The organism is Streptomyces sp. NPDC043952 (assembly GCF_056435325.1).
Window position 1 is genome coordinate 219,550 of sequence record NZ_JBWKES010000005.1, and the last position, 115,343, is coordinate 334,892.

A 115,343-nucleotide genomic window follows, 5' to 3' on the forward strand; every position below is an offset into this window, starting at 1 on the left:
GGCGTCGGCGGCATCGTCCGCGACATCATCGCGATGGGCGCCCGCCCGGTCGCGGGGGGGGGGGGGGGGGGGGGGGGGGGGGGCGGCCCCCCCCCCCCCCCCCCCCCCCCCCCGACCCATGAAGACCGGTCATCCCTAGCCGAACTGCTGCTCCAGGTCCTTGAGTTTGCGCTCCAGGGAGTCCAGGCGGGGCAGGGCCATGGTGTCGTCCTCCGCGGTGAGGTCGACGGTCACCGGCTCGGACCCTTTGGCCACCGGCTCAGACCCTTTGCGGACCGGCTGGAGGGAGGGACGGGAGGGTACCGGCAGCTGTTCCGCGGTCGCTATGGCAGGCTCCGCTGTGGTGGCGCCCGAGGAGCCGCGCTCCATCGCCTGCACCTCGACCTGCCGGCCGCCGCCGACCCGGTTCACGAACCGGCCGTGGCCCCGGCTGATGGCCTTGAGCTGGGCGCGCTCCATCCGCTGCTGCTCGCGCCTGCGCTGGCGCGACTGCTCCTTCTGCCGGTTGTCCTCGCGGACCTCCTCGACGGCCTCGTCCAGGCTGCGCACGCCCTCCAGGAGCATGAGCGACCACGCCTTGTAGGTCTCGCGGGGGGCGCGCAGCCAGCGCACGATGCGGATCTGCGGCAGCGGGCGCGGCACCAGACCCTGCTCGCGCAGCGCGGCGCGGCGGGTCTGCTTCAGCGCGCGGTCGAACAGCACGGCCGCCGACAGGGACATGCCGGAGAAGAACTGCGGGGCGCCCGCGTGACCGGCGCCGCGCGGCGCGTGCACCCAGTTGAACCAGGCCGCGGCCGCGGCGAACAGCCACACCAGGATGCGCGAGCCGAGGGCCGCGTCACCGTGGCTGGCCTCGCGCACCGCGAGGACGGAGCAGAACATGGCCGCGCCGTCGAGGCCGAACGGCACCAGGTACTGCCAGCCGTCGGTCAGGCCGAGATTCTGCTCGCCGAAGCCCACGAGGCCGTGGAAGGACAGGGCGGCCGCCACCGCCGCACAGCAGAACAGCAGCACGTAGGAGGCGGTGCCGTAGATGGCCTCCTTGCGCCTGCGGCGCTCCTCGCTGCGCTCCCAGGAGTCGTCCGCACTCGCGTTCTCCCCGGCAGAGCGCTTTCCGCGCGCGAGTACCGCCACCGCCGCGACCATGCCCAGGAGCAGTACGACGCCCGGAAGCAGCCAGTTCAGCGATATGTCGGTCAGTCTCATCAGGGGTCCCTTGCATTGGGATAGGGCGTAACGCCCGCCATATTGACCCACTCCGGGCGGCCCTCAGGGGGTTTCGCGGCAAGAGGCCGCCAAGAGGGTGCGAGGGGGTGCCCGGGGACGGCGATCTGCTCGAACTGCCGCTTGAGGGGCGGGAGTTGAGTTCGAATAAGACTACCCGTACGGATGGTTCCTCGGAAAGTTCCCGTGAAAGGTGAGGAAGTTGTGCATCACCTGTCCGTGCGAGGCGGTCCGGATCGAGTCGATCTTAGTGGACCGCGGGGGTCCGCTCGGCCCCGCTCGCCCGTCCTGGACCTTGCTCCCGGACCTCGATCGAGTTTGACGTACCGCTCGGTACGTCTAGGGTGCTTGACGAACAACCGACAACCCGTCGTCAATGACCCCAAGTACCGACAAGCCGCCAGGAGGACCCGTGAGGCAGGGCGCGCAGGGCTCCGCGGCGGCGTACACGCACGGTGAGGGGCTGGTTCCGGGCCCGCGCAGGCCCGCGGGTGAGCGGCCCGTGATACAGCGGTCCTCGGTACGCGGGCAGATCCTGGAGGCGCTGCGCACGGCGCTGGTGACGGGCGAGCTGAAGCCGGGGGAGGTGTACTCGGCGCCGGTGCTCGGGGACCGCTTCGGGGTCTCGGCGACGCCGGTGCGCGAGGCGATGCAGCAGCTCGCCCTGGAGGGCGCCGTCGAGGTGGTGCCCAACCGCGGCTTCCGGGTGGTCGAGCGGGGGGCGCGGGAGCTGGCCGAGCTGGCGGAGGTGCGGGAGCTGATCGAGGTCCCGGTGATGCTCCGGCTGGCCCGTACGGTCCCGGCCGCGCGCTGGGCCGAGCTGCGGCCGCTCGCGCAGGACACGGTCCGGGCGGCGGCGTCCGGCTGCCCCGCGACGTACGCCGAGTCCGACCGCGCCTTCCACCGCGCGATGCTGGCCCTGTCCGGCAACGAGGAGCTGGTCCGCATCGCCTGCGACCTGCACCGCCGCGCCCAGTGGCCGCTGGTCGGCGCCCCGGTCCGGCACGCCCGCGCGGACCTGCTCGCGGACGCGGCCGAACACGTCTCCCTGCTGGAGGCGCTGGTGGCGCGGGACCTGGAGGTGGTGCGTGACCTGGTCGCGGAGCACTTCGCGGGCGCGGCCTGAGCGGAGGCGACGCGGTCCGCCCTCCGCCGTGAGCTGCCGCGCGGCTCCCCGCACCCCACCCCTTCAGGGCGTCTCAGGAACCGTCGCCGCCCTGGTCACCGTGCGCCGACTTCGAGAATCCGTCGTGCCACGCCGCCCGCGCCCCCGAGTCGCCGATCCGGTACACGTCCACGACCGCGCCCACCGCGATGACCGCGGACAGCAGCCCGAGAGCGATCCGCACCGGCAGCGCGGACCAGCGCGAGCCGCCGCCCCCGGCGCGCAGCACCGCGCGGGTCGCCCACCACACGACCACGGCCAGCACGAACAGCCCCAGCGCCCAGGGCAGCAGCCCGTCGCCCAGCTCGGCGTGCCGGCGGACGAGCGGGTCGTCGTCGACGTGCCGCTCCAGCCACTCACCGGCGTTCGTCGTGAGCGGCACGCTGACCAGGGACACGAGGCCCAGCGCGGGCAGCAGCACGCCGAGCCGGCGCGCGGTCCGCGGCCACACCGCCGCGGCGACCAGCGCGAGGGCGGTCAGCGGGACCAGCACCACGACGACATGGACGAGCAGGACATGGGCCGGCAGCCCGTTGACGAGGGTCATGCGACGCTCTCCTGGAGTGGGGGGTCTCGGGGCGCGTCACACTGGCACAGCCGTCTCTCAGTTCCCTCTGAGCACGCCTCCGCGCTTCACACGCCCCCCCTCGCGCCCCCGCCCCCGCTCACGCCGTGGCCGGCCCCGCCGCCGGTGGGACGAGCTGCGCCGCCAGCCACGTCGGTACGCCCCCCAGGAGGCGGAACAGCCGCCGTGCCTCGTCCCGCAGCCGGGACGCCGCCGGTTCGTCCTCCGTGTCCGCCAGCGACACCAGCGCGGGCGCCGTCCCCACGAGGTACCCCAGCTCCTCCCGGATCCGCAGCGACTCGGCGAACCCGTGCCGCGCCTCCGCCAACTCCCCGTCCCGCAGGGCGAGTCCGGCCAGATGGCGCCAGGTGAACGACAGCAGCAGCGGATCGGCGCCCGCGGTCGCGCCCGCGTGCGCCCGGCGGTACGCGGCGCGCGCCGCCTGCGGGGACCGGGACAGGTTCTCCGCCAGCAGCCCCCGCCGGAAGTCCAGCAGCGCCCGCCCCGCCGCCCCCGGCGGGATCAGCGCCGCCGCCCGCCCCAGCGCGGCCCGCGCCTCGTCCACCCGGTCCCGGACGCCGTGCAGCGTCGCGGCGTACGCGAGCTGCCCGCGCTCGCACGCGGCCGCGCCCCGCTCCTCGTCGGTGTGCGCGAGCGCCTCCGCCGTACGCAGCGCGTCCTCCGCGTCCGCCCAGCCGCCCTCCGTGTACAGGCAGCGCTCCACCAGCAGCATCGCCCGTTGCAGCGCCGCGTCCGGCGTGTCCGCCGGCAGCAGGGCCGCGGCGTCGGCCCAGCAGGCCCGCGAGCGCAGCCGCCATACCGCGGTCTGGAGAGGATCGTCACCGGCGGTCGTTCCGTTCCCAGACATGGCGGTATACGCCACGTTGACCTCCCCAGGCACGCCATCGGGCTGTTGAGTGGTGGCGGCATTCCAGCACCGATCGCCACGCCTGGCCAAGGGGGTGGGTGAAAGATTTCACAAAGTCGTGGGGGCGCGGCGGGGCCCGCTTCGTCCGCTTCGCCCCGCCCGGCTCAGCTCATCCGCAGCGCCAGGAAGAAATCGAGCTTGTCCTCCAGGCGCGACAGGTCCCGTCCCGTCAACTGCTCGATCCGTCCGACGCGGTAGCGCAGCGTGTTGACGTGCAGGTGCAGCCGGGTGGCGCAGCGGGTCCAGGAGCCGTCGCAGTCGAGGAACGCCTCCAGGGTCGGGATCAGCTCCGCGCGGTGCCGGCGGTCGTAGTCCGTCAGCGGGTCCAGCAGCCGGGCCGTGAACGCGCGGCGCACGTCGTCCGGGACGAACGGGAGCAGCAGCACATGGCTGGCCAGCTCCTGGTGCCCGGCCGCGCAGACCCGGCCGGGCCGGGCCGCCGCCACCCGGCGGGCGTGCCGGGCCTCCTCCAGGGCGCCGCGCAGCCCCTCCGCGGAGTGCACGGCCGCGCTGACGCCGAGCGTGAGCCGCCCGTCGCCGTCCAGCCCCGCCGACAGCGGCTCGCGCACCACCCGGAGCAGCGCGTCGGCGAGCAGCCCGGTCTCCGCGCCCTCGCGGTCCGCGGCGACGGCCGGTACGGCGGGCAGCGGCACCAGCGCCACCGCCTCGTCCCCGGTGTGCGCCACGGCGATGCGGTCGGCGGCCTCGGGGCCGGTCGCCAGCGGGTCCACCAGGACCTCCTCCAGCAGCGCCTGCGCCACCGAACCGCCCTCGACGTCCCCGCCGTCCCACTCCACCCGCGCCACCACGACCTGCCAGTGCGGGGCCGCGCCGAGACCGGGCAGCAGCACGGGCGCGGCCACCCGCAGCCGGGCCGCGATCTCCGCGGGCGCGGCGCCGGTCTGCACCAGCTCCAGGATCTCCTGGGCGAGCCGGCGCCGTACCGTACGGGCCGCCTCCCGGCGGTCGCGCTCCACGGCGATCAGCTGGGTGACGCCCTGGAGCAGGTCCATGCGCTGCCCGTCCCAGTCGCCCGCGTCCGCCTCCACGGCCAGCAGCCAGTCCGACAGCACCGTCTCGCGCACATCGCGGACATCCCGCGCGGCGCCCGGCCCGCGCCCCGAGGAACGGATCGGAAAGAGCGAGTACGTCGTGCCGTCCAGCGGGACCCGGTGCGGGGCGCGCCGGCCGGAGCGGGTCGCGGCCAGGTGTTCGGCGGCCAGCCGGGCGCAGGTCCCGGCGGGCAGCTCGGGGCCCGCCACCTTGGACCCTGCGATCAGCCGGCCGGTGGGGGAGAGCACCCAGGCGCGCAGGTCCAGGTCGGTGCCGAGCAGGTCGAGCACCACGTCGGGGCCGCCGCCCGCCGGGCCCGAGGTCATCATCCGGCGGTGCCGGTCCACCACGGCGGCCAGGTCCCCGGCGCGCTCGCCGGACACCTGTCGTACGACATGCTCGGTGACCGTCGCGAAGGCCACCGACTCGTCCACCGCGAGCAGCGGCAGCCGGTGCTTGGCGCAGGCCGCCACCAGATCCTCCGGCACCCCGCCCAGCTCGGCGGTGCCCGCGGCGAGGGCCGCCACCCCGGCCTGCACCAGCAGCCGTACGAACGGCTCGGAGTCGGCCGCGTCCCGCCGCCAGGCGAGGCCCGTCAGCACCAGCTCGCCGCCGGACAGGTAGCGGCTCGGGTCGCGCAGGTCGGTCGTCATCACACCGCGCACCGAGCGGTCCAGCTCGTCCTCGCCGCCGAGCAGCAGCAGGCCCAGCGCGTCGGTGTCCAGCAGTGCGCGCAGCCGCATCTCAGTTGCCGCCGTTTCTTGTCTCGAAACCTACGATGGATCTTCGGAGGGGGACGGGGGAATGGCCGCTTCCCCAGGGAAAACGGAGAGGTTGCCGACGTCCTCCGTTCATACGAATCTACAAGATGCTTCACCTGGCCAGCGAACTCCTTCATGGTTTCGGTGACTGACCCCGTCGGAGTACACGGCGGTGTACTGACTTCACTCCACGTCAACACGACAGGAACGAGCCGGGCCCGCCGCACACGGATTGGCTCAAATCCGCAGAACCCAAGACGAAGAAGAGAGCCGGTCATGGACTTCCTTCGCCCCGCCAGCTGGGAGGAGGCGCTCGCCGCGAAGGCCGAGCATCCCACCGCTGTGCCGATCGCGGGTGGCACCGATGTGATGGTCGAGATCAACTTCGATCACCGCAGGCCCGAGTACCTGCTCGACCTCAACCGCGTCGGCGATCTCTACGAATGGGAGACCGGCGAGGACGCCGTACGGCTGGGCGCCTCCGTGCCCTACAGCACGATCATGGAACAGCTCCGTGCCGAGCTGCCGGGCCTCGCGCTCGCCTCGCACACGGTCGCCTCCCCGCAGATCCGCAACCGCGGCGGCGTCGGCGGCAACCTCGGCACGGCCTCGCCCGCCGGCGACGCCCACCCCGCCCTCCTCGCCGCCGGCGCCGAGGTCGAGGTGGCGTCGTCGGCGCGCGGGACCCGGATGATCCCGATCGACGAGTTCTACACGGGCGTCAAGCGCAACGCGCTCAAGCCCGACGAGCTGATCCGCGCCGTACACGTCAAGAAGGCGGACGGCCCGCAGCAGTACTCCAAAGTCGGCACCCGCAACGCCATGGTCATCGCCGTGTGCGCCTTCGGCCTCGCCCTGCACCCGGAAACCCGCACCGTGCGCACCGGCATCGGCTCGGCCGCGCCCACCCCGGTGCGCGCCAAGGCCGCCGAGGAGTTCCTGAACGCCGCGCTGGCGGAGGGCGGCTTCTGGGACAACGGGAAGATCATCACCCCCTCCGTCGCCAAGCAGTTCGCGGACCTGTGCGCCGCCGCCTGCAACCCGATCGACGACGTCCGGGGCACCGCGAGCTACCGCAGGCACGCGGTCGGCGTGATGGCCCGCCGGACGCTGACCTGGACCTGGGAGTCGTACCGCGGCGCCCGCCACACCGAGGGAGCTGCGTGATGCGCGTCAACTTCACCGTCAACGGACGCCCGCAGGAGGCCGACGACGTCTGGGAGGGCGAGTCCCTGCTCTACGTGCTGCGCGAGCGGCTCGGCCTGCCCGGCTCCAAGAACGCCTGCGAACAGGGCGAGTGCGGCTCCTGCACCGTACGACTCGACGGCGTGCCGGTCTGTTCCTGTCTGGTCGCCGCCGGACAGGTTGAGGGCCGGGACGTGGTGACCGTCGAGGGCCTCGCCGACCACGCGCGGCAGCGCTCCGAGGGCGGCTCGGACGGCGTCTCCCTGGACGCGGCCAAGGGCTGGGCGGCCAAGGGCGGCACCGACTCGCAGGCCGGCGAGGGCACCGAACTCGCCCCGATCCAGCAGGCGTTCATCGACGCCGGCGCCGTCCAGTGCGGCTTCTGCACGCCGGGCCTGCTCGTCGCCTCCGACGAACTCCTGGAGCGCAACCCGAACCCGTCCGACGCCGACATCCGCGAGGCGCTGTCGGGCAACCTGTGCCGCTGCACGGGCTACGAGAAGATCATGGACGCGGTCCGCCTCGCGGCCGCCCGCCAGTCCGAGGGGGTCTGACATGCCGGCCAACGGCGTTCCTACCAAGATCACACAGGGCTCGGGCACCAAGGGTGGCATCGGCGAGTCCACCCTGCGCCCCGACGGCACCCTCAAGGTCACCGGCGAATTCGCCTACTCCTCGGACATGTGGCACGAGGACATGCTGTGGGGCCAGATCCTGCGCTCCACCGTCGCACACGCCGAGATCGTCTCCATCGACACGTCCGAGGCCCTCGCCCTGCCCGGCGTCTACGCCGTCATGACGTACGACGACCTGCCCACCGAGGTCAGGCACTACGGCCTGGAGATCCAGGACACCCCGGTCCTCGCGCACGGCAAGGTGCGCCACCACGGCGAGCCGGTCGCGATCGTCGCCGCCGACCACCCGGAGACCGCCCGCCGCGCCGCCGCCAAGATCAAGGTGGAGTACCGCGAACTCCCGGTGGTCACCGACGAGAAGTCGGCCCTCGGCCCGGACGCCATCCTCATCCACGAGCACCGCGACGACCACCACATCGGGCACGTCCCGCACCCGAACATCGTGCACCGCCAGCCGATCGTGCGCGGCGACGCCGCCGCGGCCGCCGCCCGCGCCGATGTGATCGTCCGGGGCGAGTACACCTTCGGCATGCAGGACCAGGCGTTCCTCGGCCCGGAGTCCGGGCTCGCGGTGCCCGAGGAGGACGGCGGCGTCCACCTCTACATCGCCACCCAGTGGCTCCACTCCGACCTGCGCCAGATCGCGCCCGTGCTCGGCCTGCCCGAGCGCAAGGTGCGGATGACGCTGTCCGGCGTCGGCGGCGCGTTCGGCGGCCGCGAGGACCTGTCCATGCAGATCCACGCCTGTCTGCTGGCGCTGCGCACCGGCAAGCCCGTCAAGATCGTCTACAACCGGTTCGAGTCCTTCTTCGGGCACGTCCACCGCCACCCGGCCAAGCTGTACTACGAGCACGGGGCCACCCGCGACGGCAAGCTGACCCACGTCAAGTGCCGCATCGTGCTGGACGGCGGCGCCTACGCCTCCGCCTCCCCGGCCGTCGTCGGCAACGCCTCCTCGCTCAGCATCGGGCCGTACGTCGTGGACGACGTCGACATCGAGGCCATCGCCCTGTACACCAACAACCCGCCCTGCGGCGCGATGCGCGGCTTCGGCGCGGTCCAGGCGTGCTTCGCGTACGAGGCCCAGATGGACAAGCTGGCGAAGCGACTCGGCATGGACCCGGTGGAGTTCCGGCAGCTGAACGCCATGGAGCAGGGCACCATCATGCCCACCGGGCAGCCGGTCGACTCCCCGGCGCCGGTCGCCGAACTCCTGCGCCGCGTCACGTCGATGCCGCTGCCGCCCGAGCGCCAGTGGGAGTCCAGCGAGGGCGCCGACGTACGGCAGCTGCCCGGCGGCCTGTCCAACACCACGCACGGCGAGGGCGTCGTACGGGGCGTCGGCTACGCCGTCGGCATCAAGAACGTCGGCTTCTCCGAGGGGTTCGACGACTACTCCACCGCCAAGGTGCGCATGGAGGTGATCGCGGGCGAGCCCGTCGCCACCGTGCACACCGCGATGGCGGAGGTCGGGCAGGGCGGCGTCACCGTGCACGCCCAGATCGCCCGCACCGAACTCGGCGTCGCCCAGGTGACCATCCACCCGGCCGACACCCAGGTGGGCTCGGCCGGCTCCACCTCCGCCTCCCGGCAGACGTACGTCACCGGCGGTGCCGTCAAGAACGCCTGCGAGCTGGTGCGCGAGAAGGTCCTGGAGATCGGCCGGCGCAAGTTCGGCTCCTACCATCCCGCCTGGGCCACCGCCGAGTTGCTGCTGGAGGGCGGCAAGGTCGTCACCGACGGCGGCGAGGTGCTCGCCGACCTGGTGGACGTCCTGGAGGACGAGGCCGTGGAGCTGGAGGAGGAGTGGCGGCACCGGCCGACCGAGGCCTTCGACCTGCGCACCGGCCAGGGCAACGGCCATGTCCAGTACTCCTTCGCCGCGCACCGCGCCGTGGTCGAGGTCGACACCGAACTCGGCCTCGTCAAGGTCATCGAGCTGGCCTGCGCCCAGGACGTCGGCAAGGCGCTCAACCCGCTCTCCGTGGTCGGCCAGATCCAGGGCGGCACCACGCAGGGCCTGGGCGTCGCGGTGATGGAGGAGATCATCGTGGACCCGAAGACCGCGAAGGTCAGGAACCCCTCCTTCACGGACTACCTGATCCCGACCATCCTCGACACGCCGACCATCCCGGTCGACGTCCTCGAACTCGCCGACGAGCACGCCCCCTACGGGCTGCGCGGCATCGGCGAGGCACCGACCCTGTCCTCGACCCCGGCCGTCCTCGCGGCGATCCGCAACGCCACGGGCCTGGAGCTGAACAGGACGCCGGTACGCCCGGAGCACCTCACGGGCACGGCGTAACGCCCCCCGCCGGGCAATCGCTCACCCCCGGCCCACACCCCCCCAACACGTGCCACACCGGGCCGTCCCCCGGGTTACGTGCACATCCCAAATCCCGCTCAGCTCACCGGAGTTGACCGGGTGCCCCTGTGAACCTTGGGAGACGGCACCATGACCCAACCATCAGTGGAGCCCAGGACCACGGCCGAGGACGCCGGCGACGGCAGCCGCGTCCCGGCCGGCCGGTCCTGGCTCGACCGGTACTTCCACATATCCCGGAGAGGATCCACGGTCGCGCGCGAGGTGCGCGGCGGCGTCACCACCTTCATGGCGATGGCGTACATCCTCCTGCTCAACCCCCTGATCCTGTCCGGCCAGGACGTCCAGGGCCACACCCTCGGCCAGAAGGCCCTGATCACCGCGACCGCGTTCGCCGCGGCCCTCACCACGCTGCTGATGGGCTTCGTCGGCAAGGTGCCCCTCGCGCTCGCCGCCGGCCTGTCCGTCTCCGGCGTGCTGTCCGCGCAGGTCGTGCCCAACATGACCTGGCCGCAGGCGATGGGCATGTGCGTGCTGTACGGCGCGGTCATCATGCTGCTGGTCGTCACCGGCCTGCGCGAGATGATCATGAACGCGATCCCGCTCGCGCTCAAGCACGGCATCACCATGGGCATTGGCCTGTTCATCGCCCTCATCGGCTTCTACAAGTCCGGCTTCGTGCACCAGGGCAAGGGCACCCCGCTCAGCCTCGGCCCCGCGGGCCAGCTCACCGGCTGGCCGGTGCTCCTCTTCGCCGGCACCCTGCTGCTGATCTTCATGCTCCAGGCCCGCAACGTGCCCGGCGCCATCCTGATCGGCATCGTCTCCGGCACCGTCGTCGCCGCCGTCCTCAATGGGCTCGGCGTCATCGACCCCCGCCAGTGGGCCTCCGGCGCGCCCGAACTGCACGGCGGCGCGGTCTCCATGCCGGACTTCTCACTGTTCGGGAACGTCGGTTTCGGCGGCTGGGACAAGGTCGGCGGGATGACCATCGCGGTGATCGTCTTCACCCTGGTGCTCGCCGGGTTCTTCGACGCGATGGCCACCATCATCGGCGTCGGCACGGAAGCCGGGCTCGCCGACGACAAGGGGCGGATGCCGGGGCTGTCCAAGGCGCTGTTCATCGACGGCGCGGGCGGGGCGATCGGCGGTGTGACCGGCGGCTCGGGACAGACCGTGTTCATCGAGTCGGCGACCGGCGTCGGCGAGGGCGCCCGCACGGGGCTCGCCTCCGCGGTGACCGGACTGCTGTTCGCGGCCTGTCTGTTCTTCACCCCGGTGACCGCGATCGTCCCGCAGGAAGTGGCCTCCGCGGCGCTGGTGGTCATCGGTGCGATGATGCTGATGAACGCGCGGCACGTGGACTGGGGCGACCGGGCCACGGCGATTCCGGTCTTCCTGACCGTCGTCCTGATGCCGTTCACATACACGATCACCACGGGGGTCGCGGCGGGAGTCGTCTCGTACACGGCGATCAAGGTGGCCCAGGGCAGGGCGCGCGAGATCGGCGCGTTCATGTGGGGGCTGACGGCGGTCTTCCTCGTGTACTTCGCGCTGCACCCCGTCGAGGGCTGGCTCGGCGTCCACTAGGGACGCGGCGGCGCCCCCCTTTCGAGCAACCATCCTGAGGAGACCGACAGATGCTGGACATCGCCGAGGAGTTGAACCGTTGGATCGGCCAGGGGCGTGACTTCGCGGTCGCCACCGTGGTCGCCGTCGGCGGCAGCGCGCCCCGGCAGCCCGGCGCCGCGCTCGCGGTGGACGCCGACGGCACCGCCATCGGATCGGTCTCCGGCGGCTGCGTGGAGGGCGCGGTGTACGAGCTGTGCCAACAGGCGCTGAAGGACGGGCAGAGCGTCCTCGAACGGTTCGGATACAGCGACGAGGACGCCTTCGCGGTCGGCCTGACCTGCGGCGGCGTCATCGACATCCTGGTCACCCCGGTCCGGGCGGACGATCCCGCCCGGCCGGTGATCGCAGCCGCGCTGGCGACCGCCGCCCGCGGGCAGGCGGCGGCGCTCGCCCGGATCGTGGCCGGCCCGGCCGGGCTTGCGGGCCGCGCCCTGCTGGTGCGGCCCGACGGATCGTACGACGGCGGTTTCGGCGCCCACCCCGAGCTGGACCGCACCGTCGCCGCCGAGGCCCGCGCCCTGCTGGACGCGGGCCGCACGGCCACCCTGGAGATCGGCGCCCAGGGGTCGCGCTGCGGCGCCCCGCTCACCGTCCTGGTGGAGTCCTCCGTGCCCCCGCCCCGGATGATCGTCTTCGGCGCGATCGACTTCGCCTCCGCCCTGGTCCGCGTCGGCAAGTTCCTCGGCTACCACGTCACCGTGTGCGACGCCCGCCCGGTCTTCGCCACCCGCACCCGTTTCCCCGAGGCCGACGAGATCGTGGTCGAGTGGCCCCACACCTACCTGGAACGCACCGGGACCGACGGCCGTACCGTCCTGTGCGTCCTCACTCACGACGCCAAGTTCGACGTGCCGCTGCTGAAGGTGGCGCTGCGCCTGCCGGTCGCCTACGTCGGCGCGATGGGCTCCCGCCGCACCCACCTCGACCGGGCCCGCCGCCTGCGCGAAGTCGGCGTGAGCGAACGCGAGTTGTCCCGCCTGCGGTCCCCGATCGGCCTGGACCTCGGCGCCCGCACACCCGAGGAGACGGCCCTGTCCATCGCCGCGGAGATCGTCGCCGCCCGGCGCGGCGGCAGCGGCGCCGCCCTGACCGGCGGGCACACGCCGATCCACCACGAGACGACGGTCACGGCGACGACGGCGCGGATCGGCTCGGTGGCCTGAGCCTCGCCCCCCGCGCTCCGGCCCCTGTGCCCCATGAGGACATGGTCTCCCCGAACCGGCTGCTCGCCTTCGCGGCGCTGTCCCTGCCGCTGATCGTGATACCCGGCCCGACGGGCTGGGCGTGACGGTGGCGGTGACGGGACGCAAGGACTGAACTCCGGCCGGTGGTACGGCTGTTCGCTCGCCCGGAGTCGTTCCTGGTACGGCTGTTCGCCCACTCGGAGTCGGTCCGTCCGGGGCCGCCGAGCCCCCCGGCTCAGGCCCGCGTAGCCGTCCCGTTCAGGCCCGTCTGAGCAGCCGGTTCAGCCTTGCCTGAGCAGCCGGTTCAGGCCGCGCCCGAACACCGCCCGGCCCGTGCGCTCGACCACGCCGTCCAGGGCGCGGGGCAGGAAGCGCAACCGCAGCTCCTCCTGCCACACCACCCGGCTGCGGCCGCCGGGCCCCGGCCGGACCTCGATCCGCGCCCAGCCGAGCACCACCCGGCCCCGCTTCTCCAGCCGGCACAGCCCGCCCTCCCCGTCCGCGGGCGGGCGCCAGACGGTCACCTCCATGGTGTCGTCCACGGCGAACGGACCGACGCCCGTGCGCGCCGTGAAACGGGTGCCCACGCCGGTCGGGCCCCCGGTGAGCACCCTGATCCGGGTCAGCGGCACGGTACGGGAGTGGCGGGGCCACTCGGTGACCCGGCGCCATGCCTCGTCCAGGGGGAGCGGCACGGTGCGGGTGAGGAAGAAGGTCGGCACGTGCCGATCGTAGGCAATCTGCCCGGCCCGACCGGGAGTTCGCCGCCGCCTCACCCGGTCGGCCCAGCCCCGCGGTCGCTCGGGGCCGGTAGACCTTGCCGGTGTCCCCGCGCTGCTTGAGGGCGCCGATGACGCCGGGCACGGCGGGCACGGTGCCGGAGCAGATGTCGTTGGCGTCCGTGCGGCCCTGCGGCGCGCGCGTCGGCGTGGGCTTGCGGCAGTCGGCGCCGCCGAGGCCCGCCTGCGCCCCCTGCTCGCGCGCGGTGCTCGGTGAGGTGGTGCCGACCGGGGCGGGCATTTTCGCATCCGGCCGCCTCGTGCACACCAGTGGTTCCGGGCCGGTACGGGGAGTAACCTCGGCGGCATGACGCGCACGGGGGAGCGGGCCGTCAAGTCCCGGTTACGCACGCCGACATGGATCGCCCGCATCGAGGCACCGGACGGCGGGGTGCTCGGTGCCGGGGTGCTGCTCGCCCCCGACCGGGTGCTCACCGCCGGGCATGTCGTCACTCCGGGCACGCGGTACGCCGTACGAGTCGTCGGCGTGCCCGGACAGGACGCGGTCGCCGCCACCGTCCACCCGGACGAACACGTACCGGAGCAGGAGGACGCGTTCGGCGACCGCAGCGGCGACCTCGCCCTGCTGCGCCTCGCCGAACCACTGCCCGCCGCACACGCCACCCGCCTCTACCGGCTGGCCTCGCCGCACGGACCGGTGAGCATGTACGGCTTCCCGGCCGGCGACGACGGCGGTCGCTGGCACGGCGCCACCCTGGTTGCCGCGCGCGGCCGGGACAGCCGGGTGCAGCTGCGCCCGCTCACCCCCGGCGAACTGGCCGCCCCCGGCTTCAGCGGCGGCCCGGTGGTCGACCATGCCACCGACCAGGTGATCGGCATCGTGCTCAGCGTGGACGAGGGGCAGGTGTCCGCCTTCAGCCAGATGAGCCCCACCGAGACCATCCTCAGCCATCTGCCGCAGGTCGCCGCCTGGACCGACGGCGCCTCGGCGGTCGACCCCCGGCTGCGCGGCCGGGCGGCGGGCGGCGCGGGGCGGCTCGACGTGCCCTTCGCCACCGAACTCGCCGGGTGGTTCCGGGGCGAGGGCTGGCCGGTGCTCGTCACGGTCGTACCGGCCCGCGGCGACCGCGCCTTCACCCTGGAGCGGGCCGTCACCCTCGCGGACCGCGAGCTGCGCACGCACCGCAACACCAGCGCCTTCAGCCACGACCCGCCGGAGACCGTGCCACCGGCCGGAGCGCACGATCTCGCCCTGGACGTACGTCAGTTGACGGCGGACCAGGTAATGGACCGGATCGCCGAACGCCTCGGTGTCCGCGACGACCCCCGGCCCGAACGGCTCGCCACCCTGCGCGTGCCGCTCGCCGCGGTGCTGGTCGGCGTCGACCAGAGCGCCGACCCCGAGGCGCTGCTCGCCCTGTTGGAGCGGCTCGCCCGGCACGGCGCCCGGCTGCTGCTGGTCCACCGCCGCGAGGCCGGTGCCGAGCGGGCCGCCGAGTTTCTGGTGCACCGGCCGCTGCGCGAGCGGTGGGACCGGCTCGGCGCCGAACTCGACCGGATCGTCGATGTGCTGGGGCCCGCGCTGGACGCCCGCCGGGACCGGGTGACGGCGGGGCCCGGCACCGAGCCGCTGATGGGCCGGGCCGAGGCCGCCGTCGGCCGCAGCCTGATGCTGCGGGCCTGGGTCGCGCACAGCTCCGAACAGGACCGCGGACCCCGGCGCGCCGACCTGCTGTTCACCTTCGAGGACGCCGCCGAACGCCGCGGCCGACGCCTGGAACAGGCCCTCGACCTGCTCGACGCCCGGCTGCGCCGCTGGGAGGAACTGCGCGGCCGGGTCACCGCCCAGTGGCCGCTGTGCCGCCGCCGCGCCGAGGAACAGGGCGACCGGGTCCTGGCCGCCTACCGCCTCTACGAGGCCGCCCTCACCCAACTGCGCCGGACACCGTGCGACATCGAACACGCGGAGGCCGCGGCGGACCGGTTCACCGGGTTCTGCTCGGGCGTGACCGGGGCGGGCGGGCCGCGGATCGACGCCAACCCCGAGCACCCCACCCCACCGCCCGAACCCCCCACCCCGCCCCGCGAACACGCCCGCACCCCCGACCAGCACCTCCCCTCTCCCCCTCGCGGCGCCCCCGGCCCCCGGAAGGAGTGCGGCTCATGACCAGTTCCTGTGTCCGGCCCGGATGCGCGGGACGCATCATGGGGACCGGCTACTGCGACACCTGCGGGCACCGGCACGCCGAGCCGCGCGGCGAACCGGCCGCGATGTCCGCCCTGGTCGAGGAGAGTCCGGGGCCGCCGGCCGTGCACGCCGTGGCCGGGGTCGGGGAACTCGACCAGCACGGACTGCTCGTACTCCCCGAGGTGCCCGAACCCGAGGACGTCCTGCTGGTCGACGACCCGCGCCCGCCCACCGAGGGCCGCCGGTGCGGCACGGACGGCTGCGGCATGATCATCGGGCTCGGGTACGGCGGCCAGCCCGCCCGCGCCACCGGCCGCTGCCCCCGCTGCGGCACGCCGTACTCCTTCCTGCCCCAACTGGCCCGCGGCGACCTGGTCGCCGGGCACTACCGCGTCCTCGGCTGCCTCGCCCGCGGCGGCCTCGGCTGGATCCACCTCGCCGAGGACACCCACGCCGAGGGCCACCGCGTCGTCCTCAAGAGCCAGATCGACGCGGGCGGCGCGCTCGCCCGCCGCGCCGCCGTCGAGGAGCGCCGCTCGCTCACCGACCTGCACCACCCGGACATCGTGCGGATCATCACGTACGCCGAACACCGGCCGCCGGGCGGGACGTCCACCGGCTACCTGGTCATGGACTACATCGGCGGCCGTTCCCTGCAACAGCTGTTCGACGCCGACGACGTCGAACGCGTCTTCCACGGCCGCCCCCGCCTCGACCACGTCCTCACCTACGGCTGCAAGATCCTCGGCGCGCTGGAGTACATGCACGAACGGGGCCTGCTCTACTGCGACATGAAGCCCGCCAACGTCATCCACTTCGGGCGGGCCGTGAAGGTCATCGACCTCGGCGCGGTCCGCGCGATCGGCGACCGCGCGTCCGCCTATGTGTACACCGCGACGTTCGCGCCGCCGAAGGCGGAGATCGACCGGCGCGGCTGGCACGTCGACAGCGACCTCTACACCGTCGGCATGACCCTCCAGGCGCTGGCCCGCGACACCGAACCGGCCCGCGGGCTCGCCCACGACTCCTTCCGCCGGCTCGTCGAGCGCGCCACCCATCCCGAACCCCGCGCCCGGTTCCGGTCGGCCGCCGAGATGTCCCGCCAACTCTGGGAAGTGCTGAGGGAGTTCCGCTCGCTCCGGTTCGGCGAGCAACTGCCCGAGAGCTCCACCCGGTTCCGTGCCACCGCCGCCAGCCTGGACGCCGGGCTCGGCGCGATCCCCGCCCTCGACCACTGGACCGCCCGCCCCGGCGAGCGCCCGGCCGAGCTGGACGTGAGCCCGCCCTCGCCCGCCGAGGTCGCCGGCGCCCTGCCCGAACCGGTCCCCGATCCCGCCGACGGCGCCGCCCTGGTCCTGGACACCTTCTCGCCCGACGCCCCCGACCAGGTGGCCCGGCAGTGGCCCCGCGACTCCCGCCTCGGCACCCCCGAGACCGCGCTGTGGCTGTGCCGCGCCTACCTCCGGCGCGGCGAGCGGGACGCCGCGGCCGGCTGGCTCACCGAGGCCGAGACCCAGCTCGGCGAGCGCGCCGCCGCCCACGACTGGCGGATCGCCTGGCACCGGGGCGTCCTGCACCTCGCCACCGGCGAAGTGGAGCCCGCCGGCGCCCGGTTCGAGGCGGTGTACCGGGCGCTGCCCGGCGAGTACGTGCCCAAGCTCGCCCTCGGCCACTGCGCCGAGCACGGCGCCCGCACCGCCCGCGCCATGCGCTTCTACGAGGCCGTGTGGAAACGCGACAGCGCGCACACCGCCGCCGCCTTCGGCCTCGCGCGCGGCCACCTGGCCGGCGGTGACCGGGACGCCGCCGTACGCGTCCTGGACGACGTGCCGGCCACCTCGCGCCACCACGACGCCGCCCGGATCGCCGCCGTCCGCATCCGCGCCGGCATCCTCGGCGGACTGCCGCCCACGCCCGCCGACCTGGCCGACGCGGCCCGGCGGCTGCCCGAACTGCGCCTGGACGGCGGCGCCGAGGACGGCGAGTCCCGCGCCCGGCTGGTCGCCGAGGTCCGCGAGAACACGCTGGGCGGCGGCACCGCGTCCTGGCCGGCCGGGGACCTTCTCGGGCCCGGCGACGAACGCGGCCTGCGCACCCTCCTCGAACACTCCTTCCGCCAGCTCGCCGCCCAGGCCCGCACCGCCCCGGAACACGGCCGCCTGCTCGATCTGGCCCACGCAGTACGGCCGTTGACCACCTTCTGAGGACACCCGTGACCCCCGGAAAGAGACACCGATGAACACGGCCGAGCAGATCGAGGTGACACTCGAAGTCGGCCAGCAGAAGGACCTGCCCGCCGAACCGAGTGCCCAAGAGCCGGGCCCGGAGCGGGAGATGCACGCCATCCTGGAGATCGGCGTGCGCGGCCACGGCGGCGCCGGGCTCACCGGGGGACGGGCACCGGGCGGCGGACCCGCGCTCGCCGAGGTGCTGATCGTGGACACCTCCCGCTCCATGCTCTACCCGGCGGCCAAGCTGCACGCGGCCAAGGACGCCACCGTGGCCGCCGTACGACTGCTGCCCGAGGGCACCGCCTTCGCCGTGCTCTCCGGCCACTTCCACGCCACCGTCGTCCACCCCGGCCCGGACCATCCGGGGCTCGCCGTCGCCGGTCCGGGCGAACGCGCCGCCGCCGTACGGGCCGTACGCATCCTGGACGCCAACGGCGGCACCGCCATCGGGACATGGCTGGACCTCGCCCGCCGGCTGCTGAAGGACCACCCCGCGCCCGTCAAACACGTCCTGCTGCTCACCGACGGCCGCAACGAGCACGACCACCGGGCCGCCATGACCCTGGACACCGCGCTGGACGCCTGCGAGGGCCGCTTCGTCTGCGACGCCTGGGGCATCGGCGACGACTGGGACGCCGAACTGCTGCTGCGCATCACCCGGCGGCTGCACGGCCGCGCCGGAGCCGTCCGCGAGGAGTCCGAACTCACTGCCGCCTACGAGGAGTTGGTGAACGGCCTGCTCGGCACGGCGGTGCCCGAACTGCGCATCCGGCTCACCCCCACCCCCGGTACCGTCATCCGCCAGGTCAAACAGGTCGTCCCCGGCGAACAGGAACTCCTGCCGGCCGCCGGCCCCGGACGCGGCACCGAGTACATCACCCGCGCCTGGGGCGAGGAGGTACGGCACTTCCAGGTGGTGCTGGCCGCCGACCCGACCGGACGGGAACGCGGCGAGGACCTTCAGCTCGCCGCCGCCGAGGTCGTCGTACCCGACTTCGGGCATCCGGTGCGGCTGCCACGGCCCCGCCCCATCCTGGTGCGCTGGACCGACAACCCGCTCGACGCCTCCCGGCGCCACCCCGGAGTGCACCGGCAGGAGCTGTACCAGCAGGCGAGCGCCGCCGTGGCCCACGCCTACCGGGCCTGGCTGCGCGGCGCCGACGGCCGCGAAACCGCGGACCGCGAACTCGCCCGCGCGCTGCGCCTGGCGGACGAACTCGGCGACGCCCGCCTCCTCGGCGCACTGCGCCGGATCGAGGACGTGCCGGGCGGCGGCCGGGTCCGCGGCGGCCTCAAGGACGTCGACTGGCAGCACCTGATCCTCTCCAGCGCCATGACCACCCCGCCGCACCACCCGGCCGCGCCCCCGCCGGTCGCCCCCGAGATCCCCCCGGACACCGACGCCCTCCTGGAGTGCCCGGACTGCGGCTGGCTCGGCCCGGCCGACTCGGTGTACTGCGGCGGCGAGTGCGGCCGCCGGCTGACCGGGCCGCCGGCATGAGCGCCGGCACCGGCGCCGTACGCGGCAGTACGACCGCCCGCGACCTGGCCGTCCGCCACCGCCTGCTGCTCGCCCTGTCGGCGCTGCTGACGCTCAGCCTCTTCCTGTCGTACGAGGGCGTGCACGGCGACGCCGATCCGCTGCGCACCTCCAGCGCCCCGGCGGTGCTGTCCCTCGACACCGCGCTGTACGCCCTCGGGCAGGCCGAGCGGGACGCCGGCGCGGCGACCCCCACCAGCGACTTCCAGAAACAGATCTCGGTGGCCGCGCAGAGCGTCGCGGCCGCCGCCGGGGACGACGTGGGGGGAGCGTCGGGACGGCAGGCGCTCCAGACCGTCGCCGCGCTCATCACCGTCTACGCGGTCAAGGTGCAGCAGGCCCAAGTCCAGCCCGCCGGGAGCGTGTTGCGCGAGGCGTACCTCAGCTACGCGACGAGCATCCTGGCGGGCCCCGGCGCCGGGATACTGCCCCGGCTGAAGGTCCTTAAGGCCCAGCAGCGCGCGGCCGTGCACCGGCAGACCTCCTTCGGCCCGCTGCTGTGGTGCGGCTGGGCCGCGACGCTGCTGCTCGCGCTCGCGCTGACCTGCTGCCTGCTGGAGACCCAGCTGTTCCTGCGCCGCCGCTTCCGGCGCCGCTACAACCGGGGCCTGCTCGGCGCGGGCGCGCTGCTCGCGGCCGGGCTCGCCGTCACGCTGCTGTTCACGGTGTGGACGCACGCGGGGATGGCGGACACCCGGCGACTGCTCGACCGCCCGCTGGCCGGGCGGGAACTGACCGACGCGGGGCGGGCGACCGCCACGTACCTGGCGGACACCGGTCTCCGCGCCGCGGCGGCCGGCTGGATACTGATCGGAGGCGTGCTGGTCATGGCACTGGCCGAGACGGGACTGCGGCGGCACATCGACGAGTACCGGTTCAGGCCCCGGTGAGCGGGCGACTGCGCGGCCGCGCCCGGACGGTCACCGTGCTGGCGGGCTGTCTCGTGCTGCTGGCGGCGGCCGTCGTCCTGGGCGCCCGCGCCCTCGGCCGGGAGCCGACCGTCACCTTGCTGGCGAACTGGACGGGCCGCGACGAGACGAACCTGCGCCGGGCGGTGATCGAGCCGTTCGAGCGGAAGTACCACGTGCACGTGGACTACCAGGGCAGTTCGGCGGAGAGCCAGGTGCTCGGCGCCGATGTCGAGGCCGGGACGCCACCGGACGTGGTGGTGCTCACCGGGCCCGGCGAACTTGCCGACTACGCGGGCCAGAAGCAGCTCCAGCCGCTCGACGGGCTCATCCAGCAAGGGGACTTCGGCACGTCCTGGGCGATGCCGCTCGCGGACGGGCATGTGTACTGGTTCCCGCTCAAGGCCGACCTCAAGAGCATCGTCTGGTACCCGGCCGGCACCGGCGAGCGGCAGCGTCTCGCGGCGCGGGACGATCCGGCGCAGTGGTGCGTGGGGATGGGCTCGGGCGCGACCAGCGGGTGGCCGGGCACGGACTGGATCGAGGACATCCTGCTCCAGCAACACGGGCCGCGCGCCTATCAGTTGTGGGCGAGCGGCAAGCTGTCCTGGCGCTCGCCGGAGGTACGGCAGGCATGGACGGCATGGGGCCGGCTGATGGGCGCGGGCACCTCCGGGAAGCTGCTCCGGCGCACCCTGAAGACGGGCTACGCCCAGGCCTCCGCACCGGTCACGGCCACGCCTCGGGGCTGCACGCTCGAACACCAGGCGTCCTTCATCCGCACCCAGTCCATCGCGTGGCAGCGGGCCGACGGCCGCTACGACCCCTCGGCCGACCTCATTCCGGGCGCCACCGCCAAGGACTCCTGGGAGGTCTCCGGCGACCTGGTCGCGCTCCTGCACGCCACCCCGCAGGCACGGCGGCTGATCCGCTACCTGTCCGCGCCGGCCGCGCAACGCGCCTGGGCCGACGCCGAGTCCGCCTTCTCCGTCGACACCAGGGTCCGGCCCACCGCGGGCCCCGCCTGGCACCGCTTTCTCGCCTCCACGCTCCTCTCCCCGTCCGCCACCCACTGCTTCGACGCCTCCGACGCCATGCCGCCGACCCTCCGCGACGCCTTCGCCGAATCCACGATCACCTACCTGGCCCACCCCGAGGATCTGACCGCCCTGCTCACCACCCTGGACACCCTGAGGGAGACACCGGGACAGACGTGGCTGCCCTCGGTGTGCGATCAAGTGCGGTGAGACACAGGCGGGTCGCCGGGAGGCGGACCCGGCGCCCACCCCGCTCACCCCTGGCCATGCCGGTCCCAATCCAGCTTCAGTGCCCGTCCCTGGGCGCGGCCCGCCTGTGCGGCCGGGGTGCGGGTCGCCGGGTCCAGGGGGTTGGGGCCGATCGCGGTGGTGGAGGCGTCGTCGGGGGCGATGAGGAGAACCTGCGCGCCCCCGGCCCGCAGCGCGGCGATCGTCTCGTCCAGGGGGTGGTCGCTCGGCAGCGGCTCGGCGGGGCCCAGCGGGACGAGGACCAGGACGCGGGTCGCGCCGGAGGCGAGGTCGGCGTTGGCGACCGAGCGGATCCCGCCGTCGATGTAGCGGCGCCCGGCGATCGTCACCGGGGGCCACACACCCGGCACCGCACAGCTGGCGGCGACCGCGTCGACCAGCGGGACGCCCGAGCCACGGTCGAAGACCTTCGTGCCGCCGGTCTCGGCGTCCACCGCGACGACCTTCAACTCCCGCTCGGGCCAGGCGTGCACGGGCAGCCGGGACTCGATCACCGCCCGCCGCTCCGGCTCGCCGACCGTCCGCGCGGCCAGCGCCAGCTCGCCGATCGCGCGCCGCAGCTCCGCCGTCGAGGCGGCCGTGGCCAGCGCGCCGCCCATCTCCGCGGTGAACCTCTCGATATCCAGATCCGCCATGATCTCGCGGGCCTGCGCGGAAGGCTCCACCTGCCGCGCGTACAGCTCCTCCAGACCGAGCCCGCTGCCGAGTTGGGCCGCCACGGCCGCGCCCGCGGAGGTGCCGACCAGCAGCCCGGCGCCCGTGACGTCCTGCCCGGCATCGGCGAGTCCCGCGAGCAGCCCGGTCATCCAGGCGATCCCGCCCACTCCGCCGCCGCCCAGCACCAACGCCTCGGTCATCTCTGCTCCTCCAGCGATCTCACCTTCGTCACCGGCGACGCCGGTCACAGGGGAACCTTTCCCTCCGCTCACCCTGTCCACGGGCGCGCCGCGGTAAAGCCCCGGCAGGGAAGGGTTCGGTGAGAGCCGCCGAGCATGTGGAGACGAGCACGGGGAGACGAGCATGTGGAGAGGGGGGCGCTGCGGGCTGCTCGTGGTCGCTCGCAACGCCCCCCTGGCCTTACCCGAGGGGTACTCGGGAGATCTTCCGGGTCACGAGTCCACCTGTGCGGTGACCTGGTCCGCGAAGGTGGCCAGCCGGGTGTAGACCCCCGGATAGCCCGCCTCCGCGCACCCCTCGCCCCAAGAAGTGATCCCTGCCAGGACGCCCCCGATGAGCAGGGGACCGCCGCTGTCGCCCTGGCAGGTGTCTACGCCGCCGGAGCTGTACCCGGCGCACACCATGTCGGACTGCACGTAGTCCGAACCGTAGGAGGAACGGCAGCTCGCGTCGGACACGATCGGTACGGTCGCGGTCCGCAGCTGGTTGGAGGAGCTGCCGTTCTCCGAAGTCGTGCCCCAGCCGAGGATCCGCGCCGTGGTACCGGCCGCGTACACCCCCGTCTGGGAGGAGGAGACGTACGACACCGGCTGGTACGGCATCGACGTCGACAGGGTCAGCACGGCCACGTCGTCGCCCTTGGTGGCGTCCGTGTAGTCCGGGTTCACCCAGATTTTGCTGACCTTGCTCACCGTGCCGTCGGTACCGTTCAGCTTGGTACGGCCGCCGACGACGCGGACGCTGCCGGTGGTCTCGCCGGCCATGCAGTGCGCGGCCGTCACCACCTTGGTGGCGGCCACCAGGGTGCCGCCGCAGAACTGGCTGCCGGACGCGTCCGTGATCTGCATGACGAACGGGTACGCGGTGGCGGTGGTCGTCGTACCGCCGACAATGGGCTGGGGAGCTGCGCTCGCCGTGGGGGAGGCGAGCAGCGCGGTCGCCGCGGCGGCGGCGGTCGCCGCCAGGATCGCGGCGGTCCGTCTGGCACGTGTGGGCCCGAACATGAGTCTCCTCAGTGGGGTTGCACCGGTGGGGGGTTCGCACGGGTAGAGGGGTTGTGCACGGTGGTGGGGGGTGGGTCCGACCCCCTGTACCCGGGCGAGCGGTACGCCCATTACGCTAGGTCCGGAACCTTCGGCTCCCAATGAGGGAACCCCCTAGGGGGTCGGGTGAGGGAAAACCCTCGGTCCGGCTCAGTTAACCGCCGCCGCGCTCAGTGCGCGCGCCGACCTGCGGCCAATCGGACGATGTCGACCCGCGACCGGATCCCCAGCTTGCGGTACACCCGTGTGAGCGTGGCCTCGACCGTCTTGACGCTGATGAACAGCCGCGCGGCTATCTCCCGGTTGGTCGCGCCCTCCATGACCAGCGCCGCCACCTGACGCTCCATCGCGGCGAGCACGTCCAGCACATCGAGCGCGTCCAGCGGCGCGGCGGGCGCGGTCCGCGGCGGTTCGGCGGCGAGGGTGGTGAGCGCCTCGTCCACCTGGCGCAGCCAGGGCAGCGCCCGGCAGCGGCGGAACAGCCGGGTCGCCTCGTCGTAGGCCGCGGGTCCGGGGCGCCGGCCGCGCAGCCGGGCCAGCGCGAACGCGGCCCGCGCCTCCTCCAGGCCGTAGCCCAGCTTGCCGAGCCGGTCCTGAGCCGATCTCAGCTGGGCGAGCGCCGCCTCGCCCGCGCCCCGCGCCGCCCGCACCAGGGCCTCGGAGCGGTCCAGGACGGCGAGGACGCTCTCCCGGCCGAGCCTGAGCGCGTGCTCCCGCGCGGTGTCGATGACGTCCTGCGCCTCGGCGGGTTCACCGATGCGGACCAGTGCCTCGGCGAGGTCGCCCTGCCAGCGGCCGCGGGCCGGGTCGGTGATGCCGAGGCCCAGCTCCAGGCTGCGCACCCGGCGCAGCGAGCGCACGGTGCCCGCCGGGTCCCCGGCCACCAACTGGGCGTACCCGAGCGCGCCCAGGGCTCGGGAGAGGTACATCTGGTCGCCGTCCCCCTCGGCGTGCTCCACCGCCTCGCGGGCGAGGGCGAGCGCCCGGTCCACGTCCCCGCCGGACGCCTCCGCGAGCGAGGTCAGCATGGCCGAGGCGGTCTCGCCGATCCCGGAGTCGCGGGCCAGCTTGAGGCTCTCGCGGGCCAGGTCCAGGGCGCGCCCGCAGTGCCCGGCGCGCAGCTCGGTCTCGGCGAGGCCGCGCAGGAAGTGCACCTCGCTCTCCACCGAGCCGCGCCGCCGCACCTCGCGCAGCAGCCCGGTGACGGTGGCCCGCGCCTCCGCCAGCTGGTCGCCCATGACCAGCCAGCGGAACCGGGCGCTGCCCGCCCCGTTGTGATGCCAGGCCACCCGCGGGTCCTGGGGTTCGCGCAGGGCCCGTTTGATGGTGCGGGGCGCCTCCGGATGGCCCATCAGGGTCTCGGTCTGCGCCTGGAAGGCGAGGGCGAGCAGTTCGGTGCGCCGGTCCTTGGCGTGTGCGGCCAGTTCGGCGGCGTGCGCGGCGGCGTCGCGGGCCGCGGTGAAGTCGCCCTCCACGATCAGCGCCCGCCAGCCCAGCTGGTAGTGGACCAGGGCGAGCAGCCGCGGGTCGTCGCCGGCGTCCGCGAGGGCCTGCGGGAACAGGGCGTCGACCTCGGCCATGGTGTGGCCCGCGGTGTCGATGACGATGATCCAGGCGCGCACCCGTTCGGCGGGCACGCTCGCCCGGCTCAGCACCTCACGCGCGATGTCCCGCGCGAGGTCCACCTCGCCGGCGGTGATGGCGTCCTCGGCGGCCGTGAGCCGGCGTTCCTCCGGGCCGGGCACACCGTCCGCCGGCGTGTGCCGGGCGGCCAGCAGCCCCAGCTGGGCGGCGACCGAGGGCGCGCCGCGGTCCCGTGCGAGGGCGGCGGCCTCGGCGAGCCGGGCGGCGACCTCCGGGTCGGCGCCGGTGGTGGCGAGGGCGAGGTGCCGGGCCCGCTCGATGGGGTCGGAGGCGGCGCTGGACAGCGCCGCGTGCGCGGCCCGCCGCTCCTGCGCGGGTGCCTCCGCGTACAGCGCGGCGGAGATCAGGGGGTGCGCGAAGCGTACGGCGGGGGCATCCGACTCCGTTGCCAGCAGCCCGAGTTCGGCGGCCTGGGCGCACTCCGCCTCGGCGTTCTCGCGGCCGGCCGCGTGCAGCAGCGCCGGGGTGGGGCGGGCGCCGGCGCTGGCCACCAGCAGGGTGCGGCGGGCCTCCACGGACAGCATGTCCAGGCGGCTGAGCACCAGGGCGCGCAGCGAGGTGGGCACCGGCAGCGGCTCGCCGGGCCGGGGCGGGGTGGGGCTCTCGGCGAGGGCGCGGCCGAGTTCCAGCGCGAACAGCGGGTTGCCGCCGCTGGTGCGGTGCACCTCGCGGACCGTGGAGCGGGGCAGCCCGCCGTGGCCGCGGTGGCCGAGCAGCTCGGCGATCCGGGCGTGCGAGAGCGGCCCGATGCGTACGGCGAGGGTGTCCGGCGGGCAGGACCGCAGATGCCGGTCGTACTCCTGGCTGTCCTGGCCCTCCGTCCGTACCGCGCACAGGAGTTGGACCGGGGTGCCGCCGAGCCGGCGGGCGGCGAAGCCGAGCAGTTCGGCGCTGGCCGGATCCAGCCACTGGAGGTCGTCGGCGACGATCAGGACCGGGCCGCGGGCGGCGAGCGCGCGCAGCGCGGACAGCACCGCGAGGCGCAGGGCGAGGCCGTCGCGCTGGAGGCTGGACTCGCCGCGGCCGGTGAGCGCCGATTCCAGGGCGGTGCGCTGGGCGGCGGGCAGCTGCGGGCAGACGTCGTCGAGGACCAGTCCGAGGAGGTCGGCGAGGGCGAGGAAGGGGAGGTGGGATTCGGACTCGGTCGCCGAGCAGCGCAGGACGATGTGCGCGCTGGCGGCGTATTCCTCGGCCAATGCCCGCAGGATGGTCGATTTCCCTATTCCGGCCGGTCCGTGGAGCAGCACACTGCCGCCGGAGGCGAGGTGGGCGCGGGCGGCGGCGCACAGTTCCTCGCGGCCGATGACCAGGTCCGAGCGGCATCGGGCAGACTCCTGGAAGTCCCGTCGCACGGTCACCGCTCCCCTCGTATGTCGTGTCCGGACCAAATTCTAGGCAACGATCCTTGAAATTCGGACGGAAGCCGTGGTGAGGGAAATAACAAACGGTCAAGCATGAGGAAATTCAAAGCATCCGCGCATGAATGGGAACGTTTCCTTCCCGTCTCGGGGGCTACGGCAGCAGCCCCGCCCTGCGTGCCGCGGTCACCGCCTCCCCCCGTGTGTGTGCGCCCAACTTCCGCATGGCGGAACGGAGATAGCCCTTGACCGTCTCCGGGCGCAGCCCCAGCCGCTCGGCCACCGCGGCGTTGGTCGCACCCGCCGCCACCCAGGACAGCACGTCCAGTTCGCGCGGCGCCAGAGCTGGGCCGCCGGCCGGGCGCGGCGCCGTCAATAGGCCGCAAGCGGCCAGCAGGTCGGCGCGCAACGCCGGGTCGGTGATCCGGGGCGCGAGCGCCCGCAGCGCCGCGTGCGCCTCCCGCACCTGCTCCCAGGCCCCCGCCCCGCCGTACGGCTGCGCCCCCGGCCCGTCGTACGCCCGTGCCGCCGCGCCCCCGAGCGGGCCCCGGCCGGCCGCGCGCAGCAGCTCCCGCGCCTCGTCCCGCAGCACCAGCGTCTGCTCCACGTCCCGCGCCACCGCCACCGCCGCGCCGAGCGCCCGGTCGCCGAGCGGCTGGGCCGAACGCAGCGCGCCGTAGAGCACCCCGCGCACCCGGCGCCGTACCACCACCGGCACCGCGAGCACCGAGCGGATGCCCTCCGCGGCCACCGGGACGTCGTACTCGTGGCTGATCTGCCGGGAGCTGGAGTAGTCGGTCACCGCGCACGGCCGGGCCAGCGCCACCGCCTTGCCGCCGAGACCGCTGCCCGAGCTCACCGCGAGCGAGCGCAGCGCGGCCGTCGCCGTGCCGCTCAGCTCGCTGATGCGCACCTGCGGCCGGCCGGACTCCACCAGCCCGCCGAAGGCGACCGGCAGCCCCGTCGCGCGCCGCAGCCGGAGCAGCGCACCGCGGATCTCCACCACCGTCACGGCCTCTGCTGTCACCTCATCGCTCCTTCGGTGCGGCTGATGTGCGGACCACACCCCCGTGCCCGCGGGGCCCACACCCCCGTTCGGGGGTAGTGAGACCTGCATCACGGATTAGACGATGCCGGGGAGCCGCCCGGCAATGGTCGGGAACATAGGAGGACGACGGATGACGACGGCGACCGATGCCTTCAGGAACGCACGGGACTTCCTGCTGGCACACCGCGAGGACTATGCCACCGCCTACGACGGGTTCGCGTGGCCCCGGCCGGAGCACTTCAACTGGGCCCTGGACTGGTTCGACGTGATCGCCGCCGGCAACGACCGCACCGCGCTGCACATCGTGGAGGAGGACGGCGGCGAGACCAGGCTGTCCTTCGCCGAGCTGTCCGAGCGCTCCGACCGGATCGCGAACTGGCTGCGCGCGCGGGGCGTCGCCGCCGAGGACCGCCTCCTGGTCATGCTCGGCAACCAGGCCGAGCTGTGGGAGGTCATGCTGGCCGCGATGAAGCTGCGCGCGGTCGTCATCCCGGCCACCCCGCTGCTCGGCCCCGGCGACCTGCGGGACCGGGTCGGGCGCGGCCGGGTCAGGCATGTGCTGGTGCGGTCCGAGGACGCGCCCAAGTTCGCCGAGGTGCCCGGCGCCTACACCCGGATCGCGGTCGGCGGCGCGCCTGAGGGCTGGCTGCCGTACGAGGACGCGTACGACGCCCCCGCCGGGTTCACGGCCGACGGGCCCACCCGCTCCGACGACCCGCTGATGCTCTACTTCACCTCGGGCACCACCGCCCGCCCCAAGCTGGTCGAGCACACCCATGTCTCGTACCCCATCGGCCACTTGGCGACCATGTACTGGGTCGGCCTGAAGCCCGGCGACGTCCATCTGAACATCTCCTCGCCCGGCTGGGCCAAGCACGCCTGGTCCAACCTGTTCGCCCCGTGGAACGCCGAGGCCACCGTCTTCATCTTCAACTACACCCGGTTCGACGCGGGCCGGCTGATGGCCGAGATGGACCGCGCCCACGTCACCACCTTCTGCGCCCCGCCGACCGTGTGGCGCATGCTCATCCAAGCCGACCTCGGCCAACTGCGCACCCCGCCGCGCGAGGTGGTGGCCGCGGGCGAGCCGCTCAACCCCGAGGTCATCGAACAGGTGCGGCGCGCCTGGGGGTTGACCATCCGGGACGGCTTCGGGCAGACCGAGACCGCCGTCCAGGTCTCCAACCCGCCGGGCCAGCCGCTGAAGACCGGCTCCATGGGCCGCCCCAGCCCCGGCTACCGGGTGGAGCTGCTCGACCCGGTCGCCGGCGCGCCCGGCGCCACCGAGGGCGAGATCGCGCTCGACCTCGCCGATCCGCCCATCGGCCTGATGGCCGGCTACCACGGCGACCCGGACCGCACCGCCGAGGCCATGGCGGGCGGCTACTACCGCACCGGCGACATCGCGGCCCGCGACGAGGACGGCTACCTGACCTACATCGGCCGCGCCGACGACGTCTTCAAAGCCTCCGACTACAAGATCAGCCCCTTCGAGCTGGAGAGCGCGCTGCTGGAGCACGAGGCGGTGGCCGAGGCCGCCGTGGTGCCCGCCCCGGACGAGCTGCGGCTCGCGGTGCCCAAGGCGTACATCGTGCTCGCCGAGGGCTACACGCCCGGCCCCGGCACCGCCAAGGTCATCTTCGAGCACTCCCGCCAGGTGCTCGCCCCCTACAAGCGCATCCGCCGACTGGAGTTCGGCGCGCTGCCCAAGACCGTCTCCGGCAAGATCCGCCGCATCGAACTGCGCGAGGCGACCGCGCAGGGCTCGGCGGACGAGTACCGCGAGGAGGACTTCCGGTGAGCGCCCCCGAGCTGTCGTACGCCCACGGCACCGGCACCACCGCGCTGCTCGGCGACACCATCGGCGCCAACCTCGCCCGTACGGCGCGGACGTGGCCGGACCGGGAGGCTCTGGTCGACGTGCCGGCCGGGCGCCGCTGGACGTACGCCGCCTTCGACGCCGATGTGGACCGGCTCGCCTGCGCCCTGCTGGCGAGCGGCATCGCCAAGGGCGACCGGGTGGGCATCTGGGCGGTCAACCGCGCCGAGTGGGTGCTCGTGCAGTACGCCACCGCCCGCGCCGGCGCCATCCTGGTCAACATCAACCCGGCCTACCGCACCCACGAGGTGGGGTTCGTCCTGCGGCAGGCGGGCGTACGGCTGCTGTTCGCCTCCCTCAGCCACAAGAGCAGCGATTACCGCGCCATGGTCGAGGAGGTCCGCGGCGGCTGCCCAAAGCTGCGCGAGGTCGTCTACCTCGGGGACCCCGGCTGGGCGGAGTTCACCGCGCGCGGCATTGTCGGCGACCGGTCCGAACTGGCGGCGCGGGAAGCCGAGTTGTCCTGCGACGACCCGGTCAACATCCAGTACACCTCGGGCACCACCGGCTTCCCCAAGGGGGCCACCCTCTCCCACCACAACATCCTCAACAACGGTTACTTCGTGGGCGAGTTGGTCAAGTACACCGAGCAGGACCGCATTTGCGTCCCGGTCCCCTTCTACCACTGCTTCGGCATGGTGATGGCCAATCTGGCGGCCACCTCGCACGGCGCCTGCCTGGTGATCCCGGCCCCGTCCTTCGAACCGGGGGCCAGCCTGGAGGCGGTGCAGCGGGAGCGGTGCACCTCCCTGTACGGCGTCCCGACCATGTTCATCGCGGAGCTGAACCTCCCGGACTTCGCGTCGTACGACCTCTCCACCCTGCGCACCGGCATCATGGCGGGCTCGCCCTGCCCGGTGGAGGTGATGAAGCGGGTCGTCGCCGAGATGCACATGGCCGGGGTCGCCATCTGCTACGGCATGACCGAGACCTCGCCGGTGTCCCTCCAGACCCGCACCGACGACGACCTGGAGCACCGCACCGCCACTGTCGGCCGCGTCCTGCCCCACCTGGAGGTCAAGGTCGTCGACCCGGCCACCGGCGTCACCCGACCCCGCGGTGCGACGGGCGAGTTGTGCACCCGCGGCTACAGCGTGATGCTCGGCTACTGGGACGAGCCGGAGAAGACCGCCGAGGTCGTCGACGCCGGCCGCTGGATGCACACCGGGGACCTCGCGGTGATGCGCGCGGACGGGTACGTGGAGATCGTCGGCCGCATCAAGGACATGATCATCCGGGGCGGCGAGAACATCTACCCGCGCGAGATCGAGGAGTTCCTCTACGCCCACCCGAAGATCAGGGACGTACAGGTCGTCGGGGTGCCGGACGAGAAGTACGGCGAGGAGGTGCTGGCCTGCGTGATCCCGCACGACGCGGGCGACCCGCCGACGCTGGAGGAGCTGCGCGCCTTCTGCCAAGGGCGGCTCGCGCACTACAAGGTGCCGAGCAGGCTGAGCGTCCTCGACGCCTTCCCGATGACGGTGTCCGGGAAGGTCCGCAAGATCGAGCTGCGGGAGCGGTACCGGGACTGAGCCGCCGCGTCAGCCCCGCCGTGCGCGGCGCCCCGCTTCCGGGGCGCCGTCGGCGTTCAGCGCGTCGGCGGGGTCGTTCACCGGCCGCGGGACGCCCGCGAGGTCCAGCACGAACAACGGTACGCTCAGGGAGCCCGCGCAGGCGCGGGCGGCGTCGGTGTATCCGGCGAGGGAGAAGTAGACGCAGTCGGCGGACTCCGTCATCGCGGTCAGCCACAGGCACTCCACATCGCGGGGCGCGGCGGGCCGTACCGCCGGGTCCACCTGGGCGAGCAGCCCGCGGGCGGCGAGCCCGATGCCGCGCGCCGGACGCTGGTCGGCGCGCCGGATGTCCCCGTACCCGAGCCAGCGCAGATACAGCGCGGTCGCGGTGACGGCGTCGCGTGCGGTGCGGACGGTGTGCGGCCGGAAGGCGCGGCGGGGCGGGGTCGGCCGGGCGGACTCGGGCCGGGCGGACTCGGGCCGGGCGGACTCGGTCCCGGCGGGCTCGGGCCGGACGGGCTCGGTCCGGGTGGGCTCGGTCCGGGCGGCGCGGGGCCCGGCCTGTGCGTGGGGCGGCTCGGCCGGGACCGCTGCCGGCTCCGGGTCCGTCTCCACCACCGGGATGCGCAGCACCGTGCCGCACGGGCAGCCCAGTTCCGGGCGCGGCCAGTGGTTGAGCCGCCCGCAGACGGCGCACATGGCGCCGATCCACTCCTCGTCCCAGGACCGCTGCCCGGCCACGGCCGGGGCGGCGAGACGGTCGGGCCGCAGGGCGGCCGGGGCTCCGCAGGCGCAGGGATACACCGGGGCGGTGTAGACATGCTCGCGCCGACAGGCCGGACAGCGCACCGGCACGCTCTCGGGCATGGCCCACTCACTCTCGCACGACACCTCGGGACAGCGCACCCATGGTGCTCCCGCCGTACCGCGTCTGTCCGGCGTTCCCGCGCCACTTGCCGGTGTCTTTGTCTCTCTTGACGAGGTCAACACCCACCTCTACATTGCTTCCAGATAGTAGAAAGCAAATTCCATCATGCGGAATTTACTGGGACCTCTGGAGACTGTGCTCACCGCGGGGCGCGACGGGAGTACCGCATCCGACACCGAGGCAGGAGTACTCGATGGCTCGTATGACCGCTGCTCGCGCGGCAGTTGAGATCCTGAAGCTCGAGGGCGTCACCGACGCCTTCGGTGTGCCGGGCGCCGCGATCAACCCGTTCTACAAGGCCCTCAAGGAGGGCGGCGGCATCCAGCACACCCTCGCCCGCCATGTCGAGGGCGCCTCGCACATGGCCGAGGGCTACACCCGTGCGCGGCCGGGCAACATCGGCGTGTGCATCGGCACCTCCGGACCGGCCGGCACCGACATGATCACCGGTCTGTACTCGGCGACCGGTGACTCGATCCCGATCCTGTGCATCACCGGGCAGGCGCCCACGCACGTGATCCACAAGGAGGACTTCCAGGCCGTCGACATCGCCGCGATCGCGAGCCCGGTGACCAAGATGGCGGTGACCGTGCTGGAGGCGGCCCAGGTCCCCGGCGTCTTCCAGCAGGCGTTCCACCTGATGCGCTCCGGCCGGCCCGGCCCGGTGCTGATCGACCTGCCGATCGACGTCCAGCTCACGGAGATCGAGTTCGACCCGGAGACGTACGAGCCGCTGCCGGTGTACAAGCCCGCCGCGACCCGTGCGCAGATCGAGAAGGCGATGTCGTACCTGCTCGCGGCCGAGCGGCCGGTGCTGGTGGCGGGCGGCGGCGTCATCGGCGCGGACGCGTGCGAACTGCTCACCGAGTTCGCCGAGCTGACCGGCACCCCTGTCATCCCGACCCTGATGGGCTGGGGCGCGCTGCCCGACGACCACGAGCTGAACGCGGGCATGGTCGGCGTGCAGACCGCGCACCGCTACGGCAACGCCACGTTCCTGGAGTCCGACTTCGTCCTCGGCATCGGCAACCGGTGGGCCAACCGGCACACCGGCTACAAGCTGGACGTCTACCGCGCGGGCCGCACCTTCGTGCACGTGGACATCGAGCCCACGCAGATCGGCCGGATCTTCCCGCCGGACTACGGGGTGGTGTCCGACGCGCGGGCGGCGCTGGAGCTGTTCGTCGAGGTGGCGCGGGAACTGAAGGCCGCGGGCCGGCTCCCCGACCGCGGCGAGTGGATCTCCTCCTGCCAGGAGCGCAAGGCCACGCTGCTGCGCCGTACGCACTTCGACGACGTGCCGATGAAGCCGCAGCGGGTGTACGAGGAGATGAACCGGGCCTTCGGTCCAAAGACGCGGTACGTCACCACGATCGGCCTCTCCCAGATCGCCGGCGCGCAGATGCTGCACGTCTACAAGCCCCGGCACTGGATCAACTGCGGCCAGGCGGGGCCGCTCGGCTGGACGATCCCGGCCGCGATCGGCGTGGCCAAGGCCGACCCGGAGGCGGCGGTGGTCGCGCTGTCCGGCGACTACGACTTCCAGTTCCTGATCGAGGAACTGGCGGCCGCCGCCCAGCACCGGATCCCGTACGTGCACGTCCTGGTCAACAACGCCTACCTGGGCCTGATCCGCCAGGCGCAGCTCGGCCTGGACATCGACTTCCAGGTCAATCTGGAGTTCGAGAACATCAACACGCCCGAGATCGGCGTGTACGGCGTGGACCACGTCAAGGTCGCCGAGGGCCTGGGCTGCAAGGCCCTGCGGGTGACCGAACCGGACCAGCTGGGCCCCGCCTTCGAGGAGGCGAAGAAGCTGGCGGCGCGGTACCGGGTGCCGGTCGTGGTGGAGGCGATCCTGGAGCGGGTCACGAACATCTCGATGAGCCGCACGATGGACATCAGCGACGTCACCGAGTTCGAACCCCTCGCCACGGAGCCGTCCCACGCGCCGACGGCGATCGGCGCGCTGAACCGCTGACGCCTCGCGGCACACGCAAGGGGCGGCCCGTACGGGCCGCCCCTTTCTCGTGTCCGCCCCTACACCTCGTGCTCCGAAAGCCCCGGCCACTCCTCGGGCCCGCCCCCCTGCCACTCGATGAGGTCGTCCTCCTCCACCTCGACCCGGTCCAGATCGGCCAGCCGCAAGATCTCCACCACATCGTCCAGATGCGACGCCAGCCCCAGCGTCACCTCCCCTTCGGTGACCCGCCGGGACCCGTCGAGGGCGGGCGCGTGCACGACGATGTGCGGATGCCCCGAATTACCCATACCGCCAGCGTGCCCCGCCCCCGGCCTTCCCGCACGCCGGGCTTGCCAGCCCCGACGGGCAGACTTGCACGCAGCGACATGGCCGCCGCCTTCCCCCCTGTGCGGCTTGCCCGAATGGCTGATCGCGGCGAGCGAGGCGTACTCGCGGGACCACCCCGGCGCGCGCGCTCCTCCAGGCCGCCGAACTCCAGCGCCGTACCGCCGGCCTCCAGGCCCTGCGCGCCGTCGCACAACCCCGAGCGTCCTGTACAACGCCGAACGCTCCCTCGCCGGAGGTGTCCGGCGTAGGGAGCGTTCTGTTGGTGCCGTCCGGCGGCGCGGCGCTGGGCGCGACAGGTCGGTCGCGCCGCCGGACGGGGTAGGGGGTGGGTGGGGACCGCGGGGGTGTGACGGAGGCGGGGGCCCTTCACTCTGGTCGAGAAGGGACCCGGCTCCTTGACCACCGCACTGGCTCGCACGCCGCCGCGGTCCTCGCCCTGCCCGCGCCGCGCCGGACGGCCACCCCTCAATCCGGGCCGTCCGTGCGGCGCGGGCCGCGTGCGCGGGCATGACCTCCCGTCAGACCCCGCACGCCGCCTTGCCGATCGATCGAGGCGCTCAGTCCTCGCGCAGGGCCTCGACCGCTTCCCGCACCCGCTTGCCGTACTCCGGATCGGCCGCCTGGAAGTGCGCCAGGTTCTTCTCGATCACATCGTCGCGGGAGACCTGTGCGAGGCCCCCGGCGATGTTCGCGACCAGACGCCGCTTCTCCTCCTCGGACATCAGCCGGTACAGCTCGCCCGCCTGGTAGAAGTCGTCGTCCTTGGTGTGCAGCGGCGCGGCATGGGTGCCGGTGTGCCCGGACACGGGCAGCGGCGCCGCGAGCGGGCGGCCGGTCTCCGCGGGGCCGTCGTAGGAGTTCGGCTCGTAGTTCTTGGCGTACCGGCCCTGGGAGTTGACCGCCATGAGACCGTCGCGACCGTAGTTCTCCGCGGTCGTCGCCCGCGGCGCGTTCACGGCGAGCTGGGTGTGGTTGACGCCCAGGCGGTACCGGTGGGCGTCCGCGTACGCGAACAGCCGGCCCTGGAGCATCTTGTCCGGCGAGGGACCGATGCCCGGCACGAAGTTGTTCGGCGAGAACGCGGCCTGCTCGACCTCGGCGAACACGTTGTCCGGGTTGCGGTCCAGGACCAGCCGGCCCACCCGCTGGAGCGGGTAGTCCCGGTGCGGCCACACCTTCGTCAGATCGAACGGGTTGAAGCGGTACTCCGCCGCCTCGGCCGCCGGCATGATCTGCACGTACAGCGTCCACGACGGGTGCACGCCCCGCTCGATCGCCTGGAGCAGGTCCGTCTGGTGCGAGTTGGGGTCCTTGCCCGCCAGCTCCTGCGCCTGCTCGGTGGACAGGCAGCGGATGCCCTGGTTCGTCTTGAAGTGGTACTTGACGAAGAAGCCCTCGCCCGCCGCGTTCGTCCACTGGTAGGTGTGCGAGCCGTACCCGTTCATGTGCCGGTACGACGCCGGGATGCCGCGGTCGCCCATCAGCCAGGTCACCTGGTGCGTGGCCTCGGGGGCGTGCGCCCAGAAGTCCCAGACGTTGTCCGGCTCCTGCTTGCCGGTGAACGGGTCCCGCTTCTGCGAGTGGATGAAGTCGGGGAACTTCAGCGGGTCCTTGATGAAGAACACCGGGGTGTTGTTGCCGACGAGGTCGTAATTGCCCTCCTCGGTGTAGAACTTGAGCGCGAACCCGCGCGGGTCGCGCACCGCGTCGGCGCCGCCGAGGTTGTCCGCGACCGTGGAGAACCGCGCGAACACCTCGGTGCGCCGGCCGACCTCGCCGAGGAAGTGGGCGTGGGTGTACCCGGTGACGTCGTCGGTCACCTCGAAGTGGCCGTACGCGCCGGAGCCGCGGGCGTGCACCACCCGCTCCGGGATCCGCTCGCGGTTGAAGCGCGCGAGCTTCTCCAGGAGGTGCTGGTCCTGGAGCAGGAGCGGGCCGCCGACGCCGGCGGTGGCGGAGTTCTGGTTGTCGGCGACCGGGGCGCCGGACTCTGTCGTGAGCACGCGCTGCGACATCGTGGACCTTCCATGCGGGTGGCAGCGGAAATCGTCTTCCGCTTTGTGGAGCCTAGAAGTCTGCGTGGAGCCTAGGAGTGGGGTGAACGGGGCGTCAACAGTTTGTTGAATTTGGTTCCGGGCCGCGGCACCGCATTGGGCGCGACGGGACAGGTGTCAACGGCACCGCGACCCGGAAGTCTCAGAGACGGCCCGGAGGCCGGTCCCGGGGGCGGCGTCAGACCTGCGCGCCGGACAGCCGTTCCACCGACCGCAGCAGCGCCGAGTGGTCCAGCCCGCCGTCGCCCTGCGCGCGCAGGGACGCCACCAGCTGGGCGACCACGGCGCCGACCGGCAGGGCCGCGCCGACACTGCGGGCGGCGTCGGTCACGATGCCCATGTCCTTGTGGTGCAGATCGATCCGGAAGCCCGGCGCGAAGTCTCGGTTCAGGAAGTTGTCCTTCTTGCGCGTCAGCACCGTCGAGCCCGCGAGGCCGCCGTTCAGCACGTCGAGCGCGGCGGCGAGGTCGACGCCCGACTTCTCCAGGAAGACCACGGCCTCGGCGCACGCCTGGATGTTCACGGCGACGATCAGCTGGTTGGCCGCCTTCACGGTCTGCCCCGAGCCGTGCGGCCCGCAGAGCACGATGGTCTTGCCGAGGGCCTCGAAAAGGGGCTTCGCCTCGTCGAAGTCGGCCTGCTCACCGCCGACCATGATGGACAGCACCGCCTCGACGGCCCCGGCCTCGCCGCCGGACACCGGGGCGTCCAGCACCCGGATGCCCTTCTCCTTCGCGGCGGCCGCCAGCTCGATCGAGGTGCCCGGCGTGATCGAGGACATGTCGATCAGCAGGGTGCCGGGCCGGGCGTGCTCCAGGATGCCGTCCGGGCCGTAGGCGATGGCCTCCACCTGCGGGGACGCGGGAACCATGGTGATGACCACATCGGCGTCGCGGACGGCCTCGGCGATCGAGGGGGCCGCGGTGCCGCCGGCGGCGGCCAGCCGGTCCAGCTTCGCCTGTTCCAGGGTGTAGCCGGTGACGTCGTAACCCGCCTTGATCAGGTTCTCGGACATGGGGGAGCCCATGATGCCGAGGCCGATCCAGGCGATCTTCGGGAGCGTTGTGCTCATGTTCGGGGTGCCTCTCTCAACTGCCGTGCGATGTCAGGGGCGTTCAGCGCGCCGGGCGCGCCTCGCGCGGGAGCCAGTCGAAGGCCTCGGTGCTCGGGCGGTCGCCCGGCTTGTACTCCAGGCCCACCCAGCCCTCGTATCCGGCCTTCCGCAGCCGGTCCAGCAGCTCCGCCAGCGGGAGCGAGCCCGTGCCGGGGGCGCCGCGGCCCGGACTGTCGGCGATCTGGACATGGCCGGTCTTCCCGGCGTACCGGTCGATCACCGCGGGCAGGTCCTCGCCGTTCATGGCCAGGTGGTACAGGTCCATCAGGAACGACGCGTTCCCGAGGCCCGTCGCCGCGTTGACCCGGTCGACGACCTCCACCGCGGCCGGCGCCGACACCAGCGGGTAGCGCGGCGACTCGGGCGCGTTCAGCGCCTCGATCAGCAGCGTCGCGCCGATCCGGTCGGCGGCGCGGGCCGCGAGGACCAGGTTCTCCAGGGCGAGCGCGTCCTGCTCGGCTGGGTCCACCCCGTCGACCCGGTTGCCGTAGAGCGCGTTGAGCGCGGTGCAGCCGAGGGACGCGGCGAAGTCCGCGGTCACGTCGATATTGGCGCGGAACCGCTCGGACTCCTCGCCGGGGACGGACAGCGCGCCGCGGTCCGGGCCCGGCAGCTGTCCGGCGTAGAAGTTCAGTCCGGTCAGTCGTACGCCCGCGTCCTCGATCGCCCGTTTCAGGGCGTCCAGCTCGGACCGCGGGGGAGTGGGGGAGTCGACCCAGGGCCACCACAGCTCGACCGCGGTGAAGCCGGCCGCGGCGGCTGCCGCGGGGCGCTCCAGGAGCGGGAGTTCCGTGAAGAGGATCGACAGGTTGACGTTGAAGCGCTGGTCTGCGGCTGTGCCCCAGTCGAAACCTGGCATGTCGGGCCGCGCTCCCTTCCGTGGTAGGTATTCCGCATTACGGAAGTTTGTTTCTGCGTATTGGAAGATTGCCGTCGTGTGTCGCCGCTTGTCAAGGGGGTCCGCCCACCGTTCCCCGCTGGGGCACCCCACGGCGCGTACCGCGCGTTAGGTTGTGCGCGTGCGATTGAGAGTGGAGTTCACGACCGAACCCTTCGACCTGGAAGAAGCCCCCGCGCACGCCCTGGCGGCGCGGGAGGTCATCGAGACCGCGGCCCTGGACGCCGTGGACGTCGGCCCGTTCGGCAACACCGCCGAGGGCGGCGCCGAGCACGTGCTCACCGCGGTGGACGCGCTGCTGCGCCGGAGCCTCGCGGCGGGCGCCACCCGGATCTCGCTCCAGGTCAACGTGCTGGGCGACGGCAGCGGCGGCGAGACCGGGGAGGGTGGTAGATGACCGGGGAGGAGCCCTTCATCGCGGCCGTGAAACCGCTGGTCGACGCCATGGGCGGGGTGATGGTGCCGGCCGACGAGGCCGGCCCCGAGGACGTCGTGCTCGCCTGGGAGGGCGCCGACGTGGTCGCCGTACGCCTGCCCCAGCTCGCCGACTCCCTCGATCACATCCTCGCCGCCATGGAGCGCCGCGAGGGCCGGCCGCTGTCCGACCTGGACCGCAAGGCCAAACAGGAGGTCGTGCGGATACTGGAGGCGCGGGGCGCCTTCGCCGTGCGGCACGGGGTGGAGACCGTGGCGAGCGCGCTGGGCGTCAGCCGCTTCACGGTCTACAACTACCTGAACCGGGAGAAGGGCAGCTGAGGCGCGCCCTGGGAGGTGTCGAGGCTTGTAACGGCTCGTAACGCGGAATTTTCAACAAAGTGTTGACGCGGCGTTTCCGGGGGCGTTAGCTATCGGCAGCCCGTTCAGCACGAAGGCCGAATCCGGCCACGGAGGCTCCCGTGACGTCGACTTCCACGCCCCCGGGTCTGGCCCGGTTCAACGACCTGGAGGAGCGGGCGGCCTTCGCCGCCCTCCACGAGGCGTGCGCCTCCACGGCATGGGCACGACGGCTGACCGCCGCCCGCCCCTACGCCACCGCCGACGAGCTCTACGCCGCCGGCGACGCCGCCCTGGCCGAGCTGACCGCCGCCGATCTGGCGGAGGCGATGGCCGGGCACCCGCCGATCGGGCGGCCCCGGCCGGGCGACCCGGCTTCGGCCCGCGAGCAGCGCGGCATGGCCGGCGCGTCCGAGGAGCTCAAGGCCGAGATGCTCGAACTCAACCTGGCCTACCAGGAGAAGTTCGGGCACGTCTTCCTCATCTGCGCCACCGGTCTGACCGGCGAGCGGATGCGGGACGCGGTCAAGGAGCGGATCGGCAACGCGCCGGAGCGGGAGCGGGAGATCGTCCGCGCCGAGCTGGGGAAGATCAACCGCATCCGACTGGCCCGACTCGTCGAAGAGGACGCCTGACCCATGAGCACCAGCACCACCGCCTCCGTGTCCACGCACATCCTGGACACCTCGATCGGCCGCCCCGCCGAGGGCGTCGCCGTCCACCTCTCCGCCCGCTCGGGCGGGGACGCGGACTGGCGATCGCTCGGCGGCTCCGCGACCGATGCCGACGGCCGGTGCAAGGATCTGCCGGCCCCACCGGCGGGTACCACCCAGGTACGGCTCGACTTCGCCGTGGAGCCGTACTTCCGCGAGCAATCTGCGAACCAGCAAGCCGATGCGCAGCAGGACGCCCCCGCGAATCGGGACAGCGGACCGGCCGTGTTCTTCCCGGAAGTGGCGATCACCTTCGCCGTCGTACCGGGCGAGCACTACCACGTACCGCTGCTGCTCAACCCGTTCGGCTACTCCGTTTACCGAGGGAGCTAGCTACATGACCGTCAATTCCCGCCCTGCCCGCCCTGTGATCCTGGGCCAGAACCAGTACGGCAAGGCAGAGAACCGAGTCGTCAAGATCACGCGGGACGGCGCCACCCATCACATCAAGGACCTCAATGTCTCCGTGGCGCTGAGCGGCGACATGGAGGACGTCCACTACTCCGGCTCCAACGCCCACGTGCTGCCGACCGACACCACCAAGAACACGGTGTTCGCGTTCGCCAAGGAGTACGGCATCGAGTCCGCCGAGCAGTTCGGCATCCACCTCGCCCGCCACTTCGTCACCTCGCAGGAGCCGATCCACCGCGCCCGGATCCGGATCGAGGAGTACGCCTGGGAGCGGATCGCCACCTCCGACGCCAGCTCCAGGTTCATCGGCGCGGACGAGGTCAAGCACTCCTTCGTCCGCAAGGGCCAGGAGACCCGGCTGACCCAGATCACCTACGACGGCTCGTCCTGGGAGGTCGTCTCCGGCCTCAAGGACCTGACCGTCATGAACTCGACCAACTCCGAGTTCTGGGGCTACGTCAAGGACAAGTACACGACCCTCCAGGAGGCCCACGACCGCATCCTGGCGACCTCCGTCTCCGGCCGCTGGCGGTTCAACTGGACCGACGACGAGCAGAAGATGCCGCACTGGGAGAAGTCGTACGAGCAGGTCAAGAAGCACATGCTCCAGGCCTTCGCGGAGACCTACTCGCTCTCCCTCCAGCAGACCATGTACCAGATGGGCGCGCGCATCATCAACAACCGGAGCGAGATCGACGAGGTCCGCTTCTCACTGCCCAACAAGCACCACTTCCTGGTCGACCTGGAGCCGTTCGGGCTCAAGAACGACAACGAGGTCTACTACGCCGCCGACCGGCCCTACGGCCTGATCGAGGCGACCGTCCTGCGGGACGGCTGCGAGCCGCGGATCCCGGTGGACCTCACCAACCTCTGATTTCCCCCGCACTCCGATCGACCTCCTTTTCGGCACCCGCGGCCGGGGTACCACCCCACCGGAGCCCGGCCGCGGCACTCAAATCTCCCCAGGGTCCTGCCGTGCCCTCCCCACAGAAGTCCGCTGAGCGAAAAGGACGAAACATGGCAGCAGCCCAGCGCATCGTCATCGAGAACTGTTCGATCGCGACCGTCGACGCCGACGACACCGAGTACGCCTCCGGGTACCTGGTACTCGCCGGCAACCGCATCGAGGCGCTCGGCGCGGGGTCGGCCCCCGAGAACCTGGAGAACGTGGTCCGCCGGATCGACGCGAGGGGACATCTCGCGACCCCCGGCCTGATCAACACCCACCACCACTTCTACCAGTGGATCACCCGCGGCCTGGCCACCGACCACAACCTGTTCGACTGGCTGGTCGCGCTCTATCCGATCTGGGCGCGCATCGACGAGCCCATGGCCTACACCGCGGCGCAGGGCTCGCTCGCCATGATGGCCCGCGGCGGCGTCACCACCGCCATGGACCACCACTACGTCTACCCGCGCGGCACCGGCGACCTGTCCGGCGCGATCATCCGCGCCGCCCGCGAGACGGGCGTCCGCTTCACCCTCGCCCGCGGCTCCATGGACCGCGGCGAGTCGGACGGCGGACTGCCCCCGGACTTCGCCGTGGAGAGCCTGGACGGCGCGCTCGCCGCGACCGAGGCCACCGTCAAGGAGCACCACGACCCCTCCTTCGACGCCATGACCCAGGTCGCCGTGGCCCCCTGCTCCCCCTTCTCCGTCTCCACCGAACTCTTGCGCAACGCAGCCGAGTTGGCCCGCCGACTGGGGGTACGGCTGCACACGCACGGCTCGGAGACCGTGGAGGAGGAGAAGTTCTGCCACGAGCTGTTCGGCATGGGCCCCACCGACTACTTCGAGTCCACGGGCTGGCTGGGCGAGGACGTGTGGATGGCGCACTGCGTCCACATGAACGACTCCGACATCGCGGCCTTCGCCCGCACCAGGACCGGTGTGGCCCACTGCCCCTCGTCCAACGCCCGGCTCGCCGCGGGCATCGCACGGGTCCCGGACATGCTCGCCGCCGGCGTCCCGGTGGGCCTCGGCGTCGACGGCACCGCCTCCAACGAGTCCGGCGAACTCCACACCGAGCTGCGCAACGCGCTGCTCATCAACCGGCTCGGCGCCCACAAGGAGGCGGCGCTGAACGCCCGCCAGGCGCTGCGGCTCGGCACCCACGGGGGCGCCCGCGTGCTCGGCCGGGCCGCCGAGACCGGCTCGCTGGAGGCGGGCAAGCTGGCCGACGTGGTGCTGTGGAAGCTGGACACGCTGGCCCACGCCTCCATCGCCGATCCGGTGACCGCGCTGGTCTTCGGCGCGGCCGCCCCGGTCACCGCGTCGTTCGTGAACGGTCGCCAGATCGTCGAGGACGGCCGCCTGCTGACCGTCGACGAGGACGCCGTCGCCCGCGCCACCCGCGACGAGGCCCGGCGCCTCGCGCAGCTCGCCGCCCAGGGCTGAGCCCCCCGACTCCGGCCGGGAGGGACGGCTCCCGGTCGGCAGCCGTGGACCCGAGCGGGGCCCACGGCGGCCGGCTCCGGGGCGCGCGCGAGCGTGCGCGCCCCGGAACGGTTCCCGATCACGACCCTTACCGGTCCCGTTCACGACCCCACGGGGTCCCCCCGGTCCCGCACGACCGTCGCGCACCACCTCCCTGAAACCCACGTCCACAGCCGGCGTGTCTTAACCGACCGGAGGAGCCCGCCGTGTCCGCCCAACCCGCCGAAGCAGCGCCAGTCCCCGTCCACCCGGTGGACGAGAAACTCCCCGCCCTGAAGATGGCGACCAGCGGCCTCCAGCATGTGGCCGCCATGTACGCGGGGGTCGTCGCCCCGCCCCTGATCGTCGGCGCGGCCGCCGGTCTGTCCGGCACCGGCCTCACCTTCCTCACCGGCGCCTGCCTGTTCACCGCGGGGCTCGCCACGTTCCTCCAGACCCTCGGTTTCTGGAAGATCGGCGCCCGGCTGCCCTTCGTCAACGGCGTCACCTTCGCCGGTGTCGCCCCCATGACGGCGATCATCGCCTCCGCCAAGGACAAGTCCGACGCGCTGCCGATGATCTTCGGCGCGGTCATGGTCGCCGGATTCCTCGGCTTCCTCGCCGCGCCGGTGTTCTGCAAGGCCGTCCGCTTCTTCCCGCCGGTCGTCACCGGTTCGGTCATCACCCTGATCGGGGTCTCCCTGCTCCCGGTCGCCTTCGGCTGGGCCCAGGGCCCCGACCCGTCGGCCCACGACTACGGCTCCACCACCAACCTCACCCTGGCCGGCATCACCCTGCTGATCGTCCTGCTGCTGCGCCGCTTCACCCGCGGGTTCCTCAAGCAGATCGCCGTACTGCTCGGCCTGATCGCCGGCACGCTGATCGCGATACCGTTCGGGGCCACCGACTTCTCCCCGGTCGCGGCGGCCGATCTGGTCGGCTTCCCGACCCCGTTCCACTTCGGCGCCCCGCAGTTCCACATCGCCGCGATCCTGTCGATGTGCGTGGTGATGGTGGTCTCGATGACGGAGTCCACCGCCGACATGCTGGCCCTCGGCGAGATCCTGGAGCGGCCCTCCGACGAGCGGACCATCGCGGCCGGCCTGCGCGCCGACACCCTGGGCTCCGCCCTCAGCCCCCTCTTCAACGGCTTCATGTGCAGCGCCTTCGCCCAGAACATCGGCCTGGTCGCCATGACCCGCATCCGCAGCCGCTTCGTCGTGGCCTTCGGCGGCGGCTTCCTCGTCCTGATGGGCCTGTGCCCGGCGGCGGCCTCCCTGATCGCCGTCGTACCCCGCCCCGTCCTCGGCGGCGCGGGCGTCGTCCTGTTCGGCTCGGTCGCCGCGAGCGGCATCCAGACCCTGGTACGCGCCGGTCTGGACAAGGACAACAACGTCCTGATCGTCGCGGTCTCCCTGGCCGTCGGCATCGTGCCGATCACCGCGCCGGACTTCTACCACGCCTTCCCGGCCACCGCCCGGATCGTCCTGGACTCGGGAATCTCCACGGGCTGCGTCACGGCGGTCCTGCTCAACCTGGTCTTCAACCACCTCGGCCGGAGCCGCGACGCACAGGACGTCACACATCCGATGGAGGCGGGGGAGGAGCTGGCGTCGGCACACTGACGCCTCCGGCACGGGGTGCGGCGGTCGCCGCGCCCCATACCGGGCGTGGTGGTCCGGTGGGTCACAGGCCGAACAGCGCCGGATCGCTGGCGAGTTCCCTGAAGATTTTGGCGGGGTCGGCGACCAGCTTGCGTGCCTTCAGGTCCAGGAGGCCGCCGACGCCCGTGACTTCGGCGGCCAGGGTGCCGTCGGTCTTGCGCAGCTGCTGGTGGACCTTGAAGGTCTTGCCGGCGGTCCACTCGAAGGCGCAGGTGACGTCCAGCTCGTCGCCGGCGAGGAGTTCGCGCAGGTAGCGGATGGTCGTCTCCAGGACCACGGGGCCGACGCCGGTGCGCACCAGGGCGGTCTGGCCGATGCCGGCGGCCTGGAGCAGCGACCAGCGGGCATGCTCGGCGTAGTTCAGGTACACGGCCTGATTCAGGTGGCCCTGGACATCGGTCTCGTACCCGCGGACGGTGACACGGACGGAAAACGGTTCGCTCACGGCTGTTCCCTCTTGCTCCGGTACGGCGGCGCTGTCTGACCGCCGATCCTTCCACGCGCGGTGCGGAGGCCGCCCGCGGGTCAGGTACGGCGCGGGGACGCCAGCAGATAGCGGGTCCGGGTCCGCGGCTCGGTGTACTCGCCCGGCTGCCACCCGGCCCGCTCCAGCGTGTTGGCGCAGGCCGACAGGGCCGCCGCGTCCGGCGCGTACACGGCGACCGCCTCCGGCTGCGGGGTCTCACGCACCCGGTAGCCGGGGGCGGACGCCGTCTCCGGGCGGTGTCCGGCCGCCTCCAGGGCGAGGGCGGCGGCCCGCACCAGATGGCCGCGCTCCCAGTCGCACGGACGCTCCACCGAGCCGTCCGGGTTGGTCATCCGGCGCAGCTCCAGCAGGCCCTGCCAGGCGCCGCGCACCTCACGCAGGCGTACCGCGTCCGAGGCGGGAGCCGCCTCCTCGGGCCCGCCGGCGCGGGCGGCGAACACCTCGCTCCCGGCGCTGGCCACCGGCCGCGCCGGGGACTCGGCCGGCGCCTCCCGTACCCGCTGTCCCGCCGGGGTCAGGAAGTGGTCGTGCGGCGGGCGCGGGTGGCGGAAGGCGAGGCCCCGCCGCACCAGCGCCGTCAACTGCGCCTCGGTGCCGCGCAGTCGGCCGGTGACCGGGTCGGCGGCGTCGATCACCCGCCGCTGGGCGGCGGTCGGCTCTCGGCTCACGATGTGCTCCCTCCGGGTGTCGCCGGGGCGGGCCGCGGGTTCGGCGGCTCGGAGGGAAGCGTAGGACGAGGGTCTGACAACAGGCGCGATGACGGCCGTACCCCTCAGCTCGGCCGGATGTTCCAGCCCGCGATCACCGGCCGGCCATGCTCCGTGCCGAGGCGGCACAGCGTGCCGGTGGCGAGTTGGAAGAGGGCGCCGTGGCGGGCGGGCAGGCCCAGGTGGCGGGCGGTCAGGACGCGCAGGAAGTGGCCGTGGGCGACGAGCAGCACCACGCCCTCGGTGTCGCACAGGGCCGCGTCGACCTTGGCCAGCACCCGGTCGGCGCGCTCGCCGACCTGTTCCGGGCTCTCGCCGGGATGGCCGGGCGGGCCCGGTGCGACGCCGTCGGTGAACAGGAACCAGCCGGGGCGGGTGCGCTGGATATCCGCCGTGGTGACGCCCTCGTAGCCGCCGTAGTCCCATTCGCGCAGGTCGGCGTCGACGCGCGCGTCGGGTACGCCGATCAGCTCGGCGGTCTCGCGGGCGCGCCGCAGGGGGCTGACGAAGGCGGCGCCGATGCGGTGCGAGCGGATCAGCGGCACCAGCCGGCGCGCCTCCTGCCGGCCGTGTTCGGTCAGGGGCACGTCGGTCCAGCCGGTGTGCCGTCCGGACCGCGACCACTCGGTCTCACCGTGCCGGACGAGAAAGAGGTCACCCATCCCCGCGCCTTCCCGCTCGTCTGGCAGCACCGTGTCACGGGGGCCCGGCCGCCGCAGGACGGACTGCGCCAGATGGTCCCTCGCGACGGGGAGCGCGTTTCACCGGGTGCCGCCGGAACCGCTTGCCCCGGTCGGACCCGCGGTGATTGACTCCCCGGAGATGACAGCCGAAGCCCGTGCGTCTCGACGGGCCCGCGGGCTCAGGGGGGAATCATCGACGGCGACCGCATGACCGCAGGCCCCTTCGGGGGGGCTCGGTACGGCTCCCGCCGGAGGGCTCCCACGGCGCTCCGTTCCCCGGCCCCGGCGGGCCCGCCGCACCCCGTTACGGCGACGAGCGGCACCCGCCCGCGCCGCCCCGCGCGGCACCCCGACGCCGGACCGCCCATGACCGCCGCCCGCACCCCGACCGCCCGTGACGGCGCCGACCCGACAGGCCGATCATGACCTCTTCCCCCGCCCCCCGTCCGGTGGACACCGCCGCCCCGCGCCCCCTGGCGGTGCTCCTGCACTCCCGGCAGCCGCTCACCACCGACCCGGCGGCCACCTTCGACCCGGCACGCTGGGAGACCGTCGTCCTCACCGACGCCGACGGCGAGGCCGACCCGGTGCTGCGCGAGGACGCGCCGGGCGCGGCGCCGGCCGTCCACCGGGCGCCGCGCGACACCTGGGCCACGGAGATCCGGCGCCTCGCCGGGAACCGGGCGGTGCAGATCGTCACCAACGACGAGTACTGCCTCATCTCCTGCGCCGAGCTGCGCGCCGAGTTCGGCCTGCCCGCGCGGCACCCGGCCCGCCCCGCGCACTACATCGACAAGGTGCTGATGAAGCAGCGCCTCGCCGCGGCCGGCGTGCGCGTGCCGCGCTTCCTCGCCCTCGCCGAGGGGGTACCGGACCCGGAGCCCGGCACCGCGCTCGTCACCGGCACCATCGGTCTGCCGGCCGTCGCCAAGCCCCGCCGGGAGGCCAACTCGCGCGGCGTCGCGATCCTCCGCACGGAGTCCGGGCTGCGCGACTGGCTCGCCGGGCACCGGGGCGAACAGGGCTGGCAGGTCGAGGAGTTCCTCGACGGCACCTTCCACCATGTCAACACCCTGGTCCGCGACGGTGTGCCCACTCCGGTCCAGACCGGCGCGTACCTCGGCCCCCTGCTCGACCTGCCCGAGGGCCGCAGGCTGGGTGGCTGGACCGTGCCGTACGACAGCGAACTGTCCCGTCGCGCGCATGACTTGAACCGAGCGGTGGTCGCCGCCCTCGGTGCCGAGGGTGCCTTCGTGGTGCACACCGAGTTCGCCGTCGACGGCGAGGGCGAGCTGGTCGTCGTGGAGGTCGCCGGGCGCGCCCCCGGCGCGATGGTCTCCGAACTCGCCCGCCTGCACGCGGGGTTGAACCTGGAGGAGGCCAACCTCGCCCTCCAGGCCGACCTGCCCGTCCCCGTCCCGCGCCCCACGGGCACGCAGGCCGCCTGGGTGTGGATCCCCGTCATGCCGGGCGAGCGCTACCGGCACACCCCCGAGACGACGAGCAAACGGCTCGTGCACGTCCGCCGTGCCGCCCGGCAGACCCACACCGGCACCACGGGCGCGCTCGGCGTCTCCGTGCTGCTGTGGCACACCGACCCGGACGTGCTGGCCGCCGATGTGCGCACGGCGGCCACCGGTCAGTGGTGCGGCGTGTGACCGCGCCTGCCGTAGCGCGCGGCCCCCTACTGCCGGTACCCCCCGAGGAACCGCCCGATCCGGCCGATCGCCGCCTCCAGGTCGTCGGCCTGGGGGAGGGTGAGGATGCGGAAGTGGTCGGGTGAGGGCCAGTTGAAGCCGGTGCCCTGGACGACCTGGATCTTCTCGCGCAGCAGCAGGTCCAGGACGAACTTCTCGTCGTCGTGGATGCGGTGCACCTTGGGGTCGAGGCGCGGGAAGGCGTACAGGGCGCCCCTGGGCTTGACGCAGGAGACGCCGGGGATCTCGTTGAGCTTCTCCCAGGCCACCGTGCGCTGCTCGTACAACCGTCCGCCGGGCAGGGTGAGTTCGCGGATCGACTGGCGGCCGCCGAGCGCGGCCTGGATGGCGTACTGCGCGGGCGCGTTGGCGCACAGCCGCATGGAGGCGAGCATGGTCAGCCCCTCCAGGTAGTCCTTCGCGTGCTGCCGGGGACCGGTGACGACCAGCCAGCCGGAGCGGAAGCCCGCTACGCGGTACGTCTTGGACAGCCCGCAGAAGGTGAGGACGACCAGGTCGGGGGCGAGGGCGGCGGCCGAGTGGTGCACGGCGTCGTCGTAGAGGATCTGGTCGTAGATCTCGTCCGCGAACACCATCAGGCCGTGCCGGCGGGCGAGGTCCAGGATGCCCTCCACGACCTCCTTCGGATACACCGCGCCCGTCGGGTTGTTGGGGTTGATGATGACCACGGCCTTGGTGCGGTCCGTGATCTTCGCGGCCATGTCGGCGAGGTCCGGGTTCCAGTCGGCCCCCTCGTCGCACAGGTAGTGCACGGCCTTGCCGCCCGCCAGCGTGGTCACCGCCGTCCACAGCGGGAAGTCCGGCGCGGGGATGAGGATTTCGTCGCCGTCCTCGACGAGCGCCTGTACGGCCATGGAGACCAGCTCCGAGACGCCGTTGCCCAAGTACACGTCGTCCACGTCGACTTCGAGGCCCAGGTGCTGGTAGCGCTGGGCGACGGCGCGGCGGGCGGAGAGCACACCGCGGGAGTCCGTGTAGCCGTGGGCCCGCGGCAGCATCCGGATCATGTCCTGGAGGATCTCCTCCGGCGCCTCGAAGCCGAAGGCCGCGGGGTTGCCGGTGTTCAGGCGCAGCACGCTGTGGCCCGCCTCCTCCAGCGCGTCGGCGTGCTCGATCACCGGGCCGCGGATCTCGTAACAGACCTCGCTGAGCTTGTTCGACTGCCGGAACTCCATGCGTCCCTCCCGGAACTCGTGTTGCTTGGTTTTACCAAGCGGGAGCTTGGAAAGTCCAACAAGGTGTCTAGACTGCGTCGCATGCCACCTCGCCGAAGCTACGACCAGTACTGCTCCGCGGCCCGCGCGCTCGACCTCGTCGGGGACCGCTGGACCCTGCTGATCGTCCGGGAACTGCTCGCCGGCCCGCGTCGCTACACCGATCTGCACGCGGATCTGCCCGGTGTGAGCACCGACGTCCTCGCCTCCCGGCTGCGGGACATGGAACGCGACGGCCTGGCCGGCAAGCGCCGGCTGCCGCCGCCCGGCGCGGCCACGGTCTACGAACTCACCGCGCGGGGGCGCGCGTTGCTGCCGGTCCTCCAGGCGTTCGGCGCCTGGGGCGAGGCCGAACTCGGCGAGCGGCGCCCGACGGACGCGGTCCGCGCCCACTGGTTCGCGCTGCCGGTGCTGCGCGCGCTGGAAGGTCTCGGCGTGCAGGGGCTGGTCGAAGTCCGCCTGGAGGAGGGCGAGTTCCATGTCCGGGCGGGCCTGGAGCCGGCGGACGCGGTGCCGGTGTACGGCGACGGCCCCGCGCCCACTCCCGCGGACGCGCGCCTCACCCTGACGACCCCGGTCTCCGAGGCCGTCGCCCGCGGCGCCCTTCCCCTTCCGGCGGCCCTGCGCGCGGGCGATGTCACGGTGGAGGGCGAGGGGCCGGTGGCGAAGGCGCTGCGGGAGGGGTGAGGGAACTCCCGGTCGGCGCCGGTGGGTTCACGAGGATGCCGGCAGGCTCCATTCGGCCGAGTGGCCGGGCGGCAGCCCGAGGTCGCGCCGGACGGCCGCGTAGTACGCCTCGCGTGCGGCGCGCTGCCGCGTCATCAAGGTCGCCCAGGTCTCGGGTTCGTGGGTGCCGTCGCGCAGGAACCGCTCCATGTCCATCACCGCGACGACCCACTCGCGGGCCTTGTCCACCACGCCGGTGCTGCCGAGCATGAGCAGCGCCTCCCCGGCGGGGTCGCGGGCATCGGTCGCCTCCGCCAGCTGGGAGGCGGCCTCCTCGGGGGACAGCGGGTGCGGATGCGGGTCGATGCCCAGGTGGGCCGCGATCCGGTAGGCCAGGGTGACGGACTGCTTGAGCGCCCTCGCGTACTCGGCGTAGATCGCCAGCCGCCGCTCCTCCCAGCGGGCCGACCGCTCGCGGTGGAAGCGGATGCGGTCGCCGCGGGCGATGGCCAGGTACGAGCCGATGGCCCCGATGACGACCCCGACGAGCGCCGGAAGCTGTTGTATGAACGCGGACATGCCGCCAAGTTATCGGCTGCGGCGGGCGGCGGGGGCGAGAAGCCGACGCGATAGGCCGGGGCAAGGGCCGGGGCCGGGAACGAGGGCAGGAAAAAGGCCCGCCACGCGGGCGGGCCCTTCTCCACAGCCAGACGCCGAGCCGGCGAGACGCCGAGGCAGCGAGATGCCGAGGCACCGAGACGCCGAGACGGCAAGGCGCTGAGGCTCCGCTACGGCGCTACGGCGCTACCGCGAGGTCAGACGGTCGGCGGCCGCCCGTGCCCCCGCGTCAGCGCGTACCCGCCGATGCCGGCCAGCGCCGCGAGCACCGCGCCGATGCCCGTCCACACCCAGCGGTCGGACCACCAGCCGGAGGACCAGCCGTCACGGGAGCCGAAGCTGGAGAGCACGGCGGTCCTGGAATCGTCGCCCTGCGCCTCGGACTTGACCGCGATGCCGGGGACGAGCGGCTTGCCCAGGGAGCCGTCGACGGCCGAGGAGCCGCCGATGTCCTTGGAGTCCACCTGGACCTGCGCGTTCACCGGTTGACCGAGATCCGCCGCGCCGAGGTCCACGACCGTCAGCCGGACGTAGTACGTGCCGGGCAGCGGGTCGTTGGACCACGGCTCCGCCCAGCCGCGCACGGTACGCAGCACACAGGCCAACTCGACCGAGCCGGCGCCTTGTTCCGCGGTACGTGACGAGGCGCCGTACTGGCAGGACTGGTGGCGGCGCAGACCGTCGAACACATCGAGCTGCCAGGTCTCGGCGCCGTGCGTCTGCGGCAGCTTCACGGTCGCCCTGACCGTCGGCCGCTGCCCGGTGTCCGCCGGGAACGACCAGTACAGGTAGTCACCGGTGGACCCGGAGGCCGTGGCCCGCTGCCCCTGCTGGAGTTCCGTCGCGGTGCGGAAGGACGTGCCCGCCTGCGTGGGCGCCGAGTTACCGGAGCCGTCGGAGGCGCTGGGGGAGGGCGAGGAGTCGGCGGCGGCCGGTCCCGCGGCCAGCCCGAGGGCCAGCAGCGTCGTGCCCAGAGCGCTCAATACGCGTACGGCCCGCATCAGTTCGTCCTCCAGATCGCGATCCGCCAGCGCGACAGCCAGCCCCACACCACACCCGCGACGAAGCCGACGAGCACCAGCGTGCCCAGCAGCCACCAGCCGCGCCCGAGCCCGAACGAGGCCACGTCGTGCGCCTGGTGGGGACCGTTCACCACGTCCACGGTCAGCTCCAGCGGCAGACCCGGCGTACTCTTCACGCCCGCGGGCGCCGAGAAGGAGTGCGCGACCTCCAGGCACACCGTCTCCGCCGGCGCGTTGTCGTCGTCGCTCGACGGCTTCGGGTAGCGCAGCCCGGTGGAGATCATGTCGGTGCGCCCGGTGCCGGCCGCCTCACCGCGCACGATCTCCCGCCCCTTGAGGGTCACCGCCCGCAGCAGCACCCCGTAGGAGGGGTTCACCGCCCGGTCGTCCGCGACGCTCACCGAGGCGCGCAGCTCCTGGCCGGGCTGGACGTCGACCTTGTACCAGCGCTGCTGCCCGAAGGCCGCGCGGTCGGTGTACAGGCCGGACTTCAGGGTCGGCGCGCTCGCGCACTGCCCGGCGCCCGTGGTGGCCACCGGCGTCACCACCGGATCGGCCGCCCGGTGCACCAACTGGCCCACCCGGTCGGTCAGTTCCTCCTTGTGCTGCACGGAGGTGTACGTGCCGCCGGTGGCGTCCGCGATGCAGCTGAGCTGGTCGCGGGTCTTGGAGTCGGGCACCAGGCCGAGCGTGTCGATGGTCAGGCCGATGCCCTTGGCGGCTATCTCGCGGGCCACCTCGCACGGGTCCAGCGGCTGACAGGTGTCCTCGCCGTCGCTGATCAGCACGATCCGGCGGGTACCGGAGCCACCCTTGAGGTCGTCCGCCGCCTTCAGCAGCGCGGGCCCGATCGGCGTCCAGCCGGTGGGCTGGAGCGTGGCCACCGCGGTCTTCGCCTCGGTCCGGTCCAGCGGGCCGACCGGGTACAGCCGCGCGGTGTCCTTGCAGCCTTCCTTGCGGTCGTTTCCGGGGTAGTTGGCGCCGAGGGTGCGGATGCCGAGTTCCACGTCCTGCGGGGTGGCGTCGAGCACGTCGTCGAACGCCTGCTTCGCCGCCGCCATCCGGGTGCCGCCGTCGATGTCACGGGTCCGCATGGATCCGCTGACGTCCAGCACCAGTTCGACCTTCGGAGCGGCCTGCTCCGTCTCGTCGGCGGACGCCGCGGTCGGGAACGCGAGCCCGGCCGTCAGGGCGGCGAGCAGAGCGCACACTCCTACCGCCAGCCGTTGTCTTCTGATCATCGACGGATCCTATTGATCAACCGTGCCGGGCTCCAAAACGAGCGGGTGGGGCAGGGTCGTCCACTGGTCGCCCGGTGTCCCCGGCGACAGCCGCATCAGCGTCAACGCCTTGGCGGGCACCGGGCCTTGGCGCAGCGCCGCGAGATCGGGCGTGTCCGGCAGTTCCGGTACGACCGCCGCCAGCGCCGCTCCGAGCGCCGGACCGGAGCCCGCCACCGAGGCCAGCGCGCCCGCCACCAGGGAGCCGAACAGCTTGCGGCGCAGGGCGGTTTCGTCGTCCGTTACCAGCCGTCCGGCCACCGGCGGCGGCGCGATGCCGTGCCGGGCGAGGCGGGCCGGACTGATCCGGATGTCGGCCAGATCCCGGTAGACCAGCCGCCGCGGTGCCCCGTCGGCGCCCAGCACCACCAGGAGGTTCTGCCCGTGCGCCTCCAGGGCCACCCCGAGATCGAGCAGCCGCAGCCCCACGGTGAGCGCGAGCCGGGTGAACGCGGCCAGCCACTCGGGGTTGTGGGGCAGCCGCGTGGTGGCGAGCGCGGCCACCGGCAGGACCCGCTCGCCCGGCCCCGCGTACCCCTCGGGCGACTCCCGCAGCAGCGCGGCCAGGTCGGAACTCCCCGCGGCGACCGCCCCCAGGGTGCGGGTGACATGCAGCAACCCTCCGGTGTACCCGGCCAGTTCGGCAGCGAAGTCGGACAGCACCGCCGCCGCCTCGACCGAGTACGGCGAGATGTCCCGCACCGAGGAGGTCAGCCGGGCGCTCAGCGCCGTCTTCACATGGGGCCCGCCGGGCACGGCCAGCGTCCGCAGGGACATCAGCGGATGGGCCGCGCACCAGTCGTCGTACGACCGCTTGAGCACATGCGCCGCCTGCCACGGGTGCACCGGCACCAACAGCCGCCCTCCGTCCCGCAGTTCCTCGGGCCAGGCGCCGGTCACCAGGCACTCGGTGGCCGGCACCGGCAGCGTGCCGAGTCGTACCACGGGCCGGTGCTCCGGGGCGTACGCCAGCTGCTCCGCGACCGACAGACCGGGCCGGGAACGGCAGTTGGGATGGAAGGGGTGCCCGCCGACCACCCGCTGCTCCCACTCCCAGTCCCGCTCCGGACCTCCGGCCGCGCGGCCCCCCACCGGCCAGTCCGCCGGGTGGCCGGCGGCGGCGCGGGACAGCGCCAGCGAGGCCACGCTGTGCCCCAGCTCCGCCGCGAACCCCTCGGCACCCGGCCCCGCCACGGCACCGGCCGCCAGCCGAGCCATCAGCCGGGCCGGATCGTCGTACCGCTCCCGGTCCAGCCGCACGGCGCCGGCGTACGCGTGTGTGGCGTACGGATCCGCGTGCGGCCCGTAGAGCGTCCGGCCGCCGGGCAGCCGCAGCGCCAGGCCGTCCGTGCCGCGCGTCCGGCCGGTGATCCAGGGCAGCGGCTCGTGCGCGAGGCCCCGCCACAGCCGGGTCAGCACGGCCGCGCGGGCGCCGGGCAGCTCGGCCTGGTACCGGGGCAGCAGTGCGGGGCGTACGGCCCTCAGCTCCGCGGCGACCTCGGCCTCGGCGGTGGGGGACTGGGACACGGACGGCTCCTCGGTCGCGGCCGGTACGGGGCACGATGGCCGGGTACGGAAGACGGCACCATGGTCGCAGGACGGCGCCATGGCCGGATACGAAGCCATACTGATCGCTTCCGGACCCCTTGCGAAGAACGCACCCCCTACGGGTGCGACGCTCGTAAGAGAACGGCTCCCAGAAGAACGCCGCCGAAGAACGAATGGAACGCGTGGACCCCAAGCCTCCCGCAGCCGCCGCCGGCCGGCTCGCCGACGCCTATGCGGCCGCCCCCCTGCTCAACTGCCTGCTCCGGGAGGTGGCCGAGCCGCTGCCCGCCGCCCCCGGCGAGCGGCCGGCCCACCGGCTGCCCGGCACCGGGCGGCTGCTGCGCGTGCGCCCCGGCCGCCGGCCCGCCGAGCCCGAGGTGTTCGCGGCCGGCGCCTGGCACCGCCTCGACCACCCCGAACTGGTCAAACTCGTCGCCGAGGAACTGCGCCGGGACACCGGGCTGCCCGGCGGCGACCTGCCCGCCGAGATGATCGACAGCCGGGAGGCCGTCGCCGCGCTGCTCGCCGCCCGCGCCCGCACGGCCCCGCCCGACGACCCCTATCTGCGCTCCGAGCAGTCCCTGATCACCGGCCACCCCTACCACCCGGCCCCCAAGGCGCGCGGCGGCGGCCCGGTCGCGTCCTGGCTGCCGTACGCCCCCGAGGCGCACGCCCGCTTCCCGCTGGTGCTGCTCGGGGTGCGCGCGGACCAGGTCGCCGAGGAGGGCGACGTGCGCGCCCTGGACGCGCTGGGCAGCGCGCCGCCCGGCTACCGGCTGCTGCCCGCCCACCCCTGGCAGCTCGACCTGGCCGCCGACACCCTCGCCCCCGCCTTCGCCGACGGCCGCCTGGTCCGGCTCGGCACCACCGCCTTCGACACCTGGCCGACGGCGGCCGTCCGCACGGTGTACGAGCCGCGCGCCGACCTGTTCCTCAAGTTCAGCCTGGACGTGCGCATCACCAACGACATCCGCCGGCTCTGGCGGCACGACCTGCGCCGGCTGCGCCGTACCGACACCGCCGCCGCGCGCGCCTTCGCCGTGATGGGAGCCGCGACGGGCACGAGCGCCGCCTGGCTCGCCGACCGCGGCCACCGCACCGCCGCCTTCGCGTACGAGGAGCTGGCCGTGGTGGTCCGCGACGGGCTGCGCGCCCATCTGCTGCCGGGCGCCGTCCCGCTGCTCGCCGCCGGCCTCGCCGAGGGCTTCGAGGGCAGCCCGCTGACCGCGGCGGCGGACCCGGCGGCCTGGTGGGAGGCGTACCTGGCCCAGGTCGTGCCGCCCGCGCTGACCGCGTTCGACGCGCACGGCGTCGTCCTGGAGGCACACCTGCAGAACACCCTGGTCGCGGTGGACGCGGCCGGTACGCCCGTGCAGGCGCTGTTCCGGGACGCCGAGGGCGTCAAACTGCTCCCGGACGTGCCGCGTGCCGCCGGCTGGCAGCGGCTGGTGTACTGCCTGCTGGTCAACCACCTGATGGAGATCGCCGCCGCGCTGGCCGAGCACCACTGCGGGTACGACCCCTGGCCCGCCGTACGCCGGTCACTCGCCCGGCACGACCTGCCGGAGATCCCCGCCCTGCTGGCCTCGCCGACCCTGCCGGGCAAGACCAACCTGCTGCTGCGGTGGACGGGCGCGGACGGGGCGGACGCCCGCTATCTGCCGCTGCGCAACCCGCTCGCCGACGGCTGACCCGCGTCGTACGGCCGGCGGCAGGCCCGGCGTACGCCCGGCGGCCGGCCGTACCCGCGGCTCACCGGGCCGTGCCGAAGTCCTGTGTCCAGTAGCTGCCGGGCTGCGCGAGACCGACCCCGATCTCCTGGAACCCGCAGTCGAGGATGTTGGCCCGGTGACCGGGGCTGGACATCCAGCCCGCCATGACCTCGGCGGCGGTGGAGTAGCCGTAGGCGACGTTCTCGCCGTACGCGCTCCAGGAGTACCCCGCCTGCGTGATCCGGGTGCCCGGGTCGGAGCCGTCGGAGCCGGTGTGCGACATGTTCTGGTGGGCCGCCATGTCCGCGCTGTGCGCCTGCGCGGCCTTGGTCAGCTTGTCGTTCAGGGTGAGCGGCCGGCAACCGGCCTTCGCGCGCTCGGCGTTGACGAGCTGCACGATCTGCGCGGCGACGCCGGACGCGGGGGCGGCCGGCGTGGTCGTCACGGGGGCGCTCGTCGCGGCGGGGGCGGACGCCGGGGCCGCCGCGGTCTGCGCGGTCTGCGTGGGCTGGTCGGCCGGGGGAGTGCCGGCCGACGGGGCGGCGGCCGGTGCGCCGGCGGCCTTCAGTACGTGGTGGTGGGGGTGCGCCCGCCGCGTCGGTATCGCCAGGGGTGTGCCGGGATGCTGGGGTATCGCCGTCCAGGCGGGCGCGGGCGTGTCCGTGGGCGCGGGGGTGTTTGCCGGTGCGACGGGGGTGGCGGCGGTGGCCGCGCTCTGGCCGGCCGCGCTCTGGTCGGCCGCGCTCTGCCCGGCCGTGCCGGACGGCCAGTCCGTGCAGGCCAGGGCGACGGACGGCACGCCCACCGCGCCGATCGCGACGGCGCCGATGGCCATTCGCCGGAAGTGCTGCGTCTTGCGGTGCTTGCCCATGGTGTGAACCTCGCTCGGTGATCGCCGAGCGCCCAGTCTCAGCATGTGCCGGTCAGGACCGCAACGAGCCCGGCTACGACCCGTCCTCGTAGCCGCGCGGCACCCTTGCCAGGCGCCCACGAAGATGCCGACTTCACGATCGCGATCTTTGCCCCCATCCGGCGGACCGTCAAAAGCACTGCTGGACGGACGAGTAGGAACGGCCGCTCCACCCGCCGGAGGCCGTCGCCCGTGGAGTGGCCCGCGCCGGCCCCGAGACGGACAAATCCCCTATGTCATCGAAGGGCCGTCTACTATCCGGGCCGCCTAGTGGCCGGCTTCCTGTGAGGGATGTCACGCAACCGCTCCCCGGAGCGGACACCGCACCGGGCGATCCGCCGCCGCGGGGGATAATCGGTCGGGCCGGGGAGCCGCCCCGGTCCGACGCACCGCCTCGGAGCCGACCGTGCGAAGCAAGGCAGACGATCTGTGGGGCCGCGAACGATGCTGAGAGAGGTCACCGCGACCCGCTACGTCGAACCCCTGCGCTCCGGCGGCTCGGTCCCCGGCATCGTCGAGGCCGACGACCTGGGCACGTACGTCGTGAAGTTCACCGGCTCGGCGCAGGGGCACAAGGCGCTGGTCGCGGAGGTGGTGGTCGGGGAGCTGGCCCGCGCGCTCGGGCTGCGGTTCCCGGAGCTGGTCCTCGTCCACTTCGACCCGGCCGTCGCCGACGCGGAGCCGCACCAGGAGGTGCGCGACCTGCACAGCGCGAGCGCCGGGGTGAACCTCGGCATGGACTACCTGCCGGGCGCCCGCGACCTCACCCCGGAGCTGGCCCGCGACTTCCCGGTGGACCCGCTGGAGGCGGGCCGCGTGGTGTGGCTGGACGCGCTGACCGTGAACGTCGACCGCACCGTGCACAGCTCCAACCTGATGGTGTGGCCCACGCTCGGCACCGTGCCGCCGCGGCTGTGGCTCATCGACCACGGCGCCGCCCTCGTCTTCCACCACCGCTGGGACACCACGGCTCCGGGCAAGCGCTACGACTTCCGCCACCACGCCCTCGGCCCGTACGGCCCCGACGTCCGCACCGCCGACGCCGAACTCGCCCCGCGCGTCACCGAGGAGTTGCTGCGGGCGATCGTCGCCGAGGTGCCGGACGCGTGGCTGGCCGAGGACGCCGGGTTCGCCACGCCCGACGACGTACGGGACGCCTACGTCGGCTATCTCCTGGCCCGCGTGCGGCTGTCGGCCGAGTGGCTGCCCGCGGACTTCCCGAGCCGCGAGCAGGTCGCCGCCGAGGACGCCGCCCGCGCCGCCCGCACCCGCGCGGGCCGCCCGGACTGGCTGAAACAGGTACCCGACCTGCACGGAAAGCCGGCCGTGGAACACGACGGGGCGATCCACCTGCGCTGACGGCGGACGGGAACCGGGCGGGGTACCGGGCGGGAAAAGGCGGGGCGGCTCGGGGCGAGCCCGAGCCACCCGGACCATCCCCCTGGGGCTCAGCCCCTGAGCTGCTCGTACGCCGGCAGGGTCAGGAAGTCGGCGTAGTCCTCGTCCAGGGACACCCGCAGCAGCAGGTCGTGCGACTCCTGCCAGTGCCCGGCGGCGAAGGCCTCCTCGCCGATCTCCTTGCGGATGTGATCGAGTTCCTCGGCGGCGACCTTGCGGGCCAGCTCGGGCGTCGCCTTCTCGCCGTTCTCGAACTCGACGCCCGCGTTGATCCACTGCCAGATCTGGGAGCGGGAGATCTCGGCGGTGGCCGCGTCCTCCATGAGGTTGAAGATGGCGACCGCGCCGAGGCCGCGCAGCCACGCCTCGATGTAACGGATGCCCACCTGCACGGCGTTGACCAGCCCGGCGTACGTCGGCTTCGCCTCCAGCGAGTCGACGGCGATCAGGTCGGCGGCCGTCACGTGCACGTCCTCGCGCAGCCGGTCCTTCTGGTTCGGCTTGTCGCCGAGGACCCGGTCGAAGGACTCCATGGCGATGGGCACCAGGTCGGGGTGGGCGACCCAGGAGCCGTCGAAACCGTCGTTCGCCTCGCGGTCCTTGTCGGCGCGGACCTTCTCGAAGGCCACCTTGTTGACCTCCGCGTCCCGGCGGGAGGGGATGAAGGCCGCCATGCCGCCGATGGCGTGCGCGCCGCGCTTGTGGCAGGTGCGCACGAGGAGTTCGGTGTAGGCGCGCATGAACGGGGCGGTCATCGTCACCGCGTTGCGGTCCGGCAGGACGAACTTGGGCCCGCCGTCACGGAAGTTCTTCACGATGGAGAACAGGTAGTCCCAGCGTCCCGCGTTCAACCCCGAGGCGTGGTCGCGCAGTTCGTAGAGGATCTCCTCCATCTCGTACGCCGCCGTGATGGTCTCGATCAGCACGGTGGCGCGGATGGTGCCCTGCGGGATGCCCAGGTAGTCCTGCGCGAACACGAACACGTCGTTCCACAGGCGGGCTTCCAGGTGCGACTCGGTCTTCGGCAGGTAGAAGTACGGGCCCTTGCCGAGGTCCAGCAGCCGCCGGGCGTTGTGGAAGAAGTACAGGCCGAAGTCCACGAAGGCGCCGGGCACATGGCGGCCGTCGGCGTCGGCGAGGTGCCGCTCGTCCAGGTGCCAGCCGCGCGGGCGCATGACGACGGTCGCCAGCTCCTCGTTCGGCCGCAGGGCGTACGACTTCCCGGTCTTCGGATCGGTGAAGTCGATGGTGCGGGTGTACGCGGCGATCAGGTTGAGCTGGCCGAGGACGACGTTCTCCCAGGTGGGCGCGGAGGCGTCCTCGAAGTCGGCGAGCCAGACCCTGGCGCCCGAGTTGAGCGCGTTGATGGTCATCTTGCGGTCGGTGGGGCCGGTGATCTCGACGCGCCGGTCGTCCAGCGCGGCCGGGGCCGGGGCGACCCGCCAGGAGTCGTCCGCGCGGATGGCGGCGGTCTCCGGCAGGAAGTCGAGCGTGGAGGTGCGGGCGATCTCGGCGCGGCGCTCGGCCCGGCGGGCCAGGAGTTCGTCACGGCGCGGGGTGAACCGCCGGTGCAGCTCCGCCACGAAGGCGAGCGCCGCGTCCGTGAGGACCTCTTCCTGCCGGGGCAGGGGGTCGGCGTCGACGATGGCCAGCGGGGACGGCGCTGGTGCGGACATGAGCTGTCACTTCCTTCAGCGGTGGCACCACGTGCCAAGAGGCACGAAAGGGATGAATCGCGCCCGCTGTGCGGCCGGACGCTTCTGAGCAGTGGATACTAGTTTCCTCATTGTGGAACTTCAATGGTTTGTTGATGTCGAGATTCTCCGGGTCGAGGCAAGCTGACGCCGGGTGCCACGGACCCGGCCGGCGACACCCCCGTTCACTCAAGGTGGCTCAGGTCGGCCTCGGTGTCGATGTCGTACGGCCGCGCCACATCCGCGCACTCCACCAGGCGGACGGCGTCCTCGTGGGCCTTCAGATAGGCGCGGGCGCCCCGGTCCCCGGTGGCGGCCTCGGCGATCCCCGCCCAGTGGGCCGCCCCGAACAGCACGGGATGCCCGCGCGTGCCGTCGTACGCCGCCGAGACCAGCGCGTGCTCGCCGTCGTACGCCCCGAGGACCCGCGCCACCGCCTCGGGGCCGATGCCCGGCTGGTCGACCAGGAGGACCAGGGCCGCCTGTGCGTCCGTCCGGGCGAGCGCGGCGAGTCCGGCGCGCAGCGAGGAGCCCATGCCCCGCTCCCAGTCCGGGTTGTCCACGAGGACGCAGCCGGCCAGGTCCGCCCACTCGCGCACGTCGCCGGCGCGCGCCCCCAGCACGACATGGATCCGTCCGGCCCCGGCCGCCCGCAGCACCCCCACCGCGTGTTCGACCAGCGGCCGCCCCCGGTGTTCCAGCAGTGCCTTGGGTCGTCCGCCGAGCCGTCTGCCGCCCCCGGCGGCCAGTACGAGACCGGCGACCTGCGCGGTGGGGCCCTGGTTGTCCGTCATGGGTCCTGCATACCCGACCGGGGCCCGGCTGCCGGGATTCCGCGGGCCGAATTTCGGCCCGCCCTGTGGCGCTCCGCGGGCCGGGTGGCGTTTACTGGCCCGCGCACGACGGCGTGGCATGCCTGGGGAGGGCTGCTTTGCGGAGCTTGGGGCACAGGCCGGTGACCGGCAGTGAAGAGGACCCGAGGGTGGCGGAGCTGCGTACGGCGGTGTCCCGCTTACGCCGCGAACTGGCCGCTGTGCGCGCGGACTTCCCGGACCGCGCGATAGCGGAGGAGGAACTGGCGGCGCTCGCCGCCATGGCCCGCGACGGCTTCCCGGAGATACCCCGGCTGCGCGGCTCCCTGCTGCTCCTCGCGGGCGCCATCGGCTCGATGAGCGCCCTGTCGGGGGCGCTCCGGCAGGTCAGGGCGGCGGTGGACCTGTTCGGAGAGCCCGCGCCGCGGGGCCTGCTGCCCCGCCCGGATCAGCCCTCCGACGCGAACAGCCCCCGCTCCTGAGCCTGTTCGCGGATGTGCCGGTACAGCGCGGTCAGCGTCCCGCTCACCTCCACACGGGGCAGCTGGAGCCGGTCCAGCTCCTCGGCGCCGACCGGCACGTCGTGCCAGCCCTGCCCGGTGAGCAGGCGCATCAGGGCCGGGTTGAGCCGGTCCACGCCCCGCACCAGGCGTGCCTCGGCCGTGTCCCCCCGCTCGTACTCGTGCCACAGCTCCAGGAACTCGCCCGCCAGGTCACCCGGCAGCGCGCCGAACCGCCGCAGCGCGACGGCCTCCTCCCGCCGGGCCTTCTCGCCGCGGTCGCCGCCGCTCCAGGCCGAGGGGTCACCGGTGTCGATCTCCACCAGGTCGTGCATCAGACACATCTTGATCATCCGCGCCAGGTCCAGCGGCCGGCCGGCCTCCCGCTCGAACTCGGCGTGCAGCAGCCAGCAGACCAGCGCCAGATGCCAGGAGTGCTCGGCGACGCTCTCCCGGCGCTCCAAGGTGGCGTGGTTGTGCCGCTCGACCTCGCGGAGCCGGGCGGTGTGCGCGATGACCTCGAACAGCTCCCGTACGCCGGGTTCCCTCATCACCGACTCCCGGTCCGGAGCGGCCGGACCCGCGGGCCTACGCGCCGGAGCTCGCCAGCGACCGCGACAGCTCGGCCGCGACCTGCTGGAGCATCGGCACGATCTTCTCCGTCGCGGCCTCGGTCACCCGGCCCGCCGGACCCGAGATGGAGATCGCCGCGGCCGTCGGGGAGTCGGGCACGCAGACGGCGAGGCAGCGCACCCCGATCTCCTGCTCGTTGTCGTCCACGGCGTACCCCTGGCTGCGCACCTCCGCCAGCGCGTCGAGGAAGTCCTCCGGCGTGGTGATGGTCTTGTCCGTCGCCGCGGGCATCCCGGTCCGGCCCAGCAGCGCCCGCACCTCGTCGTCCGGCACCGCCGACAGCAGCGCCTTGCCGACGCCGGTGGAGTGCGGCAGCACCCGGCGGCCGACCTCGGTGAACATCCGCATCGAGTGCTTGGACGGCACCTGCGCCACGTACACGATCTCGTCGCCGTCCAGCAGCGCCATGTTCGCGGTCTCGCCGGTCTCCTCCACGAGCCGCGCCAGGTACGGCCGCGCCCAGGTGCCGAGCAGTCGGGAGGCCGACTCGCCGAGCCGGATGAGCCGGGGGCCGAGCGCGTACCGCCGGTTGGGCTGCTGGCGCACATAGCCGCAGGCGACCAGCGTGCGCATCAGCCGGTGGATGGTGGGCAGCGGCAGCCCGCTGGTCGCGGACAGCTCGCTGAGGCCGACCTCGCCACCCGCGTCCGCCATCCGTTCCAGCAGGTCGAAGGCGCGCTCAAGGGACTGGACCCCGCCACCGCCGGAGACCTTGGCGGATTCGGGGGTGCTGGCGCTCGACGTCGGCACGGCACGTTCCTTTCGGGGCGGGCGGAGGGACAGCAGCCTACCCGGCGGACGGTTGACTCCCCGCTTGTGCGGAGCTACGTTCTGCTTGCTGGAATTCTGATTCCGCTTTGTGGAAACGTCCAGGGTGCCCGTCGCTGCGCCGTCGCCGGGCGGACGCCTCTTGACGGCACCGAACCGGGAGTGAAGACTCCTTCAACAGAACGTTGAAATCCGTTTCGTGGCCGTATATCCCGTTCCTCGGGCGTCAATGCCCTGGGCGTCCGACGGCGGTACAGAAAGGGGTCCGGGTGTCCGACGCTGAACTGGTGCTGCGCTCGACGCGCGTCATCACCCCGGAGGGGACACGGGCCGCCGCGGTCGCCGTGTCCGCCGGGACGATCACGGCCGTACTGCCGTACGACGCCGGGGTCCCGGCCGGCGCGCGCCTCGTGGACGTCGGCGACGACGTGCTGCTGCCCGGCCTGGTCGACACCCATGTGCACGTCAACGATCCGGGCCGCACCGAGTGGGAGGGCTTCTGGACCGCCACCCGCGCCGCGGCCGCCGGCGGCATCACCACCCTCGTCGACATGCCGCTCAACTCCCTGCCGCCGACCACCACCGTCGAGCACCTGCGGATCAAGCGGGACGTGGCCCGCGACAAGGCGCACATCGACGTCGGCTTCTGGGGCGGCGCGCTGCCCGACAACGTCAAGGACCTGCGCCCGCTGCACGACGCCGGGGTCTTCGGCTTCAAGGCGTTCCTCTCCCCGTCCGGCGTGGACGAGTTCCCGCACCTCGACCAGGAGCAACTCGCCCGCTCGCTCGCCGAGATCGCTGGCTTCGGCGGCCTGCTGATCGTGCACGCCGAGGACCCGCACCACCTGGCCGCCGCCCCGCAGCAGGGCGGCCCCCGCTACGCCGACTTCCTCGCCTCACGCCCGCGCGACGCCGAGGACACCGCCATCGCCGCGCTGATCGCCCACGCCCGCCGGCTGGACGCTCGGGTGCACGTGCTGCACCTGTCCTCCAGCGACGCGCTGCCGCTGATCCGCGCCGCCCGCGCCGACGGCGTCCGGATCACCGTGGAGACCTGCCCGCACTACCTGACCCTCACCGCCGAGGAAGTCCCCGACGGCGCCAGCGAGTTCAAGTGCTGCCCGCCGATCCGCGAGGCCGCCAACCAGGATCTGCTGTGGGCGGCGCTGGCCGACGGCACCATCGACTGCGTCGTCACCGACCACTCGCCCTCCACGGCCGACCTGAAGACCGGCGACTTCGCCACCGCCTGGGGCGGCATTTCCGGCCTCCAGCTCAGCCTGTCCGCCGTGTGGACCGAGGCCCGCAGGCGCGGCCACACCCTGGAGGACGTCGTGCGCTGGATGTCCGCGCGCACCGCCGCCCTCGTCGGACTCGACGGCCGCAAGGGCGCCATCGCCCCCGGCCACGACGCCGACTTCGCGGTCCTCGCCCCCGACGAGACCTTCACCGTCGACCCGGCGGGACTCCAGCACCGCAACCGGGTCACCGCGTACGCCGGGCGCACCCTGCACGGCGTCGTCAAGTCCACCTGGCTGCGCGGCCGGCGCATCGTCGCCGACGGCGAGTTCACCCCGCCCCAGGGCACGCTGCTCGACCGCCCCTGAGCCCCGCCCCGCCCGCGGCCCCCCGAAGACCCATCCGCCCGACTCCCGAGAGGAACCCCTGATCACCGTGACGGCGACACCAGGTTTTACCGGCGACGCGAATCCCTACGGAGGCGGTGACCCGTACGCGGACTACCGCACCGCCGACTTCCCCTTCACCCAGTACGCCAACCTCGCCGACCGCCGCCTCGGCGCCGGTGTCGTCGCCGCGAACGACGAGTTCTTCGCCATGCGCGAGAACCTGCTGGTGCCCGAGCGCGCCGAGTTCGACCCCGAGCACTTCGGGCACAAGGGCAAGATCATGGACGGCTGGGAGACCCGCCGCCGGCGCGGCGCCTCCACCGAGGACCCCTGGCCCACCGCCGAGGACCACGACTGGGCGCTGATCCGCCTCGGCGCCCCCGGAGTGATCCGCGGCATCGTCGTGGACACCGCCCACTTCCGCGGCAACTACCCGCAGGCCGTCTCCGTCGAGGCCGCCTCCGTGCCGGGCTCGCCCTCGCCCGAGGAACTGCTCGGCGACGACGTCAAGTGGACGACCCTGGTGCCGCGCACCCCCGTCGGCGGCCACGCCGCCAACGGCTTCCCCGTCTCGCTGGAGCAGCGCTTCACCCACCTGCGGGTCAACCAGCACCCCGACGGGGGCATCGCCCGCCTGCGCGTGTACGGCGAAGTCGCCCCGGATCCCGCCTGGTTGACGGCGCTCGGCACCTTCGACGTGGTCGCGCTGGAGAACGGCGGCAGCGTCGAGGACGCCTCCGACCGCTTCTACTCCCCGGCCACCAACACCATCCAGCCCGGCCGCTCCCGCAAGATGGACGACGGCTGGGAGACCCGGCGCCGCCGCGACCGGGGCCACGACTGGATCCGTTACCGGCTCGTCACCCAGTCCCGCATCGGTGCCGTCGAGATCGACACCGCCTACCTGAAGGGCAACAGCGCCGGCTGGGCGTCGGTCTCGGTGCGCGACGGCGAGGACGGCGACTGGCGCGAGATCCTGCCCCGCACCCGCCTCCAGCCCGACACCAACCACCGGTTCGTGCTGCCGGAACCGGCCGTCGGCACCCACGCGCGCATCGACATCTACCCCGACGGCGGCATCTCCCGGCTGCGCCTGTACGGCTCCCCGACCGAGGCCGGGGCGGCGCGACTGGCCGCGCGCCACCAGGAACTCGGCGGCTGACACACCGTCGGGAAGGCGAGGGGCGGGCACCGCGACCAGGCGGGCGCCCGCCCCTCGTGCTGTCCGCGGTGCGTGCCGCGCGTCCAGCGAACCAGCAGGTGGCAGGGGGTGAACAGGGCCGAACGGCCCCATCGGCCAGGGCCGGACGGCACCGCGCCCGCGGTGCAATACTGGCGCGTCTTCCGGCCGGACCTCCGGCGCCGTGGGGCACGGTCCGACCGCCACCGTCTTCTTCCAGCGGCGAACCGGCCCCCGGCGCCGGTGACTTGCGCGGCGCCCGTGACCCGGCGCACCGCGCGGTCCACCCGGAGACGGCGCCGGAAAAGCGCGCCGACGACCGCCGGGTACGGGGCCGGCACGGGAGGGCGGCGCGCCAGGAACCGCAGGGAGAGAGCCAGTCCGTGAACACCACCAGCAGCGACGGCCGCGACGAGTACCACGCACTCCTGGCCCGGCGGGACGCGATGCGCCTGCGCCGGCGGCTCCTGTCCCCGGCCGCCCGCCCGGACACGGCCACGGCAGGCCGGCCGGCCGGTGCCCGAGGGGCCGGCGGGCAGCCGTACGACGGCGCCGCCGACCAGCGGATCATCACCCGCCAGCTGCCGCTGGTCACCCCCTTCGGCAAGCTCATCGGACACCTCTACGACGCCATGTTCGAGCGCCACCCCTATCTGCGCTCGCTCTTTCCCGACTCCATGGAGTTCCAGCGGGTCCATCTGGAGCGCGCCTTCTGGTACCTCGTCGAACACCTCGACCGGCCGCGGGAGGTGGCCGGGTTCTGCGCCCGGCTCGGCCGCGACCACCGCAAACTCGGCGTGCGGCCCGTGCACTTCGAGGTGTTCGAGCAGGCGCTCGCCGAGGCCCTGCGGCGCAGCGCGGGCGCGCGCTGGAGCGAGGAACTGGAGCAGGCGTGGCTGCGCATGCTGCGCTTCGCGGTCGCGGCCATGGTGGACGGCGCGGCCGGCGCGCTGGCCGAACCGCCGTACTGGAACGGCACGGTGACCGCCCACGAGCTGCGCGGCCCCAGCCTCGCGGTGCTCCGCGTACGCACCGCCGAACCGTTTCCCTACCAGGCCGGGCAGTACACCCGGATCCAGTCCCCGCTGCTGCCGCTGACCTGGCGGCCGTACTCGGTCGCCTGCGCGCCCCGCCCGGACGGCGAACTGGAGTTCCACGTCCGCCGCACCGGCCCCGGCGGCGTCAGCGACGCGCTGGTCACCGGGACGCGTGTCGGCGACCAGCTGCGCCTCGGCCCCGCCCAGGGCGCCATGACCCTGGACGGCGACCTGGCGCGGGACCTCCTGATCGTGGCCGGCGGCACCGGCTGGGCCACCGCCCGCGCCCTGCTCGACGAGCTGTCCCGCAGCCCCCTGCACCGCCGCACCCACCTGTTCCTCGGCGCGCGCACCCTGGACGAGCTGTACGACACCGCCACCCTCACCCGGCTGGAGAAGAACTGCCCCTGGCTGCGCGTCGTCCCGGTGATCGGTGAGGACGGCGGCGGCGCCGAGAGCGGTTCGGTGGCCGACGCGGTGGTCCGGCGCGGCGACTGGTCCGGGCACACCGCCTACGTCAGCGGCCCGCCCCTGATGGTCACCGCCACGGTCTACGGCCTGACCGCGCTGACCCCGCCGCCCGACCGCGTCCTCCACGACCCGGTCGACGGCACCCTGCCCCCGGCCGCGCGGCCGTCCCGTGCCGGGGCGCCGGCGGCGATCACCGGGAGGTGAGCCGCGCCACCCGCGTGCCGGGCCGGAACTCTTCCCCCGCCCTCTCTCGTTGTTCCGGATGTGACCCTTCAGCAAGAGATCGTCGGCAACGCCATGCAGATGGCGGTCGTCAACCTGGACCCCGGCCAGACCGTGTACTGCGAGGCCGGGAAGTTCCTGTTCAAGACCACGAACGTGACCATGGAGACCCGGCTGTCCGGCCCCTCCGGGGGCGGCGGGCAGCAGGGCGGCGGGAGCGGCGGCATGGGCGGCCTGCTGCGCCAGGCCATGGGCACCGCCATGCAGGTCGGGCAGCGGATGCTGGCCGGGGAGTCGCTGGCCTTCCAGTACTTCACCGCGCAGGGCGGCCAGGGCACGGTCGGCTTCGCGGGCGTGCTCCCCGGTGAGATGCGCGCGCTGGAACTCGACGGCCACCGCGCCTGGTTCGCCGAGAAGGACGCCTTCGTGGCCGCCGAGTCCTCGGTGGAGTTCGGCATCGCCTTCGCGGGCGGCCGCACCGGCATGAGCGGCGGCGAGGGCTTCATCCTGGAGAAGTTCACCGGGCACGGCACCGTGATCATCGCCGGCGCGGGCAACTTCATCGACCTCAACCCGGCGGACTTCGGCGGCCGTATCGAGGTGGACACCGGCTGTGTGGTCGCCTTCGAGGAGGGCATCCAGTACGGCGTCCAGCGGGTGGGCGGCCTCAACCGCCAGGGCATCATGAACGCCGTCTTCGGCGGCGAAGGCCTCTCCCTGGCCACCCTGGAGGGCAACGGCCGCGTCATCCTCCAGTCCCTGACCATCGAAAGCCTCGCCAACGCCCTGAAGAAGGCCCAGGGCGGCGACAAACAGGGGCCGACGGGGGGCCTGTTCTCCACGCACGCCGGGTGAGGGCCGCCGGGCGCCCCCACGCATGCCGCACGCCGGGTGAGCGCCGCCGGGCGCCCCCACGCCTGCCAGGTGTGCCCCCCTCGGCCTCCGGGGTGACCGCCCTGTGGCCGTCTTGTGGGTGCCTTGCGGAGGAAGGTGAACTCGTTGAAAAACAGGGTGTCCTGCGGGGGAATTCCACGGCGTTGTCGTTGACATGTCCTTGTCTACGCGCGTCATCATGGCGGCATGCGATTCCCCCCACGCGCCGCTCGGTTCGGCGCCGCAGCCGCAGTCCTGTCCGCACTCCTCGTCGGCGGCACCGTCTCCGCCACCACGGCGAACGCCTCCGTCGTCTCCGCCGCCTCCGTCGGCAGCATCTGCCACAGCGCCCTGCCGCCGCAGGCCGACGACACCCTCGACCTGATCGCCGAGGGCGGCCCCTTCCCCTACTCGCAGGACGGCACGGTCTTCTCCAACCGCGAGGGCGTCCTGCCCAGCGAGTCCTCCGGCTACTATCACGAGTACACCGTGGTCACCCCCGGCGCCTCCACCCGCGGCGCCCGCCGCATCGTCACCGGCGAGCGCAGCCAGGAGGACTACTACACCTCCGACCACTACGAGACGTTCGACCTGATCGACTTCGGCTGCTGACGCACCGCCGACCGACCGCTGATCCACACCGGACCTCGCCCCGCGGCCCCCACCCCACCCGACGGCCGCGGGGCGAGCCCATGTCCGCCACGCGGCACACCGTTTCCGGCCAACCCGCCCGCGCCGCAAGGGAATTCGCTTCCACTGGGGCACCAAGCCGGCGCCGTGCGCGTTCTCCGGGTACCGGGAAACGCCCGGTCGGCCTCGGGGGAGTCCGGAAGGGGAGTCATGGACCGGCGGCAGACAGTGGATCTGGGGGAGTTCGGGGACGCGTTCCGGCGCGATCCGCATCCGGTGTACGCCCGGCTGCGCGAGCGGGGCCCGGTGCACCGGGTCCGGATATCCGAGGCGGGCGAGGACTACGAGACGTGGCTCGTGGTGGGGTACGAGGAGGCGCGCGCGGCCCTCGCCGACCCCCGGCTCGCCAAGGACGGCACCAAGATCGGCGTGACCTTCATCGACCAGGCGGTGGTCGGCCGGTATCTCCTGGTCACCGACCCGCCCCAGCACACCCGGCTGCGCGGCCTCGTCACCCGCGCCTTCACCATGCGCCGGGTCGAGCAACTGCGCCCGCGCGTCCAGCGGATCACCGATGAACTGCTGGACGAGATGCTCGCACCCGGTCACGCGGGCCGCGCCGACCTCATCGCCTCCCTCGCCTACCCGCTGCCGCTCACCGTCATCTGCGAACTGCTCGGCGTCCCCGAGATGGACCGCACCGAGTTCCGCAAGATCTCCACCCAGGTGGTCGCCCCGACCGACCCGGTCTCCGAGCGCGAGGCGGTCACCCGGCTCGGCGCGTACCTCACCGAACTGATCGAGGACAAGCGCCGCTCCGGGGTCACCGGCGACCTCCTCGGCGACCTGGTGCGCACCACCACCGAGGACGGCGACCGGCTCTCGCCCACGGAACTGCGCGGCATGGCCTTCCTGTTGCTCATCGCCGGCCATGAGACCACGGTCAACCTCATCGGCAACGGCGTCCTCGCCCTGCTCACCCACCCCGGCCAACTCGCCGCCCTGCGCGCCGACATGAGCCTGATCGACGGCGTGGTCGAGGAGACGCTGCGCTGGGAGGGCCCGGTGGAGAACGCCACGTTCCGGTACGCGGCCGAGCCGCTGGAGATCGGCGGCGTCCGCATCGACAAGGGCGAACACGTGATGGTCGGCCTCACCGCCGCCCAGCGCGACGGCGCCCGGTTCCCCGCCCCCGACCGCTTCGACATCCGCCGCGACACCCGCGGCCACCTCGCCTTCGGCCACGGCCTCCACTACTGCCTGGGCGCACCCCTGGCCCGCATGGAGGGCCGCATCGCCCTCGCCACCCTGCTGGAGCGCGCCCCCGCCCTCGCCCTGGACGGCCCGCACGACCAGTGGCTGCCGGGCATGCTCATGCGCGGACTGCGGGAGCTGCCGGTGCGCTGGTAGCGGGGGCGGCGGGCGGTCGTACGGCGCGCGTGACCGTCGTACGACCGCCCGCGGACAGCGCCGGACCGCGGCCCCCCCGGCACTCCCGGTCGCCACTCTCAGCCGTCTCCGGCCTCAGTCGCCTCCGCTTTCAGCCGCCCCCGCTTTCAGCCGCCCCCGGCCTCAGCCCCCGGACTCCGGCGCCGCCGGGATCTCCGCCATCGCCACCGCCCGCCGCTCGCGGCGCGAGACCTCGCACGCCTCGGCGATCCGCAGGGCCTGGAGGGCTTCCCGGCCGTCGCAGGGGTTGGGGCGTTCGCCGCGCAGCACGTCCACGAAGGCGCACAACTCGGCCTCGTACGCGGGGGCGAAGCGTTCCAGGAAGCCGGTCCAGGGCTTGTCCGCGGGCGGCGGTCCGGTCGGTTCGGTGGAGGCGAGCGGCGTACGGTCGTCCAGGCCGACCACCACCGTGTCGCGCTCCCCGGCCAGCTCCATGCGGACGTCGTAGCCCGCGCCGTTCGTGCGGGTCGCGGTCGCGGTGGCCAGGGTGCCGTCGTCCAGGGTGAGCAGCGCCGCGCCCGTACAGACGTCGCCCGCCTCGCGGAACATCGCGGGGCCCGCGTCCGAGCCGACCGCGTACACGTCGCTCACCTCGCGGCCCGTCACCCAGCGCAGCATGTCGAAGTCGTGCACGAGCGTGTCCCGGAACAGCCCGCCGGACAGCGCCGGCCAGTCGGCCGGGGGAGGGGACTGGTCGCAGGTCAGGGCCCGTACGGTGTGCAGCCGGCCGAGCCGCCCGGCGCGCACCGCCTCGCGCGCCCCGGCGTACCCCGTGTCGAAGCGGCGCTGGAAGCCCATCTGGAGCACGGTGCCGGCCGCCGCCACCTCGGCGAGCGCCTGGAAGGTGCCCGCGAGGTCCAGGGCGATCGGCTTCTCGCAGAAGACCGGCAGGCCCGAACGGGCCGCCCGGCCGATCAGCTCGGCGTGGGCCGCGGTCGTCGTGGTGATCACCACCGCGTCCACGCCCCACCGGAAGATCTCGTCCACTCCCGGCGCCGCCGTCTCGCCGAGGCGGTGCGCGAGGCGCTGCGCCCGCGGCGGATCGGCGTCCGTCAGGATCAGCGAGCCGACCTCGCGGTGGCGGCTGAGCGTGTTCGCGTGAAGGGTGCCGATGCGGCCCGTACCGATGACCCCGATGCGCATGGAAACAAAGTGACGGCGCGGACGGCCCCTGTCAATTCGTATGTCAGGACAACCGGACTTCACGACTTCCCGTCAACTGTGCGCACGGCTACGCTCGGGCCCGTGCCGAAACCAGAAGTGGACCCGACCGCCGCGCTCGAACTCCGCGTGGACCGCGGTTCGCCGGTGCCGTTGTACTTCCAGCTGTCCCAGCAGCTCCAGGCCGCCATCGAGCACGGCAGCCTCACGCCCGGCAGCCTGCTGGGCAACGAGATCGAGCTGGCCGCGCGGCTCGGCCTGTCCCGGCCCACCGTCCGCCAGGCGATCCAGTCCCTGGTCGACAAGGGGCTGCTGGTCCGCCGCCGGGGCGTGGGCACCCAGGTCGTGCACAGCCGCGTCAGGCGCCCGCTGGAGCTGAGCAGCCTCTACGACGACCTGGAGGCGGCGGGCCAGCGCCCCACGACGCGGGTCCTGGTCAACACCGTCGTCCCGGCCTCCCCCGAGATCGCGGCCGCGCTCAGGGTCGCCGAGGGCGGCGACGTCCACCGCGTGGAACGGCTCCGGCTCGCGCACGGCGAGCCGATCGCCTACCTGGTCAACCACCTGCCGACCGGCCTGCTCGACCTGGACACCGCCCAGCTGGAGGCGACCGGCCTGTACCGGCTGCTGCGCGCCGCCGGGATCACCCTGCACAGCGCCCGCCAGTCGATCGGCGCCCGCGGCGCCACCGCCGCGGAGGCCGAGCGGCTCGGCGAGACCGAGGGCGCCCCGCTGCTCACCATGTGCCGCACCACCTACGACGACACAGGGCGCGCGGTCGAGTACGGCGACCACACCTACCGGCCGAGCCGCTACGCCTTCGAGTTCCAGCTGCTCGTACGCCCCTGACCGGCCCCTCGCACGCCCCTGACCGGCCCCCCGCACCGCCCCGGCCGCGCCCGCGCGTTCGTCGCATTGTCCGGACAAGGTGACCGGGATCTCCTCCCCGGCCGACCGCCCGCCGCCCCCGGTGACCGATACTGAAGTGTTTGGGGCCGGTGCGGTCGCCGCCGGGACACACCGACGGTGAGGCCGCCCGCCCCATCGGCACGTCGGAGCAAGGACAGCTGAGAGTCAGCTGGAGACAGCGAGAAGGGCACGGCCTCGTGGCACGGTTTCGGACCTGGGCAGTCATGGCGCTCGCAGGGGCACTCTCGGTGTCCCTGGCGGGGTGCAGCAGCACCGGCGGGAAGCGGGCCGAGGACGCCCGCAAGGCCGCCGTCGCCCAGGGCAGGTCGGCGGTGAACACCCCCCGCTGGACCTTCGCGATGATCACGCACTCGGGAGACGGCGACACCTTCTGGGACATCGTGCAGAGCGGCGCCAAGCAGGCCGCCGTCAAGGACAACATCAACTTCCTGTACTCGCACGACGACGACGCCCAGCAGCAGGCCCAGCTGGTGGACGCGGCGGTCGACAAGAAGGTCGACGGCATCATCGTCACCCTGGCGAAGCCGGACGCCATGAAGGCCGCCGTCCAGCGCGCCGAGAAGGCCGGCATCCCGGTGATCACGGTCAACTCCGGCTCCGAGGTGTCCAAGGCGTTCGGCGCGCTCACCCACATCGGCCAGGACGAGACCATCGCCGGTGAGGCCGTCGGCGACGAGCTGAACAAGCGCGGCCGGAAGAAGGCCCTGTGCGTGCTGCACGAGCAGGGCAACGTGGGCCACGAGCAGCGCTGCGACGGCGTCGCCAAGACCTTCAAGGGCACCCTCCAGAAGCTCTACGTCAACGGCACGAACATGCCCGACGTGCAGTCCGCCATCGAGGCCAAGCTCCAGGCCGACAAGTCGGTGGACAGCGTCATCACCCTCGGCGCGCCCTACGCCGACACCGCCGTCAAGGCCAAGAACGACGCGGGCAGCAAGGCCGAGGTGGACACCTTCGACCTGAACGCGCAGGTCGCGGCCTCGCTGAAGAACGGCACCCTGGGCTTCGCGGTGGACCAGCAGCCGTACCTCCAGGGCTACGAGGCGGTCGACCTGCTGTGGGCCTACAAGTACAACGGCGACGTCCTCGGCGGCGGCAAGCCGGTGCTGACCGGCCCGCAGATCATCACCAAGGACCAGGCGGCCACGCTGGCGCCGTACACCGAGCGGGGCACCCGATGACCGCGGACCAGCAGGCCGCTGAGCCGGCGGTCGACGAGCGGCTGCTGCGGACCTCCCCGCTGAAGAAGCTCCTCGCCCGCCCCGAACTGGGCTCGGTCGTCGGCGCCCTCGCCGTCTTCGTCTTCTTCGCCTTCGTCGCCGACGGCTTCCTGCGCGCCCCCAGCCTCAGCACCGTCCTGTACGCCTCCTCGACCATCGGGATCATGGCCGTACCGGTCGCCCTGCTGATGATCGGCGGGGAGTTCGACCTGTCGGCCGGTGTGCTCGTGACGTCCTCGGCGCTGATCTCCTCGATGTTCAGCTACCAGATGACGGCGAACACCTGGGTCGGCGTCGGCGTCTCCCTCCTGGTCAGCCTCGCCATCGGCGCCTTCAATGGCTTCATGCTCACCCGCACCAGACTGCCCAGCTTCATCATCACGCTGGGCACCTTCCTGATGCTGTGCGGCATGAACCTCGGCTTCACCAAACTGATCGACGGCACGGTCTCCACCAAGACCATCGCCGACATGCAGGGTTTCTCCAGCGCCCGCGCCGTCTTCGCCTCCACGGTCACCGTCGGCGGCGTCGACTTCAAGATCACCATCCTGTGGTGGCTCGCCCTGGTCGCCCTCGGCTCCTGGATCCTGCTGCGCACCCGCGTCGGCAACTGGATCTTCGCGGTCGGCGGCAACGAGGACGCGGCCCGCGCGGTCGGCGTGCCGGTGGCCAAGACCAAGATCGGCCTCTACATGGGCGTCGCGTTCGGCGCCTGGATCTCCGGCCAGCACCTGCTGTTCTCCTTCGACGCCGTGCAGTCAGGCGAGGGCGTCGGCAACGAGCTGATCTACATCATCGCGGCCGTCATCGGCGGCTGCCTGATCACCGGCGGCTACGGCAGCGCGGTCGGCTCCGCGGTGGGCGCCCTGATCTTCGGCATGACCAGCAAGGGCATCGTCTTCGCCGAGTGGAACCCCGACTGGTTCAAGTTCTTCCTCGGAGCGATGCTGCTCCTCGCGACCCTGCTCAACGCCTGGGTCCGCAAGCGCGCAAAGGCGACGACATGACGGACGAGAAGCCGACGACGACACGGCCGGACGAGACGGCGACCGCGACGACGGACGGGGCGGCACCCGCGGCGACGCCCCTGGTCGAGCTGTCCGGCGTCGGCAAGCACTACGGCAACGTCCGCGCCCTGGACGGCGTCTTTCTCCAGGTGCACGCGGGCGAGATCACCTGCGTCCTCGGCGACAACGGCGCGGGCAAGTCCACGCTGATCAAGATGATCGCCGGGCTGCACCAGCACGACGCCGGCACCCTGCGCATCGAGGGCGAGGAGACCCGCCTCGCCTCCCCGCGCGAGGCCCTGGACCGGGGCATCGCCACCGTCTACCAGGACCTGGCCGTCGTGCCCCTGATGCCGGTCTGGCGCAACTTCTTCCTCGGCTCCGAGCCGCGCAGGGGCACCGGCCCCTTCAAGCGCCTCGACACCGCCCTGATGCGCCGCACCACCCGCGAGGCGCTGCTGCGCATGGGCATCGACCTGCGCGACGTCGACCAGCCCATCGGCACCCTCTCCGGCGGCGAACGCCAGTGCGTGGCCATCGCCCGCGCCGTCCACTTCGGCGCCAAGGTCCTCGTCCTGGACGAGCCGACCGCCGCCCTGGGCGTCAAGCAGTCCGGCGTGGTCCTCAAATACGTCGCCGCGGCCCGCGACGAGGGCCTGGGCGTCGTCCTGATCACCCACAACCCGCACCACGCGTACCTCGTGGGGGACAGGTTCGTGCTGCTGCGCCGCGGCGCGATGGTGGGCAATCACACACGGGACGAGATCACCCTGGACGAGCTGACCGCGCAGATGGCCGGCGGCTCCGACCTGGACGTCCTGCGCCACGAACTCCAGCGCGACTGAGGGCCCGCGGGGGCGCGGCGGTCAACCGGGACACCCCCGTGATCGCCCGCCCCCGGCCTGCGCCCCGTACGACACGCTTACCGTCGTTGAGGCACAATCGACCAACGATGAGCACCTACCGCGACCTCACGGCCCCCATCGGCTCCCGCCGTGCCCCCGTCCTGCGCACGGTCGGTACGCGGGAGCGCCGGTCCCATCTGACGGCCCCCCGTGTCCCCACCGTCGGCATCGACATCGGCGGCACCAAGGTGATGGCGGGCGTCGTGGACGCCGACGGCAACATCCTGGAGAAGCTCCGCACGGAGACCCCGGACAAGTCCAAGAGCCCCAAGGTCGTCGAGGACACCATCGTCGAGCTGGTCCTTGACCTCTCCGACCGGCACGACGTGCACGCGGTCGGCATCGGCGCCGCGGGCTGGGTCGACGCGGACCGCAACCGCGTCCTGTTCGCCCCCCACCTGTCCTGGCGCAACGAACCGCTGCGCGACCGGCTCAGCGGCCGCCTCTCCGTGCCGGTGCTCGTGGACAACGACGCCAACACCGCCGCCTGGGCCGAGTGGCGCTTCGGCGCCGGACGCGGCGAGGACCACCTGGTGATGATCACACTGGGGACCGGTATCGGTGGCGCGATCCTGGAGGACGGCCAGGTCAAGCGGGGCAAGTTCGGCGTCGCGGGCGAGTTCGGGCATATGCAGGTCGTGCCCGGCGGCCACCGCTGCCCGTGCGGCAACCGCGGCTGCTGGGAGCAGTACAGCTCCGGCAACGCCCTGGTCCGCGAGGCCCGCGAGCTGGCCCAGGCCGACTCGCCGGTCGCCTACGGGATCATCGAGCACGTCAAGGGCAACATCGGCGACATCACCGGGCCGATGATCACCGAGCTGGCCCGCGAGGGCGACGCGATGTGCGTGGAACTGCTCCAGGACATCGGACAGTGGCTCGGCGTCGGCATCGCCAACCTGGCCGCCGCCCTCGACCCCTCCTGCTTCGTCATCGGCGGCGGCGTCTCGGCCGCCGACGATCTGCTCATCGGCCCCGCCAGGGACGCCTTCAAGCGCCATCTCACCGGCCGCGGCTACCGCCCCGAGGCCCGTATCACCCGCGCCCAGCTCGGCCCCGAGGCCGGCATGGTGGGCGCGGCCGACCTGGCCCGCCTGGTCGCCCGCCGGTTCCGGCGCGCCAAGCGCCGCCGGGTCGAGCGGTACGAGCGCTACGAGCGGTACGCCCAGGCCCGCCGCGAACGGGACACCGCATGACCACCTCCCTGCCCCGCCAGGCCGCCCCGCCGGAGCCGGCGCGGCGGCCCCCCGAGGACCCCCGGCACAAGGCCCGGCGCCGGGCGCTCACCCTGCTGATCATCGTGCTGCTCATCGGCGTGCCGGCCGGTTATCTGGTGATCTCGGCGAACCAGAGCCGCAACAGCGGCAAGGACAAGGAGGCCAAGTACTCCGCGACCGGCCTCACTCCGGGCTGGCCGTCGAAGGTGCAGCGCCGCCTCTACCAGGTGAACGTCCCGCGCCCGGCCGACCACATCGCCTCGTACGAGACCAACAACTGGAAGACCAGCCGCCTGTACGTGCAGTTCCGCACCAACCCGGCCGGCCTGGACACCTTCCTCCAGTCCATGGGCGCCCGCCGCGACGAGCTGAAGAAGGGCGACATCGCGGTGAGCGCCCGCGACCGCAAGGTCAGCGGCTGGACCTTCGGCGGCCCCGGCTCCTGGTACGGCCTCACCCACACCCAGAAGAACCCGGCCCCCACCCAGGACGTGGTCGTGAACCTGGCCGACCCGGACTTCCCGATGGTGTACGTGGTGTCGAGGACGGTGCCGTAGCGGACGGTAGCGGGGCTGCCCCTGCGAGCCGTCGTGACCCGGCCCCGCCCGCTGTCGGGGCCGGTTGTCAGACCCCGCCCGTAGAGTCGGAGACGACTGGTCCGATGTGCGGGCGGGAGGTGGCAGAAGGCATGAGCGGTGTGGTGGTGACGGCAGAGCGGGCGGCGGGTTGCGGCGCGAGGGCCGGCGGGGACCCGGTGCCGGTGCGCCTGGCCGCCCTCTATCTGCCCGCGCCGCTGCCGCGCGAGGGCCGCGTGGCCTTCTGGGACCCCGCGGGCGAGCCCCTGCCCCCCGCGGCCGCCGACCCCGAGGAGCTGACGGTCGTACGCCGGCACGGCGCCGCAGTACGCCGCCGGCGGGTACCCGCGCTGGGCCTGCCGCTCGCCGAGGCCCTGCCCCTGCTGGTCCGCGCCCGCCGGGACCCCGCCGCACACCCGGCCACGGCCTGCTGGGGCGCCGCCGCGCTGCACGCCCTGCGGCTCGTCGCCCGCGGGCGGCTGCTGCCCGGCCTCACCCCGAGCGGCCTGGACGCCTGGCGGGCCGGCCCGCTGGAGCCCGACGACATCGCCCACCTGCGCGCGATCGCCGCCGCCCTCCCCCCGGAGGGACACGCCGTGCCGCTGCCGGACCCCGGCCCGCTGCGGCTGCCCGAGCCGGAGGCGCTGGTCCGCTCCTTCCTGGACGCGATCGCCGACACCCTGCCCCGCACCCCCGCCGCCGCCCACGCCCTGGGCCGCCCCTTCGCCGCGCGCGAGCCCCAGTCCCTGCCGGGGGCGCACGCGTGGGCGGCCGAGGTCGCCGCGGGCATGGACGCGGGCGTGCGCATCTCGCTGCGCCTGGACCTGTCCGCGTACGACGCCTTCGACTCCGGCGCGAGCGCGGGCGCCCGCGCCGCCGGGGCGGCGATCGTGCAGGTCCACAGCCTCGCCGACCCCACCCTGGTGACCGACGCGGCGGCCCTGTGGGCGGGCGAGGCCGACACCGCCTTCGGCCCCCGCGCGCGCGTCGACGCGGCCCTCGCCGTGCGCCGCGCCGGGCGGGTCTGGCCGCCCCTGGACCGGCTCGCCGAACAGGACGTGCCCGACGTCCTCGCCCTGTCCGAGGAGGAGCTGGGCGACCTGCTCGGCGTCGCCGCGGGCCGGCTGGCCGCCGCCGGGGTCGCCGTGCACTGGCCGCGCGACCTCGCCCGCGACCTCACCGCCACCGCCGAGGTACGGCCCGCGCCCGGCTCCGCGACCGACGGCACCGGCTTCTTCGAGAGCGAGGACCTGCTGCGCTTCCGCTGGCAGCTCGCCCTCGGCGGCGACCCGCTGGACGAGGCCGAGATGGACGCCCTCGCCGAGGCCCACCGCCCCGTCGTACGGCTCCGGGACCGCTGGGTCCTCGTGGACCCCGCCCTCGTCCGCAAGGCACGCAAGCGGGAACTGGGCCTGCTCGACCCGGTCGACGCGCTGTCCGTCGCGCTCACCGGCACCGCCGAGATCGACGGCGAGCGGGTCGAGGCCGTACCCGTCGGCGCCCTCGCCGCCCTCCGTGACCGGCTCACCGCGGGCCTGCGCCCCGCCGAGCCGCCCGCCGGGCTCGCCGCCACCCTGCGCGACTACCAGCTGCGCGGCCTCGCCTGGCTCGACCTGATGACCTCCCTCGGCCTCGGCGGCTGCCTCGCCGACGACATGGGCCTCGGCAAGACCGTCACCCTCATCGCCCTGCACCTGAAGCGGGCGCGCGAGGAACCCACCCTCGTGGTCTGCCCCGCCTCCCTGCTGGGCAACTGGCAGCGGGAGATCAACCGGTTCGCCCCCGGCGTCCCCGTCCGCCGCTTCCACGGCACCGAGCGCACCCTGGCCGGCCCCGGCGGCGGCTTCGTCCTGACCACGTACGGCACCATGCGCTCCGCCGCGCCCCAACTCGCCGAACACACCTGGGGAATGGTCGTCGCCGACGAGGCCCAGCATGTGAAGAACCCCTACTCGGCCACAGCCAAGGCGCTGCGCACCATCAAGGCCCCCGCGCGCGTGGCGCTCACCGGCACCCCGGTGGAGAACAACCTCTCCGAGCTGTGGGCCCTGCTCGACTGGACCACCCCCGGACTCCTCGGCCCGCTGAAGTCCTTCCGCGCCCGGCACGCCCGCGCGGTGGAGAACGGCGAGGACCAGGAGGCCGTGGACCGGCTCGCCCGCCTGGTCCGGCCCTTCCTGCTGCGGCGCAGGAAGTCCGACCCCGGCATCGTCCCGGAGCTGCCGCCGAAGACCGAGACCGACCACCCGGTGCCGCTCACCCGCGAACAGGCCGCGCTGTACGAGGCGGTGGTGCGCGAGTCGATGCTGGCCATCGAGACCGCCGAGGGCATCGCCCGCAGGGGCCTGGTCCTGAAGCTGCTCGGCGCGCTGAAGCAGATCTGCGACCATCCGGCGCTGTATCTGAAGGACGACGCGTCCGCTGACCGGCTGGTCCACCGCTCGGGCAAACTCGCCCTGCTGGACGAGCTGTTGGACACGGTCCTCGCCGAGGACGGCTCGGTGCTGGTCTTCACCCAGTACGTCGGCATGGCCCGGCTGATCACCGCCCACCTGTCCGCCCGCGCGGTCCCCGTGGACCTGCTGCACGGCGGCACCCCGGTGCCGGAGCGCGAGCGCATGGTCGACCGTTTCCAGGACGGTGAGACGCCGGTGCTGGTCCTCTCCCTGAAGGCCGCGGGCACCGGCCTCAACCTCACCCGCGCCGGGCATGTCGTGCACTTCGACCGCTGGTGGAACCCGGCCGTCGAGGAACAGGCCACCGACCGCGCCTACCGCATCGGCCAGACCCAGCCCGTCCAGGTCCACCGCCTGGTCACCGAGGGCACCGTCGAGGACCGGATCGCCGAGATGCTCGCCGCGAAACGGGCGCTGGCCGACGCGATCCTCGGCTCCGGCGAGGCCGCCCTCACCGAGCTGACCGACCGCGAACTGACCGACCTCGTCTCCCTGCGGAGCACCCCATGACCCCCGCCGACGGCGCCCACCCGGCCGACCTCGCCCGCGAGGCCCTGCGGGCGGCGCGGCGCCGGGCGCGGTCCCTGCCGGAGCCGGGGACGCCCTCGGAGGTGCCGGCCGGCGGGGAGCGAGGTGCTGGTGAACGGCCTTGCGCGGCACCGGCATCGGGGACACCGGGCGGTGACGGGCCGGGGGAGCGGTCCGCTCAAGCCGGGCCGGTTGCCGGAAGCGGCGGCGAGGGTCGCGCTGCGGGGACGGACCTCGGTGCGGAGGCGGGCCGCGGCGACGAGGTGGAGCGCCCGGATACGCCGGGGCTCGACGGCACCGACGGCCGCGAAAGTGCCGTAGTCCCCGACGACTCCGAAGCCCGAGGAACCGCCGGGCGCCTTGACGGTCGTACCGACGAGCGCGCCCCGAGGCCCGCCGATGCCGCGAGGGCCGCCCTGCGGGCCGCCGTCACCGACAAGGGCACCGAGCGCGCGGAACAGCGGGCGGAGCAACGGGACGGAACACCCACGCCGGACGCCGAACCGCGCCCCGACTCCGGCCCCGGCCCCGGCTCCGAGCCCCGCCCGGACGCCGCCCCCGCTCCCCGCCCCGGCGACATCGCCCGAGAAGCACTGCGGGCCGCCCGGCGTGAGGCGTTGCGGGCGGAGGCGGAGGCGGAGCGTGCTGGACGGCGTACGTCCGGGCGCTCGTCGGGGGCCGGTGCCGGGGGCCGTGCCGAAGGTGTGCTCTCCGCCGCGGGTTCCTCCGCCGGGGGTTCCGGGGGTTCCTCCGAGCCCACCGCCGACGCCTCCCGCGCCGCGCGGCTCAAGGCCGCCGGTGAGATGCGGCAGTTCCTCAAGAACGCCTTCCGGATGCCGCCGGAGACCGACACGGCCCTGGAGACCGACGCCGCCCCGGAAACCGGCGCCGCGCCGGGGGATGCTTTCGCGCCGGAGCGGTCCGGGCCCGCCGGTGCCGCGTCGGGGGACGCTTCCGTGCCGGAGCGGTCCGGGCCCGTCGGTGCCGCGTCTGCCCGTCCCGGTCCCGAGCCCACCGGCGCCGCGCCTGGCCGTCCCGGTCCCGAGCCCACCGGTGCCGCGCCGGGGGACGCTCCCGAGCCGGAGCGGTCCGGGCCCGTCGGCGTCGCGCCTGCCCATCCCGGTCCCGAGCCCGTCGGTGCCGCGCCTGCCCGTCCCGGTTCCGGGCCCGCCGGTGCCGCGCCTGGCCGTCCCGGTTCCGAGCCCGCCGGCGCCGTGTCGGGGGAGGCTTCCGCGCCGGAGCGGTCCGAGCGCGCCGGTGCCGCGTCCGGCCGCCCCGGTCCGGAGCGCGCCGGTGCCGTGCCTGCCCGTCCCGGACCCGAGCCCACCGGCGTCGCGTCCGCCCACCCCGGACCCGAGCCCACCGGAGCCGCCCCCACTCTTCCCGAACCCGCGCCCGCGCCCGTCGTCCCCCATGCGCCCCCGACCATGGCCACGCCGCACCGGGACGGTGAACACCGGCGTACGTTCCCGGCGTTCGGGCCCCGCGGGGAGCGGGCTGGGGAGGGGGCGTTCGCCGGGACCTGGTGGGGCGACGCGTGGGTGGCGGCGCTGGAGCGGGGCGCGCTGGACGCCAAGCGGGTGGCGCGTGGCCGGGGGTACGCGGATCAGGGGCACGTGGACGCGATCACCGTCACTCCGGGCTCGGTCCTCGCCTACGTACGGGGCAGCCGGCCCCGCCCGTACCGCGTCCAGGTGCGGGTGCGGACGCTGGCGGACGCCGAGTGGGAGCGGTTCCTGGACGCGGCGGCCGACCGGCCCGGCCATATCGCCGCCCTGCTCGACAAGGAACTGCCGCACTCCCTCGCCGACTGCGGGGTCCCGCTGCTGCCCGGCCCCGGCGACCTCGCCCCGCGGTGCACCTGCCCCGACTCCGGCCACCCCTGCAAACACGCCGCCGCCCTGTGCTACCAGACGGCGCGGCTGCTCGACGCCGACCCCTTCGTGCTGCTGCTCCTGCGCGGCCGGGGCGAGCGGGAACTGCTCGACGCGCTCTCCCGGCGCAGCGCCGCCCGCGCGGCCCGCGACGGACAGGGCAGGGCGTCCGCGTCCCTGCCCGGCATACGCGCCACCGAGGCCCTCGCCCCGCGCGACCTCCCCCCGCTGCCCCCGCCCGCCCCGGTCCCCGCGCATCCCGAGCAGCCCCCGGCGTATCCCGCCGCGCCCGGCGGCCCGGACCCGTTCGCGCTGGACCAGCTGGCGACCGACGCCGCCGCCCGCGCGCACACGCTGCTCGCCACCGGACGCGACCCGGTCGGCGACCTGTCGCTGTGGCAGGACGCGGTACGGCTCGCCGCGGCCCGGCCCGGCTCCGGACTGACCGCGACGACCCGTGCGCTCTACGCGACCCTCGCGCGGGCCACCGACCGCACCCCGGCCGACCTCGCGCGGGCCGTCGCCGCCTGGCGGCAGGGCGGGGCGGAGGGGCTGGCCGTCCTGGAGGAGCCGTGGGACCCGCCGGCCGGCCGCTTCGACCGGGCCCGGCCGCTGCTGCTCGCCGCCGATCTGCCCGCCTTCCGGCCCTGGCGCAACCGGCTCACCCATCCGCTCGGCCATGTGCAGCTCCGGCTGGGCCGCGACGGACTGTGGTACGTCTACGAGTCCGAGCCCGGCGAGGACGACTGGTGGCCCCGCGGCACCCCCGACCTGGACCCGGTCGGCGCGCTCACCGGACTCGGCGCCCTGGACGGCACCTGACCGAACGTTCCGCGGCGCAAGAAAATTGAAAAGGCCGGTGCCGGCAGCGTGGAAGCTGCCGGCACCGGCCTTCGGCGCGGGGACCGCGTGGATCAGTGCGACCAGTGCGATCAGTACGCCGAGTTGACGTTGTCGATCGAACCGTAGCGGTGCGCGGCGTAGTTGGCCGCGGCGGTGATGTTCGCCACCGGGTCGGTGATGTTCTGCGCGGTACCGGCGACGTGGTACGCGTTGAAGGTGGGGGAGATCACCTGGAGCAGGCCCTTGGAGGGGACGCCGTTCTTGGCGTTGATGTCCCAGTTGTTCTGGGCGTTCGGGTTGCCGCCGGACTCACGCATGATGTTGCGCTTCAGACCGTCGTAGCTGCCGGGGATGCCCTTGGCCTTCATGATGGCGAGGGACTGCTTGATCCAGCCGTCCAGGTTGTTGCCGGAGCCCGCCTTGGCGGCGGTGGTGTGCGAGGCCTTGACCACAGAGGCGTGCACCTGGGGCATCTCGGCGGCCTGCGCGTTGGTCGGCACCAGGGTCAGGGCCGCGGCAGCGGCTCCGGTGGCGGCGAGACCGGTGACGGCGAGGCGGGCGATGCGGGTGCGGGTGGTGGCCATGGTCATGCGTGAACTCTTCCTCTGGGGGACAAGGTCGTGCCTGCCGCGAGGACCGCGGTGGCGGTGGGGCGGTGGGCCCCGCGCTGCGGGTGGGACCGGGCGAATGGTTCCGGCGGAGATCCGCTCGGTCCGGCCCGTTGCTTCCCGGCAACGACAGCAATGGTTAGCCGGGGCCGAAGTGCTTGGCAAGGATGTGACGTACTACCCCACTTCGGAGCAATGCCCGTTATATACCGATATGGCGCCGTCCGTGCAGCTCAGGGCGTTCCATCCCTACGGCCCGGCCTAGGACGTGATCTGGCTCCTATGGGTGGCGTCACAGGATCGGGCCCCAAAACGGCCCGAAACGGGCTCGATTCGGCGGAGGGGTGTCGGTGCCGAGGGGTGCCGCAGGGCTGTCATCCGGGGGCGGCGCGTAAGAGAGTCGTGACGCGCTGTGTGAAATCCGGGGCTCCGCTACGGCGTCACCGGCGATCGCGGGGCTTGACGGGGGCCCCGGCCCAAACTGATGATCTTGCCGGACATCCTGACGTTCCCCCGTCGCAGCCGCGACCCAAGGAGAGGGCACCCCTTCTATGGACACCGCGCCGGACGCCGCACCCGCAACGCCCTGGACCATCGCCGTGCTGGGCCCCGGAGGCGTCGGCGGCCTTCTCGCGGCCCTGCTCTCCCGTGCCGGACACCGGGTGATCTGCCTGGCGGGCGAGGACACCGCGCGGACGCTGGCCAGGGACGGCATCCGGGTCTCCAGCGGGGAGCACGGCGACTTCACCGCCCGCGTGGAGGCCGACACCGAACTGCGCGAACCCGCGGACCTGTGCCTGGTCACCGTCAAGCACACCGCGCTGGACGCGGCCCTCGACCGGCTCCCGGCCCGGTTCACGCGGGGCTTCGTGCTGCCGCTGCTCAACGGCGTCGAGCACGTCGCCGCGCTGCGGGAGCGGTACGGCACGCAGCGGGTCGTACCGGCCGTGATCCGGGTCGAGTCCACCCGTACCGCCGCGGGCGTCATCGAGCACGGCAGCCCCTTCACCGAGATCGACGTGGCCGGCGCGGACGAGGCCCGGCTCGCGCCGCTGGCCGCCGTGCTGGACGGCGCCGGGATCACCACGCGCACCGTCGCGGACGAGAACGCCGCCCTCTGGGCGAAGCTGGCCTTCCTCGCGCCCTTCGCCCTGCTCACCACGCGCTACGGGCTGCCGATCGGCGGCATCCGGGAGGAGCACCCGAAGGAGCTGGCGGCACTGGTCGAGGAGACCACCGCGGTGAGCCGGGCCTGCGGCGGACCGGGCGACGCCGCCCGGATCCTGGCGCGCTACGACGCCTTCCCCGCGCAAAGCAAGTCCTCCATGCTGCGGGACGCGGAGGCCGGCCGGGCGCTGGAGCTGGACGCGATCGGAGGCGCCGTACTGCGGGCGGCCGAGCACCACGGCATCGAGGTGCCCCTCGCCACCCGGCTGGTCACGGAACTGTCGAACGGCACGACGGCGGCCCCCTCCGCCTGACCGGCGGGGCGCGGCAGGCGCGGCGGCGGTCCCCCTCCGCCTGGCCGGCGGCGGCAGGCGCGGCGGCGGTCCCCCTCCGCCTGGCCGGCGGCGGCAGGCGCGGCGGCGGTCCCCCTCCGCCTGGCCGGCGGCGGCAGGCACGGCGGCGGCCCCCCTCCGCCTGGCTGGTGGGGCGCGACACGCCCGGCGGCGGTCCCCCTCCCCCTGTGGCCGTCGGCGCGCGCGGCGGCGCGGCTCGGGACGCCTCCCGGTCGCCCCGCGCGTCGAGGTGCGCCCTCACCGTGCCGGCGAAGGCGTGCGCCGAAGGGGACGGCGCCGACCGCCGGCCCCCCGGCCGGCCTCCAGCGGCGCCGGACCGCTCACCGCACCCCGGCCACCGAGCCTGCGCCGCTCCTCGCGGACCTCCTGTGCACGAGCGTTCCGAAGTCCATTTCGGCCACGGATCGGGCGATGAGCGACTGTCAAATGGGCAAAAGGGCGCGGAAGTCAGACAAATGCCAGGTGCAACCTGCGGCAAACAGTGTGTAGTTTGCCAACTACTTCCACGGAAGCCCCTCACCCGGACGCCCGTCCCACGCCCCACCACGTCCACCCCACGCCCAGACGTATCCGAGATCCCCGAGGTCCCCATCCATGATCGAGATACCGGAGCTGGCCTTCGGCGGCCTGGCCGCCGGGACGGTGTCGGCACTAGCTCTGGGCAGCGGCCTCTGGCGCTCCCGGCGTGAACGCGCCCGGCTGCGGCAGGAGATGACCGGTCTGCGGCACCAGGCCGAGCAACTGGCCCGCGCCGGCGCCGAGGAGGCCGAACGGATCCGGCAGGCGTTCGCCACCGAGCTGGAGCACCTGGTCACCCGCCGCATGCCCGCCGAGGCGTCCCGCACCGCGCACCCGCACGTACCGGTGCCCGGCCCGCTCGGCCCCGAGGGCGCGGCGATGGAGCCGGTACTGGAGGCTCTGCGCGCCGCGGTCCGCCAGGAGCGCAAGCGGGTGGACGCCGCCGCACGCGCCGGCATGCGCGGCACCACCCGCGAGATCCAGGCGAGCCTCTACCGCCTCCAGGACATCCTGCACGGCCTCCAGCAGCGGTACGACGAGCCGGAGTTGGCGCAGGACCTCTACCGCCTGGACCACGAGAACGAGCAGTCGCTGCGCCGCGCCCAGGTCGCCGCGGTGGTCTGCGGGGCCTGGGTCGGCCTGGCCCGCGAGGAGTCGCACCTCGTGGACGCCGTCACCGGCGGACAGGCCCGGCTGGCCGGCTACCGGCGGGTCAAGCTGCACAACCACCTGGAGCCCGGTACCGCGCTGGTCTCGCACGCCGTGGAGCCCGTCGCGATCATCGCCGCCGAACTCCTCGACAACGCGCTACGGCACTCCTCCCCGGACACCTCCGTCGTGGTCAACCTCGAACACGTCCACAACGGTGTCACCGTGACCGTGGACGACGCGGGCGTCGGCATGGCGCCCGACGAACGGGCCGCCGCGCAGCGGGTGGTCGCGGGCACCGACCCGATCATGTTCTCCGACCTGGGCGACCCGCCCCGGATGGGCCTCGCGGCGATCGGCCAGCTCACCCGGCAGTTCGACCTCTCGGTGGACCTGTCCACGCCGTCCCCGTACGGGGGCGTACGGGCGGTCCTGCTGGTCCACAAGCACCTGCTGAGCCACATCGACCCGGCGCTGCGCCCCGCCGCCGCGAGCACCTCGCCCTCCACCCGCACCGGAGAGGTGCCCCGGCCGGAACCGCTCGCCGAACTCGCCGGGCACCCCGAACACGCCCACGCGTCCGCCCCGCAGGCACCCGCGCCCGGCCCGGAGCCGGTGCGCGCGTCCCGCCCCGAGTCCGCCGGAACCGAAACCAGGACCGGGACCACGGCCGGAACCGAGACCAGGACCGGGACCGATCCCGCCACCGCCCGCGCGACCCCCGCTTCCGACCACCCCGCGCCCGGCTCCGACCACCCCGCCCCCGACCACCCCGCCCCCGACGAACTCCCCCGTCGCCGTCGTCGTCAGGTCTCGCCGGACCAGGCGGCGATGATCCGGCCGAGCGCGGCCGGGACCGCCGCCCCTGCCCGTTCGCCCGAGGAGACCGCCGCGGCCCTCGGCGCCCTGCAGTCGGCCACCGCCGCTGCCCGTGATGCAGCTCGACCCGAAGGGACCGCTTCCCGATGACCAACCGCGACACCGGTGACACAGCGTGGGTTCTCGACCCGATCCTCGAAGTCCCGCATGTGCAGGCCGCCGTCCTGCTCACCAGGGACGGCCTGATATCCGGCTACTCGGAGGCGCTCACCCAGGAGTCGGCCGAGCGGGTCGCCGCGATCACCTCCACCGTGCAGGGCGCCTGCCGCACCGCCGCCGCCGCGTTCGCGGACATGCCCGCCGCCCGGCTGCGGCAGGTCGTGATCGAGTCCGACCACGGCTACATCCTGGTCGCCCCCACCGACCACGGCACCTGCGTGGCCGCGTACGGCGACCCGGAGGTCCGGCTCGACCTGCTCGGCCACCGCGTGCACTCCCAGGTGGCGCGGCTCGGCGAGAAGGCGATGGCCGCGGCACCCCGCGCGGCCGAGGGCGGCGCTTTGCTGTGAACGGCCACCGGTCCGGCCGTCCGCTGGTGCCCGCCTACCTCTCCACCGCGGGGGTGGCCCGGCCCAGCCGCAACAGCCTGGAGCGCCTGTCGGTGCTCACCTCCGCCGCCGGGCCGGTCTTCGGCGACCTGCCCGCGGCCCAGCACGCGCTGCTCCAGTCGCTGGAGGGCGGCTCCCTGACCGTCGTGGAGGCGGCGGCGCTGCTGCGGCTGCCGGTCTCCGCCATCCGGGTCCTCGCCGCCGCCCTGATCGACCAGGGTCTGGTGACGGCCCGCCCGCCCGTCCCGCCCGCCGCCCAGCCCGATCACGATCTGCTGAAGAGAGTCGCCGATGGCCTCCGCGCCCTCAAGCTCTGAACCCCTCCCGGCCGCGAGCCGGACCGCCGGCTCCGGTGTCCGGGCCGGGGAACTCCACCTTCCCGCTGCGGCACGGGAGTTGGTGAAGATCGTCGTCGTCGGCCCGTTCGGCGTCGGCAAGACCACCCTGATCGACTCGGTCTCCGAGATCCGCCCCCTGCACACCGAGGAACACCTCACGCAGGCGTCCACCGCCGTCGACGACCTCGACGGGGTACGGGACAAGCGGACCACCACCGTCGCCATCGACTTCGGCCGGATCACCCTCGGCGGGGAGACCGTCCTCTACCTGTTCGGCACGCCGGGGCAGGAACGCTTCCGCGCGCTGTGGGCGGACATCGCCTACGGGGCGCTCGGCGCGCTCGTCCTCGTGGACAGCCGCCGCCTCGACGCCTCCTTCGACGTGCTCGGACTGGTCGAGGAGTCGGGGCTGACGTACGCGGTCGCCGTCAACACCTTCCCGGATTCCCGCCGTTACCCCGAGGAGCAGCTGCGGGAGTCCCTCGACCTGGCACCCGAGACCCCGCTGGTGGAGTGCGACGCGCGGGACCGCAACTCCTCCGTGGACGCGCTGCTCGCCCTCGTGGAGCACCTGATCGACCTGAACGCCCGCGCGGTGGCCGGGGAGGTGCGCTCATGACGGCGTACCCCGCCCCCGCGGAGTCCTTCGACCGCTCCACCCCGGTACGGCTGTGGGAGGACGGGTTCGCCGTCGACCCGCGCCGCTACTACGAGGCGCTGCGCGCCCAGGGCCCGGTCGGCTGGGCCGAACTCGCGCCGGGTGTACCGGCGTACGTGGTCACCGACCGCCGGGCCGCGCTCGACATGCTGCACGACGACGCGACCTGGTCCCGCGATCCGCGCCCCTGGCAGGCGACGGTCCCCGAGGACCTGCCGATCCTCGGCATGATGCGCTGGCGGCCCAACACCCTCTTCTCCGACGGCGCCGAGCATGTGCGCTACCGCACCGCCCTGCTCCAGGCCTTCGACCTGGTCGAGCCGCACGACCTGCGCGAACGGGTGCTGCGGGCGGTGCACCTGCTGGTCTCCCGGTTCGGCCCGCGCGGCGAGGCGGACCTGGTGAACGACTTCGCCCGCCCGCTGATGACGCTGGTCTTCAACAGCCTCTTCGGCTACCCCGAGGGCGAGGCCGACCGCCTCAACGACGCGCTCGGCGCGCTGATGGAGGGCGGCGAGGCGTCCGCCCAGGGCGAGGCCGAGTACGGCAGGTACGTCATGGACCTGATCGCCGCCAAGACGGCGAAACGCGGCGACGACCTCACCAGCCGGCTGCTCGACCACCCGCTGGGCCTCACCCCCGAGGAGGTCACCTGGCAGGTCTTCCTCACCCTCGGCGCGGGCCACGAGCCGTCCACCAACCTGGTCAGCAACGCGCTCTCCCGCATCCTCGGCAACCCGGCGTACTACTCCACCCTCACCAGCGGTTCGCGCACCGTGCGCGACGCGGTCCTCGAAGTGCTCCGCTACGAGACCCCGCTCACCAACTACGGGGTGCTGTACGCCCGTAAGCCGCTCAGCTTCCACGGCGCGTGGGTGCGGGCGGCGGTGCCCGTCGTCGTGTCGTACGGCGCCCTCGCGCTGTTCGCGGACGAGGAGCACGGCGGTGCGCACCACCCGCGGGACGCCTCCCACCTCTCCTTCGGCGCGGGCCCGCACACCTGCCCGGTCAAGCACGAGGGGCTGCTGATCGCCACGGAGGCCATCGAACGGCTCACCCAGTGGCTGCCCGACATGGCGCCCACCGTGCCCCGCGACCGGCTGACCTGGCGGCCGGGCCCCTTCCACCGCTCCCTGGTCTCCCTGCCGGTCCGGTTCACCCCCCGCACCCCCGACCGTCCCGCCGCCGACCCCTCGTCCTCCCAGACTGGAGCCCGAGCATGACCACTACGCCCACCCGCGTCCCCATCGACCCGTTCGGGTCCGACATCGTCGCGGAGAGCGCCCGGCTGCGCGCCCTGGGCCCCGTCGTCCCCGTGGAACTGCCGGGCGGCATCCCGGCTTGGGCGCCCACCGGGTACGACGCGCTGCGCACCCTGATCCTCGACCCGCGGGTCAGCAAGGACCCGCGCAAGCACTGGCGGTTGTGGCCCGAGGTCGGCGAACACCCGGAGTGGGGCTGGGTGCTGGGCTGGATCGGTGTGGTCAACATGCTCTCCACCTACGGCGCCGACCACACCCGGCTGCGCCGCCTGGTCGCGCCCAGCTTCACCGCCCGGCGCACCGAGGCCCTGCGCGGCCGGGTCGACGCCGTCGCCGCCGGACTCCTCGACACGATGGCCGAGTCGGGCGCGGGCGGTGCCGTCGTCGATCTGAAGGAGGCGTTCGCGCAGCCGCTGCCGATGCAGATCATCTGCGAGCTGTTCGGGGTGCCCGACCACCTGCGGCAGAGCGTGGGCGAGCTGGTCGCGGCGATCATGGACACCACCGACCAGAGCCCCGAGCACGCGGCCTTCGTGCAGCAGCAGATCGGCACGGTGATCCCCGCGCAGATCGCCTACCGCGCCGAGCATCCGGGCGACGACCTGACCACCGAGCTGATCCGGGTCCGCGACGAGGAGGGCGACCGGCTCAGCGAGGAGGAGCTGCTGTTCACACTCCTGCTGGTCATCGGCGCCGGTTTCGAGACGACGGTGAACCTGATCGCCAACGCGGTGGTCGAGCTGCTGACCCACCCCGAGCAGCTGGCCGGCGTCCGCTCCGGCGCCCTCGACTGGGACCAGGTCATCGACGAGGTGCTGCGGGTGCGGCCCTCCATCGCCGCTCTCCCGCTGCGGTTCGCCGTCACCGATGTCACCGTGGACGGCGTCACCATCCCCGCGGGCGACGCGATCCTCACCACCTTCGGCGCGGCCGGCACGGACCCGGCGCACTACGGGGAGACCGCCGAGGCATTCGACGCCGCGCGCGCCGCCGACGACCACCTCTCCTTCGGCATCGGGGTGCACCGCTGCATCGGCGCCCCGCTGGCCCGGATGGAGGCCCGCACCGCCCTGTCCGCCCTGTTCGACCGCTTCCCCCGCCTGGCCCCCGCCTTCACGCCCGGCGAGCTGAAGCAGGTCCCGTCCTTCATCGCCTACGGCTGGCAGACGGTTCCGGTACGACTGGACGGCTGACGCACCGCCGGGTCCGGTGGGGGAGCGGGGCGCCCCACCGGATCGTGCGTGGCGTCGAAGTCGGCCGTGAGGTGGCGGCGCAGCCAGGCGCCGAGTCTGCGGTCCACCAGGTGGTTGAGCGCGGCCGACAGGGCGAGCGAGAAGCACAGCCCGAGGGCTATGGCGGGGACCAGGCCGAGCGCGGGCACCGCCTTGAGCAGCCCGCGCACGACCGGTATGCCCAGGCTCTGGTGGACCAGGTAGAAGGGGTAGGTCAGGGCGCCCGCGTAGACCAGCGCGCGCCAGCGCAGCCGGCCGAGGGGACCGGGTCCGGACAGGGCGAGCAACAGCAGGAAGACCGTGAGGATGGCGGCGCACACGCCCCAGCCGGGCGTCCCGCCGCGGGCCGCGGGGGCGGCGTGCGCGGCGACCCGGTCGCCCAGCAGCGTCAGCGTGTAGCACCAGGCGAATCCGGTGAGCAGCCACAGCAGCAGGTTCGGGCCGAAGCGGTGCATCAGGTAGAGGGCCATGCCCGCGACGAACAGCCCGGCGTACTGGGTGAGCAGGAACTCGTTCAGCACGGCGGAGTGCAGTTCGCGGCCGATGGCGGCGAGGGTCAGCCACAGCAGGCAGAAGGCGATGGTGCGGCGGTAGGTGAGGCCGATCAGCAGGAGCACGGCCATCAGCAGGTAGAACCGGGCCTCGACCCACAGCGTCCAGGCGACCCCGTCGGTGGTGCGCAGCCCGAGCGGTCCGGGCAGCATGGTCAGGTTGCCGAGGGTGGTGCGCAGGTCGGTGGGTGCTCCGGGCCGCTGTCCGGCGAGCCGGGCGATCCAGGCGACGACGACGATGGCGACGACGACCGTCCAGTAGAGCGGGAAGAGGCGGGCGATCCGGGAGACCGCGAACTGCGTGGGGGTGCGCCCCCAGCAGCTCATGCAGATGGCGAACCCGCTGATCAGGAAGAACGCCTCCACACCGAGCCAGCCGTACCGGCTCAGGGCGTGCAGCACGGGGGCGGTCCGGGTCAGGTCGTAGGTGCCCCAGAAGTGCGGGGTGGGGGTGCCGAGGTAGTGGTAGGCGGCCACACCGGCCGCCGCGAGCAGGCGCAGGGCGTCCACGGCGGCGAGCCGGCCACCGCCCGCCGTGCCTGTGCCGCGGGTGCTTCGGGCGGCCGGCGGCGGGAGCGGGACGGGGACAGCGGTGACGGACATGGTGAAGGTGTCCTCCAACGGGTGTGCTGCTGCATCGGGAAGGTGGCCGCGGAGTCGGAGCCGGCGGCGGAATGCGGGTGGCGGAGTCGAGAACCGGCGGCGGAATGCAAAACCGGCGGCCGAGTCGAGAACCGGCGGCGGAGTTCAGAGCCGGCGGCGGCGGACGGACCGGTAGACGAGGAGGACCGCCAGCGCGGCCGGCGGCACCGTCAGCGCCGCCTGGGTCCACTGCATGGGCCACAGCTGGGCCGCGCTGTGGTAGACGTCGAAGACCCGTGAGCCGTCGGGGCAGCCGGCGGGCCCGCACCGGGCGTACGCCAGGCGGCGGCCGTCCGGGGTCACCACGCCGTCCCGCAGCAGCCAGTCGTCGGGGCTCAGATCGTAGCCGTGCGGCGGGAACCGGGTGAGGGCCGGCTGGAAGAACCGGCGCAGACCGGTCAGCAGGGAGAACAGTCCCGCGTAGCCGGCGAGGGCGCAGACCATGGCCGGGATCGTGCGCCGGGTCAGTTCCCCGGCCAGGACGCCGATCGCGAAGGCCAGCGGCGTCGCCGTCGCGAGGACGGGACCGAAGGAGGAGTACGGCAGCGCCGAGAACGCGGAGGAGTCGTTGGTGAGCGCCGGCGAGGTGACCGCGTGGAGGCGGGTGCCGAGGGCGGCGGCGACGAGGCCCACCGCGACGGACGCGCCGCCCAGGACGAGGAGTTGGCCGGTGAGCCAGCGCTGCCGGGGCACCGACTGCGTCCACAGCAGCCGGTGCGTGCGGCGCTCGTACTCCTGCGCCAGCAGCGGTGCGCCGAGCAGCGCGGCGACGAGCGCGGGCACGGTCACGAGGGCGGACTGCGCGTGCTGCACCGCCTGGAGCGCGTCGGAGACATGGTGGGCCGTCGCGGCGCACCGGTCGAGGTAGAAGAGGTGGTCGCACGAGCTCGCGGCGCGTTCGGCACGGGCCCGCGCCAGCGCGTCCGCCATGCGCACCACCCACACCGCGAGCAGGGCCGCGGAGACCGCCATGACGGCGAGGGCACCGCGGTGGCGCCGCAGGCTCAGCCGGACCAGGGCCCGGTACGGCACCGGCGCCGGGCACAGGGCCGACCGGTCGAGCCGGACCGGTACGACCGGCAGGGGGGAGGAGACGGTCACGCCGCCACCGTCCCGCTGCCGTCCCCGCCGGCGTCGCCGTACCCGCCCGGCCGCATGCCGGGGGCGAGCCAGCCCGCGACGGAGGGGGAGCGCAGGTAGGAGACCACCAGCTCCTCCAGGCTGGGGAGTTCGGCGTCGGTCTCCCGCGTCCGCGCCTGCCGGTCCACCCGGACGAGGGTGAGGTGCCGCGGCTCTGCGTCCACCGGGTCCACGGGGTGCACCCGCCACGGCGCCAGACCCGCCTGGCACTCCAGCAGGCCGAGCCGGTCCAGCAGGCGGTGCGCGCCGAGGAGTTCGGACAGCTCGCCGGCCAGCCGGATCCGGCCGCCGTCGATCAGCAGCAGGTGGTCGATGGCCTCTTCGAGATCGCCCAGCACATGGGAGGAGAGCAGGACGGTGCCGCCGCCGTCGGCGACGTCACCGAGCAGCAGGCCCAGGGCGGCGCGGCGGGTCAGCGGGTCCAGGTCGCTCAGCGGCTCGTCGAGGAGCAGCAGCCGGGGCCGCTTGCCGCGCGCGAGGGCGAGGGACAGCAGGGAGCGCTGGCCGCCGGAGAGGGAACCGGCCCTGCTGGTGAGCGGGATCCGGCCCAACGCCAGCAGTTCCTCGGCCAGTTCGCCGTCCCAGCGGGGATTGAGGTCGCGGCCCATGGCCAGCAGCTCGGCGGCCCGCATCCGTGGGTACAGGGGGCGGTGCTGGTCCACGAAGGCGACCTCGCCGAGCAGCGCGTCCGCGCCGGCCGGCTGCCCGAGCACGGTGAGCCGGCCCGAGTCCGGACGGATCAGCCCGGCCGCGGCCGACAGCAGCAGGGACTTGCCCGCGCCGTTCGGGCCGACGATCCCGCACACCGCGCCGCGCGGGACGCGGAAGGTGCAGTCGGCGAGCAGCTGCCCGCGCCGCCGGGCGCGCAGCCCGACCCCCTCCGCCTGGACGGCCGCCGCGGTGAGCGTCGTCATCGCGTCCGCTCCGCGAAGCAGGCGTCCCCGACGGAGACGACCAGGGCCATGACGTCCTCCCGCTCCAGGCCGTGCTCCCTGGCGCGGGTCATCCACTGCTCCAGCTCCTGCCGCAGACCGGAGCCGTCGACCCGGTCGGCGCTGCCGAGCGTGCCGACCACGAACGTGCCCAGCCCGGTCCGGGACTCGACCAGGCCCCGCCGCTGGAGCTCCTGGTACGCCCGCAGCACGGTGTTGCCGTTGACCGCGGCGGTCTCGACCACCTCACGGGCCGTGGGCAGCTTGTCGCCGGGCTTGAGGACGCCCAGCCGCAGGGCCTGCTCGGTCTGCTCGATGATCTGCTGATAGGCGGGGGTGCCGCCGGCTCTGCGCAGCTGGTACTTCACGAGGTAACCCTTTCCCTAATTGATTAGGGAAAGTAGTCACCACCTGAGGAGGTGTCAAACCGCTGTGTCCGGGTGGTTCCATCGACGAAGCCCCACCGGAGCACTCCGGTGGGGCTTGGGAGTCGGATCAGACGGCCGTCGGCAGTTTCGCCGGTGCAGGGGCGAGCGCGCGGTGGTGGCGGCGGGCGACGGTGGTCGTGCCGAGCAGGAGTCCGTCGGGCCTGAAGTGCGGGGGTGGCAGGTGATTTTCGAGCGCTGCGAGGTAATTCCAGCGTATCGAGGGGTGGGCGGAGTGCGCATAGTGGTGGAGGTCGCCGTAGGGGAGCCAGGTGGCGGCGGCGAGGGTGGTGAGGGCGCGGCTGCGCGGATAGAGGCGCAGACAGCGTCCCGCTTCGATCTGAGCGGGAGTGCCGACGCGGTGCTCGGGATCGAACCAGGTGTGCTCCACCAGCAGAGACATCCAGGCGAGCTGCGGATAGAACAGCAGCCGCGGCAGCATGAACCCGCACACCAGAGCGGTCCACCCGCCGGCCGCATACGCGGCCACGGCAACGGTGATCGGTACGCAGACGCGGTGCCAGGCGCCAGACCCCCCGAGCTGTGCGGCTATGCCGGCGGCGGTGCTACGGATGCCTCGCGGCGTCAGCGGTTGGATCAGAGCGGCCGCGAACCGGAGGCCGGTGATGCCGGGGCGCAGGCCCGCCTGCCGGAGTTCGTCGAGATTGGGGTCGTTGGCCAGGGTGGCATTGGGGTGGTGGTCGCGGACATGTCGACGGCGGCGTGCCGGCAGGGGGCCGAGTGCGAGGGGATGATGGACGAATGCCTCGCCGAGCAGATGGTTGGCGCGGTTGGAGCGGGCAAGGACGCCGTGGACGGCGAAATGGCTGATCTCCTGGAGGTGCCGGAAGTGGACCGCGACCGCGACCGCCGCCACGGCGGCGAGGAGCGGACCGTGCGCGGCGAGCATCCACCATCCCGCGATCTGCACCCACTGCCCGGTCAGCACCAGGACCGGAGTGAGGTCATTGGCCCGTCGGCGCTGGAGGGCGATGAGCTCCCGAGCCCCGGCCGAGCGGGGCCGCTGACGCGCGAAGTGCAGCCGGTCGATCTGGCGCAAGGCGACGCCGACGACGATGAGTGCTAAGGCGATCGACATGATGTTCCTGGTACGGACGAGCGGAGACGGGCAGATCGCCCGCAAGGTCGTCACGCACGGTACATCTAGTGGACTAGTTTGGTGAATGGGCACGTGAAACGGCCTCCGCCCCGAGGGGCGGAGGCCGCATGGCGGATGACTGATTTGCCCTACAAGGCGTCGACGGTCGCGCCTACCCGATGCTCGTCCCAGGTGCCGCCGTCGAGCATGCGGCTGACAGCGGCTTCGTAGGACCGCAGGGCACGCGGTGCGGAATCGGCGCCATTGCCCCACACACCCTCGAAGCGGGCCCGCCAGCGATCCACCCCCTTGAAATACACCGAGCTACGGCCGCGGGTGTACTCGGCGTCTCCCTGCTCCTCCTCCACCAGGACGGCGGCCGCGGCGAAGACGACGTAGTCGACGGCTTCGTCGGCGCGCAGCCGGTCGCGTACGGCGAGGCCGCAGATGACGCCGATGTCGCGATGCCGGCCGATGAGCTCCAGGAGGGACCGGGCGAACTCTTTGTCGACCAGGTCATCGCGGTAGACGATGAAGAGGCGGTTGATGGTGCCGCGGCCTTCGAGGAAGCGGCGGTTGGCGGCGAGGTATTCGCGGCGCTGATTGAGCAGTCGGGGATTGGTGGTCAGGTCGGCGGCGAGGATGCGTGGGGGCTCGGAGGCCGCGTCGGTGAGAGTGTCGATCAGCAGTGCCGACAGCCGGGGGACCTCGGAGGCGTAGACGCGGAGGTGGCCGTCGGCGATCTCGCCGTAGTCGGAGAGCAGTTCACGTTCGAGATGGGTGCGGACCAGGTGGTAATACCGAACATCGTCGATGGACTTGAGGTTGTTGGTTCTCCGCAGGTGGATATAGGCCCTGCGTGTCCACAGTTGTCCGATGGCCAGGATCACGAGGAGAGCCCCCTGGACCACGACGAGCGCTTTCAGGTCGACCCGCTCGGCGACCCAGCCGATCACCGGCGTGACGAGCCCGGCGATGCCGATCACCGTGCCCAGTACGGGTGAGCCGAGCGCATCGGTGACCCGCCTCCACGGGTCGCGCTGCTGCTTCGGCATGAATCTTCCCCCTTCGGCGGCCGGGAGGCCGGACAAGAGTGTTCGTGGCGGACGGGTGGCCCGGTGCCGTCAGATGTGCGGCGAGGGCAGGGTGATGTCGTACTCGATGTCCCAGCGACTGGCCGGGACGAGGAAGTCGGCGGTCTCCACCGCGCGACCGCCCGTGTCGTAGTGGGTGCGCTCGATCAGCGTGGCCTGTGCCCCGGCCGCGATGCCCAGCAAGTGCGCCTGCTCGCGGTCGGCCTGCACGGGGCGGGGCCGCTCGACGACCCGGACGACGGTGATGTCCAGGTGCGCCATACGGGCGATCACACCGGCGCCCGCCAGTGGACCACCCTCGGGCAGCACCACCACGGTGCCACCGGTGACCGCCATGGGCTCCCAACTGGTGGCCAGCATCACCGGCTGCCGGTCGGCGAGAAACTCGTAGAAGGTGCGCACGCAAGGATCGCCGGCTTCGATGCCCAGCCGGTCGGCGATGTCCGAGGGCGCGGGGACCTTGGCGGTGGAATCCGCCTCCCAGGTGCCGGTGAACCCTGACGGGGAGGTACCCGCCTGGTCCGGCACGGTCGGGACCCGGCGGAGTGTGTGCCGGGGAATCGGGGGGCGGACGTACGTGCCGGAGCCCGCCCGGCCCTCCAGAAGGCCCTCGGAGATGAGCAGTTCCTGCGCGCGGCGGATGACGTTCTCCCCGACGCCGAATTCCGCGCCGAGTTTGCCGCGGGAAGGCAGCCGGTCGCCTGGAGCCCAGCAGGAGTTGGTGATGCGAAGCCGGAGGCCCTCTGCAACCCGCAAGTACGGCGCGCTTGCTGAGCTGAAGTCAGCCATCGATCTCCTCGGGCACGTTGCCGACCGGTACGTGTTGACAATCTAGTTCACGAGCTGAAACCTAGTTAACTAGAAGTACTCTTTGTGATCACCAGCCGATTCGATTGCGAGCCACCGTGGACCACCCCCGCTCACAGGCCGCAATTGATGACGCCACCGCCCGGCTTGCCGCCCTCACCGGTGCCCAGCCCCGCCTCGTCCACGAACCGGGGGTCGTCCGCATCGAGACCGACGTCACCGAGGACCTGCTCAAGCGGTGGGATCAGCTCCTGGCCGTCCTGGAACTGGGCACCGCTTTCGGGCTCACCGACACTGCCGCCGGCCAGATCGCCTGGTTGAGCTTTACGGCAGGAGAAGGCGAGCCCTCATGAGCGCCCCCACCGTCGGCCCGGCCGTGTATCCCTTCGTCAAGGGGCATGGCGCCGGCAACGACTTCATCGTGCTGCCCGACCCCGAGGGCCGATGGCCGCTCTCCGCCACCGAGGTCGCGAGGCTGTGCGACCGCCGCACCGGCCTCGGCGCCGACGGCCTCCTGCGTGCTGTGCGCTGTGCCTCCGCGCCCGAAGCCGTCGCCATGGCCGCGGACGCCGAATGGTTCATGGACTACCGCAATGCCGACGGCACCCCCGGCCAGATGTGCGGCAACGGCATCCGGGTCCTGGCCCGCCACCTCGTCCATGCCGGACACTGCCCGCCCGGTACTCTCACGCTCGCCACCCGAGTGGGCCCGCGTACCGTCCATGTCCCGCAGGACAATGCCGGTCCCGACGGGCCCGTCACGGTCGACATGGGCAGGCCCCGTCTGTCCGGCCTCGCGGGCATCGCCGTCACCGCGGGCGCCCACGCCTGGCCCGCCCTCCATGTCGACATGGGCAATCCGCATGCCGTCGTCTTCGTCGACGACCTTGCCGATCCCGGAGATCTTTTCTCGCCGCCCGTCGTCACCCCGCAGGACGCATACCCGGAGGGTGTCACCGTCGAGTTCGTCGTCCGCCGGGCACCCTTCGATCTCGCGCTTCGCGTCCACGAACGGGGCGTCGGTGAGACCCGTGCATGCGGTACCGGCGCCTGCGCCGCTGTCGCTGCCCTGCCCAGCGGCCCAGCGCCCGGCAGCTACACGGTCGACATGCCCGGTGGCCGGGTGCGCATATCCGTTCTCGCCGACGGTTCCATGCGGCTGACGGGCCCTGCGGTCATCGTCGCTCAGGGCACGGTGTCCCTCTGGTAGATCACCCCTGGACAGTCACCGGCGGTGAAGGCGCCGGCCATGGCCAGGCCTACGGTGCACAGGATCGCAAGGGCCAGGGCGGCGAAGACGGTGACGACGGGGCGCTCCCTGCCGTAGAGCCGTTCGGGCCTGTCCAAGGCGGTGAGCCGGGTGGTGCGTCGGCCGGGCCATCGAGGGTACAACCCTGTCTCTCCGTTCGGTTATTCGCTGGTCGGGCCCGCCCTTCCCGAGGGATTCGGAGAGCGGGCGTAGGTGCTGATCGCGGCGGCGATGAGAGTGAGAGCCGGGCCGCCGCTGTGGGCGAGCTGACTGAGGCGCGCGAAATCGTCCAGGTAGCGCTTGACCTCGCCCGCCTGTCTGACGGTCAGATACGCCGACACGAGCTCGACGTTGACCTGGCGGTCGTCGAAAACCCAGAAGTCCTCGACCGGCGGCATCAGGCTGCGGTCGGCGCTCAAAGGAATGATCCCGAGGTTGACGGAGGCCAGCACGCTTACTTCCAGCAGCCTGCTGAGCTGCTCGATCATGACCTCTTGCGGTCCCATTCGCCGGTAGAGCGCGGACTCCTCCAGGACCACGTCGAACTGCTTGCCCCTGTCGGTCAGCACTTTCTGCTTGTCCATGCGGGTGACGACCGCGGCTTCCACGTCGTCAGGAAGACCGCGGCGCTCCCTGATACCGGCCAGGACCGCTCTGGTGTAGGCACGGGTCTGTAGCGGTCCGGGGATCAGGTTCTGGGCGTACGCCCGGAATTTGCGCGTCTGGTCCCACAGGGGGAGAACTCTCTCCTGAGCGCGTTTGAGTCCGGCCTTCTCCATGGCCCGCCACTCGACGTACATGCCGTCGATGCCTCGGGCGATGCCGATGAGCTCCGCCGCGGCGGAACCATCACCGCAGGCCCGTGCCCAGGTCTCGATGTCCTTCGGCGACGCGGCTTTGTGACCGTTCTCGATACGGCTGCACTTGGACTCGTGCCAGCCGCACCGGCGCGCCAGCTCGCGGGCGGTCAGGCCGTGTTGCTGCCGAAGGGCGCGTAACTGCTGCCCCAGGGCGAGTCGGGCTTCCCGGATGCTCGAAGACGTAGGCATGCGCACAGTGTGCAGCCTTCCGGCTCACGGCATCTAACGGCGTCAACGCCCAACTGGCCCAGGGGGCTCCTGGTCAATCGGTTATGTCCTCTGGCCTCTTTGCGATTTTGTGCGGCATGGCTTCACGCGTCGGGAACAGGGACAGCAGCCGGGCAGGGAACTCGACGACGGTCTCGTGGTCGGGCACGAGGATGGACGACAGGCGGGCGGGGTCGTTTACCTTCCACGACTGGAGCAGGTAGCTGTCCGTCTCATCGTCGTAATAGAGCGTTGGGCTGCCATTGTTCGGGCTCTCCGGATCCTTGCACAGCAAGTGCAGCGCCACAGATACCTCCATGCGGTCAGGGGCGTCTTGACCCTTCGAGGGTGAACGATTGCGCACCGTGACGCTGAGTACTTGCAGGGACTTGCGATAGGTGCTCAGCAGTTGCCGAGGGATTTGCAGATACTTGCGCAGCTCGCTTGTGGTCGCAGCGAGGTGCCGGCCGCGTCGACCCAGAATGAACCCGGCGTGGGCTTCCTTTTCGCGGTTGCCCGACCGTTCGAGACGGCATGAGACGGGAGCGGCACCCGACAAGAAGCCCCCGGACTCTGCGACGGCATGCGGTACGGGCCGCATGCGAGCCATGCGGCCCAGAGAATGTGGATTTGACCAACCATGACGCAGCCGTTTGCCCTTGCGGGACCGGCCCATGGAAAGCAGTGGTTGGCCACCCCGTTCTCCGGCTCCTCCGCAGTGGTTAGGGGCACCTCCCGGTTTCTGCCGACGGCGGCCGATGCGGCGACCGTGACGTGGTCGATCGCGGCCTGGGCAGACGGTGCCGGGAGTGGTGCACGAATGCTGCCCGAGCAACCGACCCGCCGTACGGAGGCGCTCGCCGGTACGGCATACTCGCCCGATGGCGCCACGTACTTCCCCGGCCGGCCGGCCGGTCACGATACGGCGGGCCGTCGCGCGGGACGCCAGACGGCTCACCCGGCTCGTGCGTGCGTCGGGGGCGTACGAGGGCAAGTACGCGTCCGCCGTCGCGGGCTACCGGGTCGGTCCCGACTACATCGAGGCCCACCGCGCCTTCGTGGCCGTCGCCACCGATGAGCAGGCGGGCCGGGTCCTCGGGTTCTACTCGCTGGTCCTCGCACCGCCGGAGCTCGACCTGCTGTTCGTCGCCGACGAGGCGCAGGGCCAGGGCATCGGACGACAGCTCGTCGCGCACATGCGGTCCGAGGCGCGCGCCGCCGGGCTCGACCGTCTCAAGGTCGTCTCGCACGTTCCGTCCCAGGACTTCTACCACCGCGTCGGCGCGGTGCGGACCGGGACCGCGCTCGCGAACCCGCCCGCCGTGCCCTGGGACCGCCCCGAATTCGAGTTCCGCATCGCCGCGGAGTGACGCGGCGGCACCGGCCCCGCCCGCAAGGTGGCCGCCTGCGGGAGCCCCCGTCATCCCTCCCGCTGCTCGTCGGCACCCGGCCGGAGCGCCGCCAGCAGATCCTCGACACGGTTTGCCGCGCCCCGGCGCAATCCGGCGCCGATCTCGCGGGCGAGCCCCCGGCCGGAGGTCCGGCACCAGTCCCACCAGTGGTCGAGGACGGACTCCTCCAGCTGCTCGACGGGCACCAGCGCGGGCCAGCCGCAGGCCCGCGCCTGCGCCGTCACCTTCGCGCCGCCCTCGACCGGGTCGACGACCACGGCCGGAACGCCCGCCCGCAGCGCGAGCACCATGCCGTGCAGCCGGTCGGTGACGACCAGGTCGAGCCGGGAGAGCACCGACTCCAGCTGGGCGGGCGCCGAACTCAGCCGCCAGTCGTGCACATCGAGCCGGGTGTCCAGCTCCAGGCGCGCGCAGTCCAGGCCGGACAGCCAGCGGGTCACCTCGTCGGCGACCCGTGCGTGCCGCCGGCGCGCTCCGTACTCGTGCTGGCCGTGGGTGAGGATGACCCCGGCCACCGGGCGGGCGGGGAGAGCGGGCGCGTCGGCCGCCAGGTCCGGCGTCGGCTCCGCGCCGGGAGCGTCCCGCGCCAGCACCCGGTGGAACCCGGTGACGGCGGGACTGCCGGCGTCGACCACGGAGGTGCCCACGGCGATCCGCACGCAGTGCGCGAACCGCCGGTGCAGCTCCTCGATCTGCGGGCCGTGCAGCGGACCGCAGACGAAGACCAGGTGGGAGTAGTCCTCGGGGCGGACCTGCGCCAGGGACGGCCCCGCCGGCCGGAAGCCGGGACTCCAGGCGACCTCGTGCTCCAGCCCCGCCTGCCGCAGGGCCTCCTGCACCCGGTTCAGGGCCAGCACATCCCCGGCGGTGGCCTCCCCGTCCAGGAAGCTGAACCACCCGGTCAGCAGGATCCGAGCCCGCCTCGCCACGGCGGCCGGGTGCCCCGGCGCCGCACGGCCAGTCCTGGCCGCCGTGACGGCTCGATATGCACGGTTCATCCTGGTTGGTAACGATGTACGACAGCGTCGCCCAAGCGACAAGCCAGGACGAAACGCCAGGACGGCAAGGAGACCACCATGGCGAGTATCAGCCCGATCGACCTCCAGAAGGCGCTCAAGGGTGCCGACTACCCCGCCCGCCGCGACGACCTGATCGAGCTGGCCAAGTCCAACGGCGCGGACGACTCCCTCGTCCAGAAGATCAGCGACGCGCCCGAGGACCAGTTCGACGGCCCCAACGACGTCCAGAAGGCCGTCTTCCGGAACGAGTAGCCGGGCCGTACCGGAGCGCTGGCGTGCGGGGGACGGGGGCGGGTACCTGAGCGACACGATTCTGCGACCGGGCAGGGTCCGTTCAGGAGGCGGGGATGCGTCTTTACCACAGTCGTCCCACCGACCCCGGATTCCGCCGCCTGCGCCATGGCCGCGGCTTCCGCTACCTGGACCCACACGGCGCCCCGCTGCGCGATCCCGGAGAACTGGCCCGGATCCGGGAACTGGTCATTCCGCCGGCCTGGCGGGACGTGTGGATCTGCGCCAGGGCCAACGGGCACCTGCAGGCCGTCGGCACGGACACCGCCGGCCGCCGTCAGTACCTGTACCACCCGCGTTTCCGCGCGGAGCAGGAGCAGGCCAAGCACGAGCACGTACTCGACGTCGCCGAAGCCCTGCCCGCGGTACGCGAGGCCGTCGAGGGGCATCTGCACGACCGCGGGCTGACCCGGCACCGGGTCCTGGCCACCGCCGTACGCCTGCTCGACCTCGGCTTCTTCCGCATCGGCAGCGACCGCTACGCCGAACTGAACGACAGCTACGGCCTCACCACGCTGCTCCGCGAGCACTCCCGCTGCCACGCCGGTGCGGTCCTGTTCACCTACACCGGCAAGCACGGCAAGGAGATCGCCCAGACCGTCGCGGACCCCTCCGCCTGCCGCTGCCTCACCGCGCTGCGCCGGCGCCGGGGCGACGGCGACCGGCTCCTGGCCTACTGGGAGCGCCGCTCCTGGCACACCGTGACCGGCGACGACGTCAACGCGTATCTGAAGGAACTGGCCGGCCTGGAGATCACCGCCAAGGACTTCCGCACCTGGCACGCCACCGTCATGGCCGCCGTGGCCCTGGCCGTCTCCCAGCCCGTGGCCCGCAGCGAGAGCGCCCGCCGCCGCGCCATCGCCCGCGCGGCGCGCGAGGTGGCCGGGTATCTCGGCAACACGCCCGCGGTCTGCCGGAACTCCTACATCAACCCTCGGGTGATCGAGCTGTACGAGGAGGGCATCACGGTCGCCGCCGCCCTGCCACACCTGGGCGACGAGGGAGCCTACGGCATCCCCGCCACTCGGGGCCCCGTCGAACGCGCGGTCCTGCGCATGCTCCGCGACGGACACCCGCCGCGGGAGGCCGGTGTTGTCGACGCCGTCAATGAGTGACCCTTTTCGCGGCGACCTGAACCGGCCCACCGTAGGAAACGCGATAGACGACGCGGCATTCTGAGGGGGCAGGAACGCCCGCCACCCTCAAGGGACACTCCGCAGACGATCATATGCGCGGCGTGCTCACCAGCCGGGCGGCCACCTTCTCGATGTCCGCCAGCAATCCGCAGCGATCCTGGCCGAGGTCGAGGGCGTGCTGGTGGATGACGATGCCGGCGTGCCGCACGGTATGGGCGGCGTGCGAGGCGTTGCCCTTGGCGTAGACGAGATGTCCCTCGGGCAGACCGAGAGCGGTGCAGTACGCGAGCATCTGATACAGATCGGCGTCCGGGAACCCCTCCCGCTTCTCGGCCTTGTACTTGGCGTCGACCACGGCACACACCGCACCGTCGGGCCCGTACAGTACGAAGTCAGGCTTCATACGGATCACGGAGGCCGCGTCGAGGTGGTGCGCGTCCTGGAGCCGAGCCGTGTGACCGCGGGCGCGGCAGGCCTCCCGCAGCGCGATGGTCACGAAGTCTTCGAAGAGCTTGTGCATGTCGAACAGGAACCCGTCGACGCGCAGCCCGCCGGCGGCATGCTCGGCGGACGTGTCGGCAAGGACGGCCTGGGCCAGTTGCAGAGCCTGATGGTACCGGGAGTTGAGGCGCGTGGGCTGCCACGTCGGCAGCGGCTGTCCTCGCGTCAGCACGGCGGTGTCGGCCAGCCGGGCGCGCTGGTGAAGGAGCCTGCGGCGCACGTCGGCCGGCACTCCGGGTAGCCGCAGCAGCCGTTCCACGGCCGCGCGCAGGATCCGGTTCTCCGCGATGTCGGTGGTGAACTCGTCGTAGGCGACCTCGAGCGGCAGCGTGGCGCCGAACCGCCGCCGTATCTGCTCGGACTCCCGGATACGACCGCGCACGACGAGGGAGCTTTCCTCAGCCGCCCGGTACCCCTGTAGCAGACCTTGCCGCAGTGCCCGGTCCGTCTGCCGCTCCACGGCATGGGCGAAGGCGGGCAGCAGATCACGGTGCCCCGCGACCTCCACCTCGCCGTCCCGCCAGATGCCGTTCGGGCGCAGGGCGTAACCGAGCAGGAAGAACAGACGGTTGATGGGGACCTTGGGCGTGACGCGCACGGTGACCGGTGTGTCGGCGCCCGGCACCGTGAAGGCCACCGCCCCGACCTTGCTGCCGGCCCGCAGCGACCAGCGCCCAGGACTGTACGGATCCGGAGAGGCGTCCACCATGTCCCCCGCCGCCAGGGGACGTCCGACCGCTTCCGGCAGGGGGATGGAGCGGGCGGGGGCGTGTTCGAAGAGTTCGATGACCTGGGTCACCCCAGCGACTCCCGGAGCGCGGCCAGCCCGTACCGCTTCTCGATGTCCACGCCCTCGCCGTAGTGGTGTTCCTCCAGCAGCGGAAGGATCTTGGTCCGCCAGGTCCGATCCAGACCGCCCTCCCGGTACACACCCGTCTTCATCAGATACGAGGGCCCGATGCGAAAGTCCGCATCCTCGATCCGGGTGTTGAGCGCATCGAGGAGATCGGCCGGCTCGCTGTCACGGCCTTCACGCGCGAGCCAGCGGCGCAGCAGTCCGCTCGTGGGTTCGGTGCGTGGTGAGAGCTCGACGAAGGCGAAACGTCGCCGCATGGCCGCGTCCACGAGGGCGATCGAACGGTCTGCGGTGTTCATGGTGCCAATGACGAACAGGTTGGGCGGCAGAGCGAAGTCGTCGCCGGAGTAGGTGAGGCGCACGGATTTGTTCCGGTACTCCAGCAGAAAGTACAGCTCGCCGAAGACCTTCGCCAGATTGGCGCGGTTGATCTCGTCGATGATCAGAAAGTGCGAAATGTGGCGGTTGCCCTCACGGGAAGCCAGCTCGGCCAGTTCGCGCAGCGGGCCTTCGGCGAGCCGGAAGGCGACCTCGTGCGTGTGCGGATCCTCCCGGGGGCGGAATCCCTCGAAGAAGTCCTCGTACGAGTACGAGGGATGGAACTGCACGAGTTTCACCTGCTCCGGGCCGCCACCGAGGAACTCGGCGAGCTTGAGGGCGAGGTACGTCTAGCCGGTGCCGGGCGGACCGTACAGCACCAACTGGCGCTCGTCCCACAGCAGGTCGCGCACCTCCCGGAGCCAGCCGATGTCGTGCACCAGGAGTTCCGCGGCGAGTTCGTCCGTCGGGACGGGCACCTCCAGTTCGCGGCGGGCCGTCAGGGCGGGGATCTCCGCACTCGGATCCCGGTCAGCCGCCTCGGCCTCCTCGATCAGGTCCTCGTCGCTTATCCCCAGGCCGTCGATCAGGTCCTTCACCGTGGTCAGGTCGACCACGTCGTGCTGGGCCGAGAGCTTCTGCTGAAGCGCCTCGGGCAGTTCCTCGTAGGGGTGTCCCTGCTCCGCCCAGTCGACCGGCCGCCGCAGACCGGACCGGCCGTCCTCGGACGTGAGCCGCGCCGCGTCCCCCGTGATCTCGCCGACGTGGAGGCGACCGCCCGAGACGGCGCACATGGTGTCGCCGGGCTTCATCCGGGAGAGGAACATGTGCAGTTCCTCGACCAGTTGGACCTTCTGGTTGTATGTCGCTGTGGAGTAGTCCTCCTCCACAGCGGCCCGCAGACGATCCTTGCTGACACCCTGCTCGATACCTTGCCGAAGATGGCGGGCCTGCAGCGTCACCAGCCCCTCAGGCAGCCACAGCCGCCGGACGAGGTCGAGGCCGGAGACGTTGGAACCGCGCACCAGCCAGGCTCTGTTGGGGCCCCATGACACCTGGTCGAGGTAGTCGGAGAGCGGATGGCCGTTGGCCGACTTCCATTCCAGCCAGCCGTTGGCGCTGCGGCCAACCAGGATCTCGGCGGCGGCCGACGGTGAGTTGCACTCGACGTCCGCGATGAGCTCCAGCCAGCCGGGCCAGGTCTCGGACTCCACGAAGATGCCGGCCTCGATCAGCCGCTGCCTCAGCCGGTACGATGACGGCATGCGGACGGGGAAGGACGGCACGACCTCCCGGCGTCCCGGCGACCCGGCCAGAACGACGAACTTCTGGCTCCCGTTCGTCCCCTTCTCGGTCAGCAGGCGTCCACGGGCCTCGGGACCTCCGCCTGGCAGCCGGAGCCGGAACTCCGGGTAATCGGTGCCGTCAGTGGCCATCCTCGGTCCCCCTGTACATCCGCATCGCGTTCAGACAGAACGATAGAGGCCGCTACTGACAACCAGCGGCTCACCGGGGCTCAAGCTTCCGCTGTCGGTCATAGCGGAATGATGAAAGTGCCACAGGAATCCCACGTATGGGCATAGTCTGCGGAATTACCGCAGGCGGGCCGAGGTGACCTGTAGTGCGGCGGAGGTGTCATGGGTGGGGACCCTTATGCGTCGGCAACGGCCAGTGAGCGCGGAGAGAAGGAGGTTCCGGATCCGTACGGTGACCAGCCCCTGCTGACCTCCACCATGACGAAGGGCTTCGACGCCGTACCCGACCAGGAACGGGACCGGCTGCGGCACTATCTCGAAGCCGTTGTCGCGGCCCGGCCGGCGCCGGTGCACACCACCGTCGCCTTCAACGCCGCCTACTTCGGGTACGACCTCGGCGGTGAAGGCTATGGCGGAAGCCCACTGCGTCTCGACGACTTCCCCGTGATCACCTTCGGCGAACGCGCTCCCGTGCTTCCGGTCGGCGCCATGGTGTGCGTCGCCACCGGATCGGACCCGCTCTACGCCGAGATCGTCTATCGCGAGGGCGCCCATCCCCAGCTGGGCGCCCTCGGTGACGTGCCGGCCTGGGTGTCGGGGGCGCCCGCGGGCGCCGAGGGCCCGGGCAGGCCGGGGAAGGACCCCGCGCCGCGGCGCAGGGAACTCCTCGTCCCGGATCCGCAGGCCTTCGGCCCGGCCCTGAGCCTGTCACCGGCCCAGCTCCACCGCCTGCGCGCGCGTCGGCGATGGATCAACGAGGACGGGCATGTCGTCGTCGACGTCTGCTATCCGTCACCACAGGCGGCCCGGTGCGACGACCTGACGGCCTACACGGACCATCTCCTGACGACGGCACGGGAGCAGCTGCTCAGCCCCTTCGTTCCCGTGTCCCTCGCCGCACTGGTGGGCGGCACACGCGGCGACGACCTGCGGGCAGGGCTGCTCGGTCTTCTCGACACGGTGCGCGGTGTCCTCAACTCCAGTGCCCGGCTGCGTACATGGGGTGACTACGCCCTGACCCGGACCTCCCTCGCGGATTGCTGGCGGGACACAGGACCGCTGGGCGGCGATGACATGAGGTCCCTCGCGGCAGCGGTGGAACACGCGGCCACCCCAGGCAGACGGCGCTACGGCCTCACCGCTCCGGTCACCGTGTTCACCGCGGTCGGACCGCGGCTTCGCGGGTTCCCGGGGGCGACGGAACTGCTCAGGGGAGTGGGCTACGCCGCCGCCGTGTGCCGGGCTAACGTGGCGCTCGCCGACGTCGTGCACGGGGACAGCGACCAGGGTCTGTTCGAGAACGGCTCCCGGATCACTCTCGACGACTCCTTCGAGGGTGGCGGCGTGTGGCGGTCCCACCATCCCGGTGATGCGGAGGCGCCCGGAGATCCCCTCGCCCCCGCCGGACGCGGCTGGCAGTCCACGGTGTCCGTGCCGCCGGACCCGGAGCCGGAAGCAGAGCTGGAACCCGTCGATCTGCCCCTCGCCGACGACGCCTTCCTGGGCATCGGCGAACTCCTGCGGAACGATGCGAAGGAGATCGCCTGGCGGGCACCCTTGCGGCTGGCCCATCTCGTCGACGGCTGGTTCCCCTTGCATCCGTACGTCGTGCAGGACCTTCGTCGGTCCCATGGCACGCGCCCCGCGGTCCGCCTCGAACTCGACCACGCCGACGAGGCGTTGGACGAGAAGGAGGCGACGCAGGACGTCACCGCCGAACTCGCTGACGACTCGGGCCGGCTGACCGGAATCACCTGGCCCCGCGACTTCTTCCCCGGCCTCGTATTCGAGCTGCGCTACCTCCACGGCGGTACGGTGATCCGCCTGGCCACGACGCGGCTCGGGGAACGGATCCACGTCGGTGACCGTGAGACGGGGCACTGTTACGACCCTCGCGTACTCACCAGGGAGGACGCCCCGGGCAGTGACCGCCATGGTGACAGCGCGGTCGGTCTCGACCCCCGCCGGCTGGTGATGCGCACCGTGCGCCGTTGCGGCCTGCTCACCCTTGACGGTCATGCCCTGATGGACCGCTCGGTCCTGCCAACCGCGGTCTACGGCCGCCGGCCGGCCCGGTCGCAGGCCGACGCCCTCGAATCGGCCGTCGCGGAACTGCTCGCCGAACGGCTCCTGGAGCCGGCCCTCGGCAGCCGGGACCCCTGGGGCCAACCGCACTTCCCGGCGCGTGACAGGGAGACGATGATCCCTCTCATCGGCTACCGCCCGGTACGGCAGCGGGTGATACGCCCCTGGGGCGGCACGGACACGGAACCCGACGGTGCGGGGCTGCCGGCGGCCCAGTTCGTCTCCGGTCACCTCCGCCGCCTGCGGCCGGGTTGCTCGCCCAGCGACGTTCAGCGAGCGGCCTTTCGGGAGTACTGCCGCAGGCTGGGAAAGGCGGACGGCTGGGAACTGCCGTACGGCTACACGTTCGTGACCGAGCACACGCGTGGCCGCTGACCTTCCACGGCTTTCGCGCGGCCATGGCTTCGGCCCTCTGTCTTCCTTCCGTCACCCCTCAGAAACGGAGTGCGTGTACATGCAGGACCGCTACCACGTCGTCACAGGGCCACCGTGGTCCCCGCCGAGCGTCTCGGCCGAGGACCTCGACGGCCTGGCCACCGCGCTCAACGCCTTGGATTCCCCGGCCGTCGCCGCCCTGAACGACCTCACGGCGGACATGGTGGAACTCGCTTTCAACTCCCTGAGGCCCAAGCAGCGCCAGGAGTTGCTCACCAATCTGGGCATCCGTATGTCGGCCCCTCGACGGGTGAGCAGCGCCCTGTGCCGGGACGTCCTCGCCAGGCTGCGGCGCGAGTCGCGGCAGCACACCTGCACATGCGGGATCAGGAGCCTCACGGTCACCGTGATGAACCAGGTGGGCGACTTCGTCCTGGCGAGGGACGGGGAGCCGGTTCCCGACCCGGTTGCCCGGTGGGGCGCCACGCTGGTCCGGGCCACCGTGTTCGCGTGGTGCAACGCCTCCGTCACCGACGCCCATCTCCTTGCCTGGGCGGCGGACCAGAACTGGTTCGGGGCGACGGCCGACGACGAGGAGTCGGCCCGGCTCGCCGCCGTCGCTGCCGCGGCGCGGTCCCTGGTGAAGGCGTACCCCGATGTCGCCCTCGGAGCGGCGGAAGAGGACGGGCTGGCGCTCGTGGAGGACAGTGAACCAGCGCGCGCTGCCATCGCCGACCGGCCGCGCATGAGCACCCCCGCCCCGGAGACAGCGGCAGCGGACCCCGGCACCTCGCACGAGGAGACCGCTCCCGCGTCCGACGGTACCGGGACCGAGGGGGAGGCTCCCGAGGAGGCATGCCGGCAGCTGGAGAGCGCCCTCGCGAGGGCCCGCCAGGCCGCGGAGAAGGTCACCGGCGCGGTCATGGACGGCCGCCCTCCGCAGGACGAGGACCTGGCTCCGCTCGCCGCGCTGAACGCTGTCTTCGACGACGTGGACGCGGTGTTCCGGGCCGCCGGGATCGAGGGGATCCCCCGCCGTCTGGAGGACATGACGCATGCCGCACGCGCGTACCGGACCGCCCGCGAAGCCGATCTCCAGGCCCGCCGACCGCTGCGGGAACTACTGGATGTCGCCTGCCGCCCGGACAGCTCCGCCGCCGCCGTCGCTGCCGCCGAGGCCGTGCGGGGCGCGGCCCGCCGCCTGCTGGACGTGCCGGCCTGGGGGGAGCCCCAGCGGGAGGAGAGCGCCGCGCTCGCCGCCCTGGCCCGGCTCATCAGACTGGGACGACAGGAGGATGCCGCAACGGAGATCCTGGCACTGCAGGGGCAGGTCGTACGGGTCCTGCCCGCGTGCGCCATGGCGGTGCTCATCGCTCCTGAGCTGACGCTGGACCAGCCGGCGGACGGTGACAAAGACCCGCAACCGGCTGGGACCGCCGAGGCGCACGGCGCCGCCGAGCCCGCCGATGCCGAGACCACCGCAGGGCACGGAACCGTACCGTCGGCCGCACAGACCGAGGTGATCGCGCCCCAGCCCGCCTCCGAGCCGGAAGCCACGACGACCACCGAGCCGGTCCACGCCCCCGCCGCAGACGCCGCGTCGGCCGCCGACAGCGACCCGGCGCCCCCCACGCCCGCCGACGCGCCTGTCCAGGCGCCAGCTGCTCCCGCGGTCTCTCCCGCCGAGCACACGCCCGTCCCGGAGGCGACCCCGGCCGCGGACGACTTGGCCGATGGGGCCGCGGCCGAGCGGGCCCTGGCGCTGCTGGTCGTGGAGCGGCGCTTCGGACTCGCCCACCATGTGGCGAAGGCCGCCGGCCACCCCGAGCCCCAAGTGGCGGCGCTCCGCCTGGCCGGTGCCGCCGCGCTGCTGACCTCCGGGGACAGCCAGAGCGCCCGGCTGACGGCGGACCTGCTCCAGGAGTACGGCGGATACGCGGGCCAGGACACCGAGGGCAGCGAACTCCTCCTGCTGCCCGCCCTCCTGCGTACCGCGCTGATCACCGGCGACCACACCGCGGGCGCTCAGCTCAAGGCGCTGGTGCCCCGGCTCCCGGACCGGCTGGGGGAGGCGGCGACCGCCGTCGCCGACCGTGCCCTCAGCGGCGCCTTGTTGATCGCCTCGCCGCTGGTCGCCGATGTCTCCGAGACCGAGGCCCGGCTGAGGGAGCTGCGCGATCAGAGCCGTGCCCTGCTCGCACCGCAGCGGCTGCGGTTCGCACGGGCGACGGAGATCGCCAAGCGCTGGCTCGCTCCCGGCGACGGGATGCTCGGATCACTGCTCACGACCGTCGTCGGCGACAACCGGGACGCACTGCAGCAGGCGCGGGAGCAGGTCGAGCGGCTGTCGAAGCTGGCCGAGGTCAACAGCGAGATCGACCGCATGGACCGCAAGTACCGCTCGCCCAGCGGCAAGCCACTGCAGGGCTCCGGGCGGCAGGACCTGGTGCATCTCGTGGAGCGGGCCGTCAGCCTGGTCAAGGAGTGGTGCCTGGCGGTCGACGGCACCCGTCGCAGCGACCGTGCCGACGGCAACCGGGCGGTCAAGGAGATCTCCTCCCTTCGCCAGTCCCTGCTGGACGGCAGGCAAGCGGCGCTGGGTGAACTGGAGGGGCTGGCGCGGCGTCCGGACGCCCTCTCGGGCGCGATCGCCTGGGCGGCCCACGCCTCGATGGAGGAACTGTTCGCTCTGCTGGCCGGGGACACCGTGACCACGCGTTCCGTTGGTTCCGTCGACCCGTCGCTCGTGCTGGACGCGGAGCGGCTGAAGGTGTGCGACGCCTGTGACGAGCCGCTGTCACTCGGCGAGTTGCTGACCGCGGTCCACCGGAGCTGGCAGGAGGCCCTGGACGAGCGGCTCTCCCACGACGCGTTCACCGCGGCTCGGGACATCGTCGAGCTGGCCGGACGCGGGTTGCTGCCCGCCGCCGGGGCGGGGGAGTTCGTCCCGCCCGCGGAAGCGGAGATCGACGACCGGGAGACCGCCCGGCGCGCACAGCTGCGGAAGGCACACGACGCACTCGTCGCCGAGCTGCACCGCGCTCAGGCCGACGGCGCCGTGACCGAGGACCAGGACCTGGGCCTTCAGGAGCTGCTCGCCGACGCCCACAACCGCCTCGAAAGCGCCGACCGGCACGACCTGCTGCACGTGCGGCGGGCACTCGACACGGTACGGAGCGGCCTGCCGGCCTTCCGGCAACAGGCGGCGGACCGGATCCGGGCCCGGCTCGACGCCCTGGACCCCTCCGTGGAGGAGCGGGCCCAGGTCCTGCGGCGCCTGGAGACGAACGACCTGGCCACCGCCGCCGACCTCGTCTACTTCCTGGAGATCGGCGAACCCGTCCCGGAGATCGAGGGCGGCGAGTCCCATCTGACCGAGTTCTTCCCGGCCGTGCCCGACGGCCTGCCCGGAGGGATCGACCTCGATCTCGTCGAGCTGGTCCGGTCCGGCGGAAAGCATCCGATGGTTCCGGTCCTGGACTACGGCGGTCTCTCCACCGACGAGGCGGCGCTGGCGGCCGACGCTCTCGACGAGTGGCGCGCGCTTGCCGCAACGGAGCGCAAGGACAGGCTCCAGGTGGCCCCGACGCGGCAGGTGCCGCCCCTGCTCAAACTCCTCGGCTATGACGCCAAGAGCGCCAGGCCGCTCGACGACCGGTCGCAGCACCGGCGGGAATACCGGCTCTTCGAAGCGACCGGCGTGGAGATCAACGGCAGGGCGAAGGCGCCCGCGTTCGGCTCGCAGATCAAGGAACAGGGCGGCAACCTGCGGGTGATGATGGTCTGGGGCAGGCCGCCCGCCAAGGTCGTCATGAGCTGGGCGGAGCGCGACACCAGCGGAGCGAGCCTTCTGGTCGTCTACTTCGGCACGCTGAGCCGCGAGGCCCGAGCCGAACTCGCCGCCGGCTCCGACCGGTTGCAGCCGCTGCTGGTCGTGGACGACGCCGCCCTCGCCTATCTCGCGGCCTGCGGCAACCGCCAGGTCAGCGCCGCCACGCAGACCCTGCTGCCCTTCTCCGGCGTCAACCCCTACATCAGGGAGAAGCGCGGCCGGATCGGCGGCGAGATGTTCTACGGCCGCGACGCCGAACGCAAGAGCATCCTCGACCCGCGCGGCACCCAGGTCATCTACGGCGGCCGGGGCCTGGGCAAGTCGGCACTGCTCGCCGACGCCGGGGAACGGTTCATGGAGCAGCGCCCCGGCTATCACCAGACGGTGTACGTCAACCTCGACCAGGAGAACATCGGCAAAGGCAGCTCACGCGGGCCGGAGGCGCTGTGGAGCGTCCTGCTGAGGGAGCTGAGCGTGGCACAGGTACTCGATGAACGGCTGCAGGGACGTGGAAAGCGACAGGAGACCTCCGAGCGGGTGCGCGCCGGCATCCGGACGTGGCTGGACGGGGACTCCCGTCGCCGGCTGCTGATCCTGCTCGACGAGTGCGACCAGTTCTTCGAGGCCGACGCCCCGCGGTTCGACCAGACCAAGAAGCTCAAGGGCCTCGGGTCCGACACCAAGGACGCGGCGAAGGTCGTCTTCGCAGGACTTCACTCCGTGCAGCGCTTCTCCAAGCTTGCGAGCAACGGACCGTTCGGCCACCTCGCTCAGACCCCCAAGGTCATCGGCCCGCTGGCTCCCCAGTCGGCCGCGGAACTGCTGGTCGAGCCGATGCGGGCGCTCGGGTTCGAGTTCAAGGACCTTGATCTTGTCAACCGCGTCCTCGGATACTGCTCGTACCAGCCGTTCCTGCTACAGATGTTCGGGCACCGGCTGGTCGAGCTGATGCACCGCAAGCGGGCGCGGCGCGGAGCTGGGGAACCCCCTTATGAGGTGGAGGTGACCGACATCGAGATCGTGGAGGCGGACGCCGCGCTCCGGGACGGCATCTCGGCGGCCTTCAAGGACACGCTGAGCCTCGACCACCGCTACGACGTGATCGCCAATGTGCTGGCGTACCACGCCCGCCATCACGGCCTGGAGGTGCGGCTGAGCGACACCGAGCTGCGTGAGGAGTGCGAGACCTACTGGCGCAAGGGATTCGAACAGCTCGACACCGAGGGTTTCCGCGCCTACCTCTCCGAGATGGTCGGTCTTGGCATCCTCGCGCCCAACCACGACGGCCTGGGATGGCATCTGCGCGGTCCCAACGCCCTGCGCATGATCGGTACCTCCCACGAGGTGGAGGCCCGTCTGCTCAGGGCCGAGCAGGACTGTGAACTGCAGGAGAGCATCGTGCAGGAGGGCCGCCCCGAGCTGCCCGACGGCAGGCCGGCTCCGCTGACCAACACCCAGCTCGACGACCTCCTGGGCGAGCGGTCCAACCGGACCAGGGTGGTCCTCGGCAGCACCGCCACCGGAGTCACCGACGTCGCCCGGACCTTGCGTACGATCGCCGGACCGATCGACGGCTGGACGCTGCCACCGGTCGGCAAGCCCAGCGCCTACAAGCAGGAACTCACCGGCGGACGCCCCCGTGAACGACGGGTCGTCATCAGTGACTTCGTCAACTACCGGGACCCCGTCCGGCCCGAGACCTGCCGGGAAGCCGTCGACCTGGCCGAGACGCTGTTGCCCGCCACTCCGGGGGTCACCCGCGCGGTCGTACTCGTCACCGACCCCGCTCAGCTCGCCCTGTGGCGCTCCCTGCTGGTGGGAACCGAACTTACCTCGGCTGCCCCGGTGGTGTTGCGCCGGCATGACCACCGCAGCCTGCGCGGCTGGGCCCAACGCGTCAACATGTTCCATACGGAGGACCGACTGGACCGTCTCCATGAACTGACCGGCGGCTGGCCGCTCCTGGTCGGCCGAGCCCACCGCCTGCACGAGGAACTGGGCGACTCCGACCAGGTGTTGCGCCGCCTGGCGGGCCTCCG

Annotated in this window: 95 protein-coding genes and 1 pseudogene (1 of these 96 running past the window's edge); 54 read left to right on the forward strand and 42 right to left on the reverse strand. The window is 72.9% G+C overall.

Annotation, left to right across the window (positions count from 1 at the left end):
- Positions 1-135: 135 nt before the first annotated feature.
- A complete protein-coding gene (locus tag AC069R_RS08195; protein WP_478765542.1) occupies positions 136-1,206 on the reverse strand; it encodes a DUF2637 domain-containing protein in 1,071 nt (356 codons plus the stop codon).
- Positions 1,207-1,600: 394 nt separating this feature from the next.
- Between AC069R_RS08195 and AC069R_RS08200 the strand changes: the two genes are divergently transcribed.
- Complete coding sequence (locus AC069R_RS08200) at positions 1,601-2,350, forward strand: GntR family transcriptional regulator (protein WP_478765544.1); 750 nt, start codon at positions 1,601-1,603, stop codon at positions 2,348-2,350.
- 73 nt (positions 2,351-2,423) lie between these two features.
- Here the strand turns inward: AC069R_RS08200 and AC069R_RS08205 are convergent, their stop codons facing one another.
- The 3 genes from AC069R_RS08205 to AC069R_RS08215 form a co-directional block, all read right to left on the reverse strand.
- Positions 2,424-2,936 carry a DUF2231 domain-containing protein gene (locus AC069R_RS08205; RefSeq protein WP_478765546.1) on the reverse strand — a complete coding sequence of 171 codons (513 nt, stop codon included), beginning with the start codon at positions 2,934-2,936 and terminating at the stop codon, positions 2,424-2,426.
- Positions 2,937-3,054: 118 nt separating this feature from the next.
- Complete coding sequence (locus tag AC069R_RS08210) at positions 3,055-3,822, reverse strand: hypothetical protein (protein WP_478765547.1); 768 nt, start codon at positions 3,820-3,822, stop codon at positions 3,055-3,057.
- Positions 3,823-3,986: 164 nt separating this feature from the next.
- Positions 3,987-5,678, reverse strand: coding sequence for a PucR family transcriptional regulator (locus tag AC069R_RS08215; RefSeq protein ID WP_478765548.1), 1,692 nt, complete (start codon positions 5,676-5,678; stop codon positions 3,987-3,989).
- Between the two features lie 294 nt (positions 5,679-5,972).
- On the opposite strand from AC069R_RS08215, the gene AC069R_RS08220 reads away from it, so the two are divergent.
- The 5 genes from AC069R_RS08220 (at position 5,973) to AC069R_RS08240 (ending at position 12,634) form a co-directional block, all read left to right on the forward strand.
- The gene (locus AC069R_RS08220) at positions 5,973-6,863 is read left to right on the forward strand and encodes an FAD binding domain-containing protein (protein WP_478765550.1); all 891 of its coding nucleotides are present in this window, start codon (positions 5,973-5,975) and stop codon (positions 6,861-6,863) included.
- A complete protein-coding gene (locus AC069R_RS08225) occupies positions 6,863-7,435 on the forward strand; it encodes a (2Fe-2S)-binding protein (RefSeq protein ID WP_478765551.1) in 573 nt (190 codons plus the stop codon). Before AC069R_RS08220 ends, AC069R_RS08225 begins: the two co-directional genes overlap by 1 nt.
- Position 7,436: 1 nt before the next feature.
- Positions 7,437-9,821 carry a xanthine dehydrogenase family protein molybdopterin-binding subunit gene (locus AC069R_RS08230; protein WP_478765553.1) on the forward strand — a complete coding sequence of 795 codons (2,385 nt, stop codon included), beginning with the start codon at positions 7,437-7,439 and terminating at the stop codon, positions 9,819-9,821.
- A 150-nt stretch (positions 9,822-9,971) separates the two neighbouring features.
- Positions 9,972-11,429 carry an NCS2 family permease gene (locus AC069R_RS08235; protein WP_478765554.1) on the forward strand — a complete coding sequence of 486 codons (1,458 nt, stop codon included), beginning with the start codon at positions 9,972-9,974 and terminating at the stop codon, positions 11,427-11,429.
- A 50-nt stretch (positions 11,430-11,479) separates the two neighbouring features.
- Positions 11,480-12,634, forward strand: a complete 1,155-nt coding sequence (locus tag AC069R_RS08240) for an XdhC family protein (protein ID WP_478765556.1) — start codon at positions 11,480-11,482, stop codon at positions 12,632-12,634.
- A 302-nt stretch (positions 12,635-12,936) separates the two neighbouring features.
- Here AC069R_RS08240 and AC069R_RS08245 read toward each other — a convergent pair whose 3' ends face one another.
- Positions 12,937-13,377, reverse strand: a complete 441-nt coding sequence (locus AC069R_RS08245; RefSeq protein ID WP_478765558.1) for an SRPBCC family protein — start codon at positions 13,375-13,377, stop codon at positions 12,937-12,939.
- A 364-nt stretch (positions 13,378-13,741) separates the two neighbouring features.
- Between AC069R_RS08245 and AC069R_RS08250 the strand changes: the two genes are divergently transcribed.
- Genes AC069R_RS08250 through AC069R_RS08270 form a run of 5 tightly spaced genes read left to right on the forward strand, consistent with a single transcriptional unit; the run spans position 13,742 to position 21,509 of the window.
- Positions 13,742-15,562: a trypsin-like serine peptidase gene (locus tag AC069R_RS08250; RefSeq protein WP_478765560.1), complete on the forward strand. Its 1,821-nt coding sequence runs from the start codon at positions 13,742-13,744 to the stop codon at positions 15,560-15,562.
- Positions 15,559-17,787, forward strand: a complete 2,229-nt coding sequence (locus AC069R_RS08255) for a tetratricopeptide repeat protein (protein WP_478765561.1) — start codon at positions 15,559-15,561, stop codon at positions 17,785-17,787. The genes AC069R_RS08250 and AC069R_RS08255 overlap by 4 nt, the downstream gene beginning before the upstream one ends.
- Before the next feature lie 31 nt (positions 17,788-17,818).
- Positions 17,819-19,315 (forward strand): VWA domain-containing protein, encoded by a 1,497-nt coding sequence (locus AC069R_RS08260; RefSeq protein WP_478765563.1) that lies wholly within the window; start codon positions 17,819-17,821, stop codon positions 19,313-19,315.
- A complete protein-coding gene (locus tag AC069R_RS08265; RefSeq protein WP_478765565.1) occupies positions 19,312-20,244 on the forward strand; it encodes a hypothetical protein in 933 nt (310 codons plus the stop codon). Before AC069R_RS08260 ends, AC069R_RS08265 begins: the two co-directional genes overlap by 4 nt.
- Positions 20,241-21,509, forward strand: coding sequence for an extracellular solute-binding protein (locus AC069R_RS08270; RefSeq protein ID WP_478765567.1), 1,269 nt, complete (start codon positions 20,241-20,243; stop codon positions 21,507-21,509). The genes AC069R_RS08265 and AC069R_RS08270 overlap by 4 nt, the downstream gene beginning before the upstream one ends.
- A 44-nt stretch (positions 21,510-21,553) precedes the next feature.
- Here AC069R_RS08270 and AC069R_RS08275 read toward each other — a convergent pair whose 3' ends face one another.
- The 4 genes from AC069R_RS08275 to AC069R_RS08290 all read right to left on the reverse strand — a co-directional run bounded on the left by AC069R_RS08275 (position 21,554) and on the right by AC069R_RS08290 (position 27,607).
- A complete protein-coding gene (locus AC069R_RS08275) occupies positions 21,554-22,405 on the reverse strand; it encodes a patatin-like phospholipase family protein (protein WP_478765569.1) in 852 nt (283 codons plus the stop codon).
- 252 nt (positions 22,406-22,657) lie between these two features.
- Positions 22,658-23,449: a S1 family peptidase gene (locus AC069R_RS08280; RefSeq protein ID WP_478765571.1), complete on the reverse strand. Its 792-nt coding sequence runs from the start codon at positions 23,447-23,449 to the stop codon at positions 22,658-22,660.
- A 209-nt stretch (positions 23,450-23,658) separates the two neighbouring features.
- Positions 23,659-26,490 carry an ATP-binding protein gene (locus AC069R_RS08285; RefSeq protein WP_478765573.1) on the reverse strand — a complete coding sequence of 944 codons (2,832 nt, stop codon included), beginning with the start codon at positions 26,488-26,490 and terminating at the stop codon, positions 23,659-23,661.
- Between the two features lie 154 nt (positions 26,491-26,644).
- Complete coding sequence (locus AC069R_RS08290; RefSeq protein WP_478765716.1) at positions 26,645-27,607, reverse strand: helix-turn-helix transcriptional regulator; 963 nt, start codon at positions 27,605-27,607, stop codon at positions 26,645-26,647.
- 61 nt (positions 27,608-27,668) lie between these two features.
- On the opposite strand from AC069R_RS08290, the gene AC069R_RS08295 reads away from it, so the two are divergent.
- Both AC069R_RS08295 and AC069R_RS08300 read left to right on the forward strand, forming a co-directional pair.
- On the forward strand, positions 27,669-29,339 hold the full coding sequence (locus tag AC069R_RS08295) for an AMP-binding protein (RefSeq protein ID WP_478765575.1): 1,671 nt from the start codon (positions 27,669-27,671) through the stop codon (positions 29,337-29,339).
- On the forward strand, positions 29,336-30,949 hold the full coding sequence (locus AC069R_RS08300; protein WP_478765577.1) for an AMP-binding protein: 1,614 nt from the start codon (positions 29,336-29,338) through the stop codon (positions 30,947-30,949). The genes AC069R_RS08295 and AC069R_RS08300 overlap by 4 nt, the downstream gene beginning before the upstream one ends.
- Before the next feature lie 9 nt (positions 30,950-30,958).
- Here the strand turns inward: AC069R_RS08300 and AC069R_RS08305 are convergent, their stop codons facing one another.
- Positions 30,959-31,798, reverse strand: a complete 840-nt coding sequence (locus tag AC069R_RS08305) for a hypothetical protein (protein ID WP_478765579.1) — start codon at positions 31,796-31,798, stop codon at positions 30,959-30,961.
- Positions 31,799-32,061: 263 nt separating this feature from the next.
- Between AC069R_RS08305 and gcl the strand changes: the two genes are divergently transcribed.
- A complete protein-coding gene (gcl, locus tag AC069R_RS08310; RefSeq protein WP_478765718.1) occupies positions 32,062-33,840 on the forward strand; it encodes a glyoxylate carboligase in 1,779 nt (592 codons plus the stop codon).
- A gap of 59 nt (positions 33,841-33,899) precedes the next feature.
- Here the strand turns inward: gcl and AC069R_RS08315 are convergent, their stop codons facing one another.
- The 4 genes from AC069R_RS08315 to AC069R_RS08330 form a co-directional block, all read right to left on the reverse strand.
- Positions 33,900-34,130, reverse strand: coding sequence for a hypothetical protein (locus AC069R_RS08315; RefSeq protein WP_478765581.1), 231 nt, complete (start codon positions 34,128-34,130; stop codon positions 33,900-33,902).
- Positions 34,131-34,727: 597 nt separating this feature from the next.
- Entirely contained in the window at positions 34,728-36,185 is a 1,458-nt protein-coding gene (locus AC069R_RS08320) for a catalase (protein ID WP_478765582.1), read from the reverse strand.
- 217 nt (positions 36,186-36,402) lie between these two features.
- Positions 36,403-37,296 carry a 2-hydroxy-3-oxopropionate reductase gene (locus tag AC069R_RS08325; protein WP_478765584.1) on the reverse strand — a complete coding sequence of 298 codons (894 nt, stop codon included), beginning with the start codon at positions 37,294-37,296 and terminating at the stop codon, positions 36,403-36,405.
- Positions 37,297-37,339: 43 nt separating this feature from the next.
- Positions 37,340-38,197 carry a TIM barrel protein gene (locus tag AC069R_RS08330; RefSeq protein WP_478765586.1) on the reverse strand — a complete coding sequence of 286 codons (858 nt, stop codon included), beginning with the start codon at positions 38,195-38,197 and terminating at the stop codon, positions 37,340-37,342.
- Positions 38,198-38,357: 160 nt separating this feature from the next.
- Between AC069R_RS08330 and AC069R_RS08335 the strand changes: the two genes are divergently transcribed.
- The 7 genes from AC069R_RS08335 to AC069R_RS08365 all read left to right on the forward strand — a co-directional run bounded on the left by AC069R_RS08335 (position 38,358) and on the right by AC069R_RS08365 (position 44,174).
- Positions 38,358-38,633: a hypothetical protein gene (locus tag AC069R_RS08335; protein WP_478765587.1), complete on the forward strand. Its 276-nt coding sequence runs from the start codon at positions 38,358-38,360 to the stop codon at positions 38,631-38,633.
- A complete protein-coding gene (locus AC069R_RS08340) occupies positions 38,630-38,992 on the forward strand; it encodes a helix-turn-helix domain-containing protein (protein ID WP_471066445.1) in 363 nt (120 codons plus the stop codon). The genes AC069R_RS08335 and AC069R_RS08340 overlap by 4 nt, the downstream gene beginning before the upstream one ends.
- 140 nt (positions 38,993-39,132) lie before the next feature.
- Positions 39,133-39,645 (forward strand): 2-oxo-4-hydroxy-4-carboxy-5-ureidoimidazoline decarboxylase, encoded by a 513-nt coding sequence (gene uraD, locus AC069R_RS08345; protein ID WP_478765589.1) that lies wholly within the window; start codon positions 39,133-39,135, stop codon positions 39,643-39,645.
- Positions 39,646-39,648: 3 nt separating this feature from the next.
- On the forward strand, positions 39,649-40,056 hold the full coding sequence (gene uraH / locus AC069R_RS08350; RefSeq protein WP_478765591.1) for a hydroxyisourate hydrolase: 408 nt from the start codon (positions 39,649-39,651) through the stop codon (positions 40,054-40,056).
- A 4-nt stretch (positions 40,057-40,060) separates the two neighbouring features.
- Positions 40,061-41,008 (forward strand): factor-independent urate hydroxylase, encoded by a 948-nt coding sequence (gene pucL / locus AC069R_RS08355; protein ID WP_478765592.1) that lies wholly within the window; start codon positions 40,061-40,063, stop codon positions 41,006-41,008.
- Between the two features lie 143 nt (positions 41,009-41,151).
- The gene (locus AC069R_RS08360; RefSeq protein WP_478765594.1) at positions 41,152-42,531 is read left to right on the forward strand and encodes an 8-oxoguanine deaminase; all 1,380 of its coding nucleotides are present in this window, start codon (positions 41,152-41,154) and stop codon (positions 42,529-42,531) included.
- 245 nt (positions 42,532-42,776) lie between these two features.
- Positions 42,777-44,174 (forward strand): nucleobase:cation symporter-2 family protein, encoded by a 1,398-nt coding sequence (locus tag AC069R_RS08365; protein ID WP_478765595.1) that lies wholly within the window; start codon positions 42,777-42,779, stop codon positions 44,172-44,174.
- A 61-nt stretch (positions 44,175-44,235) separates the two neighbouring features.
- Here the strand turns inward: AC069R_RS08365 and AC069R_RS08370 are convergent, their stop codons facing one another.
- The 3 genes from AC069R_RS08370 to AC069R_RS08380 form a co-directional block, all read right to left on the reverse strand.
- A complete protein-coding gene (locus tag AC069R_RS08370; RefSeq protein WP_478765597.1) occupies positions 44,236-44,658 on the reverse strand; it encodes an acyl-CoA thioesterase in 423 nt (140 codons plus the stop codon).
- 80 nt (positions 44,659-44,738) lie between these two features.
- A complete protein-coding gene (locus tag AC069R_RS08375) occupies positions 44,739-45,368 on the reverse strand; it encodes a hypothetical protein (protein WP_478765599.1) in 630 nt (209 codons plus the stop codon).
- Between the two features lie 104 nt (positions 45,369-45,472).
- Complete coding sequence (locus tag AC069R_RS08380) at positions 45,473-46,069, reverse strand: histidine phosphatase family protein (protein WP_478765600.1); 597 nt, start codon at positions 46,067-46,069, stop codon at positions 45,473-45,475.
- 443 nt (positions 46,070-46,512) lie between these two features.
- Between AC069R_RS08380 and AC069R_RS08385 the strand changes: the two genes are divergently transcribed.
- A complete protein-coding gene (locus tag AC069R_RS08385; protein WP_478765602.1) occupies positions 46,513-47,748 on the forward strand; it encodes an ATP-grasp domain-containing protein in 1,236 nt (411 codons plus the stop codon).
- A gap of 26 nt (positions 47,749-47,774) precedes the next feature.
- Here the strand turns inward: AC069R_RS08385 and AC069R_RS08390 are convergent, their stop codons facing one another.
- Complete coding sequence (locus AC069R_RS08390; protein WP_478765604.1) at positions 47,775-48,983, reverse strand: pyridoxal phosphate-dependent aminotransferase; 1,209 nt, start codon at positions 48,981-48,983, stop codon at positions 47,775-47,777.
- A gap of 81 nt (positions 48,984-49,064) precedes the next feature.
- Between AC069R_RS08390 and AC069R_RS08395 the strand changes: the two genes are divergently transcribed.
- The gene (locus AC069R_RS08395; protein WP_478765606.1) at positions 49,065-49,709 is read left to right on the forward strand and encodes a winged helix-turn-helix transcriptional regulator; all 645 of its coding nucleotides are present in this window, start codon (positions 49,065-49,067) and stop codon (positions 49,707-49,709) included.
- 27 nt (positions 49,710-49,736) lie between these two features.
- Here the strand turns inward: AC069R_RS08395 and AC069R_RS08400 are convergent, their stop codons facing one another.
- From AC069R_RS08400 to AC069R_RS08415, 4 genes are all read right to left on the reverse strand, one after another.
- Positions 49,737-50,267 carry a hypothetical protein gene (locus tag AC069R_RS08400; protein ID WP_478765607.1) on the reverse strand — a complete coding sequence of 177 codons (531 nt, stop codon included), beginning with the start codon at positions 50,265-50,267 and terminating at the stop codon, positions 49,737-49,739.
- 236 nt (positions 50,268-50,503) lie between these two features.
- Positions 50,504-51,307, reverse strand: a complete 804-nt coding sequence (locus AC069R_RS08405) for a hypothetical protein (RefSeq protein WP_478765608.1) — start codon at positions 51,305-51,307, stop codon at positions 50,504-50,506.
- Positions 51,307-52,569, reverse strand: coding sequence for a VWA domain-containing protein (locus AC069R_RS08410; RefSeq protein WP_478765610.1), 1,263 nt, complete (start codon positions 52,567-52,569; stop codon positions 51,307-51,309). The genes AC069R_RS08405 and AC069R_RS08410 overlap by 1 nt, the downstream gene beginning before the upstream one ends.
- Before the next feature lie 9 nt (positions 52,570-52,578).
- Entirely contained in the window at positions 52,579-54,135 is a 1,557-nt protein-coding gene (locus AC069R_RS08415) for an IucA/IucC family protein (RefSeq protein ID WP_478765612.1), read from the reverse strand.
- A 194-nt stretch (positions 54,136-54,329) separates the two neighbouring features.
- Here AC069R_RS08415 and AC069R_RS08420 point away from each other — a divergent pair, with 194 nt between their 5' ends.
- Positions 54,330-55,847 carry an IucA/IucC family protein gene (locus AC069R_RS08420; RefSeq protein ID WP_478765614.1) on the forward strand — a complete coding sequence of 506 codons (1,518 nt, stop codon included), beginning with the start codon at positions 54,330-54,332 and terminating at the stop codon, positions 55,845-55,847.
- Positions 55,848-55,908: 61 nt separating this feature from the next.
- Here the strand turns inward: AC069R_RS08420 and AC069R_RS08425 are convergent, their stop codons facing one another.
- Positions 55,909-56,739 carry a CAP domain-containing protein gene (locus tag AC069R_RS08425; RefSeq protein ID WP_478765616.1) on the reverse strand — a complete coding sequence of 277 codons (831 nt, stop codon included), beginning with the start codon at positions 56,737-56,739 and terminating at the stop codon, positions 55,909-55,911.
- A gap of 483 nt (positions 56,740-57,222) precedes the next feature.
- On the opposite strand from AC069R_RS08425, the gene AC069R_RS08430 reads away from it, so the two are divergent.
- Positions 57,223-58,137 carry a HipA family kinase gene (locus AC069R_RS08430; protein ID WP_478765618.1) on the forward strand — a complete coding sequence of 305 codons (915 nt, stop codon included), beginning with the start codon at positions 57,223-57,225 and terminating at the stop codon, positions 58,135-58,137.
- A gap of 89 nt (positions 58,138-58,226) precedes the next feature.
- Here the strand turns inward: AC069R_RS08430 and aceB are convergent, their stop codons facing one another.
- Positions 58,227-59,852 (reverse strand): malate synthase A, encoded by a 1,626-nt coding sequence (gene aceB / locus AC069R_RS08435; RefSeq protein WP_478765619.1) that lies wholly within the window; start codon positions 59,850-59,852, stop codon positions 58,227-58,229.
- A 203-nt stretch (positions 59,853-60,055) separates the two neighbouring features.
- Complete coding sequence (locus tag AC069R_RS08440; RefSeq protein ID WP_478765621.1) at positions 60,056-60,664, reverse strand: nucleotidyltransferase family protein; 609 nt, start codon at positions 60,662-60,664, stop codon at positions 60,056-60,058.
- Between the two features lie 137 nt (positions 60,665-60,801).
- On the opposite strand from AC069R_RS08440, the gene AC069R_RS08445 reads away from it, so the two are divergent.
- Positions 60,802-61,164, forward strand: coding sequence for a DUF5955 family protein (locus AC069R_RS08445; protein ID WP_478765623.1), 363 nt, complete (start codon positions 60,802-60,804; stop codon positions 61,162-61,164).
- Here AC069R_RS08445 and AC069R_RS08450 read toward each other — a convergent pair.
- Positions 61,131-61,733 (reverse strand): HD domain-containing protein, encoded by a 603-nt coding sequence (locus AC069R_RS08450; protein ID WP_478765625.1) that lies wholly within the window; start codon positions 61,731-61,733, stop codon positions 61,131-61,133. The two genes, AC069R_RS08445 and AC069R_RS08450, sit on opposite strands and share 34 nt — an antisense overlap.
- A 37-nt stretch (positions 61,734-61,770) precedes the next feature.
- On the reverse strand, positions 61,771-62,565 hold the full coding sequence (locus AC069R_RS08455) for an IclR family transcriptional regulator (protein WP_478765627.1): 795 nt from the start codon (positions 62,563-62,565) through the stop codon (positions 61,771-61,773).
- Positions 62,566-62,852: 287 nt separating this feature from the next.
- Between AC069R_RS08455 and allB the strand changes: the two genes are divergently transcribed.
- The 6 genes from allB (at position 62,853) to AC069R_RS08485 (ending at position 70,034) form a co-directional block, all read left to right on the forward strand.
- A complete protein-coding gene (gene allB / locus AC069R_RS08460) occupies positions 62,853-64,190 on the forward strand; it encodes an allantoinase AllB (RefSeq protein ID WP_478765628.1) in 1,338 nt (445 codons plus the stop codon).
- Positions 64,191-64,257: 67 nt separating this feature from the next.
- Positions 64,258-65,373, forward strand: coding sequence for an allantoicase (gene alc / locus AC069R_RS08465; RefSeq protein ID WP_397983279.1), 1,116 nt, complete (start codon positions 64,258-64,260; stop codon positions 65,371-65,373).
- A gap of 401 nt (positions 65,374-65,774) precedes the next feature.
- Positions 65,775-67,103, forward strand: a complete 1,329-nt coding sequence (locus AC069R_RS08470) for a globin domain-containing protein (protein ID WP_478765629.1) — start codon at positions 65,775-65,777, stop codon at positions 67,101-67,103.
- 60 nt (positions 67,104-67,163) lie between these two features.
- On the forward strand, positions 67,164-67,976 hold the full coding sequence (locus tag AC069R_RS08475) for an AIM24 family protein (protein WP_397983277.1): 813 nt from the start codon (positions 67,164-67,166) through the stop codon (positions 67,974-67,976).
- Positions 67,977-68,201: 225 nt separating this feature from the next.
- Entirely contained in the window at positions 68,202-68,606 is a 405-nt protein-coding gene (locus tag AC069R_RS08480) for a ribonuclease (RefSeq protein WP_478765630.1), read from the forward strand.
- 228 nt (positions 68,607-68,834) lie between these two features.
- Positions 68,835-70,034: a cytochrome P450 family protein gene (locus AC069R_RS08485; protein ID WP_478765631.1), complete on the forward strand. Its 1,200-nt coding sequence runs from the start codon at positions 68,835-68,837 to the stop codon at positions 70,032-70,034.
- A gap of 162 nt (positions 70,035-70,196) precedes the next feature.
- Here AC069R_RS08485 and AC069R_RS08490 read toward each other — a convergent pair whose 3' ends face one another.
- A complete protein-coding gene (locus tag AC069R_RS08490; RefSeq protein WP_478765633.1) occupies positions 70,197-71,216 on the reverse strand; it encodes a Gfo/Idh/MocA family protein in 1,020 nt (339 codons plus the stop codon).
- A 117-nt stretch (positions 71,217-71,333) separates the two neighbouring features.
- Here AC069R_RS08490 and AC069R_RS08495 point away from each other — a divergent pair, with 117 nt between their 5' ends.
- The 8 genes from AC069R_RS08495 to AC069R_RS08530 all read left to right on the forward strand — a co-directional run bounded on the left by AC069R_RS08495 (position 71,334) and on the right by AC069R_RS08530 (position 82,765).
- Positions 71,334-72,083 (forward strand): GntR family transcriptional regulator, encoded by a 750-nt coding sequence (locus AC069R_RS08495; protein ID WP_478765720.1) that lies wholly within the window; start codon positions 71,334-71,336, stop codon positions 72,081-72,083.
- A gap of 257 nt (positions 72,084-72,340) precedes the next feature.
- A complete protein-coding gene (locus AC069R_RS08500; RefSeq protein ID WP_397983273.1) occupies positions 72,341-73,345 on the forward strand; it encodes a sugar ABC transporter substrate-binding protein in 1,005 nt (334 codons plus the stop codon).
- On the forward strand, positions 73,342-74,391 hold the full coding sequence (locus tag AC069R_RS08505; RefSeq protein WP_478765635.1) for an ABC transporter permease: 1,050 nt from the start codon (positions 73,342-73,344) through the stop codon (positions 74,389-74,391). The genes AC069R_RS08500 and AC069R_RS08505 overlap by 4 nt, the downstream gene beginning before the upstream one ends.
- Entirely contained in the window at positions 74,358-75,236 is an 879-nt protein-coding gene (locus tag AC069R_RS08510) for an ATP-binding cassette domain-containing protein (RefSeq protein ID WP_478765722.1), read from the forward strand. Before AC069R_RS08505 ends, AC069R_RS08510 begins: the two co-directional genes overlap by 34 nt.
- 107 nt (positions 75,237-75,343) lie before the next feature.
- Positions 75,344-76,489, forward strand: a complete 1,146-nt coding sequence (locus AC069R_RS08515) for an ROK family glucokinase (protein WP_085567314.1) — start codon at positions 75,344-75,346, stop codon at positions 76,487-76,489.
- Positions 76,486-77,067, forward strand: coding sequence for a sugar kinase (locus AC069R_RS08520; RefSeq protein ID WP_478765637.1), 582 nt, complete (start codon positions 76,486-76,488; stop codon positions 77,065-77,067). The genes AC069R_RS08515 and AC069R_RS08520 overlap by 4 nt, the downstream gene beginning before the upstream one ends.
- Before the next feature lie 131 nt (positions 77,068-77,198).
- Positions 77,199-80,051, forward strand: a complete 2,853-nt coding sequence (locus AC069R_RS08525; RefSeq protein ID WP_478765639.1) for a DEAD/DEAH box helicase — start codon at positions 77,199-77,201, stop codon at positions 80,049-80,051.
- 821 nt (positions 80,052-80,872) lie between these two features.
- On the forward strand, positions 80,873-82,765 hold the full coding sequence (locus AC069R_RS08530; RefSeq protein ID WP_478765724.1) for an SWIM zinc finger family protein: 1,893 nt from the start codon (positions 80,873-80,875) through the stop codon (positions 82,763-82,765).
- 110 nt (positions 82,766-82,875) lie between these two features.
- Here AC069R_RS08530 and AC069R_RS08535 read toward each other — a convergent pair whose 3' ends face one another.
- Positions 82,876-83,559, reverse strand: a complete 684-nt coding sequence (locus AC069R_RS08535; RefSeq protein WP_478765641.1) for a transglycosylase SLT domain-containing protein — start codon at positions 83,557-83,559, stop codon at positions 82,876-82,878.
- Between the two features lie 386 nt (positions 83,560-83,945).
- Here AC069R_RS08535 and AC069R_RS08540 point away from each other — a divergent pair, with 386 nt between their 5' ends.
- From AC069R_RS08540 to AC069R_RS08570, 7 genes are all read left to right on the forward strand, one after another.
- A complete protein-coding gene (locus tag AC069R_RS08540) occupies positions 83,946-84,875 on the forward strand; it encodes a ketopantoate reductase family protein (RefSeq protein ID WP_478765643.1) in 930 nt (309 codons plus the stop codon).
- 633 nt (positions 84,876-85,508) lie between these two features.
- Entirely contained in the window at positions 85,509-87,050 is a 1,542-nt protein-coding gene (locus AC069R_RS08545) for an ATP-binding protein (RefSeq protein WP_478765644.1), read from the forward strand.
- On the forward strand, positions 87,047-87,469 hold the full coding sequence (locus AC069R_RS08550) for a roadblock/LC7 domain-containing protein (protein WP_478765646.1): 423 nt from the start codon (positions 87,047-87,049) through the stop codon (positions 87,467-87,469). Before AC069R_RS08545 ends, AC069R_RS08550 begins: the two co-directional genes overlap by 4 nt.
- Complete coding sequence (locus AC069R_RS08555; RefSeq protein ID WP_478765648.1) at positions 87,466-87,825, forward strand: DUF742 domain-containing protein; 360 nt, start codon at positions 87,466-87,468, stop codon at positions 87,823-87,825. The genes AC069R_RS08550 and AC069R_RS08555 overlap by 4 nt, the downstream gene beginning before the upstream one ends.
- The gene (locus AC069R_RS08560) at positions 87,800-88,465 is read left to right on the forward strand and encodes a GTP-binding protein (RefSeq protein ID WP_478765649.1); all 666 of its coding nucleotides are present in this window, start codon (positions 87,800-87,802) and stop codon (positions 88,463-88,465) included. Before AC069R_RS08555 ends, AC069R_RS08560 begins: the two co-directional genes overlap by 26 nt.
- Positions 88,462-89,727 carry a cytochrome P450 family protein gene (locus tag AC069R_RS08565; RefSeq protein WP_478765651.1) on the forward strand — a complete coding sequence of 422 codons (1,266 nt, stop codon included), beginning with the start codon at positions 88,462-88,464 and terminating at the stop codon, positions 89,725-89,727. The genes AC069R_RS08560 and AC069R_RS08565 overlap by 4 nt, the downstream gene beginning before the upstream one ends.
- On the forward strand, positions 89,724-90,959 hold the full coding sequence (locus tag AC069R_RS08570) for a cytochrome P450 family protein (protein WP_478765653.1): 1,236 nt from the start codon (positions 89,724-89,726) through the stop codon (positions 90,957-90,959). Before AC069R_RS08565 ends, AC069R_RS08570 begins: the two co-directional genes overlap by 4 nt.
- On the opposite strand, the gene AC069R_RS08575 is transcribed toward AC069R_RS08570, so the two are convergent.
- The 7 genes from AC069R_RS08575 to AC069R_RS08605 all read right to left on the reverse strand — a co-directional run bounded on the left by AC069R_RS08575 (position 90,920) and on the right by AC069R_RS08605 (position 97,670).
- Positions 90,920-92,152, reverse strand: a complete 1,233-nt coding sequence (locus tag AC069R_RS08575; RefSeq protein ID WP_478765654.1) for an acyltransferase family protein — start codon at positions 92,150-92,152, stop codon at positions 90,920-90,922. The genes AC069R_RS08570 and AC069R_RS08575 overlap by 40 nt on opposite strands.
- Before the next feature lie 144 nt (positions 92,153-92,296).
- Positions 92,297-93,292: an ABC transporter permease subunit gene (locus tag AC069R_RS08580; RefSeq protein WP_478765656.1), complete on the reverse strand. Its 996-nt coding sequence runs from the start codon at positions 93,290-93,292 to the stop codon at positions 92,297-92,299.
- Complete coding sequence (locus tag AC069R_RS08585) at positions 93,289-94,245, reverse strand: ATP-binding cassette domain-containing protein (protein ID WP_478765658.1); 957 nt, start codon at positions 94,243-94,245, stop codon at positions 93,289-93,291. The genes AC069R_RS08580 and AC069R_RS08585 overlap by 4 nt, the downstream gene beginning before the upstream one ends.
- Positions 94,242-94,631 carry a GntR family transcriptional regulator gene (locus tag AC069R_RS08590; protein WP_478765660.1) on the reverse strand — a complete coding sequence of 130 codons (390 nt, stop codon included), beginning with the start codon at positions 94,629-94,631 and terminating at the stop codon, positions 94,242-94,244. Before AC069R_RS08590 ends, AC069R_RS08585 begins: the two co-directional genes overlap by 4 nt.
- Positions 94,632-94,758: 127 nt before the next feature.
- Positions 94,759-95,787, reverse strand: a complete 1,029-nt coding sequence (locus AC069R_RS08595) for a fatty acid desaturase (RefSeq protein WP_478765662.1) — start codon at positions 95,785-95,787, stop codon at positions 94,759-94,761.
- A 149-nt stretch (positions 95,788-95,936) separates the two neighbouring features.
- Entirely contained in the window at positions 95,937-96,842 is a 906-nt protein-coding gene (locus AC069R_RS08600) for a hypothetical protein (RefSeq protein ID WP_478765664.1), read from the reverse strand.
- Positions 96,843-96,911: 69 nt separating this feature from the next.
- Complete coding sequence (locus AC069R_RS08605) at positions 96,912-97,670, reverse strand: GntR family transcriptional regulator (protein ID WP_478765666.1); 759 nt, start codon at positions 97,668-97,670, stop codon at positions 96,912-96,914.
- Between the two features lie 104 nt (positions 97,671-97,774).
- Between AC069R_RS08605 and AC069R_RS08610 the strand changes: the two genes are divergently transcribed.
- Both AC069R_RS08610 and dapF read left to right on the forward strand, forming a co-directional pair.
- Complete coding sequence (locus tag AC069R_RS08610; protein WP_478765668.1) at positions 97,775-98,041, forward strand: hypothetical protein; 267 nt, start codon at positions 97,775-97,777, stop codon at positions 98,039-98,041.
- A complete protein-coding gene (dapF, locus tag AC069R_RS08615) occupies positions 98,038-98,898 on the forward strand; it encodes a diaminopimelate epimerase (RefSeq protein WP_478765670.1) in 861 nt (286 codons plus the stop codon). Before AC069R_RS08610 ends, dapF begins: the two co-directional genes overlap by 4 nt.
- Here the strand turns inward: dapF and AC069R_RS08620 are convergent.
- The 3 genes from AC069R_RS08620 to AC069R_RS08630 form a co-directional block, all read right to left on the reverse strand.
- Entirely contained in the window at positions 98,874-99,035 is a 162-nt protein-coding gene (locus AC069R_RS08620; protein WP_478765672.1) for a hypothetical protein, read from the reverse strand. The genes dapF and AC069R_RS08620 overlap by 25 nt on opposite strands.
- Before the next feature lie 63 nt (positions 99,036-99,098).
- Positions 99,099-99,986, reverse strand: a complete 888-nt coding sequence (locus AC069R_RS08625) for a helix-turn-helix domain-containing protein (RefSeq protein ID WP_478765674.1) — start codon at positions 99,984-99,986, stop codon at positions 99,099-99,101.
- Between the two features lie 73 nt (positions 99,987-100,059).
- Complete coding sequence (locus tag AC069R_RS08630) at positions 100,060-100,311, reverse strand: hypothetical protein (RefSeq protein ID WP_478765726.1); 252 nt, start codon at positions 100,309-100,311, stop codon at positions 100,060-100,062.
- A 574-nt stretch (positions 100,312-100,885) separates the two neighbouring features.
- On the opposite strand from AC069R_RS08630, the gene AC069R_RS08635 reads away from it, so the two are divergent.
- Positions 100,886-101,374: a GNAT family N-acetyltransferase gene (locus tag AC069R_RS08635; protein WP_478765676.1), complete on the forward strand. Its 489-nt coding sequence runs from the start codon at positions 100,886-100,888 to the stop codon at positions 101,372-101,374.
- Positions 101,375-101,424: 50 nt separating this feature from the next.
- Here the strand turns inward: AC069R_RS08635 and AC069R_RS08640 are convergent, their stop codons facing one another.
- Positions 101,425-102,345, reverse strand: coding sequence for a polysaccharide pyruvyl transferase family protein (locus tag AC069R_RS08640; RefSeq protein WP_478765678.1), 921 nt, complete (start codon positions 102,343-102,345; stop codon positions 101,425-101,427).
- 147 nt (positions 102,346-102,492) lie between these two features.
- Here AC069R_RS08640 and AC069R_RS08645 point away from each other — a divergent pair, with 147 nt between their 5' ends.
- Together AC069R_RS08645 and AC069R_RS08650 are read left to right on the forward strand one after the other, a co-directional pair.
- A complete protein-coding gene (locus AC069R_RS08645; RefSeq protein ID WP_478765680.1) occupies positions 102,493-102,687 on the forward strand; it encodes a DUF2795 domain-containing protein in 195 nt (64 codons plus the stop codon).
- A 95-nt stretch (positions 102,688-102,782) separates the two neighbouring features.
- The gene (locus AC069R_RS08650; RefSeq protein ID WP_478765682.1) at positions 102,783-103,841 is read left to right on the forward strand and encodes a DNA topoisomerase IB; all 1,059 of its coding nucleotides are present in this window, start codon (positions 102,783-102,785) and stop codon (positions 103,839-103,841) included.
- A 109-nt stretch (positions 103,842-103,950) separates the two neighbouring features.
- Here the strand turns inward: AC069R_RS08650 and AC069R_RS08655 are convergent, their stop codons facing one another.
- Both AC069R_RS08655 and AC069R_RS08660 read right to left on the reverse strand, forming a co-directional pair.
- On the reverse strand, positions 103,951-105,162 hold the full coding sequence (locus tag AC069R_RS08655; RefSeq protein WP_478765684.1) for an McrC family protein: 1,212 nt from the start codon (positions 105,160-105,162) through the stop codon (positions 103,951-103,953).
- Positions 105,159-106,973, reverse strand: a pseudogene (locus tag AC069R_RS08660) (DUF4357 domain-containing protein). Before AC069R_RS08660 ends, AC069R_RS08655 begins: the two are co-directional and overlap by 4 nt.
- Before the next feature lie 297 nt (positions 106,974-107,270).
- On the opposite strand from AC069R_RS08660, the gene AC069R_RS08665 reads away from it, so the two are divergent.
- Both AC069R_RS08665 and AC069R_RS08670 read left to right on the forward strand, forming a co-directional pair.
- Complete coding sequence (locus AC069R_RS08665; RefSeq protein WP_478765686.1) at positions 107,271-109,472, forward strand: hypothetical protein; 2,202 nt, start codon at positions 107,271-107,273, stop codon at positions 109,470-109,472.
- Between the two features lie 79 nt (positions 109,473-109,551).
- A protein-coding gene (locus tag AC069R_RS08670; protein ID WP_478765688.1) for a hypothetical protein crosses the window boundary here: on the forward strand, positions 109,552-115,343 show its 5' portion. Its footprint extends 274 nt past the window's final position; the window shows 5,792 of its 6,066 coding nt (coding positions 1-5,792); its start codon is at positions 109,552-109,554; its stop codon lies beyond the right edge, outside the window.

What these genes read in the sequence shown, in the direction of transcription:
- AC069R_RS08195 (WP_478765542.1), bottom strand. Translation starts at nt 1,206, where the DNA reads ATGAGACTGACCGACATATCGCTGAACTGGCTGCTTCCGGGCGTCGTA.
- AC069R_RS08200 (WP_478765544.1), top strand. Translation starts at nt 1,601, where the DNA reads ATGACCCCAAGTACCGACAAGCCGCCAGGAGGACCCGTGAGGCAGGGC.
- AC069R_RS08205 (WP_478765546.1), bottom strand. Translation starts at nt 2,936, where the DNA reads ATGACCCTCGTCAACGGGCTGCCGGCCCATGTCCTGCTCGTCCATGTC.
- AC069R_RS08210 (WP_478765547.1), bottom strand. Translation starts at nt 3,822, where the DNA reads ATGTCTGGGAACGGAACGACCGCCGGTGACGATCCTCTCCAGACCGCG.
- AC069R_RS08215 (WP_478765548.1), bottom strand. Translation starts at nt 5,678, where the DNA reads ATGCGGCTGCGCGCACTGCTGGACACCGACGCGCTGGGCCTGCTGCTG.
- AC069R_RS08220 (WP_478765550.1), top strand. Translation starts at nt 5,973, where the DNA reads ATGGACTTCCTTCGCCCCGCCAGCTGGGAGGAGGCGCTCGCCGCGAAG.
- AC069R_RS08225 (WP_478765551.1), top strand. Translation starts at nt 6,863, where the DNA reads ATGCGCGTCAACTTCACCGTCAACGGACGCCCGCAGGAGGCCGACGAC.
- AC069R_RS08230 (WP_478765553.1), top strand. Translation starts at nt 7,437, where the DNA reads ATGCCGGCCAACGGCGTTCCTACCAAGATCACACAGGGCTCGGGCACC.
- AC069R_RS08235 (WP_478765554.1), top strand. Translation starts at nt 9,972, where the DNA reads ATGACCCAACCATCAGTGGAGCCCAGGACCACGGCCGAGGACGCCGGC.
- AC069R_RS08240 (WP_478765556.1), top strand. Translation starts at nt 11,480, where the DNA reads ATGCTGGACATCGCCGAGGAGTTGAACCGTTGGATCGGCCAGGGGCGT.
- AC069R_RS08250 (WP_478765560.1), top strand. Translation starts at nt 13,742, where the DNA reads ATGACGCGCACGGGGGAGCGGGCCGTCAAGTCCCGGTTACGCACGCCG.
- AC069R_RS08255 (WP_478765561.1), top strand. Translation starts at nt 15,559, where the DNA reads ATGACCAGTTCCTGTGTCCGGCCCGGATGCGCGGGACGCATCATGGGG.
- AC069R_RS08260 (WP_478765563.1), top strand. Translation starts at nt 17,819, where the DNA reads ATGAACACGGCCGAGCAGATCGAGGTGACACTCGAAGTCGGCCAGCAG.
- AC069R_RS08265 (WP_478765565.1), top strand. Translation starts at nt 19,312, where the DNA reads ATGAGCGCCGGCACCGGCGCCGTACGCGGCAGTACGACCGCCCGCGAC.
- AC069R_RS08275 (WP_478765569.1), bottom strand. Translation starts at nt 22,405, where the DNA reads ATGACCGAGGCGTTGGTGCTGGGCGGCGGCGGAGTGGGCGGGATCGCC.
- AC069R_RS08280 (WP_478765571.1), bottom strand. Translation starts at nt 23,449, where the DNA reads ATGTTCGGGCCCACACGTGCCAGACGGACCGCCGCGATCCTGGCGGCG.
- AC069R_RS08290 (WP_478765716.1), bottom strand. Translation starts at nt 27,607, where the DNA reads ATGCAGGTCTCACTACCCCCGAACGGGGGTGTGGGCCCCGCGGGCACG.
- AC069R_RS08295 (WP_478765575.1), top strand. Translation starts at nt 27,669, where the DNA reads ATGACGACGGCGACCGATGCCTTCAGGAACGCACGGGACTTCCTGCTG.
- AC069R_RS08305 (WP_478765579.1), bottom strand. Translation starts at nt 31,798, where the DNA reads ATGCCCGAGAGCGTGCCGGTGCGCTGTCCGGCCTGTCGGCGCGAGCAT.
- gcl (WP_478765718.1), top strand. Translation starts at nt 32,062, where the DNA reads ATGACCGCTGCTCGCGCGGCAGTTGAGATCCTGAAGCTCGAGGGCGTC.
- AC069R_RS08315 (WP_478765581.1), bottom strand. Translation starts at nt 34,130, where the DNA reads ATGGGTAATTCGGGGCATCCGCACATCGTCGTGCACGCGCCCGCCCTC.
- AC069R_RS08320 (WP_478765582.1), bottom strand. Translation starts at nt 36,185, where the DNA reads ATGTCGCAGCGCGTGCTCACGACAGAGTCCGGCGCCCCGGTCGCCGAC.
- AC069R_RS08325 (WP_478765584.1), bottom strand. Translation starts at nt 37,296, where the DNA reads ATGAGCACAACGCTCCCGAAGATCGCCTGGATCGGCCTCGGCATCATG.
- AC069R_RS08330 (WP_478765586.1), bottom strand. Translation starts at nt 38,197, where the DNA reads ATGCCAGGTTTCGACTGGGGCACAGCCGCAGACCAGCGCTTCAACGTC.
- AC069R_RS08340 (WP_471066445.1), top strand. Translation starts at nt 38,630, where the DNA reads ATGACCGGGGAGGAGCCCTTCATCGCGGCCGTGAAACCGCTGGTCGAC.
- uraH (WP_478765591.1), top strand. Translation starts at nt 39,649, where the DNA reads ATGAGCACCAGCACCACCGCCTCCGTGTCCACGCACATCCTGGACACC.
- pucL (WP_478765592.1), top strand. Translation starts at nt 40,061, where the DNA reads ATGACCGTCAATTCCCGCCCTGCCCGCCCTGTGATCCTGGGCCAGAAC.
- AC069R_RS08360 (WP_478765594.1), top strand. Translation starts at nt 41,152, where the DNA reads ATGGCAGCAGCCCAGCGCATCGTCATCGAGAACTGTTCGATCGCGACC.
- AC069R_RS08380 (WP_478765600.1), bottom strand. Translation starts at nt 46,069, where the DNA reads ATGGGTGACCTCTTTCTCGTCCGGCACGGTGAGACCGAGTGGTCGCGG.
- AC069R_RS08385 (WP_478765602.1), top strand. Translation starts at nt 46,513, where the DNA reads ATGACCTCTTCCCCCGCCCCCCGTCCGGTGGACACCGCCGCCCCGCGC.
- AC069R_RS08390 (WP_478765604.1), bottom strand. Translation starts at nt 48,983, where the DNA reads ATGGAGTTCCGGCAGTCGAACAAGCTCAGCGAGGTCTGTTACGAGATC.
- AC069R_RS08395 (WP_478765606.1), top strand. Translation starts at nt 49,065, where the DNA reads ATGCCACCTCGCCGAAGCTACGACCAGTACTGCTCCGCGGCCCGCGCG.
- AC069R_RS08400 (WP_478765607.1), bottom strand. Translation starts at nt 50,267, where the DNA reads ATGTCCGCGTTCATACAACAGCTTCCGGCGCTCGTCGGGGTCGTCATC.
- AC069R_RS08405 (WP_478765608.1), bottom strand. Translation starts at nt 51,307, where the DNA reads ATGCGGGCCGTACGCGTATTGAGCGCTCTGGGCACGACGCTGCTGGCC.
- AC069R_RS08410 (WP_478765610.1), bottom strand. Translation starts at nt 52,569, where the DNA reads ATGATCAGAAGACAACGGCTGGCGGTAGGAGTGTGCGCTCTGCTCGCC.
- AC069R_RS08420 (WP_478765614.1), top strand. Translation starts at nt 54,330, where the DNA reads ATGGAACGCGTGGACCCCAAGCCTCCCGCAGCCGCCGCCGGCCGGCTC.
- AC069R_RS08425 (WP_478765616.1), bottom strand. Translation starts at nt 56,739, where the DNA reads ATGGGCAAGCACCGCAAGACGCAGCACTTCCGGCGAATGGCCATCGGC.
- AC069R_RS08430 (WP_478765618.1), top strand. Translation starts at nt 57,223, where the DNA reads ATGCTGAGAGAGGTCACCGCGACCCGCTACGTCGAACCCCTGCGCTCC.
- aceB (WP_478765619.1), bottom strand. Translation starts at nt 59,852, where the DNA reads ATGTCCGCACCAGCGCCGTCCCCGCTGGCCATCGTCGACGCCGACCCC.
- AC069R_RS08440 (WP_478765621.1), bottom strand. Translation starts at nt 60,664, where the DNA reads ATGACGGACAACCAGGGCCCCACCGCGCAGGTCGCCGGTCTCGTACTG.
- AC069R_RS08450 (WP_478765625.1), bottom strand. Translation starts at nt 61,733, where the DNA reads ATGAGGGAACCCGGCGTACGGGAGCTGTTCGAGGTCATCGCGCACACC.
- AC069R_RS08480 (WP_478765630.1), top strand. Translation starts at nt 68,202, where the DNA reads ATGCGATTCCCCCCACGCGCCGCTCGGTTCGGCGCCGCAGCCGCAGTC.
- AC069R_RS08485 (WP_478765631.1), top strand. Translation starts at nt 68,835, where the DNA reads ATGGACCGGCGGCAGACAGTGGATCTGGGGGAGTTCGGGGACGCGTTC.
- AC069R_RS08490 (WP_478765633.1), bottom strand. Translation starts at nt 71,216, where the DNA reads ATGCGCATCGGGGTCATCGGTACGGGCCGCATCGGCACCCTTCACGCG.
- AC069R_RS08505 (WP_478765635.1), top strand. Translation starts at nt 73,342, where the DNA reads ATGACCGCGGACCAGCAGGCCGCTGAGCCGGCGGTCGACGAGCGGCTG.
- AC069R_RS08515 (WP_085567314.1), top strand. Translation starts at nt 75,344, where the DNA reads ATGAGCACCTACCGCGACCTCACGGCCCCCATCGGCTCCCGCCGTGCC.
- AC069R_RS08520 (WP_478765637.1), top strand. Translation starts at nt 76,486, where the DNA reads ATGACCACCTCCCTGCCCCGCCAGGCCGCCCCGCCGGAGCCGGCGCGG.
- AC069R_RS08525 (WP_478765639.1), top strand. Translation starts at nt 77,199, where the DNA reads ATGAGCGGTGTGGTGGTGACGGCAGAGCGGGCGGCGGGTTGCGGCGCG.
- AC069R_RS08530 (WP_478765724.1), top strand. Translation starts at nt 80,873, where the DNA reads ATGCGGCAGTTCCTCAAGAACGCCTTCCGGATGCCGCCGGAGACCGAC.
- AC069R_RS08540 (WP_478765643.1), top strand. Translation starts at nt 83,946, where the DNA reads ATGGACACCGCGCCGGACGCCGCACCCGCAACGCCCTGGACCATCGCC.
- AC069R_RS08545 (WP_478765644.1), top strand. Translation starts at nt 85,509, where the DNA reads ATGATCGAGATACCGGAGCTGGCCTTCGGCGGCCTGGCCGCCGGGACG.
- AC069R_RS08550 (WP_478765646.1), top strand. Translation starts at nt 87,047, where the DNA reads ATGACCAACCGCGACACCGGTGACACAGCGTGGGTTCTCGACCCGATC.
- AC069R_RS08560 (WP_478765649.1), top strand. Translation starts at nt 87,800, where the DNA reads ATGGCCTCCGCGCCCTCAAGCTCTGAACCCCTCCCGGCCGCGAGCCGG.
- AC069R_RS08565 (WP_478765651.1), top strand. Translation starts at nt 88,462, where the DNA reads ATGACGGCGTACCCCGCCCCCGCGGAGTCCTTCGACCGCTCCACCCCG.
- AC069R_RS08570 (WP_478765653.1), top strand. Translation starts at nt 89,724, where the DNA reads ATGACCACTACGCCCACCCGCGTCCCCATCGACCCGTTCGGGTCCGAC.
- AC069R_RS08575 (WP_478765654.1), bottom strand. Translation starts at nt 92,152, where the DNA reads ATGTCCGTCACCGCTGTCCCCGTCCCGCTCCCGCCGCCGGCCGCCCGA.
- AC069R_RS08585 (WP_478765658.1), bottom strand. Translation starts at nt 94,245, where the DNA reads ATGACGACGCTCACCGCGGCGGCCGTCCAGGCGGAGGGGGTCGGGCTG.
- AC069R_RS08595 (WP_478765662.1), bottom strand. Translation starts at nt 95,787, where the DNA reads ATGTCGATCGCCTTAGCACTCATCGTCGTCGGCGTCGCCTTGCGCCAG.
- AC069R_RS08600 (WP_478765664.1), bottom strand. Translation starts at nt 96,842, where the DNA reads ATGCCGAAGCAGCAGCGCGACCCGTGGAGGCGGGTCACCGATGCGCTC.
- AC069R_RS08605 (WP_478765666.1), bottom strand. Translation starts at nt 97,670, where the DNA reads ATGGCTGACTTCAGCTCAGCAAGCGCGCCGTACTTGCGGGTTGCAGAG.
- dapF (WP_478765670.1), top strand. Translation starts at nt 98,038, where the DNA reads ATGAGCGCCCCCACCGTCGGCCCGGCCGTGTATCCCTTCGTCAAGGGG.
- AC069R_RS08625 (WP_478765674.1), bottom strand. Translation starts at nt 99,986, where the DNA reads ATGCCTACGTCTTCGAGCATCCGGGAAGCCCGACTCGCCCTGGGGCAG.
- AC069R_RS08635 (WP_478765676.1), top strand. Translation starts at nt 100,886, where the DNA reads ATGGCGCCACGTACTTCCCCGGCCGGCCGGCCGGTCACGATACGGCGG.
- AC069R_RS08645 (WP_478765680.1), top strand. Translation starts at nt 102,493, where the DNA reads ATGGCGAGTATCAGCCCGATCGACCTCCAGAAGGCGCTCAAGGGTGCC.
- AC069R_RS08650 (WP_478765682.1), top strand. Translation starts at nt 102,783, where the DNA reads ATGCGTCTTTACCACAGTCGTCCCACCGACCCCGGATTCCGCCGCCTG.
- AC069R_RS08665 (WP_478765686.1), top strand. Translation starts at nt 107,271, where the DNA reads ATGACGAAGGGCTTCGACGCCGTACCCGACCAGGAACGGGACCGGCTG.